Raw genomic sequence first — 115,027 nt, 5'->3', positions numbered from 1 at the left:
GCACCATGGCTGGCGTGCCCTTGTCTTCCAGGGTACCCACCAGCGCTTCGCCGATACCCAGCTCGGTGAGCACAGACAGGCAATCGAACGCCGGATTGGCTCGGAAACCATCGGCCACGGCGCGCAGCGCCTTCTGCTCACGTGTGGTGAACGCCCGCAACCCATGCTGGATGCGCAGGCCGAGCTGGGCCAACACATCGTCGGGCAGATCGCCCGGCGACTGGGTGACGAAGTAAACGCCCACGCCCTTGGAACGAATCAGCCGTACCACTTGTTCCAGGCGCACCTGCAGCGCCTTCGGGGTATCGGCGAACAGCAGATGCGCCTCATCGAAGAACAGCGCCAGCACCGGCTTGTCGGCATCGCCCCGCTCGGGCAGTTGCTCGAATAACTCGGCCAGCAACCAGAGCAGGAAAGTCGCGTAGACCTTGGGCGCCTCGTGCACCAGGCGACTGGCGTCGAGCAGATGGATGCGCCCGCGACCCTCACGATCCGGCTGCAGAATGTCTTCGAGTTGCAGGGCCGGCTCACCGAACAGCGCCTCGCCGCCCTGCTGTTCAAGGCTGGCCAAGCGTCGCAACAGCGCCTGGGCCGAGCCGCTGGTGAACAACGCGCTGTCGGCGCCCAGCACCTCGGGCTGCTCCTTGAGATGATTGAGCAGCGCCTTGAGATCCTTCAGGTCGAGTAGCAGCAGGCCTTCGCGATCCGCCACCTTGAACGCCGCATACAGCGCCGCCTGCTGGCTGTCGGTCAGTTCCAGCAATGCGCCAAGCAGCAGCGGCCCCATTTCGCTCAGCGTGGTGCGCAGTGGGTGACCGCTCTGCCCGTGCACATCCCAGAGGCTGACCGGGTAGGCCGTCGGGCTGTGCGCCAGCCACGGCATGCTGGCGATGCGCTCGGCCACCTTGCCCCGGGGCGCATCGGCGGCGCCCAGGCCACACAGATCACCTTTCACGTCTGCCGCGAACACCGCCACGCCGGCATCGCTGAAATTCTCGATCAGGCGCTGCAGAGTGACCGTCTTACCGGTGCCCGTGGCGCCGGCGATCAAGCCGTGCCGGTTGGTCAGGCGCAGTGACTGGCCTACCGCTTCGCCATCAATGCCCGCGCCCAGAACGAATTGCTGATTCAAAGCCATACCACCGTCCTCTGGATTAAAGCTTTAGCGACCTGCTGCCGACATAACCGCCAGGCCATGACCGATTCAGCCCAACTTCGGCCGCCTGCCCACTCGCCACTTGGCGACGCCCTACCAGACTGGTTCCAGTGATCACCGGACGCAAGATGCCATGACGAGAAACCTGCAGTTCAGCCACAAGATCCTGCTGGCCGCCACCCTGGTGGTCACGGTCGCCTTCGCTCTGTTCAGCCTCTATAACGACAGCCGCCAGCGTAGCAGCATCCAGGCCTCGCTCCAGAGCAACCTCAGCCAGGCCAGTAACGCCGCGGCCGGCAATATCGAAAGCTGGCTGTCCGGGCGCATCCTTTTGGTCGAGAGCCTGGCCCAGAATCTGGAGCTGGCCATCGCCGCGGGCAACCTGCAGGAGGTGATTTCCCGCCCGGTCTACAAGGAGGCTTTCCTGTCCACTTATGTCGGTGTGCAGAGCGACGGCCGCTTCCTGTCCAGCCCACCGACCGAGATGCCGGCCGGCTACGATCCACGCACCCGCCCCTGGTACAAGGACACCGCTCAGGCCAACCGCACCCTGCTCACCGCGCCCTATGTCGACCAGATCACCAACACCCTGGTGATCTCACCCATCGCCCCGGTACATGGTGCGGACGGCAAGCCATTCGGCATGGCCGGCGGCGACGTCAGCCTGGATACCCTGGTGAAGATCATCAACTCCATTGACCTGGGCGACCTGGGTTATGCGTTTCTGGTCAGCAAGGATGGCACCGTGCTGGTTCACCCTCAGGGCGACCTGGTGATGAAGAACCTGCGCGACCTCTACCCCAACGCCACCATCGGCCTGGACAGCAAGCTCACCGAAGTCACCCAGGACGGCCAGGAGCGCCTGCTGACCTTCTCGCCGGTAAAAGGCCTGCCGGACGTGCAGTGGTACGTGGGCCTGTCCATCGACAAGAACCTGGCCTACGCGGCGCTGGATGAATTTCGCCTGTCGGCCGCCATCGCCACGCTGATCGCCGTGGCGCTGATCATCGCCTTGCTCGGTGTGCTGATCCGCGTGCTGATGCAACCGCTGACCACCATGGGCAAGGCCATGGAAGATATCGCCCGCGGTGAAGGCGACCTGACCAAGCGCCTGGCCATCCAGTCCCACGACGAATTCGGCGCGCTGGCCAGCTCGTTCAACCGCTTTGTCGAGCGCATCCACGCCTCGATCCGTGAAGTGTCCTCGGCCACCGCCCAGGTCAACGAAGTCGCCAAGCTGGTGGTCAACGCTTCCAACTCCTCGATCGTCAACTCCGACGAACAGGCCAGCCGTACCAACAGCGTGGCCGCGGCGATCAACGAACTGGGCGCCGCCGCCCAGGAAATCGCCCGTAACGCCGCAGACGCTTCCAATCAGGCCTCCGACGCCCGCCATCAGGCCGAAGACGGTGGCAAGGTTGTGCAGCAGGCGATCAATGCCATGACCGACCTTTCCGCCAAGGTGGTCGATGCGCGCAGCAAGATCGAGATGCTCGCTGGCAAGACCACGGACATCGGGCAGATTCTCGAGGTGATCAAGAGCATCTCCCAGCAGACCAACCTGCTGGCCCTCAACGCCGCCATCGAAGCCGCCCGCGCTGGCGAGGCGGGCCGCGGTTTCGCGGTGGTCGCCGATGAAGTGCGCAACCTGGCTCATCGCACCCAGGAATCGGCCCAGGAAATCGAGAAGATGATCGAGGAGCTGCAGGTCGGCTCCCGCGAGTCGGTCACCACCATGACCGAGAGCCAGCACTACAGCGAGCAGAGCGTGGAGGTCGCCAACCAGGCGGGCGAGCGCCTGGGCAGTGTGACCCTGCGCATCGGCGAGATCGACGGCATGAACCAGTCGGTGGCCACTGCCACCGAGGAGCAGACCTCGGTGATCGAGGCACTGAACATGGACATTACCGAGATCAACACCCTCAATCAGGAAGGCGTGGAAAACCTGCAGGCCACCCTGCGCGCCTGCGCCGATCTGGAGCAGCAGGCCGCGCGCCTGAAGCACCTGGTCGACAGCTTCCGGATTTGAAGCCGGAGCAATGAAAAAGGGCGCCAGTGGCGCCCTTTTTCATTTATCGCAGCTCTGCTGCTCGCGCTGCATGCGTTGCCACAAGGCTTCGGCCCCTTCGAACTCGGTGCCGTCCTCATCGCTCAGCGCCTCGGGGTCGAAGCGCTGCACGCAGCCCTGGCCGACTACCGGTGGCGGCGTCGCTGTGCCCGGCACATCGGGTTTGTCGTCAGCCATGGCGATCAGCCCCTCGCCCGGCCTTGTTCATGCTGGGCGAACTCCTTTACCGCCAGTAGCACGTCGTGACGGCTGATCTGGCCGACCAGTTTGCCGCCCTCGACCACCGGAAAGCGGCGGCGGCGACCTTTGAGAAAGCGCTCGGCCACCTCGATGATGTCCGCCTCAGGCGAGGTGGTTTCCACAGTGCTGGTCATGTACGAGGCGATGGTGCCGCCGGTGGCCTCGTAATAGGCGCCCTGCAGAATACCCCGCAGGCAATCGCCCTCGGACAGCAGACCCATCAGACGCCCCTGGCCGTCGACCACGGGCGCACCGGAAATACGATGCTCGAGCAAGCGGTTGATGGCGGTGAACAGATCGGTATCGGCATGAAAGGTCACCAGGTGACGAGTCATGTAATCACGCACTTTGACGGACTTGAGCATGAACGCGAACTCCTTGTTCGAGCATCGGGCCAGACGGCTTAGTCGAATACCACCGTCTTGTTGTTGTGCACCAGCACTCGGTCTTCCAAGTGATAGCGCAGACCGCGGGAAAGCACCATTTTTTCCACGTCCTTGCCCAGGCGCACCATCTCCTCGATGGTCTCGCGATGGCTGACGCGCACCACGTCCTGCTCGATGATCGGGCCGGCGTCCAGCTCCTCGGTCACATAGTGAGAGGTAGCGCCGATCAGCTTCACACCGCGTAGCGAGGCCTGGTGATAGGGCTTGGCGCCGACGAAGGACGGTAGGAAGCTGTGGTGGATGTTGATCACGCGCTGCGCATAGTCCTGACACAATTTGGGCGGCAGGATCTGCATGTAGCGCGCCAGCACGATCACATCAGCGCGGTGCTCTTCGACCAGGCGCGCGACCTCATCGAATGCTGGCTGCTTGTTCTGCGGGTCCACCGGCACATGGATGAACGGGATGCCATGCCACTCGACCATGCTGCGCAGGTCGTCATGGTTGGAAATCACGCAGGGAATGTCGCAATCCAGCTCGTTGCTGTGCCAGCGGTGCAGCAGGTCGGCCAGACAGTGAGACTCGCGGCTGGCCATCAGCACCACACGCTTCTTTTGCGCCGAGTCGGTGATGCGCCATTCCATCGAAAACTCACGGGCGATGGGCGCGAAGGCCTGATTGAAGCCGTCCAGGTCGAAGGGCAGCGAATCGGCACGGATTTCGTGGCGCATGAAAAACCAGCCGCTCTGCGTGTCCGAATGGTGGCTCGCTTCGGTGATCCAGCCGTTGTAGGTCGCCAGGAAGTTACTGACCTTGGCCACGATGCCGGTACGATCAGGGCAGGCGATTACCAGCCGAAAAGTGCGCATGAACAACTCCAGAGAATTAGCGAAGGCGCGCATTTTAGCCACACCCACAAAAAACTGCAGTAGCTGTACCAGGCGCCCGTCGTGCCGGGCATGGACGATGCGGCCAGGTCCGCAAGAAGTCACCGACACTTGCAGTTATACCTTCACTGTTTAGCTGTGCCGACGATTAGTGTTGAAGCTAATTTAAGCGCTAATTAAATAGTCACCCAGCCGTGCAACTTCTTTTCTTGGGGCACGTCTGTTTAATACAAAGCGGTTTACTTAAAACCGGCCCCTGTCTACTATAAGCAACACTTAGCCCCTCCCTTGCATTGCATTAAAGGTACGCACATGTCGCTGATCACTGAATACCGCAGCCTCGAAGAAAACATCAAAGAACTGCAAGAGCGTCTGAAAAGCCTGTCGCAAGACGACAAGCTGAAAAAGGAACTGGAGTTCGAAGGCAAGCTGCGCACCCTGATGGGCGAATATCAGAAATCGCTGCGCGACATCATTGCGCTGCTCGATCCAGAAGCCAAAGTTGGCAAAGCGCCGCGCGCAGCAGGTAAAGCAGCCGCCACCGGCAGCAAGCGTGCTCGCAAAGTTAAGCAGTACAAAAACCCGAACACCGGTGAAGTCATCGAAACCAAAGGTGGCAACCACAAGACCCTGAAAGAGTGGAAAGCCAAGTGGGGCGCCGACGTCGTCGAAGGCTGGGCCACCCTGCTGGGCTGATGCCAGACCGGGGCGGTGAGTCCATGAAGAACGCCAGCATTGCTGGCGTTTTTTATGGGCGTCTATTCAATCAACTCAATAGAAAGATTCGATTGACCACCTGATGATTTAACACTGGCAACCAGTTTTATTTCCCTTCGTTTTGTAGACCATATCGCTGACGCAATTGTTGCGCGTGCGCAAGCCAGGCGTGCAGTGCTGCCTGCTGACTTTCGTTTGCCTCAGTCAGATAGCGCGCCATCTCCGTCTCGAAACTCACCAGCGTATTGGGCGCACCAAACTCAGGCTGGCTAAGACGCTGCCGGCAGAACGTATGCCAGCGCAATTGTTCTTCACTGCTCAGGGTCGTCGCGAAGTTACGGGCCCGGTAGCGAAACAGTAACTCGGGCAACCGTGCATCATCGAATGGCCAGGACTGCGCAGCCAATTGGGCCGGATCACAATTACGCACCTGCTCGCAAAGTCGGCGGTCGCGGTCACCAATAAAACCATCGTACAACTGCTGCTCGGGATCCATCACCGAAGCGAAACTTTCTTCCGTATACACCTGCGGCAATTTGTCTCGCCACTGTTCCTGGGTATCAGCCAATCGCTTGGCGCGCGCTTGCAACTCGGTCTTGTCCAACTGCAGGCGCTGGCAATCTTCGTCGCGCAATACGCCTAGGGGTGCGATCACCGGGCAGCGATTGATATGTATGAGCTTGAGCGGTACCGGCAGTTCGCCGCCCAGGTCATCGCGCCGCGTATAAAGGCGTTGCTTTAGGGTGTCGGCGCTTTCACTCAGCAACGGCGCCGCATCCAGGTGCAGGTCGCAAACGATCAGCGCATTGCGGTTGCGCGGATGCCAGGCCAGCGGCAGCACGACTGCCAGGTAATGCCGCGCTCCGGAAAAGCGCCCGGACACATGCACCAGGGGTTGCAGCAGGCGAATCTGATCGAGCACTTGGTGCTTGCTGCGCAGCCCGTATAGGTAGTCATAGAGCTTGGGCTGGCGCTCGCGGATCAGCCGCGCCAGGGCGATGGTAGCGCGCACGTCCGACAGCGCATCGTGAGCCTGACCGTGATCGATACCGTTGGCGGCGGTCAGGCGCTCGAGCTTGAGGCTAACGCCGTGCTCGTCCTGTGGCCATTCGATGCCTTCGGGGCGCAGCGCATATGCGGTGCGCACCATGTCGATCAGATCCCAACGGCTGTTGCCGCCCTGCCACTCGCGGGCATAGGGGTCGAAGAAGTTGCGGTACAGGCTGTAACGCGTCACCTCATCATCGAAACGCAGGCTGTTGTAGCCCACGCCACAGGTGCCGGGGCGCGCCAGCTCGGCATGTACGCGGGTCATGAATTCGGCTTCACTCAAACCTTCACGCGCCAGCCGGTCCGGGCCGATGCCGGTAATCATGCAGGCCGCGGGGTGCGGCAGGATATCGTTGCTTGGCTGGCAGTACAGATTGATCGGCGCGTCGATTTCGTTGAGCTGCTCGTCGGTGCGGATGCCGGCGACCTGCAGCGGTCGATCACGGCGCGGGTCGATACCGGTGGTTTCGTAGTCGTACCAGAACAGACTGGAAGGCACGGCGGACTCCTGTGACGAATGAGCGTCGCAGTCTAGGTTTGTTGCCGCTCGTTCACAAACCACGACAGCCTGGCAAAAACTTGATGGCCTTCACGACCTTGGCAACGAGGCAGCGAGTGCCCCCTTGTTAGCGATCTAATCCACTATTAACATCAGGAAACAATCTCATTGCCGCTCGCCAAGGATGAATCATGAGTGACACCACGACCAATCCGTATGCCGTTCCCACCAGCCAGCTGCAAGACGCGCCCACCGGCGCCCAAGCACTGAGCGTCGAACAGGCCCTGAGCCGGGGCTACGACTTCACCATTGGCGGCCTGCTCAGCGAAGCCTGGCAGCTGACCAAAGGCACCAAAGGCATCATCATCGGCGGTTTCCTGATCTTCTACGTGGCGATTCTGGTCGCCTCGTTCGTGGTCGGTGGCGTGCTGGGCATCTTCAGCATGTTCAGCGACAGCCTGGCGCTGATCATCATCGGTCAGCTGCTGACCACCATCATCGCCTCGGCGGTGAGCTACCCGTTCTTCGCCGGCCTGACCATGGTCGGCATTCGCCGCGCAGCGGGCCAGCCGATCAGCTTCAACGAAATTTTCGGCCACTTCGGCAGCCTCGTACCGCTGCTGATCGCTGCCGTGCTGATGATGCTGCTGATCTACCTGGGCATGATCCTGCTGCTGATCCCCGGCATCTACCTGGCCGTGGCCTACATGCTGGCCATCCCGCTGATCGTCGAGCGTGGCCTGTCGCCGTGGCAGGCCATGGAAGCCTCGCGCAAGGCCATCACCCAGCACTGGTTCAAGGTCTTCGGCCTGTTCCTGCTGCTCGGCCTGATCGTGTCTATCAGCGCCATCCCGCTGGGCATCGGCCTGATCTGGACCATCCCGCTGTTCGTCATGGTCATGGGCGTGCTGTACCGCACCATCTTCGGCGTCCTGCCCGTCGCACGTTAAGCATGTGCAGCCCAGGCCGCGTTCGCGCGGCCTGGTTGCTTCCCGCTCCGCTGCTGGCTAGCATCGGGCTTTGCTCCCTACGACGTGACGATGCCACCTTCCTCAGCCATCCCTTCTTCTCGACCCCAGCAGGCCATGCTGGACACGCGCTATCAGGTGGAAACCCCGGAAGGGATCGACCTCGCGCTGCGTCCTGCCGGGCTGGTGCCGCGTGCCCTGGCCTTTACCATCGACCTGCTGATCCGCGGTGCCATCCTCGCCGTCGTCTATCTGGTACTGGGCCTGTTCGGCCAGCTGGGCATGGGCCTGGCGACCATCGTTCTGTTTCTGGTGACCTGGTGGTACATGGTGCTGTTCGAGGTACTCAACCAGGGCCGATCGCCAGGCAAACAGTTGCTCGGCCTGCGCGTAGTGCATGACGATGGCACGCCGATCAGCTGGCCGGCCTCGCTGACCCGCAACCTGCTGCGTTTCGTCGACCTGCTGCCGTTCGCCTACACCCTGGGCATCATCAGTTGCCTGAGCACCCGCGCCTTCAAACGCCTCGGCGATATCGCCGCCGGCACCCTGGTGGTTTACCGCGAGCAGGCCATCGAGCGGCCGAATCTGCCCGAGGCCGAGGCGCTGCCGGCGCCTTTCGCGCTGGATTTTGCCGAGCAGCGCGCCGTGCTGGCTTTCGCAGAACGGGGTGAAGGCCTGTCGACCGCGCGCCGCGCCGAGCTGGCAGGCATTCTCGCCGAGCCGCTGCAGGTCGATGCCAACCAGGCCGAAGGCCGCATCAACGGCATCGCCCGCGGCTTGTTGGGCCCGATATGAAGCAGAGCCTTTTCGAAACCCGTCACCAGCCCCAGTGGCAGGCCTTCGCCGAACAGCTCACGCGTCTGGAAAGCGGTGACCGCGATGCGGACAAGAGCCGCACCTTCGCCGCCGAGTACCGCCGCCTCTGCCAGCACCTGGCATTGGCCCGGGCCCGCGGCTACAGCAACCATCTGATCGAGGAACTGCAGCACCTGGCCCTGCGTGGCCACCAGCAGTTCTACCGCCATCGCAGCGCCATCGGCCCGCAGCTGATCGGCTTCGTGCTGGCTGGCTTTCCGCGTCTGGTGCGCGAGGAGTGGCGCCTGGTGAGCATCGCCAGCCTGCTGTTCTTCGGTAGCCTGGCGCTGATGGGCACTCTCGTTTACCTGTTTCCAGATCTGGTCTACAGCGTCATGGATCCAGCCCGCGTCAGCGAGATGGAGAGCATGTACGACCCGGACACCACGCGCCTGGGCCGCTTCGGCGAGCGTGATGCGGGCGATGACTGGATGATGTTCGGCTTCTACATCATGAACAACATCGGCATCGCCTTCCAAACCTTCGCCAGTGGTCTGCTGTTCGGCGTCGGCAGCCTGTTCTTCCTGCTGTTCAATGGCCTGATGATCGGCGCGGTGGCCGGCTACCTGACGCAGTTGGGCTACAGCGAAACCTTCTGGTCGTTCGTGATCGGCCACGGTGCGTTCGAACTGACCGCCATCGCCCTGGCCGGCGCTGCCGGTCTCAAGCTCGGCTGGGCGCTGCTGGCACCCGGTCGCCTGCCCCGTGGCGAAGCACTGCGACTGGCGGCGATCCGCGCCATCCGACTGCTCGGCGGCGCTGCGCTGTTTCTGCTGATCGCCGCCTTTATCGAGGCTTACTGGTCGTCCATGACCTTCTCCACACCCACGGTGAAATACTGGGTGGGCGCAGGCCTGTGGACGCTGGTGCTGGCTTATCTGGGCCTAGCAGGCCGGAGGCAGCATGCGCCTGACTGATGCCAGCGTGGCGATCCGCCCGCGCACGCCCTGGGAAGCCATCGACCTCGGCGTACTGATGGCCCGCCAGCATCGCCGCCTACTGATGACCAGCTGGGCTGCAGTGACCCTGCCGATCTTCGCCGTGCTCTGCGCGCTACTGTGGCAGTACCCGTCCTGGGCGATGTTCGTGTTCTGGTGGCTGAAGCCGGCTTACGAGCGGCTGCCGCTGTACATCCTCTCGCGCTCGCTGTTCGGCAATACGCCGACACTCAAGCAGGCACTCAAGGCCTTCCCTGCCCTGCTGAAACCACAGCTGCTGGCCAGCCTGACCTGGCGCCGCCTTAGCCCGACGCGCAGCTTCGACCTGCCGGTGCTGCAGCTCGAAGGCCTCAAGGGCAAGGCGCGTACCCAACGCCTCAACGTACTGGCGCAGCGCAACTCAGGCGCGGCTACCTGGCTGACTCTGGTCGGCGTGCACCTGGAAACCGCCCTGTGGATCGGCCTCGGCAGTCTGGTCTACCTGCTGATCCCCACCCAGGTTTCTACCGAATGGGACTGGCAGAGCCTGATCAACGGCGACACCAGCGAGTGGCTGTGGCTGGAGCACCTGTCCAACCTGGCCTATGCGCTGCTGCTGGTTCTCTGGGGGCCGATCTACGTCGCTGGCGGCTTCATCCTGTACCTCAACCGCCGCACGGCCCTGGAAGGCTGGGATATCGAGCTGACCTTCCGCCGCCTGCGCCAGCGCCTGACCGGCGTGGCCTACGCCTTGCTGCTCGGCATCGGCGTGCTGGCATTGCAGGCGCCGACGCCGGCCTTAGCCGATACGCTCGCCAGTTGCCCGCTACCCAGCGAAGACCCCAACGGCCCGGAAGCGCCGCGCATGCTGGCCCAGCCGCTGACCAGCCAGGCCTCCCGGGAAGCGGCGCTGCAGATTCTCGACTCGCCGCCCTTCGAGAACCGTGAAACCGTGACCCGCTGGCGCTTCGGCGACGAGGCCAAAGAGGACAAGGCAGAGCCCGGGTCCAGCGAGAAGCTGGAGAAGTTCTTCGACATGCTCGAAGGCTGGGAAGCGCTGAAAGGTCTGGCCCGGTTCTTCGAGGCCGCCCTGTGGGCGCTGGTGATCGGCCTGATCGCCCTGGTGCTGTGGCGCTACCGCGAGTGGCTCGGCACCTTCGTCGGCCGCACACGGGTAAAACGTACGAAGAAAGTCGAATCGCCGGACCAGCTATTCGGCCTGGACGTAGTGCCGGAAAGCCTGCCGGACGATGTGGCCAGCAGCGCCGAGCGGCTCTGGGCTGAAGACCCGCGCGCTGCTCTGGGCCTGCTTTACCGTGCCCTGCTCAGCTGTCTGATCCACGATCACAAGTTGCCGCTCAAGAGCTCCCACACCGAAGCCGAAGTGCTGCCGCTGGTCGATGGTCTCGACGACCCGGAACTGAGCAACTTCAGCCACACCCTGACGCGCCACTGGCAGAACCTCGCTTACGGCCATCGCCTGCCGCCAACCGCGCTGTGCCCGGTGCTGTGCAATGACTGGCGCCGCCTGGTCGAACAGCGAGGTCGCCCATGAGCCGCTCCCTGCGTATCGGCCTGCTCGTTCTGCTGGTGCTGATTCTTGGCCTGCTCGGCAATTTCCTGCTGCAACGCGCCGAATCCTACGAGGAAGTGGTCACCCACGGCCCGTCACCCGAGGCCCGCGCCAATCCCTATCTGGCCGCCGAACAGTTCCTGCGCAAGCAGGGCATCGAGGTTGCCCGCGCCGACAACCTGGCCGGCCTCGACACCTTGCCGAGTCGCGGCCACACCCTGCTGCTGCTCGCCAACCGCAGCAACCTGACGCCACGCCAGAACGAGCGCCTGCTGGAATGGACGGCCCGCGGCGGCCACTTGCTGTTCGTTGCCGAGCGCATGTGGGACGAGGAACAGGGCAAGAGCGGCGACTTGCTCCTCGACAAGCTGAACGTGCAGCAATACCCGGTCGAGAAACTCGACGAGGAAGAAGCCGAGCAAGCAAGCGGCGAGGCCACCGACGATCAGGAGCCGGCGAGCGAAGACGGTGAAGAACAGCCGAAGGACGCCTACCCCTATCTGACCAAGCTGTACCTGGAAAACGAGCAGGCACCGGCCTACATCGACTTCGATACCGACTTTCACCTCTACGATGCCAATAACCTGGCCCACGTCTGGGCCAACAGCGGCGAAGCCACGCATCTGCTGCAGATCTATCACGGCGACGGGCTGATCAGCATCGTCAGCGATGCCTGGGTCTGGCAGAACGAGAACCTCAGCAACTACGACAACGCCTGGCTGCTCTGGTACCTCAGCCAGGATAGCGCCGTGACCCTGGTCTACAACGCCGACCGCGACAGCCTGCTGGCCCTGCTGCAACGCCATTTCGCCCCGGCCCTGCTGGCCCTGGTGCTGCTGCTGGTGCTGACCCTGTGGCACGTCGGCCAGCGCCGCGGGCCGCTGCTGCAACCGCAACCGGTCAGCCGCCGGCAGCTGCAGGAACACCTGCGCGCCGCCGCCGATTTCCTGCTGCGCCAGAGCGGCCAGCAACGTCTGCTCGGCAACCTGCAGCAGGACATCCTGCGTCGCGCCCGCCGTCGCCACCCCGGTTTCGAGCGCCTGGCCGTGGCCGACCAGTGGCAGATTCTTGGCCGCCTCAGCCGTCAGCCTTCCACCATCATCAGCCAGGCCATGCGCCCCCTGGGCGAGAAACGCCTGTCCGCCAGCTACTTCACCCGCCAGGTCGCCCACCTGCAAACACTCAGGAATGCCCTATGAGCGAAAATACGCCTGACCAGCCGAGCAGCCCGATCGGCGAATCCACCGCGGCGCCGGCCGCCGCGCCCTCGGCCGGCAACATCGCCCAGCAGCGCCAGCGCGCCAGCCAACTGGCTCAGGGCCTGCGCCAGGAACTGCAGAAGGCGGTGATCGGCCAGACGGCGGTGATCGACGACGTGCTCACCGCGCTGATCGCTGGCGGCCACGTGCTGCTCGAAGGTGTGCCCGGCCTCGGCAAGACTCTACTGGTGCGCGCCCTGGCGCGCTGCTTCGGCGGCGAGTTCGCGCGCATCCAGTTCACCCCGGACCTGATGCCCAGCGACATCACCGGCCACGCGGTGTACGACCTGCAGAGCGAGCAGTTCAAGCTGCGCAAGGGGCCGATCTTCACCAACCTGCTGCTCGCCGACGAGATCAACCGCGCGCCGGCCAAGACCCAGGCCGCGCTGCTGGAAGTCATGCAGGAGCGCCAGGTGACCCTGGAAGGTCGCCCGCTGGCGGTGCCGCTGCCGTTCATGGTGCTGGCCACCCAGAACCCCATCGAGCAGGAAGGCACCTACCCGCTGCCCGAAGCCGAGCTCGACCGTTTCATGCTCAAGCTGCACATGGATTACCCCGAGCAGGACGAAGAGCTGAACATGGTGCGCCAGGTCACCCGCTCGGCGAAGGCCGACATGCTCGAGGTCACGCCGCTGCGCACCCTGTTGCAGGCCAAGGACGTGCTGATCATGCAGAAGATCGCCAGCGACCTGCCCCTCGACGACCATGTGCTCGACTATGCCGTGCGCCTGGCCCGCGCCACGCGCAGCTGGCCGGGCCTGGCCATCGGCGCCGGCCCGCGGGCATCCATCGCCCTGGTGCGCGGCGCCCGTGCCCGCGCTCTCCTGCGCGGCGGCGATTTCGTGCTGCCCGACGACATCAAGGGCTGCGCCCTGGCGGTGCTGCGTCACCGTGTGCGCCTGTCGCCGGAGCTGGGCATCGAAGGGCTGTCGGTCGATCAGGTTCTGCTGCAGCTGCTCGACCAGGTGCCTGCGCCCCGTCTATGACAGACTCGAACCGGGATAAAGCGGCATGAAGCCCTCCTCCACCCTGCTGCGCCTGCTGGCCGGGCTGCTCGTGGTCGCCATCGTGCTCGGCGCCCTGGACGCGCTGTCGGTGGCCGTGCCCGAGCGACTCACCACCCTGTGGTGGGGCGCATTGCTGCTGCTCGCCGGCGTGGCGCTGGTCGACGCCCTGCGTCTGTCCCGCCTGCCCTCGCCGCGCCTGTCCCGCCAGTTGCCGGGCAATCTGCCGCTGGGCCGCTGGAGCGACGTGCGCCTGAGCGCCGAGCATAGTTACAGCAGCGGCCTGTACATCGAGATATTCGATCACACGCCCCAGGACATGGCCGTCGAGCACATGCCCCAGCAGGTCGAGCTGCGCCCTGGCGAACGCACCAGCTTCAGCTACCGCGTGCGCCCGCTGGTGCGCGGCCACTTCGTGCTGCCGCGCTGCGAAGTCAGCCTGCCGAGCCCGTTGCGCCTGTGGCAGTCGCGCCGCAACCTAGAGATGCGCGACGAAACCCGCGTCTATCCGGACTTCGCCCGCCTGTACGGCGCTCAGCTGATGGCCGTGGACGACTGGATCAGCCAGTTGGGCGTGCGCCAGCGCCAGCGTCGCGGCCTGGGTCAAGAATTTCACCAGCTGCGTGAATTTTGTGAAGGCGACACGCTGCGGCAGATCGACTGGAAGGCTACCGCCCGCAAACGCACACCCATTGCCCGCGAATACCAGGATGAGCGTGACCAACAGATTGTTTTCCTGCTCGACTGCGGCCGGCGCATGCGCAGCCAGGACGACGAGCTATCGCACTTCGACCACGCCCTCAACGCCAGCCTGCTGCTCAGCTACGTGGCCCTGCGCCAAGGCGACGCCGTAGGGCTGATGACCTTCGCCAGCGAGCACCGCCGCTACCTGCCGCCGGTCAAGGGCCAGGCCCAGGTCAATGTGCTGCTCAACGCCGTGTACGACCTGCAGAGCACCCAGCGCCCAGCCGACTACAGCGACGCGGTGGACGCCCTGCTCAAACGCCAGAGCCGCCGCGCCCTAGTGGTGCTGATCACTAACCTGCGTGACGAGGACGACGAAGACCTGCTGGCCGCCGTCAAGCGCCTCGAGCGTCGCCATCGCGTACTGATCGCCAGCCTGCGCGAGGACGTGCTCGACACCCTGCGCCACACCCAGGTGCAGGACTACGAATCGGCGCTGAACTACTGCGGCGCGGTGGATTACCTCAACGCCCGCAACACCCTGCACGAGCGCCTGGCAGCTCATAACGTGCCAGTGCTCGACGCGCGTCCTGGCGAGCTGGGGCCGGAACTGGTCAACCGTTATCTGGCCTGGAAAAAGGCTGGCGTTCTCTAGAACCTGCTCAGGGTCTTTTTAAGCGACACAAAGCGGCTGCAAAAAAGCAAAAGCGTACGGCAGGCACGGATCTTTGTGGGAGAGGCTTTAGCCTCGAGTCTTTTATCAGGGCAAACAAAGAGCTCGGGGCTAAAGCCCCTCCCACAAGTTCGTGAAATGCTGCTCTCGCCACATTGCAGCCAACATCCCGAAGTCGAGCCGAAGGATCGTGAACAGGTCTTTAGGCCGAGCGCGCCGTTCGTCCCGCTGCCGCTACTTTGTTACCGACGGCTGCCCAGGCAGACGCCATTCCTTATACTGCGCCCCAACGTTTTCGCCTGTGGAGCCTGCCCGTGAACTTTTCGTCCTGGACACCCAAGGAGCGCCTGATTTCTGCGGCCTTTTTCGCCGTGGCCATTGGTTGCCTGCTGTACGGTTTCGCCTCGGGCGTGCCGCCGATGAGCAGCGAGTTCTTTTCGATGTTCGCCGTGGTCTCGCTGGTGATCGGCCTGGCCCTGACCCCGAGTTTCATGCTCAAGCCACTTCGCGACAGCCTCGGCGCCAACCTGTCCACCCCGCTGCGCATCGCCTTGGGCTTCTTCTGCGCCTTCCAGCTGGTCGCCGTGCTCCGCGTGATCGCGGCCTGAACCCCGCCCTACAGCGGCGTGACCGTGACCTGAACGACTGGATCATGATGGCCACCGCCGAGAATCACCCCGCGCAGGGGTGATACATCGCCGAAATCGCGGCCCCAGGCCAGGGTGATGTGCTCCAGCGCCGGCAACAGGTTGTTGGTGGGGTCGAAGTCCACCCAACCGTTGTGCGGGCAATACACCGATACCCAGGCGTGGGACGCATCGGCGCCGATCAGCCGCGCCTGCCCGGGTGGCGGCTGGGTCAGCAGGTAGCCGCTGACGTAGCGGGCGGCAAGCCCACGCGAGCGCAGGCAGGCGAGCATCAGGTGAGCGAAGTCCTGACAGACCCCGCGCCGCTGCTCGAGTACCGCCAGCAGCGGCGTCGCCACCAAGGTGGCGCTGGCGTCGAAGGCGAACTCGCCATGGATCTTGTGCATTAGCGCCTGTACGGCTTCGAGCAGCGGGCGCTCGGGCGCGAAGCAGTCGGCCGCGAAGGCGTTGAAGGCCACATCCAGCCCCACATAGGGCGAGGCGAATCGATAGCGCACCGCGTCCAGCATCTCGGTGGACAGGGCGTGGCGCTGGTAGCGCAGCGCCTGGCGCACAGCGCTCCAGGACGGCGAACCCTGCAGGTCGACCGGGCTGCGCGGCAGCACCTCGACGCTCAGTTGTGCGCGCACGTGCAACGCATCGTGGGGCCGCTCGAAGGCCAGACGGGTCAGCGGATTGCCGAATACGTCGACGCCATCGCGGCGCTGGCAGGGCTCGGGGCTGACCAGCAGCTGCCGCGCATCGCAGCGCTGCCAGGCGCATTCCCGCGGCCAAAGATGCGCGAGTTGCTGGGCCAGAGAAACCGGCGCCGCGTAGCGGTAATGGGTGTCGTGCAGCACCTGGTAACGGCGGCTCATGAAGACTGGGTTCCCTGGCTGGCCGCCACGTGGGCAAAAAACCGCAGGCTCAGTTGCTCGGAGACCGCGCCAGCGCCCTGACCGATATCCGCGAGCAACCCGGCCAGGCCGTCGAGCACCGCGCGAACGCCGCCGGCGCCGAACAGCGGATCTTCCAGGCTGTGCAGGTCGAAGGCGCTCAAACGGCGTTCGAGCTGTGCCAGATCAGGATTGGCTTCCATCTCGAAGCGCTCGGCCAGGCGTTTTAGGGCACGCAGCAGCAGGCGCAGCTGATACAGAACGGCATGGGGGTTGCGCTCATCGAGCAGCAGCAGGTCGAGCACCGGAATCAGCTGGGCGCTGGCCATATAGCGAGTGCGATAGGTGATCGAGCTGTTGCCCAGCTCCAGCAGCCAGTCCAGCGCCGCAGCGTCGTCACTGGTACCGATGCGCAGGAAGCCGCCGATGCTGTCGCAGAGAAACTGTAGGCGCTCGATACAGCGACCGATCATCAGAAAGCGCCAGCCCTCATCGCGAGTCATGTCGTCAAGGGCGAAACCGGATAACGCAGCCAGGGAAATCATCAGCCGGTTGAGCACATCCAGCAGCTGGCCAAGGTCGCCATCACGGCCTTCCAGCTGCTGCAGATCGCGCTGCAGCTCGACCATGGCCTGCCAGTTGGCCTGGGACAGCTTGCCGCGCACGCTGCCGGCCGTCCATTGCAGGCGCTGCAGGTTGACGCGCACGCTGCCCGGCCACTCGCTACCGAGCAGTGCTTCGCGCAAACGCGCCTCCAGGCTGCCATGGGCCTCATCGGGCAAGGTGCCGAGCGTCTCGGCGAGTGCGAACATGGCCTGCAGTGCCCGCGGGTCATCATCGTCTTCGACGTAACGCGCCAACATGATGCGCAACAGCCGCGCGTTGTCCTCGCAGCGCTCGCTGTAGCGCCCGAACCAGAACAGGTTTTCCACCACCCGAGAGGGCAGGTAGGGGTCGCTGCGCACCAGATCGGCAGCGCCCAGAGCCCGCGTGCCCTGCCATTGCTCACCCGGCGCCTGGCGCTCGCCGAGCACCCAGGTGTCCTTGCTGACGCCGCCACTTTGCATGGACATCACGTCGGTTGCGCCTGCCACGGCCGCACGGGTCAGGCCGCCTGGCATCACCCGGTAGCCGTCGCCACTGGCCACGGCGAACACGCGCATGCCGATGACACGTGGCTGCACACCGGCCTCACCGAACCACACCGGTGCCCGGGACAGCTGCACGGAAGCCTGGGCAACGTAGGCCTCCGGTTGCTGGCGCAGGTGCTCGGCATCGGGATTGCGGCCCTGCGCCAAGCGCTGGGCTGCTGAATAGGGCCGGATCAACCAATTCGGCAAGTCTTCCAGCACCTTGGCCAGCACCGGCGGCTCGCCGCACCAGGCACTGTCGATGCCAGGCAACAGCAGCGGCTCGCCGAGCAAACGCTCGCTGACCGCCGGCAGAAAGCCGCTCAACCCGGGCGACTCCAGCAGGCCGGAGCCCAGGGCATTGGCCACCAGCACGCGCCCCTGGCGTACCACTTCCAGCAGCCCGGGCACGCCGAGCGCCGAATCGCTGCGCAGCTCCAGGGGATCGCAGAAATCATCATCCAGCCGACGCAACATCGCATGCACGCGTTGCAAGCCGGCAAGGGTCTTGAGGTAGAGCGTGGCGTCGCGCACGGTCAGGTCGCTGCCTTCCACCAGTGGGTAGCCGAGCTGGCGCGCCAGGTACAGGTGCTCGAAGTAGCTTTCGTTGAAACGCCCGGCGGTCAGCACCACCACCAGCGGCGTGTCGTTACCGGCCGGCGCCTGGCTGGTCAGAGTATCCTGCAGAGTGCGGAAGAAACCGGCCAGGTGCTGCACGCCAAGATCGCGGTACAGCTCGGGAAAGGCCCGCGAAATGATCTGCCGGTTCTCCAAGGCGAAGCCGGCACCGGCCGGCGCCTGGGTGCGATCGGCGACCACCTGCCAGCGACCGTCTGCCGAACGGGCCAGGTCCACCGCATACAGATGCAGAAAAGTGCTTCCAGGCGGCTGCACGCCCTGGCACGGCCACAGAAAACTCTCGTGCCCGAACACCAGTTCCGGCGGCAGCAGCCCTTCAGCCAGCAAATGCTGGGGGCCGTAGAGATCAGCCAGCACCTTGTTGAGTAGGCCCGCGCGCTGTGCCACGCCGGCGGCGATGGTCTGCCATTCGGCCGCCGGTATCAGGTTTGGCAACAGGTCCAGTTCCCAGGGGCGGTCGGCGCCATCGGGATCGGCATAAACGTTGTAGGTAACACCGTTGGCCTGGATCTGCCGGGTCACCATTGCCTGGCGCTGCTGCAACTGCGCGGGCGTGTTGCGGCGCAGCTGGCTCAGCACCGGCCGCCAGTGCGGGCGCACCTGCCCCTGGCGGTCGAGCAGTTCGTCGTAGGCCGCCCCGTCAGGCAGGTATCCGGCAAGCAGATCAGGCATGAAGATTCCAATGCAGTGCGTAGATGGCGCGGCAACGCCACGCGCGGTAAAAGCGTAGCCGCTATGGGCATTGATCAGCCAGCAAGATATGCGCCAGCGCTGCGCCACGCGCCAGCCGAACGATGCCCCTTCGCCAGCGCCCCGCGCTTCCGTTACCATCGCCACACTCAGTAGCGAGACGCGGCATGTATATCTATCGATTGGTTCTGATTCTGGTAGTCGGCATCTACCTGTTCTCGCCTGCCATCATGGACTGGTGGATCGACCCCAACGGTGCCTGGTACCGCCCCTACATGCTGTGGCTGATCCTCATCGTGGTGACCTTCGTCCTGCAGAGCCAGCGCGATGCTGACGAGCTCTGAGCCCATGCGCCAACCCGCCGCCTCCCCTGACGCGCCAAGCCGAGAATGCCGATGAGCTTTAGCCTCAGCGGGCTGATGCTGATCAGCGCCGCCTACCTGCTGGTCCTCTTCGCGGTCGCCTGGTGCGCCGACCGTGGGCTGATCCCGCGTCGTTTCATCCGTCACCCGCTGACCTACACCCTGTCGCTGGGCGTGTACGCCAGCGCCTGGGCCTTCTATGGCAGCGTCGGTCTGGCCTATCAGTACGGTTATGGCTTTCTGGCCAGCTACCTGGGCGTGACCGGCGCCTTTCTGCTCGCCCCGGTCCTGCTCTACCCGATCCTGCGCATTACCCGCACCTATCAGCTGTCGTCGCTGGCCGACCTGTTCGCCTTCCGCTTTCGCAGCACCTGGGCCGGTGCGCTGAGCACCCTGTGCATGCTGGTCGCCGTGCTGCCGCTGCTGGCCCTGCAAATCCAGGCGGTGACCGACGCCATCGGCATCCTCACCCGTGAGACGGTGCAGCCACAGATCGCCCTGGCGTTCTGCGGGCTGTTCATCCTGGTGACCATTCTGTTCGGCGCGCGCCATCTGGCCACTCGGGAGAAGCACGAAGGCCTAGTGTTCGCCATCGCCTTCGAGTCGGTGGTCAAGCTGGTGGCTATGGGCGCCATCGGCCTGTACGCGCTGTATGCCGTGTTCGACGGCCCGCGCGATCTGGAGCAATGGCTGGTGCTCAACCAGACCGCGCTCTCCAGCCTGCATACGCCGCTGCAGGAAGGCCCGTGGCGTACCCTGCTGCTGGTGTTCTTCGCTTCGGCCATCGTCATGCCGCACATGTACCACATGACCTTTACCGAGAACCTCAACCCGCGCGCGCTGGTCAGCGCCAGCTGGGGCCTGCCACTGTTCCTGCTGCTGATGAGCCTGGCCGTGCCGCTGGTGCTGTGGGCCGGGCTGCGCCTGGGCTCGACCACCAGCCCGGAGTATTTCACCCTGGGCCTGGGCTTGGCAGTGGAGAGCCCGGCGCTGGTGCTGATCGCCTACATCGGCGGTCTGTCGGCCTCCAGCGGGCTGATCATCGTCACCACCCTGGCGCTGTCCGGCATGCTGCTCAACCACGTGGTGCTGCCGCTCTACCAGCCGCCGGCCGAAGGCAACATCTACCGTTGGCTGAAGTGGACGCGCCGCGCGCTGATCGTCGCCATCATCCTGGCCAGCTACGCCTTCTACACCCTGCTCGACGCCCAGCAGGACATGGCCAACCTGGGCATAGTCTCCTTCGTCGCCACCCTGCAGTTCCTGCCCGGCGTGCTCTCGGTGCTGTACTGGCCGACCGCCAACCGCCGCGGTTTTATCGCCGGCTTGCTGGCTGGCATCGCGGTGTGGTCGGTGAGCATGCTGCTGCCGCTGATCGGCACCCTGCCCGGCCTGTACGTGCCGGTGCTGGATCTGGTCTACGTGCTCGACGACAGCAGCTGGCACATGGCAGCCATCGCCTCGCTGGCCATCAACGTGCTGGTGTTCACTCTGGTTTCGGTGTTCACCGACTCCAGCCCCGAGGAAGACAGCGCCGCCGAAGCCTGCGCGGTAGACAACGTGCGCCGCCCGCAACGCCGCGAGCTGCTGGCCCTGTCGCCCCAGGAATTCGCCGCCCAGCTGGCCAAGCCGCTCGGCGCCAAGACCGCCCAGCGCGAGGTCGAACAGGCCCTGCGCGACCTGCACCTGCCCTTCGACGAAAGCCGCCCCTACGCCCTACGCCGTCTGCGCGACCGCCTGGAGGCCAACCTGTCCGGGCTGATGGGCCCCAGCGTCGCCCAGGACATCATCGAATCCTTCCTGCCCTACAAGTCCGGCAGCGAAGGCTACGTGACCGAGGACATCCACTTCATCGAGAGCCGCCTGGAGGATTACCACTCGCGCCTCACAGGCCTGGCCGCCGAGCTCGATGCCCTGCGCCGCTACCACCGCCAGACCCTGCAGGAACTGCCCATGGGCGTCTGCTCGCTGGCCAAGGATCACGAAATCCTGATGTGGAACAAGGCCATGGAGGAACTCACCGAGATTCCCGCCCAGCGCATCGTCGGCTCGCGGCTGTCAACCCTCGCCGAGCCCTGGCGCGAACTGCTGCAAAGCTTCATCGAAAATCCGGACGAACACCTGCACAAACAGCGCCTGGCCCTCGATGGCCAGACCCGCTGGCTGAACCTGCACAAGGCGGCCATCGACGAGCCCCTGGCACCCGGTAACAGCGGCCTGGTGCTGCTGGTCGAGGACCTGACCGACACGCAGATGCTCGAAGACAAGCTGGTGCATTCAGAGCGCCTGGCCAGCATCGGCCGCCTGGCCGCCGGGGTGGCCCACGAGATAGGCAACCCGATCACCGGCATCGCCTGCCTGGCGCAGAACCTGCGCGAGGAACGGGAAAGCGATCCGGAACTGACCGAAATCAGCGGGCAGATTCTCGAGCAGACCAAGCGGGTCACACGTATCGTTCACTCGCTGATGAACTTCGCCCACTCCGGCAACCACCAGCAGGCCGACGAGCCGGTGTGCCTGGCCGAAGTCGCTCAGGAAGCCATCGGTCTTCTGGCGCTCAATCGGCGCAGCGTCGACGTGCAGTTCTTCAACCTGTGCGACCCCGCGCACCGCGCCGGAGGCGACCCACAGCGCCTGGCCCAGGTGCTGATCAACCTGCTCAGCAACGCTCGCGACGCCTCGCCTGCTGGCGGCGCGATCCGCGTGCGCAGCGAGGCTTCGGAACACACTGTCGACCTGATCGTCGAGGACGAAGGCAGCGGAATTCCAAAGGGCGTGATGGACCGGCTGTTCGAGCCATTCTTCACTACCAAGGACCCCGGAAAAGGAACCGGACTCGGCCTCGCGCTGGTCTATTCCATCGTGGAAGAGCATTATGGCCAGATAACAATCGACAGCCCGATCGACCCCGAGCAGCAACGTGGCACCCGCATCCGGGTGACGCTGCCGCGGCACATCGAGGCCATGCCACTGGCGAACTAAATTCCGAAGAACCGCATTCCTGGGATGCGCGCGGCCCAGTTTGGCTGTAGCCCCAGGAAGCAGGTTCGGAGACCGTCGAGAGAATTCGTTTACATGCCTCATATCCTGATCGTCGAAGACGAAACCATTATCCGCTCCGCCCTGCGTCGACTGCTCGAACGCAACCAGTACCAGGTCAGCGAGGCCGGTTCGGTACAGGAAGCCCAGGAACGTTTCGACATTCCCGGCTTCGATCTGGTGGTCAGCGATCTGCGTCTACCAGGCGCTCCCGGCACCGAGCTGATCAAGCTGGCCCAGGGTGCCCCGGTGCTGATCATGACCAGCTATGCGAGTCTGCGCTCGGCGGTCGACTCGATGAAAATGGGCGCCGTCGACTACATCGCCAAACCCTTCGACCACGACGAAATGCTCCAGGCCGTGGCGCGCATCCTGCGTGACCGCGAGGCGCGCAATCAGGCTGCCGGCACGCCGGCCACGGCACGCAGCGCCGAGAAAGCCGATAAGGCCGCCACCGGCGAGATCGGCATCATCGGCTCCAGCCCGGCCATGCTGGAGCTGTACAGCAAGATCCGCAAAGTCGCGCCCACCGACTCCAACGTGCTGGTGCAGGGCGAGTCCGGCACCGGCAAGGAACTGGTCGCCCGTGCCCTGCACAACCTCTCCAAGCGCGCCAAGGCGCCGCTGATTTCGGTCAACTGCGCAGCGATTCCGGAAACCCTGATCGAGTCCGAGCTGTTCGGCCACGAGAAAGGCGCCTTCACCGGGGCCAGCGCCAGCCGCGCCGGCCTGGTGGAAGCGGCCGACGGCGGCACGCTGTTTCTCGACGAGATCGGCGAACTGCCCCTGGAAGCCCAGGCGCGCCTGCTGCGCGTGTTGCAGGAGGGCGAGATCCGCCGGGTCGGCTCGGTGCAATCGCAAAAGGTCGATGTGCGCCTGATCGCCGCGACCCACCGCGACCTGAAAACCCTGTCGAAAACCGGCCAGTTCCGGGAAGACCTTTATTACCGCCTGCACGTCATCGCCCTGAAGCTGCCGCCGTTGCGCGAACGCGGCGCCGACGTACTGGAAATCGCCCGCGCCTTCCTGGCCCGCCAGTCGGCGCGCATGGGCCGCAGCGACCTGCACTTCGGCCCGGATGCCGAGCAGGCCATCCACCATTACAGCTGGCCAGGCAACGTGCGTGAGCTGGAGAACGCCATCGAGCGTTCGGTGATCCTCTGCGACGGCAGCACCATCAACGCCGACCTGCTGGGCATCGACATCGAGCTGGAGGATCTGGACGAGGACGTGTTCATGGGCCTGGCGACGCAAAGCGCCGCGGTGAATGCAACCAGCCAGGATCCCAACGAAGACCTGTCACTGGAAGACTACTTCCAGCACTTCGTCCTCGAGCATCAGGACCACATGACCGAGACCGAGCTGGCCCGCAAACTGGGCATCAGCCGCAAGTGCCTGTGGGAGCGCCGTCAGCGCCTGGGCATCCCACGTCGCAAGTCGGGCGCGGCCAGCGAGTAGAGTGCCGTGCACGCTCTAGGGCGGGTGTTACCGCCGATCATGACAACACGTAACAAAGCCGGGGTTTACGGTAACGGAATCCCGGCTTTTTTTTGCCCGGCAAACAGTCGAAAATCTCAAGCCATTGTTTTTAAAGGAAAAAATAAAAACTGGCACGCCGAATGCTTTATCTCTGGCACAACAACAATAACAAGTATGACCCACGATAATAAAAATAAGACGTAACGGCTTCAGCACAATAAGAACAAGATCGCAGAAGGCGCAGCTAACTGATTATTTTGGAGAGGATCGCCTCTCGGCACCACAGCCAGACAGACAACAACAATAAATGTCGACGGTCAGCACCCACGGGTGAGGATCAGGGCCTGAGGTAGCGTCAGCATCCAAAATAATCCGTTCGCTCTTGCTCCCACTCGGGAGGTACTCCGGACCTGATCCGGAACAGGCACCCCAACAAGAACAACAGCCTGCATAACAAGAACGACGTAACGCACTACTTAAGGGGAGCTTCGGCTCCCCTTGTCGTTTCCCGCCCCGGCCTGCCCGCCACCCCGCTTACGCCCCTAAGTCACCTGATGCTAGAATCCGCGCTATTTCTGCGCCTTTACATTATTCTGGCCGCTCAATTCGCCATACAGTGCCCTCCATGCTGAAAAAGCTGTTCAAGTCCTTCCGCTCGCCGCTGCGCCGTGCGCACCAGCCTCACAGCACGCCGCACGTGCTGAACAACAACCAGCACCCGATCCAGCGCGGGCAGATCAGCCGCCACGCCATCAGCGTGGTCGAGCGTCTGCAGAACGCCGGCTACGAGGCTTATCTGGTTGGTGGCTGCGTGCGCGACCTGCTGCTGGGCATCGAGCCCAAGGATTTCGACGTCGCCACTAGCGCCACGCCGGAGCAGGTGCGGGCCGAGTTCCGCAATGCGCGGGTAATCGGTCGCCGCTTCAAGCTGGTGCACGTGCACTTCGGCCGCGAGATCATCGAAACCGCGACCTTCCGTGCCAATCACCCGGAAGGCGACGAGGAAGAGAACAGCAACCAGTCTTCGCGCAACGAGAGCGGCCGAATCCTGCGCGACAACGTGTACGGCACCCTGGAAGACGACGCCCAGCGCCGTGACTTCACCATCAACGCGCTTTACTACGACCCGGTTTCCGAGCGGATTCTCGACTACGCCAACGGCATGCACGACATCCGCAACAACCTGGTACGGCTGATCGGCAACCCGACTCAGCGTTACCAGGAAGACCCGGTGCGCATGCTGCGCGCCGTGCGTTTCGCCGCCAAACTGGACTTCGACATCGAGAAGCACAGCGCCGACCCGATCCACGACCTGGCGCACCTGCTGGGCGGTATCCCGGCCGCGCGCCTGTTCGATGAAGTGCTCAAGCTGTTCCTCAGCGGCTACGCCATCTACACCTACGATCTGCTAGTCGACTATGGCCTGTTCGGCCAGCTGTTCCCGGCCAGCGCCGCGGCGCTGCGGCAGAACCCCGAATACACCGACACCCTGATCCGCAACGCGCTGGACAACACCGACCTGCGCATCCATCAGGGCAAACCAGTCACCCCTGCCTTCCTGTTCGCCGCTCTGCTCTGGCCCGCTTTGCCGGCCCGGGTGATTCGCCTGCAGGAGCGCGGCATGCCGGCCATTCCTGCCATGCAGGAAGCCGCCCACGAACTGATCGCCGAGCAGTGCCAGCGCATCGCCGTTCCCAAGCGCTTCACCATGCCGATCCGCGAAATCTGGGACATGCAGGAACGTCTGCCCCGCCGCAGCGGCAAGCGCGCCGATCTGTTGCTGGAGAACCCCCGCTTCCGCGCCGGTTACGACTTCCTGCTGCTGCGCGAGAGCGCCGGCGAGGAAACCGGCGGCCTGGGCGACTGGTGGACCGAGTATCAGGACGCCAGCGACAGTGATCGCCGGGTGATGATCCGCAATCTGTCCAGCAAGGACGAGCCTGGCAGCGCGCCGCGCAAGCGTCGCCGCAGCGGTGGCGGCAAGCGCAAGCGCGCGCCGCAGAACGGCGGCGCCGGCGAGTAAGTGATGGAACGCGTCTATATCGGCCTGGGTAGCAACCTGGCCGAGCCCGCCGAACAGCTGCGCCAGGCCCTGGTGGCCCTGGAGCAATTGCCAGACACTCGTCTGGCTGCGGTCTCCTCCTTCTATGTCAGCGATTCGCTGCTGCCTGGCCAGCCCCGCTATACCAACGCCGTCGCTGCACTGGAGACAGGGCTAGAGCCACTGCAGCTGCTCGACGCCCTGCAGGCCATCGAGCTGGACCAGGGCCGCGAACGCCATGAGCGCTGGGGACCACGCACCCTGGATCTGGACATCCTGCTGTTCGGCCAACGGCTGATCGACGAGCCGCGCCTGCGCGTGCCGCACTATCACATGCACGCCCGTGCCTTCGTGCTGTACCCGCTGGCGGAACTTGCCGACGGGCTGCAACTGCCCGACGGCCGCCATCTCAGCGAACTGCTGGCGGCCTGCCCGTTCGAAGGTCTGGAGCGTTTACAGCCCTGATACGCTGGGCACACGCCTGCGGTAACGGCGTAACAGCGCGGTAACACATTCGATTGACTTGCGCCCCTGCCATCGGGACTATAGCCACCCATTGCCCCCACCGGGGCCACATTGAAGCAGTATTGCTGCCCCTTCGATGCCAACGTGAACCTGCGCCACGAGAGCCTGCCCAACAGGCCCGCACAGGTTCCGAGTGAGGATACCTTCATGCCTGATGTAACCCTGACCACCCTGCGAGCGCTCAAGCAGAAGGGTGAGAAAATCACCATGCTGACCTGTTACGACGCCACCTTCGCCGACGCCTGCAGCAAGGCCGGCGTCGAAGTGCTGCTGATCGGCGACTCGCTGGGCATGGTGCTGCAGGGGCACGACAGCACCCTGCCGGTGAGCATGGCCGATACCGTCTACCACACCGCCAGCGTCAAACGCGGCAATGCCGGCGCGATGATCGTCGCCGACCTGCCGTTCATGGCCAACGCCACCGTCGAGCAGACCCTGCACAACGCCGGGCTGCTGATGCAGGCCGGCGCTCACATGGTCAAGGTCGAAGGCGCCGCCTGGCTGGCCGAGTCGATCACCAAACTGGCCGAACGTGGCGTGCCGGTGTGCGCGCACATGGGCCTGACGCCCCAGGCGGTGAATATCCTCGGCGGTTACAAGGTGCAGGGCCGCGAACACAACCAGGCGCGCCAGATGGTCGCCGACGCCATCGCTCTGGAGCAGGCCGGCGCGGCCATGCTGCTGCTCGAATGCGTGCCGAGCGACCTCGCTGGCGAGATCAGCCGCGCAGTGAAAGTGCCGGTGATCGGCATCGGCGCAGGCCCGGATACCGACGGCCAGGTACTGGTGCTGCACGACATGCTCGGCCTGTCGCTGAGCGGCCGGGTGGCCAAGTTCGTGAAGAACTTCATGCACGGTCAGCCGAGCATCCAGGATGCCCTCGCCGCCTACGTGAAAGAAGTGAAAGCAGTCAGCTTCCCCGCTGCCGAGCACGGATTCTCCGCATGAACACCGTCAAGACCGTGCGCGAGCTGCGCGCCGCCGTCGCCGAAGCTCGCAAGCAAGGCAAGCAGATCGCCCTGGTGCCGACCATGGGCAACCTGCACGCCGGCCATGCCGCGCTGGTGGAAAAAGCCGCGCAGTGCGCCGACTTGGTGGTCGCCAGCATCTTCGTCAACCCGATGCAGTTCGGCCCCGCCGAAGATCTCGACAAATACCCACGCACTCTGCAGGCCGACCAGCAGCGTCTGACCGAAGCGGGCTGCCATCTGCTGTTCCACCCGGATGTCGAGGAAATGTACCCCGGCGGCATGGGCGAGCAGACGCGCGTCAGCGTGCCCGGTGTGTCCGAGGGCCTGTGTGGCGCCAGCCGCCCGGGGCACTTCGAAGGTGTGGCCACGGTGGTTACCAAGCTGTTCAACATGGTGCAGCCGGATATCGCCGTGTTCGGCCAGAAGGACTTCCAGCAACTGGCGGTGATCCGCACGATGGTGCGCGACCTGAACATGCCGATCCAGATCATCGGCGAGCCGACGGTACGCGCTGAGAGTGGCCTGGCGCTGTCCTCGCGTAATGGCTACCTGAGCGATGCGCAGCGCGAGACCGCCGCCGTGCTCTACCGCTCGCTGCAGCAGATCGCCCAAGCCATCCAGAGCGGTGAACGCGACCTGCCCAAGCTGATCGCTGCGGCACAGCAGGAGCACGTCGCTGCTGGTCTGCGCGCCGATTACCTGGAAGTGCGCGAAGCCCAGAGCCTGCGTGCGGTCAGCCCTGGTGACCGCGAGCTGGTGGTGCTGGTGGCGGCCTACCTGGGTAACACCCGGCTGATCGACAACCTGAGTTTTAGCCTGGATCAGGGCTACTGACCCACCGCATCACCTACACTGAAAGCCCGGAGACTCATCCGGGCTTTTTAGTATGCACAATCACCACTGAAGCCTGCCCCAACCCAAGCCCCAACAAGGAAGCCCCATGGCGTATCACCGTCAGCCGCTCGATGTTCTTGCCCTTCCCACCTGGCAGGCGCTGCAACAGCACCGCCAGGCCATGCAGCGCTTCAGCATGCGCGATGCCTTCGCCGCCAACCCACGGCGCTTCGAGCAGCTTTCCCTGAGCGCTTGCGGGCTGTTTCTCGACTATTCGAAGAACCTGGCCAGCGACGAGACCATCGCTCTGCTGATGGCCCTGGCCCGTGAAGTCGGCCTGGAGCAATCGATCCGCGCCATGTTCGACGGCGAGAAACTCAACGCCTCGGAAGGCCGCCCGGCGCTGCACACCGCCCTGCGCCGGCCGCTGGGCGACAAGGTGCTGGTCGACGGCGTGGACGTGATGCCCCAGGTGCAGCGCGTGCTGCAGCAGATGACCGAACTGGTCGGGCGCATCCACAGCGGCCTTTGGCGCGGCTACACCGAGAAGCCGATCACCGATGTGGTGAACATCGGCATCGGCGGCTCCTTCCTCGGCCCGCAGCTGGTGTCCGAGGCGCTGCTGCCGTTCGCCCAGCGCGGCGTGCGCTGCCATTACCTGGCCAATATCGACGGCAGCGAATTCCACGAGCTGTCGGCCAAGTTGCAGGCGGAAACCACCCTGTTCATCGTTTCGTCGAAATCCTTCGGCACCCTGGAAACCCTGAAGAACGCCCAGGCCGCGCGCGGCTGGTACCTGGCCCAGGGCGGCTCGGAAGCCGAGCTATACCGCCACTTCATCGCCGTATCGAGCAACCGCGAGGCGGCGGTGAGCTTCGGCATCCGTGAGGAAAACATCTTCCCGATGTGGGACTGGGTGGGCGGCCGTTACTCGCTGTGGTCGGCCATCGGCCTTCCGATTGCTTTGTCCATCGGCATGTCCAACTTCAAGGAGCTGCTGGCCGGCGCCTACAGCATGGACATGCACTTCAAGACCGCGCCCTTCGAGCAGAACATGCCGGTGCTGATGGCCCTGCTGGGCATCTGGTACGGCAATTTCTGGGATGCCCAAAGCCAGGCGATCCTGCCGTACGACCACTACCTGCGCAACATCACCAAGCACCTGCAGCAATTGGACATGGAGTCCAACGGCAAGAGCGTGCGCCAGGACGGTAGCCCGGTCAGCGGCGCCACCGGCCCGGTGATCTGGGGCGGCGTGGGCTGTAACGGCCAGCACGCCTATCATCAATTGTTGCACCAAGGCACCCAGCTGATTCCCGCGGACTTCATCGTTCCGGTGGTGAGCTTCAACCCGGTCGCCGATCACCATCAGTGGCTGTACGCCAACTGTCTGTCGCAGAGCCAGGCACTGATGCTCGGCAAATCCCGCGAGGAAGCCGAGGCCGAACTTCGTGCCAAGGGCATGAACGAAGACGACGTGCAGCGCCTGGCGCCGCACAAGGTCATCCCCGGCAACCGGCCGAGCAACACCCTGGTGCTGGAGCGCATCAGCCCTCGCCGCCTCGGCGCACTGGTGGCGCTGTACGAGCACAAGGTGTTCGCCCAGAGCGCCATCTGGGGCATCAACGCTTTCGACCAGTGGGGTGTGGAGCTCGGCAAGGAGCTGGGCAAGGGCGTCTACTCGCGCATGGTCGGTAGCGAGCCGAGCGCCGCGGAAGACGGCTCGACCCAGGGGCTGATCAACTATTTCCGCGGTCGTCATCGCGGGTGATGCCTGCTGCGGGCGCCCATTGCCGGGCGCCCGCAACACTTTGCGTCACTCGGCAACAGCGCCTCAAAACTTGGCTGCTACCCTTGATGTCTATCGCGGACATAACAACAAAGGTACCCGCCATGTCTCTCCCGCATATTTATCCCGTCAGCGACGCCGCTCGCCAGCACACCCACCTCGACGACGCCGCCTACCAACGCCTCTATCGCCAGTCGGTCGACGACCCGCAGGCCTTCTGGGGCGAGCAGGCCAAGGCTTTTCTCGACTGGTTCAAACCCTGGGACGAAGTCTGCAGTGGCAGCCTGAGCAAAGGCGATATCCGCTGGTTTTCCGGCGGCCAGCTGAACATCAGCCACAACTGCATCGACCGCCACCTGGCCAAGCGTGGCGACCAGGTGGCGCTGATCTGGGAAGGCGACGATCCTAAGGATTCGGCCTCCATCACCTACAAGCAGTTGCACGAGCAGGTCTGCCGTCTGGCCAATGTGCTCAAGAAACGCGGCGTGAAGAAAGGCGACCGAGTCTGTATTTACATGCCAATGGTGCCCGAGGCGGCCTACGCCATGCTCGCCTGCACGCGCATCGGCGCCGTGCATTCGGTGGTATTCGGCGGCTTCTCGCCGGACGCGCTGCGCGACCGCATTCTCGACGCCGACTGCCGCACGGTGATCACTGCCGATGAAGCGGTACGCGGCGGCAAGCTGATACCACTCAAGAGCAACGTCGACAAGGCCATGGCGAGCTGCCCCAACGTCTCCACCGTGCTGGTGGTGAAACGCACCGGCAACGCGGTCGGCTGGGATGAGAAGCGCGACCTCTGGTACGCCGAGGCCATACAGCAGGTAGGCGCCGACTGCCCCGCCGAGCCGATGGACGCCGAAGACCCGCTGTTCATCCTCTATACCTCCGGCAGCACCGGCAAACCCAAGGGCGTGCTGCACAGCACCGCCGGCTACCTACTGCAGGCAGCGATGACCCACAAGTACGTGTTCGACTACCACGACGGTGACATCTACTGGTGCACTGCCGATGTCGGCTGGGTCACCGGGCACAGCTACATCGTCTATGGTCCGCTGGCCAACGGCGCCACCAGCCTGATCTTCGAGGGCGTGCCCAACTACCCGGATACCTCGCGTTTCTGGCAGGTGATCGACAAACATCAGGTGAACATCTTCTACACCGCGCCGACCGCCCTGCGCGCGCTGATGCGTGAAGGCGAGGCGCCGGTGAAGAAAGCCTCACGCAGCAGCCTGCGCCTGCTAGGCAGCGTCGGCGAGCCGATCAACCCGGAAGCCTGGGAATGGTACTTCAAGGTGGTCGGCGAGCAGCGCTGCCCCATCGTCGACACCTGGTGGCAGACAGAGACCGGCGCCATCATGATCACCCCGCTGCCCGGCGCCACCGACCTCAAGCCGGGCTCGGCGACGCGGCCGTTCTTCGGCGTGCAGCCGGTATTGCTCGACGAACAGGGCAAGGAGATCGACGGCCCGGGCGCCGGCGTACTGGCGATCAAGGCCAGCTGGCCGAGCCAGATCCGCAGCGTGTACGGCGACCACCAGCGCATGCTGGACACCTACTTCACCGCCTACCCCGGCTACTACTTCAGCGGTGACGGCGCGCGCCGCGACGAGGATGGCTACTGGTGGATAACCGGGCGCATCGATGACGTGATCAACGTCTCCGGCCACCGCATCGGTACCGCCGAGGTGGAAAGCGCCTTGGTGCTGCACGACGCCGTGGCCGAGGCCGCCGTGGTCGGTTACCCCCATGACGTCAAAGGCCAGGGCATCTACGCCTTCGTCACCACCATGAACGGCGTGGAGCCGAGCGATGAACTGAAGAAAGACTTGCTCAGCCTGGTCGGCAAGGAAATCGGCAGCTTCGCCAAGCCGGAGCTGATCCAGTGGGCGCCGGGCCTGCCAAAGACCCGCTCGGGCAAGATCATGCGCCGCATCTTGCGCAAGATCGCCTGTAACGAGCTGGATAGCCTCGGCGATACCTCGACCCTGGCCGACCCGAGCGTGGTCGACAGTCTGATCGAACAGCGTCTCAACAGCTGACGCCCGCTCCATGGCCTGACATTTGTGAGGCCATGGAGTCTCTTGCCTTGGATCGGGCAAGCGCTGAAACTGCGCGTCATGGAAAGCCTACGTCGTCAGATCGAAAAGCAGGTGCACAGCCTTACCGGCGCGTCCTTGGGCGTGCTCGACCTTGATCAGCCGCGCTTCGACGCCGGTTTGTTCGGCCCCGAATCGATGGTCTGGAAGGTCCACGCCGACTTCACCTCGATGATGGTCGGCGGCATCTCCGCCCTGCTGCTACAGATGCTCCACCCGCTGGCCCTGGCCGGCGTGTGGGACCACTCCACCTTCCGCCAGGACATGATCGGCCGCCTGCGTCGCACCAGCCTGTTCGTCGCCGGTACCACCTATGGCGGCCGGCACGACGCCGAGCAGCTGATCGACAAGGTGCGGCGCATCCACCTGCAGGTAGTTGGCCAGGCGCCGGATGGCCGGCCCTATGCCGCGTACGATCCTGAGTTGCTGACCTGGGTGCACGTCTCCGAAGTCAGCCAGTTTCTGGCCGGTTACCTGCGCTATGTGGACCCAGAACTGCCGGTCGCCGAGCAGGATCGCTATTACCGCGAGGTGGCGCTGATCGCCGAACGCCTGGGCGCCCAGAACGTGCCCAAATCCAGCCAGGCCATCGGCGATTATCTGCAGCGCATGCGCCCGCAGCTGCAATGCGATGACCGCACCCGCGAAGTGGTTCGGCTGCTGTATGCCGCGCCAGTGCCGAATATTCTGGCCAAGCCCTTTGGCAGCCTGATGATGCAGGCCGGCGTCGACCTGCTGCCGGACTGGGCCAGCGAGCTGCTGGGCGAACATCAGGTCGCCTGGCGCCGCCCGGTGATCCGCGCCGGCGTCAGACGCACCGCCAAGCTGCTGCGCTGGGCGGTGGTCAACAGCGCAGCGCAGCGAGCCGCCCGGCGCGTGGCACCCTGACCTGAGAACCTGTTCAAAGTCTGCTGCGTGTCGGCACTGCGGCGTTAAAAACAGGCTGGATTGCCAGCCCAGTCGGACTGCTCATTTACAGCTCGTAAACTCCGCATCCTCGCCTGTTTTTTGCGGGGCCGCCTAGGCCTTGCATTGCTCTAGCTCGTGAGACTTTGAACAGGCTCTGAGGCATCGGCCGTGAACCGGCAGCCGGCGCTTTTTTGCTAAACTGCCGGCCCTCCCTTTTCCGAGACGCCGCGCGTGCATTCTCTTGACCAGGCGCTGCGCGCCGCCCTCGCCGCCCGCGAAAACCTTTTCAATGACCTGCACGCCCAGGGCACCGACTGCTATCGCCTGTTCCATGGCAGCCAGGAGGGCGCCGGCGGCCTGACCGTCGACCGCTACGGCCCGCAACTGATGGTGCAGAGCTTTCACCAGACACTCGGCCGCGACGAGCTGCTTGCCCTGCACGGCCAGATCAACGAAAGCCTCGGACTGACCACCCTGCTGGTCTACAACGACCGCTCCAAGGGCAACTCGCGCATTGATCGCAGCGACGCGGTGTACGTCGCCGATGACAGCGCATTGGTCGATCTGGTGGGCCGGGAATGGGGGCTCAACTACAGGGTGCGTGGCCGCCATGCCGGGCAGGACCCGCTGCTGTTTCTCGACCTGCGCAACGCCCGCGGCTGGGTGCAGCGCCACAGCGCCGGCAAAAGCGTGCTCAATCTGTTTGCCTACACCTGCGGCGTGGGCCTGAATGCTGCCGCCGGCGGCGCGAGTGAGGTGGTCAACCTCGACTTCGCCGAAGGCAACCTGACGGTCGGCCGCGAAAATGGTGTGCTCAACCCGGATCTGCCAGCCATGCAGTTCGTGCAATCGGATTACTTCCCGGCGATCCGCCAGTGGGCCGGGCTGCCCATCGCCGCGCGCCGTGGCCAGAAGCTGCCGAGCTACCCGCGCCTGGAAAAGCGCCAGTTCGACCTGGTGTTTCTCGACCCGCCGGCCTGGGCCAAGAGCGCCTTCGGCACCGTCGACCTGCTGCGCGATTACCAGAGCCTGCTCAAGCCGGCGATTCTCGCCACGGCCGAGGACGGCACCCTGGTGTGCTGCAACAACCTGGCGAAAGTGCCCATGGACGAATGGCGCGAGCAGGTGCTGCGTTGCGCCAGCAAGCTCGGCCGCCCGGTGCGCGAATACGAACAGCTGCCACCGGCTGCAGACTTTCCCTCGGCCGATGGCAACCCACCGCTGAAGACCCTGGTGCTGCATTTCTGAACGGGCCACCCTTCCCTCGGAACCTAGGCCCCGTGCCATAATCCAAGGCACTCCCGCCAGGAAGATGAAGCGAAACCATGCCCAAAGGATTGCGCCGCGCCGCCACTGCTCTGTTGATTGCCCTGGGCCTGTACAGCCTGATCGGCTTCCTGATCCTGCCGGGCATTGCCCTGCGTATCGCCAATCAGCAGTTGGAGAACTACGCGACCGAGCCGGCGCGATTGGATCGCCTGCAGCTCAACCCCTTCACCCTGGAATTGAAACTATGGGGCCTGCACCTGGGCGAGCCCGGCAAGGAGCAGGTGGCGTTCGAACACCTGGCGGTCGACCTGGAGCTGGACAGCCTGTGGAGCGGCGCCCTGCACCTGGCGGACGTCACCCTGGTCAAGCCGCACACCGAGGTACGTTTCAGCAAGGACGGCACCCTCAACCTGGCGCAGCTGTTCAAGCTGCCGCCCAGCGAGCCCAAAACCGATGAGCCTGGCGAGCCGTTTCCGCTGCGCATCGACCGTATCGAACTGGCCGGCGGTAACCTGCGTTTTCAGGACCTGCGCCCGCAGGAGCCGATCGACATCCACTACGACGACCTGAACCTCGAGCTGCACAACCTCAGCACCCTGCCCGACGACAACGCCGATATGACCCTGGTGGCCACCGGCCCGGCGGGCGGACGTATCGACTGGAGCGGCGAGCTGAGCCTGAGCCCGTTCAGCTCCAGCGGCACCCTGAAGATCACCGACGAACCCATGCAGGCGTTCTGGCCCTACGTGCGCGACGCTGTGCCGCTGGTGCTCGAACAGGGTGTGGTCAACCTCGCCACCGACTACCGCCTGGACTTGCGCAAGGGCACCGAGCTGAGCCTCAGCAACACGCGCCTCAAGGCGGCGCCGTTCGCCATGAAGGCGCCGGACGGTAAGCCGCTGATCAAGCTGCAATCGCTGGAAGTCAGCGAAACCTCGCTGGACCTGGCCAAGCAGCAAGTAGTGATCGGGAAGGTACGCGGACAGCAGCTCGAAGCCTGGGCGAGCCGTGAAAAGGATGGTGAGCTGGACTGGCAGAAGCTGTTTGCCGGTAAATCCGGACAAGGTGAGAAACCGGCCCCAGCAGCCAAGTCGAACAGCCCCGAGCCCGCCAAACCTGAGACCGCCGAGGCAGAAAACGACGAGCCAGCGAAAAAGCCGGCCAAACCCTGGCAGGTGCAGGTCAAGGACGTGCAACTGCGCGACTACCACGCCCATCTGGTGGACCGCGTGCCAGACGACGAGGTCGCCGTCGAGCTCGGCCCGCTCAATCTGGACATGCAGAACTTCGACAGCCTGGGTACCTCGCCTTTCAACCTCAAGCTGGATACCGGCATCGGCAAACAGGGCAAGCTGCAGGCCGAAGGCCAGGTGCAATTGAGCCCGACTACCGCCAGCCTGAAGGTCGCCACCCGCAACGTCGATATGCGTGTGGCCCAGGCCTACATCAGCCCCTTCGTACATCTGGAGCTGCGCAGCGGGCTGCTGAACAGCGATCTGGATGTCGCCCTGACCGGCACCGAGCCGCTGGCGCTGCGCGTGCAAGGCAAGGCGCAGGTGACCCAGCTGCACACCTTGGACACCATCAAGGACCGTGACCTGCTGCGCTGGAAGCAGCTCGACCTGGGCGGCATCGACTACCGCCACGGCGAGCGCCTGGACATCGAACGGGTGGACCTGGAGCAGCCCTATGCGCGCTTCATCATCAACGAAGACCTGACCACCAACGTCAACGAGCTGATCATCAAGCAACCGGCCGGCAGCGCCTCCCAGGCCAAGTCCGCCGCCAATGCCTCGGCGGATAAGCCCATGGCGATCCGCATCGGCGAGGTCAGCCTCAAGGACGGCTCGGCCAACTTCGCCGACTTCAGCTTGCGGCCCAACTTCGCCACCGCCGTGCAGCAGCTCAATGGCCGCATCGGCACCCTGGACAGCACCAGCAGCAAACCGGCGCCGGTCAACGTCACCGGCAAGGTGGACCGCTACGCGCCGGTCAGCATCAAGGGCAGCCTGACGCCGTTCGATCCGCTACAGAGCCTGGATATCGCCACCCAGTTCAAGCAGGTCGAGCTGACTACCCTGACGCCCTACTCCGGCAAGTTCGCCGGCTACCGCATCCGCAAGGGCCGCCTGAATCTGGACCTGCACTACCGCATCAACGACGGCAAGCTCAACGCCGAGAACAAGGTGCTGGTTGAGCAATTGCAACTGGGCGAGAAGGTCGACAGCCCGGACGCCGTCGACCTGCCGATTCGCCTGGCCGTGGCCCTGCTCAAAGACACCCAGGGGCGCATCTCCCTGGAACTGCCGCTGCAGGGCAACCTCAACGACCCGCAATTCAGCGTCATGCCCATCGTCTGGCAGACCTTGCGCAACCTGGTGCTGCGCACCGCCCAGGCACCGTTCAAGTTCATCGGTGGGCTCGTCAGGGGCGGCAGCGACATGGACCTGAGCACCGTGGCCTTCGCCCCTGGCAGCGCCGAGCTCGACGAGCAGGCGCAAAAGACTCTGGACACCCTGGCTGACGCCCTGCAGGAACGCCCCGCCCTGCGCCTGGAAATCGAAGGCGCAGCTGCCCAGAGTGCCGACGGCCCGCTGCTCGCAGAGCGACGCCTGCAACGCGAATATCAGGATTACCTGTACCGCATCATGCAGCGCCGTGGCGATAAGGTGCCGGGCAGTGCCGAGGAGCTGGTGGTGCCCGAGGACGAGAAAGCCCCACTACTCGAAGGCATCTACCGCGCGCGCCTCAAGCAGCAGCCGCCGGCCGAATGGGCCAAACTGAGCGATGACGAACGCACCGCCAAACTGCATGCGGCGGTCCTGGCATCCTGGAGTGACAGCCGCGGTCTGCAGCGCCAGCTCGCGCAGCAGCGCGCGGCGGCGATCAAGGATTACCTGGTGGACCGCGACAAACTGGCGGACGAGCGCATCTACCTGCTCGACGTCAACCTCGGCCAGGCAGAACCCGATGGCCGTGTGGCCACTCCCCTTCATCTGGGCAGCGAGTGACAAGCATGAAACGACTAGGTCTGCTGCTGGTGTTATGCGCCAGCCCACTGCTGAGTCACGCCGACACGCTACGCTGTGGCAGCAAGCTGGTGAACCTTGGTGATCGTACCTTCGAGGTGATGCAGAAATGCGGTGAGCCCGCGTTCCGTGACCCGGTCGGCTACACGGTCGGCCCCTACAACCGGCGCGAAACCAATATCGAGGAATGGGCCTACGAGCCCAGCAACGGCATGTTTACCATCCTGACCTTCGAGGGCAATCGGCTAACGCGCATCGAGCGCAAACGCCGGCAATGACCATGATCAAGACACTATTTCCCTGCGCCCTGCTGGTGCTGCTGGCCGGCACCGCCAATGCCTCGACCTGGCGCTGCGACAGAGCGATCGCCAGCACCGGCGACACCACGGCCGAAGTACAGGCCAAATGCGGCGAACCGAACAACCGTTCGTTCATCGGCTACAAGGATCAGACCGACCGCTACGGTTTCACCCATGAGGTGCAGATCGAAGAATGGAGCTATGGGCCGCGCAACGGCATGAACTACTTTCTGCGTTTCGAAGGCAATCGCCTGGAACGGATCGACAGCAAGCGCGGCGATTAGCTTGCTGTGCTGATCAGATAGGCGACGACTGGATGTCGCCGCCGGTGAACGCGTGGCTTTAGTAGGAGGGGCTCTAGCCCCTAGCTCTTTGTTTGCGTTAATAAAAACTCGCGACTAAAGCCGCTCCTACGCAATCGCTGAGCTTCTGTTTCTACCTTGTAGCAGCCTCTTTCACGTCGCCTAAAAACTCGTGGACAGGTTTTTAACCGCGAGCAGCTTTGACTGCCGCGACGTAGGCCTCAGCATTGCGCTGATCCTGGATCAAGGCAACGAAGTCATTACCGTCAGCGTCCTTGGCATCCAGGTCGTAACCGGCCTCGACGAAGAAGCCCAGGAAACGTTCGAAGTCGTGGTCACGCAGGCCGCGGTAGGCTTTAACCAGTTTGTGCAGCGAAGGCGGCGTGGCATCGGCCGGTTCCACGGCGAGGAACAGCTTGATCTGCTCATCGCTGATGTCGTCACCAATGACCTGCTTCTTGTCTTTACGCATCGCTCACTCCAGCCAACCAGAACACGGGGCCGGCAGTGTACCCCTGGCGTGACGAGCGCTCAACGCACCGCGCATCCGGCGCTCCTATCACCGCCACAGGCAAGGCGGTACGCGACCTAAGTCAACACCCGGGCGTCCGGCGCCGTTCTATACTGCCGGCATTCCTTTCAGGAAGCGCCGCCATGCCTACCCTGTTCGCCGCCTGCCGCCAGAGCCTGCGTAGTGGCTACTCTTGGGCCAGCCTGCGCGGCGACCTGGCTGCCGGCCTCACGGTGGGCATCATCGCCATTCCACTGGCCATGGCTTTGGCGATCGCCGTCGGTGTAGCGCCGCAACACGGCCTCTACACGGTGCTGGTCGCCGCACCGCTGATTGCCCTGTGTGGCGGTTCGCGCTTCAACATCTCCGGCCCTACGGCGGCCTTCGTGGTGATCCTGTTGCCGATTACCCAGCAGTTCGGCATTGGCGGCCTGCTGCTGTGCACGGTGATGGCCGGGCTTATCCTGATCGCCCTGGGCCTGCTCAAGGCCGGGCGGCTGATCGAGTTCGTGCCCTACCCGGTCACCCTTGGCTTCACCGCGGGCATCGGCATCGTCATCGCCACCCTGCAGCTCAAGGATCTGCTTGGCCTGCAACTGGCCGGGCAGCCGAGCCACTACGTGCAGCAGATACAGATGCTCTGGCAGGCGCTGCCAGGCATCCAGCCCGGGGACACGATGGTTGCGCTGGCGTGCCTCGGCGTATTGTTGGTCTGGCCGCGGCTGGTGCCGCGGGTACCCGGGCACTTGGTAGCGCTGACGGTCGGTGCGCTCTTGGGCCTGGCACTGGAACACGGTGGCTTGCCGGTAGCGACCCTCGGTGAGCGTTTCAGTTACAGCGTCGACGGCGTCAGCTACCCAGGCATTCCACCTTTCCTGCCGAGCTTCGCCTGGCCCTGGCAACTGCCGGGCGCCGATGGTCAGCCGCTGGTGCTGTCGTTCGAACTGATCCGCCAGTTACTGGCGCCGGCCTTCGCCATCGCCATGCTCGGCGCTATCGAGTCGCTGCTCTGCGCGGTGGTGGCCGACGGCATGACCGGCAGCAAGCACGACCCCAATGCCGAACTGCTCGGCCAAGGCATCGGCAATCTGGTCGCACCGCTGTTCGGTGGTATCACCGCCACCGCAGCCATTGCCCGCAGCGCCACTAACGTGCGGGCCGGCGCGCGCTCGCCGCTCGCCGCAATCATTCATGCTGGCGTGGTACTGGCGGCCATCCTGTTTCTCGCCCCGCTGTTCAGCTACCTGCCGATGGCCGCGCTGGCCGCTCTGCTGCTGATCGTGGCGTGGAACATGAGCGAGGCCCATCACGTGGCTCATACCCTGCGCATCGCGCCGCGCAGCGATGTGCTGGTGCTGCTCACCTGCCTCTCGCTGACGGTGCTGTTCGACATGGTATTGGCGGTGGGCGTCGGCCTGCTGCTGGCCGCCGGGCTGTTCATCAAACGGATGAGCGAGCTGACCGATGCCCAGCGCCTGCCGCGCAACGGCCATCAGGCCCTGAGCGACCTGCCCGAACACGTGCTGGCCCTGGCCATCCGCGGGCCGCTGTTCTTCGGCGCGGCGCAGCGCACACTGGAAGCGCTGCGCCGGCTCGATCCGCATATCCGCGTGGTGATTCTGGATGTCAGCGCCGTGCCGATGCTCGACATGACCGCCCTCGCCGCCCTGCACAGCACCGTGCTGGAATACCGCCAGCAGGGCATCGCCCTGATCATCAGCGGCGCGTCGCCATCACTGCGCCTGAAGCTGCGTAGGGCTGGCCTGCAGCGGGCCCACGGGCGCCTCAGTTACGCCCGCGATCTGCCCCAGGCGCGAGCGATCTGCGAGAGCTGGCCAAGCGACGCCTGAATCGCGTGCCAGCCAGCCGAGGGGCTTGGAAGCCATTCACGATCTTCGGGGGTGATTTCAGCGCTTTGCCTGCAAAGTGGCGTTAGCAGCCGGTGAACGGAGTACTTGTAGGAGGGGCTTCAGCCCCGAGCTCTTTGTTTGCCTTGATAAAAAGCTCGGGGCTGAAGCCCCTCCTACGGGTTACGCGAACGGCTGCTATTGCCTTGTAGCCGTCTCTTTCATGTCGCCCAAAAAATCGGGAACAGGCTCTCAGAGCCCCTTCACCGCATAGATGCCCGGCGCATTGCGCCAGTAGCCCTTGTAGTCCATGCCGTAACCGAAGATGTAGCGGTCGATGCACGGCAGGCCCACGTAATCGGCCTTCAGGTCCGGGCGTGCCTTGCGGTCGTGATCCTTGTCGATCAGCACCGCGGTGTGCACGTTGGCGGCACCGGCGTGGTGGCAGAAATCGATGATCGCGCCCAGGGTGTGCCCTTCGTCGAGGATGTCATCGATGATCAGCACGTCGCGGTCGATGAACGACACTTCCGGCTTGGCCTTCCAGAACAGCTCGCCGCCGCTGGTCTGGTTGCGGTAGCGGCTGGCGTGCAGGTAGCTGGCTTCCAGGGGGAAGTCGAGCTGGGTGAGCAGCTTGCCGGAGAAGATCAGCCCGCCGTTCATCACACAGAACACCACCGGGTTGCGCTCGGCCAGATCAGCGTTGATGGCGGCGGCGACGCGGGTGATGGCGGCTTCCACGTCGGCTTCGCTGTACAGGCAGTCGGCTTCGGCCATGACCTGGCGGATGTGGGCGAGATCGGCAGACATAGGGTGTCCTCGTTGGCGGGCGCAGGCGGCTCCGCATGGGTGGCCCCGGCGCGGGATTTTTCACCGGGTCAGAAAAAAGTCGGCCACGTTACGCATCCGCCTGACAAGGCGCAAGCGCCGGCAGCGACACACGACAAATGGCACAGCCGTTGCTCGACGAATGCAAAAAGTTCCATATCGGCAGCGCCAAGTTGCAATGCAATGCTTTAATCTAGCGTGTTTTTTGCCCATTTTTGCCGGAGACCCGCAATGCCCGTCCTCGAGATCCGCCACCCGCTGATTCGCCACAAGATCGGCCTCATGCGCCGCGCGGATATCAGTACCAAGAACTTCCGTGAGCTGGCCCAGGAAGTGGGCGCCCTGCTCACTTATGAGGCGACCAAGGATCTGCGCCTGGAAACCTATGAAATCGAAGGCTGGGCGGGTCCCGTGCAGGTCGAGAAGATCTCCGGCAAGAAGATCACCGTGGTGCCGATTTTGCGCGCAGGCATCGGCATGCTCGACGGCGTGCTCAGCCTGATTCCGGGCGCCAAGGTCAGCGCCGTCGGCGTGGCCCGCAACGAGGAAACCCTGCAGGCGCACACCTACCTGGAAAAGCTGGTGCCGGAAATCAACGAGCGCCTGGCGATGATCATCGACCCGATGCTCGCCACCGGCAGTTCCATGGTCGCCACTATCGACTTGCTGAAAAAGGCTGGCTGCAAGGAAATCCGCGCCATGGTGCTCGTCGCTGCCCCCGAAGGTATCAAGGCGGTGAATGAAGCGCACCCGGATGTGCAGATCTACACCGCCTCCATCGACCAGCGCCTCAACGAACACGGCTACATCATCCCGGGCCTAGGTGATGCCGGCGACAAGATCTTCGGCACCAAGCAGAAGGACGCCTGATCGATGCGCGACGAATTCAACGATCCGCTGTGGCGCCAGGTGCTGTCCGGCGCCCAGATGTTGTTCGTGGCCTTTGGCGCGCTGGTGCTGATGCCGTTGATCACTGGCCTGGATCCCAACGTGGCGCTGTTCACGGCGGGCCTGGGCACCATCCTGTTCCAGATCGTCACCGGTCGCCAGGTACCGGTGTTCCTGGCCTCGAGCTTCGCCTTCATCACCCCGATCATTCTCGCCAAGGGCCAGTTCGGCCTGGCGGAAACCATGGGCGGCGTAGTCGCGGCGGGCTTCGTTTACACCTTTCTCGGCCTGGCCGTGAAGATCAAGGGTACCGGTTTCATCGACCGCCTGCTGCCGCCGGTGGTGATCGGCCCGGTGATCATTTCCATCGGCCTGGCCATGGCGCCGATCGCCGCCAACATGGCCATGGGCAAGGCCGGTGACGGCAGCGTGCTGCTGCCTTACAGCACGGCGATGTGGATCTCCATGCCGACCCTGCTGACCACGCTGGTCGTCGCCGTGTTCGGCCGTGGCATCTTCCGCCTGGTGCCGATCATCTCCGGCGTCGTGGTGGGGTTCGCCCTGTCGCTTTATTTCGGCGCCCTGGATCTGGGCCACGTGGCCGATGCGCCCTGGCTGGCGGTGCCGGCCTTCACCGCACCGGCATTCAACTGGCAGGCAATCCTGTTCATCGTGCCGGTCGCCCTGGCACCGGCCATCGAGCATATCGGCGGCGTAATCGCGGTGGGCGGCGTAACCGGCAAGAACTACCTGAAGAAGCCAGGCCTGCACCGCACCCTCCTCGGCGACGGCCTGGCCACCTCGGCCGCCGGTCTGTTCGGCGGCCCGCCCAACACCACCTACGCCGAAGTCACTGGCGCGGTGATGCTGACCAAGGCCTACAACCCGAAGATCATGACCTGGGCAGCGATCTTCGCCATCGCCCTGGCCTTCATCGGCAAGTTCGGCGCCATCCTGCAGAGCATTCCGGTACCGGTGATGGGCGGCATCCTGTGTCTGCTGTTCGGCTCAATCGCCGCGGTGGGCATGAACACCCTGATCCGCCATAACATCGATCTCAGTGAGGCGCGCAACCTGGTGATCGTTTCGGTGACCCTGGTATTCGGCATCGGCGGCGTACTGATCGGCACCGGCGACGGCCCGGACGACTTCGGCCTCAAGGGCATCGCCCTGTGCGCCATCGTCGCGATCCTGCTGAATCTGATTCTGCCCGGCAACGATGGGTGGAAACGCAAGGCTGCCGACGAGGCGCCTGACATCTGAGAAGCAAAGAAAAATGCCCGGCACTAGCCGGGCATTTTTTTACACGCTCTGCGGGGCTCGCTCGCACAGCCGCTTGAGCGCCTCCACCCAGCTGGGGTGGTCGTTCAGGCAAGGCACCAGCTCCAGGCTTTCACCGCCGGCCTCGACGAACTGCTCGCGGCCGCGGTCGCCGATCTCTTCCAGGGTCTCGATGCAGTCGGCGACGAAGGCCGGGCACATCACCAAAAGTTTCTTCACACCTTGCGCGGCCAGCTCGTCGAGGCGCGCCTCGGTGTAGGGCTCGATCCACTTGTCCCTGCCCAGGCGCGACTGGAACGACACCGACCACTGCTCCGGGCGCAGCCCCATGCGCGTGGCAAAGGCTTCGGCGCTGCGCATGCACTGGGCCCGGTAGCAGGTGGCAAGCACCTGGGGCGATGCCGTGCGGCAGCAGTCCGGCCCGCGCAGACAGTGATTGGTCGCATCGAGCTTGCGCAGGTGGCGCTCCGGCAAACCGTGGAAGCTCAGCAGCAGGTGATCGAAGTCTTTCTCCAGGTACGGACGAGCACTGTCGGCCAAGGCCTCGATGTAATCGGGATCCTGGAAGAACGGCGGCAGGATCGAGAAACGGATCGGCAGCTTGCGCTCGCGCACCACACGCTTGGCTTCCTCGATCACCGTGGTAGTGGTGCTGTCGGCGAACTGCGGGTAAAGCGGCGCCAGGGTGACCTGGGTGATGCCCTGCCCGGCCAGGCGTGCCAGCACGGTTTCCAGCGACGGCTCGCCGTAGCGCATGGCCAGTTCCACCGGGCCGTGGGTCCACTGGTTTTTCATCGCTTCCTGCAGGCGCTTGCTGAGCACCACCAGCGGCGAGCCTTCCGGCCACCAGATCGACGCATAGGCGTGGGCTGACTGGGCCGGGCGGCGGATCAGGATCAGCGAAACCAGCAGTCGGCGCAGCGGCCAGGGCAGGTCGACCACGTAGGGGTCCATCAGGAACTGATTGAGATAACTGCGCACATCGGCGACCTCGGTGGACGCCGGCGAGCCGAGGTTGACCAGCAGTAAGGCGTGATCGGTCATGCAATATCCCTTGAAGGTGTCGCGATCAAGCCCCAGCCGGATCGCGAACAGGTGTTAGTGAAGGCTCAGCAGGTCGACCAGCGCCACGTCCAGGCGGGTGAAGCGAAACTCGAAGCCTGCCTCCTGCGCCCTGGCCGGCAACGCGTGCTGGCCGCCAAGCAACAACAGCGACATCTCGCCAAGGGCCGCGCGCAAGGCGAAGCCCGGCAGCAGCATCAGCGTGGGCCGGTGCACCGCATGACCAAGCTCCTTGACGAACTCGGCATTGCGCACCGGATGTGGCGCGCACGCATTATAGGGACCGCGCGCCTGCTCATGCTGCAAGAGAAAATCAATCAGGGCGATTTGGTCGGCGATATGAATCCAAGGCATCCACTGGCGTCCACTGCCGATGCGCCCACCGAGACCGAAGCGGAACGGCGTGGCCATGCGCTTGAGCATGCCGCCCTCCTTGGCCAGCACCAGACCGGTACGCAGCAGCACTACGCGAATGCCCAGCGCCTCGGCTTGCTGGGCGGTCTCCTCCCAGGCGATGCACAGCTGCGCGGCGAAATCAGCGCCTGGCTTGGCCTGCTCGTCGATGATGTGCTCGCCGGCATCGCCATACCAGCCGACCGCCGAGCCGGATAGCAGCACCGCCGGCTTCTGCTCGCGCCGCTGCAGCCAACTCACCAGGCGTTCGGTAAGCCCGATACGGCTTTCCCACAACAGTTGCTTGCGCGCCTTGCTCCAGGGGCGGTCCGCAATCGGCGCGCCAGCCAGATTGACCACCGCATCGAGGGGCTCGTCGCTGATGTCCTCAAGGCGTGCGACGCCCCGCACGGACGTGCCACACAGCACCGGCACCTGCTCGGGGCGCCGGCTCAACACGGTCAGCTGGTGGCCCTGAGCGGCCCACTGATGGCAGAGCGCCTGGCCAATCAGGCCGGTACCGCCGGTGATCAGGATATGCATGACAGACTCCTCGTTATGCTGTGTCTCAGCGTTCGACACGACGCGTGTAAGCTTGCTCAAGAACAATCCGCGCCCCCGCCTGCCGCCGACGGAAACGGGGGAAACTATTGTCGGGCGCACCTATTCTGAAGAGTAGATGCCCTGGCTGCAGATACTGCCCGACACGAACGCGCTCGTGCATGCCCTGCACATTGTACGAGCGATGTTCGAGGCGTAGCCTGAGGCCCAGCGAGTCGACGACAGGCAGTCGCGGCGACTCGACAGCAGGTGAGGTAACCATGACCAACGCAGCTCCCATCGCCATCATCGGCACCGGCATTGCCGGCCTGTCCGCCGCCGAGGCGCTCCACGCCGCCGGCTACACCGTGCAATTGTTCGACAAGAGTCGCGGCAGCGGCGGCCGTATGGCCAGCAAGCGCAGCGACGCTGGCGCCTTAGACCTCGGCGCCCAGTATTTCACCGCCCGTGATCGCCGCTTCGCCACCACTGTGGCCCAATGGCAGGCCCGCGGCTGGGTCGAACCCTGGACGCCCAACCTCTACCAATACGCAAACGGCTTGCTCAGCCCCTCGGCCGACGAGCAGATGCGCTGGGTCGGCAAACCGCGTATGAGCGCCATTACCCGTGCCATGCTCGGTGCGCTGCCGGTGAAGTTTTCCTGCCGCATCACCGAGGTGTTTCGCGGCGAACAGCACTGGCACTTGCTCGATGCCGACGGCGAGAGTCACGGCCCGTTCGCCCAGGTGATCATTGCCACTCCCGCACCACAGGCCAGCGCCCTGCTGGCGGCCGCACCAAAGTTGGCCAGCACCGTAGCCGGGGTAACCATGGAACCGACCTGGGCGGTAGCCCTGGCCTTTGCCGAGCCGCTACAGACACCGCTGGAGGGCTGCTTCGTGCAGGACGAGGTGCTCGACTGGACCGCACGCAACCGCAGCAAACCGGGGCGCGATGCCATCCCCGACACCTGGGTGCTGCACGCCAGTAGCACCTGGAGCCGCCAACATCTGGATCTGGCTAAAGATCAGGTGATCGAACAGCTGCACGGCGCTTTCGCGGAAATGATCGGCTGCGCCGTGCCCGCGCCGGTGTTCAGCCTGGCCCATCGCTGGCTGTATGCGCGCCCGTCCGGTGCTCATCAACTTGGCGCCCTGGCCGATGCCGACCTGGGCCTGTACGTATGCGGCGACTGGTGCCTGTCTGGCCGTGTCGAGGGCGCCTGGCTGAGCGGCCAGGAAGCAGCCCGCAAACTGATCGCCCATAACCAATGAGCGCCGCCAAACATCGGCTGACGCCACGCAAACTGCTGCTGTCGAAGTGGACGGCAGCAACGCCGCAAAACCGCGAAAAGCATTTTCTGGTCACCGAACTGTTTTGCGACGAAGAAGGCACCGTGCTCGAAGTGGAGCTGCAGGCGGTGCTTAGCAAGCGCGTCCAGCGCCTGGACTGGCGTGACTTGCAGGACGGCGAACGCTGGCTGATGGGATGGCGTTGAACCTGGCTGAATTGACCGGCTCTATGCCTATAACCCTGTACACGAAATTTGACTTGTACAAGATCAGGCTTAAGATGAAATAACCCTGTACAGAAACAAAGCCTTGTACAAGGTCATTTTTGAAGGTGCGCCATGTCCGTCAGCCCGCAGTACCGCAGAAAACCCACACTCGGCGTCAGCGCCTGCCTGCTGGGAGCCGAAGTTCGCTACAACGGCGGCCACAAGGCGTCGAGGCTGTGCCTGGAACAGCTCAGCGAGTACTTCGATTTCATACCCTACTGCCCCGAAGTGGCCATCGGTCTGGGCACGCCCCGCGAGCCCATTCGTCTGGTCGGCGACCCGGCCGCGCCGCGCGTGGTAGGCACCGTGCATCCAGATCAGGATCACACCGATGCGCTAGCCGCCTACGGTGAACAGGTTGCAGCCGAACTGCCGGCGATCAGCGGCTATATCGTCATGCAGCAGTCGCCGTCCTGCGGCCTGGAGCGGGTCAAGGTCTACCAGGATAATGGCCATCCTAGCGAACCCAAAGGCCGCGGCATCTTCACCCGCGTGCTCTGCGAGCGACACCCGAACCTGCCCATCGAGGAAGAAGGCCGCCTCAACGACCCGGTGCTGCGCGAGAACTTCCTGACCCGCGTGTTCACCTACTCGCAGTGGCAGACACTCTGTGAGTCGGGCTTGACCCGCAGCAAGCTGATCGAATTCCACGCCCGCCACAAGTACCTGCTGATGGCCACGGACCCGTTGCGCTACAAGCGCCTGGGCCAGATGCTGAGCGACCTCTCCGCGCAGGATCTGGACGAACTGGCCGGCCGTTACATCGCCGAGCTGATGACCGCCCTCAAGCGCTGCGCCACTCGCGGCACCCACAGCAACGTGTTGCAGCACCTGAGCGGTTACCTCAAGGGCGCCCTCAGCGCCGAGGAAAAGCAGGAAATGCAGCAGCTGATCACCCAGTACCGCAAGGGCATCATCCCGCTGGTGGTGCCGCTGACCCTGCTCAAGCACCATTTCCGTCAGCACCCGGATCGCTACATCGCCCAGCAGGTCTACCTGCAGCCGCACCCGGAAAACCTCAGCCTGCGAAACGCCATATGAGCCGGCCAATTTCCAATCAGCCAGGCACTGCGCAGGACCTGGTAGCCGCCGGTTATCTGCCGATTCGCGACGTGGCCGGCATCACTGGCGTCAACCCGGTGACCCTGCGCGCCTGGGAGCGCCGCTACGGCCTGATCGTCCCGCACCGCACCGCCAAGGGCCACCGCCTGTATTCACCTGAGCAGGTGCAGACCATCCAGACCGTACTCGGCTGGCTTAATCGAGGCGTTTCCGTCGGCCAAGTGAAAAGCCTGCTGCGCGCCGACCAGCCGCTGCCTGCCGAGCAGGCTTCGCAGTGGCAGGAGAAACGTGACCGCCTGTGCGATGCCATCCACGCACTGGACGAGCGCCAGCTGGATGAACGCTTCAACGCCGAGCTCGCGCTCTATCCGGTGCAGATCCTCTGCCAGCATCTGCTGCTGCCATTGCTGGTGACCCTCGAAGCACGCTGGCCACAACTGCCCGGAGCGGCCACCGAACGGCTGTTCCTGCATAGTTGGCTGCGCAGCAAGCTGGGCGCACGGGTGTATCACGACAATCGTCAGCACCAAGGCCAGCCACTGATGCTGATCAACCTTTGCCAGTCGCCGATGTCGCCACAGCTGTGGCTGTGCGCCTGGCTGATCGGCACCGCGGGCTGCCCGGTGGACGCCTTCGATGGGCCGATGCCCCTTGATGAGCTTCCGCTGGCCATCAGCCGCCGTCGCCCTCGCGCACTGCTGCTGTTCTGCGAAGCCGACTCCAACACCGACGCCCAGTCGACCCTGCAGCAGTGGCTGGGCGACCACGGCATACCCTGTCTGCTGATCGGTATCGAAAATCAGCAGGAAGCCGAGCAACTGGTCGCCCGCGCTCCCGACTCAGCGGACGTCACCGTGGTCGCCGATCCGCTGGCGGCGCTGCAAAACCTCGCAGATCGCCATCTGCTCGAATAGGACGCCCCATGCTGCAACTGATGTGGTTTCGAACCGACCTGCGTATCACCGACAACAGCGCCCTTACCGCCGCCATGCAGGCCGGGCCCACGGTCGCAGTGTTTCTGCTCAGCCCGGGCCAGTGGCAGCAGCATGATGATGCGCCGTGCAAGGTGGATTTCTGGCTGCGCAACCTGACCGAGCTGAGCCGCGAGCTGCAACGCCTCAACGTGCCGCTGCTGATTCGCACAGCGGATGACTGGGACACCGCGCCAAAGGTGCTTGGCACCCTCGCCCAGGAACTGCAGGCCAATGCCGTACACGTCAATGAGGAATACGGCGTCAACGAAGGCCGCCGTGATGAAGCCGTGAGCGCGGCGCTAGACGAGCTGGGCGTGAATTTCCACAGCCACCTCGATCGCGTGCTGTTCAAGCCAGGCAGCGTGCTGACCCGTACCGGCACCTACTTCAAGGTTTACAGCCAGTTCCGCGGCGTCTGCTATCAGCGCCTGCATACGGCCCTGCCGAAACTGGTAGCGCTGCCCAAGGCACAAGAAAAATTGAAGATAGCTGGCGACCCGATCCCCGAGCAGGTGTCCGGTTTCGATACACCCAACAAAGCGCTGCGCGATGCCTGGCCCGCCGGTGAAGAAGCGGCCCGTGAACGCCTGCAGCGCTTCGCTGACGAGTGGATCGAGGACTATCACGATAACCGCGATTTCCCGATTCGCCCCGGCACCAGCCAGCTGTCAGCGTATCTGGCGGCCGGCGTGCTGTCGCCGCGCCAGTGCCTGCACGCGGCGCTGAATGCCAACGGCGGTGAGTTCGAAAGCGGCAACCAGGGCGCCGTCACCTGGATCAACGAGCTGATCTGGCGCGAGTTCTACGCCCATATTCTGGTCGGTTACCCGCACGTGTCCATGGCCCGTGCCTTCCGCCCGGAAACCGAAGCGCTGCCCTGGCGTAACGCAGCCAAAGACCTGAAGGCCTGGCAAGAAGGCCGCACCGGCATCCCGATCATCGACGCGGCCATGCGCCAGCTGCTGGAAACCGGCTGGATGCATAACCGTCTGCGCATGGTGGTGGCGATGTTCCTGACCAAGAACCTGCTGATCGACTGGCGCGAGGGCGAGCGCTTCTTCATGCGCCACCTGATCGACGGCGATCTGGCCGCCAACAACGGTGGCTGGCAGTGGAGCGCCTCCACCGGTACCGACTCGGTACCCTACTTCCGTATTTTCAACCCGATCAGCCAATCCCAACGCTTCGATCCTGACGGCCGCTTCATCCGCCAGTGGCTGCCCGAGTTGGCCTCACTCAGCGACAAGGCGATTCACGATCCGCACGCCGGCAGCAAGGGCCAGGCCAGCCTGTTCGGCGTTGGCGTGGACTATCCCAAGCCCATCGTCGACCTGCGCGCCAGCCGCCAACGCGCGCTGGACGCTTTCAAGAACCTGCCTTCGGCCAGCGAGGCGTCATGAGCGCGTTCAGCCGGCGCATCTGGCTGACCGGTGCCAGCAGTGGCATCGGTCATGCGTTAGCCGAGCGCCTGCTGAAAGAAGGCCATCTGCTGGCCCTGAGCGCGCGACGCGAAGAGCCACTGCAGGTGCTGGCAGAGCGCTTTCCTGGTCGGGTGCTGGTGCTGCCAGGCGATCTGGGCGAGCCCGCCGATGTGGACGCCATCGCCGCCAGGCTCGCCGAACAGTGGGGCGCGCTGGACTGCGCGATTCTAAATGCCGGCGTCTATGAACATGTGGACGCCAGCAACTTCGAGGCGGACGCCTTGGCCCGGGTGATGCGCGGCAACCTGTTCTCGGCCAGCCACTGCATCGTCGCTGCCCTACCGCTGCTGCGTCGTGGTCAAGCGCCGCACCTGGTCGGTGTTGCCAGTGCGGTCACCTACCTGCCGCTGCCGGGCGCCGGCGCCTTCGGGGCCGCCAAGGCCGCTGTGCGTTACCTGCTCGAATCCCTGCGCGTGGATCTGGCCCGGGAAGGGATCGCCGTTACCGTGGTCACCCCGGGTTTCGTCGACACGGCGCACTCGGAAAACAGCGGCTACTCCACACCAATGCGCTGGTCAGCCGACAAGGCCGCCCGGCATATCGCCAAGCGCCTACACGCGCGCCCGCTGGAAATCGCCTTTCCCGGCCCGTTCATTGCTGCGCTCGGCCTCCTCGGTCGGCTGCCTGCGCGCCTGCGTTTGGCCCTAAGCCGCCGCCTGCTGCATAGCGAGCGGGACATCTCCTGACACGCCCGAAGCTTGCACCAACATTGCTGGCACAGGCACCATCGGCGCCCTTTATGTTCAGCAACCGGATAGCATCGAGTGTCTAGAAACCTGCTCAACGCCCTGCTGTTTTTAATCGGCTGGCTCGCCTGCCTACTCGGCGGCGGCGACTGGCTATGGGTGGTTGCGGTGGTACTGCTGGTACACCTGATGCGTATCGGCAGTTGGCAACGCGAGGGCAAGTTGCTGGTCAGCGCCTTCCTGTTCGGTAGCGCCGTGGACAGCTTTCTGCTGCAGCTGGGCCTGTTCGATTTCGGTGAGGCGCGCCAGTTGATTCCGCTCTGGCAGGCATTTGTCTGGCTTCTGGTGGGCACCACGCTCTATCACTGCATGGAGTGGACGGCCGCGCCCTGGTGGCGCGCCAGCCTCGTTGGCGCCTGCTTCGCGCTACTCTCCTACGGCGCCAGCACCTGGCTCGGTCTGCTGCGCCTGCCCTTCGGCGAGGCCACTACTCTGGCACTGGTGGCGCTGCTCTGGGCCATCATGCTGCCACTGCTGCATGGTTTCGCCCGGCTCTACGCTGCCCGCCCGATGTAAGGTTTGCGTGGCGCCGTGCAGCCTCGCGTAGACTAGGCCGATGAGCGACGCCCTACAGATTCCCCATACCCAGATCGACGAACAGGTCAGCTGCAGCACCTGCGCGGCCTGCTGCTGCCAACTGGAAGTGATGCTGATCACCGATACCGGTGTGCCTGAGCGTTTCATCGACAGCGACGAATGGGGCGGCGAAGTGATGCGCCGCCTGGACGATCGCTGGTGCGCGGCACTGGATCGCGACACCATGCGCTGCACCATCTACGAAGTGCGCCCGCTGATCTGCCGCGAGTTCGAAATGGGCGCGCCAGAGTGCCTGGAAGAACGCCGCGGTATCGGCAGCATCTATCGCTGACCTGGCGCCTAACCGCGCAAAAAAACCGGGCCTTGGCCCGGTTTTTTTGCATCAGCTACAGATTAGAGCCTGTTCAAAGTCTCGCGAGCTAGAGCAATGCAAGGCGAAAACAGGCGAGGACGCGGAGTTTACGAGCTGTAAATGAGCAGTCCGAGCCTGTTTTTAACGCAGCAGTGCCGACGCGCAGCAGACATTGAACAGGTTCTTAGTAGTTGAAGCGATAGTGCAGCGAATACGCCTCTACACCATCGTTCGGCTGCTTGATGCCGGCGTTGGAATAGTGCATCGCACGGATGCCCACTTCGTGACCACCGGCGAAACGCAGGCCCGCACCGATGCGGTCTTCGAACTGGAACGACGACCCCAGGTCGTTGGACTCCAGACGCGTGCTGGAGAATGCTGCCACCCCGATACCGGCTTCCAGGTAGGGTTTGACGGTCTGCCCGGCGAACTCGTAAACGAATACCGGTGCGAACGAAATGCTGTGGTTGGTGGCGGTATCGTCACCCTGCCAGTAGGTGTAACCGGCATCCCAGTAACCACCCAGATGACCGACGCTGCTTTCGAACCAGCGGCTGTTGAAATCGAACTGCGCACCCAGGCGGTAAACCATGGTGGAGTCGCCCGTCTGGCCGACGGAAACGCTCAGGCCTGCGGCCTGAACTGCTGTAACGGACCCAAGAGACAACGCAACTGCAGCGGCCAAGCCAACCAGCTTCTTCATTGGAGCATCCTTGTATAGGGACTTTTTTAGTCTTTTAAGTGAGGCAGGGTGAAAACTACAGTTACAGACTTTAGACAAGTTCCCTTCGTTCTAAAAATATTTACTGTCCTAACGGCCAATTAATTTCCAGGCAGCACGGCCACCGGCTCGGCGCTCCCCCAAAGCAGTGGCAACACCCGTTGCATGGCCGCCGGCTCGCCGCTGCACCAGAAGCGATCGACGCCACGCGGCCCGTTGGCCAGTAGGTTGCGACTGGCCAGCAACCGTTGTAGTTGCCGGGCCACCGCCGCGCCCGTGTCGATCAGGCTGATCGACGGGTCAAGCCACTGCTCGAGCAGCGGCCGCAGGAAGGGATAGTGGGTACAGCCGAGGATCAGGGTGTCGCAGCCCTCGGCCAGCAGAGGCTCGACGTAACCGCGCAGCAAAGCAAGCAAAGCAGGGTCGTGCAGATCCCCCGCCTCGATCAACTCGACCAAACCCGGACAGGGCTGGGTGACCACCCGCACATCACTGGCGAACTGGTCGAGCAAGGCAGCGAAGCGCGCACTCTTCAGCGTCCCGGTGGTGGCCAGCACGCCAACCACCCCAGAGCGCGTCGCGGCTGCCGCAGGCTTTACCGCTGGCTCCATGGCCACAATCGGCAGCTGCGGATAAAGAGTGCGCAGCTCACCCACACCAGCAACAGTCGCGGTATTGCAGGCCAGCACCAAGGCCTTGGCGCCGCGTTCGAGCAGGAACGAGGCGATAAACCGGCAGCGTTCACGAATGTACTCGGGGCTTTTTTCCCCGTAGGGCACGTGGCCGCTATCGGACACGTAGAACAAGGTTTCCTGCGGCACCAGCGTGCGGATTTCCCGCAATACCGTAAGACCGCCAATGCCGGAGTCGAATACCCCGATCGGCGCGTCACGCATCGGCGCCATTCCCGCATACGGCGCAACCCGGGTCGCGCTTTACCCGCAGTTCGCGGAAGCGCGAACCAAAGGCATCGATCAGCAACAGGCGGCCGACCAGCGGCTCGCCGAAGCCGGCGAGCAGCTTCAGCGCTTCCAGCGCCTGCAGGCTACCGACCAGACCGACCAGCGGCCCGACCACGCCGGCTTCGCTACAGGTCAGCTCTGCCTCGCTGCCATGACCGTACAGGCAGTGGTAACAAGGGCTGTCTTCGCGGCGCGGATCGAACACGGACAACTGCCCTTCCAGGCGGATCGCCGCACCACTGACCAGCGGCCGGCGCGCCGCCACGCAAGCGGCATTGACGGCTTCGCGAGTGGTGAAGTTGTCCGAGCAGTCGAGTACTAGATCTACTGCCGCAACGGCTGCGGCCAGGGAGTCCGCATCCAGGGCCTGGCGATGGGGGCGCAGCGTTACCTGGGGATTGAGCGCGCCGAGCCGCGCCAGTGCCGAGTCGACCTTGCTCCGGCCGATGCTCTTCGTGTCGTGGGCGATCTGCCGCTGCAGGTTGCTCATGTCGACGCTGTCGAAGTCCGCCAGGTGCAGCTCGCCCACACCAGCCGCCGCCAGGTACAGGGCCACGGGCGAGCCGAGGCCGCCAAGGCCGACGATCAGCACGCGGCTGCCCTTGAGACGCAGTTGCCCGTCTACATCGATCTGCGAGAGTAGAATCTGCCGGCTGTAGCGCAGCAGTTCCTCGTCGCTCAGGTGTTCATTCATGTGGCCACCGCCCCAGGCTGATGCGCTCATGATCGGCGAGATCACGGCGGCTGTGAACCTCGACGAAGCCGCGCTGGCTGAATAACTCGCGCACCATCTCTGCCTGATCGAAACCATGTTCGAGCAACAGCCAGCCAGGCGCTGCCAGGTAGGCAGGCGCCTGCTCGATAATCAGGCGGATATCGTCCAGCCCGTCGACGCCCGACACCAGCGCGCTGCTCGGCTCGAAACGCACGTCGCCTTCGCCCAGGTGATGATCATCGCTGGCTATATAGGGCGGGTTGCTGACGATCAGCCCATAGCGCTCGCCTGCCAATGCCGAGAACCAGTGGCTCGGGCGGAACGAAGCATTCGCCAGGCCCAGCCGTGCGCGATTTCCGTCGGCCAGCGCTACGGCTTCATCCACCTGGTCGACGCCGATGACCTGCCAGGCCGGCCGTTCGCTGGCCAATGCCAGGGCGATGGCGCCGGTGCCGGTGCCTAGATCGAGCACCCTGGCCGGGCCACCGGGCAGCAGCGCCAGCGAGGTTTCCACCAGCAGTTCGGTGTCCGGGCGCGGGATCAGGGTGTGGGGCGCGACGTCCAGGTCCAGGCTCCAGAACCCCTGACGACCGAGGATATAGGCGACCGGCTCGCCGTTGCGCCGACGCGTCAGACTGGCGGCGAAGGCTTCAGCGACAGCTGGCTCGACTTCACGATCAGCCCAGGTCCGCAGGTAACTGCGCGGCTTGCCCAATGCATGGGCCAGCAGCAGCTCGGCGTCCAGGCGCGGCGTCGGTGAGTCGGGCAGCGCAATGCTGTTAAGTAGAAATTCGATAGTGGCCATGGCGGGCTTCCTGGGCGGATCGGGGCGCTAGCATCCTGAGTGGATAAAGAAGTCCCCGCTCCCCCCCTGCTTTCGGTTCAGTCGCTTAACGCGGCCAACTGATCGGCCTGGTACTCGGCGAGCAGCGGCTCGATCACCGCATCGACGCCGCCGGCGATCACTTCGCCCAGGGAATACAGGGTCAGGTTGATACGGTGGTCGGTCACTCGGCCTTGCGGGAAGTTGTAGGTGCGAATGCGCTCGGAGCGGTCGCCCGAGCCGACCAGCAGCTTGCGGGTGTCGGAGATTTCCTTGTGAGCTGCCGCGTCCTGCTGGTCCTTGAGCTTTGCCGCCAGCCAGGCCATGGCCTTGGCGCGGTTCTTGTGCTGGGAGCGCTCTTCCTGGCACTCGACCACGGTGCCGGTGGGAATGTGGGTGATGCGAATCGCCGAGTCGGTGGTGTTGACGTGCTGACCGCCGGCGCCGGAGCTGCGGTAGGTGTCGACACGCAGATCGGCTGGATTGATCTCGATGGCCATCTGCTCGTCCGGCTCGGGCAACACCGCAACGGTACACGCCGAAGTGTGGATACGGCCCTGGGACTCGGTTTCCGGCACGCGCTGCACACGGTGTGCGCCGGACTCGAACTTGAGCTTGCCGAACACGTTGTCGCCCTCGACCCGGGCGATCACTTCCTTGAAGCCGCCGTGCTCGCCTTCGTTGGCCGACAGCACCTCGACGCGCCAGCCCTGCTTCTCGGCGTAACGCGAGTACATGCGGAACAGATCGCCAGCGAAGATCGCCGCCTCGTCGCCGCCGGTGCCGGCGCGCACTTCGAGGAACACGTTACGACCGTCGTTGGGGTCCTTGGGCAGCAGCATGCGCTGCAGGCTGTCTTCCAGCTCGGTAAGGCGCGCGCGGGCGGTGTCGACTTCTTCCTCGGCCATTTCGCGCATATCCGGGTCGCTGTCCTTGAGCAGCGCCAGGGCGCCCTCAAGGTCGGCCTGCACCTTGCGAAACTCGCGAAACGCGGCGATCACGGGCTCGATCTCGGCGTATTCCTTGGAATAGGCGCGAAACTGGGTCTGGTTGGTGATCACCTCGGCGTCGCCGAGCAGTGCCGTGACCTCTTCGAAGCGGTCGTGCAGCAGGTCGAGTTTGTTGATCAGCGAAGCTTTCATTGCATGCCTTTTATTTATTGACCAAGCCGGACGACGTGCCTTCTTCCAGAGCGAACAGCTCCTGAGCCACGCCCAGCGCATCGATGCGCCCGGTGGCGGAGAATTTCTTCAGTTGCACGCTGGGCGCGTGCAGCAGCTTATTGGTCAGGCCTCGGGCCAGCTGGGCCAGCACATCTTCGGCGGCAGCGCCATTGGCGAGCATGCGCTGGGCCCGGGCCAGTTCGTCGTCGCGCAAGCGCTCGGCCTGCTGGCGATAAGCGCGGAGCACATCGACGGCGGCCAGCTCGCGCAGGCGCGCCATGAAATCGTCGGTGCCGGCGGCGACCAGTTCCTCGGCGGCCTGGGCCGCGCCCTGGCGACTTTTTAGGTTTTCGGCGATGACTTCATGCAGATCGTCGACGGTATAGAGGTACACGTCATCCAGCTCGCCGACCTGGGGCTCGATGTCACGCGGCACGGCGATGTCGACCATGAAGATCGGCTTGTGCTTGCGCTGCTTGAGGGCGCTTTCCACCGCGCCCTTGCCGAGGATCGGCAGCTGGCTGGCGGTGGAGCTGATGACGATGTCGCTGTGCACCAACTCCTGGGGAATGTCGGAGAGCAGCACAGCGTGGGCGCCGAACTGCTCGGCCAGGCTGCTGGCGCGCTCCAGGGTGCGATTGGCGACCACAATACGCTTGATGCCTTGGTCGTGCAGATGGCGGGCCACCAGGCTGATGGTCTCGCCGGCACCGATCAGCAGCGCCTGGCTGCGATGCAAGTCGGCGAAGATCTGCTTGGCCAGGCTTACGGCGGCAAAGGCCACCGACACCGGGTTCTCGCCGATGGCGGTATCGGTGCGCACGGTCTTGGCGGTACTGAAGGTGGCCTGGAACAGGCGCCCCAGCAGCGGGCCCAGGGTGCCGGCCTCGCGGGCCACGGCAAAGGCGGATTTCATCTGGCCGAGAATCTGCGGCTCACCGAGCACCATGGAATCGAGGCCGGAGGCCACGCGCATCATGTGACGAACAGCCGCATCATCTTCGTGAATATAAGCGCAGGCGCGCAGCTCTTCGACGCTCACATGGTGGTAATCGGCGAGCCAACGCAGCACCGCATCGACGCCCGGGCCGTCCTGTTCGAGGTACAGCTCGCTGCGGTTGCAGGTCGACAGGATCGCCGCCTCACGGCTCGGCGTGTCGCGGCAAAGCAGCTGCAACGCCTCTACGAGCTGCTCGGGAGTAAAAGCCACGCGCTCGCGAACATCCACCGAAGCGGTCTTGTGGTTGATACCGAGGGCGATAAAGGCCATGCACGTCGCTGACAGGGGGTTGGAAGCCGGTAATTGTCCTACTTCGGCCGGTGCAGGACAACCATTGCACCATGCATGGCGCCGATAGCCAGGGCTGATCGACGGCAATGAGAATGACTTCGCCAGCACCACAAGGGTGCACCCGGATTGAATGCAACCCGCCCGGGCTTCGGCAGTCCAACCTCACATCGCCAGGACACGCGGGCTGCCCCATGGGCTTGCCCAACGGCTTGTGTCATGATGGCCAAAACCGCAGGTTAGTCGCATCCCCTCTTATGAATAGACCCATCGCGTTGTTCACCGCCCTGGCCTTGCTGGGTGGCTGTCAGACTTTTGCGCCGTCCGCGCCGGACGGCAACGTACCCGTGGAAGATCCAGGCACCGAGGCCACCGCCAAGGCGCCGGAGAACTACGGCTCGTTCAGCCAGGAAACCCTGCTGGCGCTGCTGACCGCCGAACTGGCCGGTCAGCGCAACCGCTTCGACATTGCTCTGAGCAACTATGTGCAGCAGGCCAACGCGACCCAGGATGCCGGCGTCGCCGAGCGCGGCTTCCGCATCGCCGAATACCTGGGCGCCGACCAGGAAGCGCTGGATACTGCACTGGTCTGGGCCAAAAACGCGCCCGACGATATGGACGCCCAGCGCGCCGCCGCCGTGCAACTGGCCCGCGCCGGCCGCTACGACGAAGCCATGGACTACATGGAGCGCGTACGCCAGCGCCAGGGCAACACGCATTTCGACTTCCTCGCCCTGGCCGCCGCGGAAACCGACCCGGACACCCGCGCAGGTCTTTTGCAGAGCTTCGACCGCCTGCTCAAGAAATACCCGAACGACGGCCAGCTGCTGTTCGGCAAAGCCCTGCTCCTGCAGCAGGACGGCCGTGCCGAAGAAGCCCTGAAGCTGCTGGAAACCAGCGAAGCCAAACAGGATCAGTCCGCCCCCCTGCTGCTGCGCGCACGCCTGCTGCAGAGCCTGGGTCGTGGCGAGGAAGCGCTGCCGCTGCTCAAGAAAGGCATGGAGCGCAACCCGAGCGACAAACGCCTGCGCCTGACCTATGCCCGCCAGTTGGTCGAGCTGGGCCGCATGGATGAAGCCCGTGGCGAATTCTCTTCGCTGCTGCAGCAATTCCCGGAAGACGACGACCTGCGCTTCTCCCTGGCCCTGGTCTGCATGGAGGCCGAAGCCTGGCGCGAGGCCATCGTCTATCTGGAAGAGCTGATCCAGCGCGACGCCCACGTCGACGCGGCGCAATACAACCTCGGCCGTGCCCACGAAGCCCTCGGCGAAGTGGATGAAGCTTTGCTCGCCTACTCGATGGTCGGCACTGGCACCGATTACCTGCCCGCCCAGGCGCGCATGACCGATCTGCTGGTCGCCAACGGCCGCGGCGCAGAAGCGTCCAAGCACCTGGCCGAAGCCCGCGACAGCGATCCGGAGTACGCCCTGCAGTTGTACCTAATCGAAGCCGAGTCGTTGTCCAAGCAGAACAAGCCCGACCAGGCCTGGGACCTGATCCAGAAGGCGCTCAAGCAATACCCGGGCGACATCAACCTGCTCTATACCCGCGCCATGCTCGCCGAGCCGCGTGGCGATCTGAAGCAGCTGGAGCGCGACCTGCGCCTGATCCTGGAGCGCGAACCGGACAACGCCATGGCCCTCAACGCCCTGGGTTACACCCTGGTCGACCGCACCGATCGCCATCAGGAAGGCCTGGAGCTGATCCAGAAAGCTCACGACCTCAACCCGGAAGATCCCGCCATTCTCGACAGCCTGGGCTGGGCCAACTACCGCCTCGGCAACCTGGCCGACGCGGAGAAGTGGCTGCGCCAGGCGTTCGAGCGTTTCCCGGATCACGAAGTCGCCGCCCACCTGGGCGAAGCCTTGTGGGCTCAGGGCAAACAGCGCGAAGCGCGGAAGATCTGGCGCGACGCCCTGAAAGAACAACCCGAGAGTGAAATTCTGCGCAGCACCGTGCAGCGCCTGACCGGATCGGAGACCCCCTGATGTCGCTTCGCCCCCTACTCGTACTCGCCCTGATCACCCTGCTGGCCGGCTGTTCCGGCCTGTCCACGCGCGAGTCAGTGGAACAGGGCCTGGGCGACCCCGCCCGCTGGCAGGCGCACAAGCAACAGATCGGCACCCTCGATGGCTGGCAGATCAACGGTAAGGTCGGCATCCGTGCCCCACGCGACTCGGGCAGCGGCACGCTGTTCTGGCTGCAACGCCAGGACTACGCCGACATCCGCCTGTCCGGCCCGCTGGGCCGCGGCGCGGCGCGTCTGACCGGGCGCCCCGGCAAGATTGAGCTGGAAGTCGCCAACCAGGGCCGCTACCAGGCCGAGTCACCGGAAGAACTGCTGCAACAGCAACTGGGCCTCAACCTGCCCGTCTCGCACCTGCTGTGGTGGATTCGCGGCCTCCCCGCACCGGACAGCAAGAGCCGCATCACCCTGGACGCCGACAGCCGCCTGGCGCAGCTCAGCCAGGATGGCTGGGAAGTGAGCTACACCCGCTACGCCGAACAGGATGGCTACTGGCTGCCCGAGCGCCTGCGCCTCGAAAGCCACGATATTCAGGTGACCCTGGTGATCAAGGACTGGCAACCGCGCCACCTCGGCCAGTAATCGCCCCAGTCCTGCGCGCGATGCCCCTCCGCATCGCGCGTTTTTTATGCTCGTAATTCCCGCGTCGTAGCCCGCGGTTGAGCGCAGCGATACCCAGGATCATCATCCCGGTCGTCGCTGCGCTCGACCCGGGCTACCGGCTGCGCTAGCCTGCGCGACTCACTCATCCCCTCTTACCAGCCATTGCCCAATGACGACCCACGCCATTTCCGCTGACGCCGAACTGATCCTGCCGGCACCGGCCAAGCTCAACCTGATGCTGCACATTCTCGGGCGCCGCGACGACGGCTATCACGAGCTGCAGACCCTGTTTCAGTTTCTCGATCACGGTGACGAACTGGGCTTCAGGAGTCGCGAGGACGGCGTGATCCGCCTGCATACCGAAATCGACGGCGTGCCCCACGACAGCAACCTGATCGTGCGCGCCGCCAGGCAATTGCAACGGCAGAGCGGCACCCGCCTGGGCGCGGACATCTGGCTGAACAAGCGCCTGCCCATGGGCGGCGGCATCGGCGGTGGCAGCTCGGATGCGGCGACCACCCTGCTCGGCCTCGATCACCTATGGCAACTGGCCTGGGGCGAGGATCGCCTGGCGGCCCTGGGCCTCGGCCTGGGCGCCGACGTACCGGTCTTCGTGCGCGGCCGCGCGGCCTTCGCCGAGGGTGTCGGCGAAAAACTCACACCGGTCGAGCTGCCCGAGCCGTGGTTTCTCGTCGCCATACCGCAAGTGCTTGTCAGCACAGCAGAAGTTTTCTCCGACCCTGAGTTGACACGCGATACGCCGCCCATTAAAGTTCGCAGCCTTCTTGAGGGGGGTGGTCGTAACGACTGCCAGCCGGTCGTCGAGAAGCGTTACTCAGCTGTTCGTAACGCGCTGATCTTGCTGAACAAATTTGTTCCGACAAGATTGACCGGCACTGGAGCTTGTGTGTTTGGGAGCTTCCCAAACCGGGACGATGCTGATAAAGTCGCCCGCCAACTTCCAGCCACACTGCCAAGTTTTGTTGCGCAGGGTGCCAACGTTTCGATGTTGCACCGCAAGCTGCAAGAACTGGCCAGGAAGTGAATGCGTAGCATCGGTTATACGTTACAGGGGCGTCGCCAAGCGGTAAGGCACCAGGTTTTGATCCTGGCATGCGTTGGTTCGAATCCAGCCGCCCCTGCCATAACCACCCAAGGGTGGCTCGTACTACCGAATTGAGCAGCATTGCGTCACACACGATACAGGGGCGTCGCCAAGCGGTAAGGCACCAGGTTTTGATCCTGGCATGCGTTGGTTCGAATCCAGCCGCCCCTGCCATTTTTATACTCATCCAGGTTACCCTCAGCCGGCAGGTACTGCGCGTGTCCAAGATGATGGTCTTTACGGGGAACGCTAACCCCGATCTGGCGCGACGTATCGTTCGTCAGCTGCACATTCCCCTCGGTGATGCCTCGGTCGGTAAATTCTCCGACGGCGAAATCATGATCGAAATCAACGAGAACGTCCGCGGTAAGGACGTTTTCCTGATTCAGCCGACGTGCGTGCCAACCAATGACAACCTGATGGAACTGGTGGTGATGGCCGACGCCTTCCGCCGCTCCTCAGCGACTCGAATCACTGCTGTCATCCCCTACTTCGGCTATGCCCGCCAGGATCGCCGCCCGCGCTCCGCTCGCGTGGCAATCAGCGCCAAGGTCGTGGCCGACATGCTCACCGTGGTAGGCATCGACCGGGTTCTCACCGTCGACCTGCACGCGGATCAGATTCAAGGTTTCTTCGATATTCCGGTCGACAACATCTACGGCTCGCCCGTACTGGTCGACGACATCGAAGATCAGCGCTTCGACAATCTCATGATCGTTTCCCCGGACATCGGCGGTGTGGTGCGTGCTCGCGCCGTGGCCAAGAGCCTAGGCGTCGATCTGGCGATCATCGACAAGCGTCGTGAGAAGGCCAACCACTCCGAAGTGATGCACATCATCGGTGACGTGGAAGGTCGTACCTGCATCCTGGTCGACGACATGGTCGACACCGCCGGCACCCTCTGCCACGCGGCCAAGGCTCTGAAGGAACACGGCGCTGCCAAGGTGTACGCCTATGCCACGCACCCGGTGCTGTCGGGTCGTGCCATCGAGAACATCGAGAACTCGGTACTGGACGAACTGGTGGTGACCAACACCATCCCGCTGTCCGCCGCCGCGCAATCCTGTTCGCGTATTCGTCAACTGGACATCGCGCCGGTTGTCGCTGAAGCGGTACGCCGCATCAGCAATGAAGAATCGATCAGTGCGATGTTCCGCTAACCCGGAACGCCCCTGACGAAACATGCCTGGCCACCTGGCCAGGCCTTTCACCGAACCGCCCCGCCGCTGGTCGCAAGCGTAACGGGCGGTTTGGTTATTCTGGAGAAGTGAAATGACTGCTGAATTTACCCTGAATGCCGAAGCGCGTTCCGACCTGGGGAAAGGTGCGAGCCGCCGCCTGCGTCGTAACGCCAGCCTGGTTCCTGCCGTGATCTACGGTGGCGACAAGGCTCCCCTTTCCATCAGCCTGGTTGCCAAGGATTTCGCCAAGCTGCTGGAAAACGAAGCAGCTTTCAGCCACGTGCTGAACCTGACCGTTGACGGCAAGAAAGAAAACGTTCTGATCAAAGCCCTGCAGCGCCACCCGGCCAAAGGCTTCGTTCTGCACGCTGACTTCATCCGCGTGGTTGCCGGCCAGAAACTGACCGCACACGTTCCGCTGCACTTCATCAACGAAGCTACCTCCGTTGGCGTTAAGCAGAAAGGCGGTGAAGTTCTGCACTCGCTGAACGAAGTTGAAGTCTCCTGCCTGCCGAAAGACCTGCCGGAGTTCATCGAAGTCGACTTCGCCAACGTTGATCTGGACCAGACCGTTCACCTGTCCGACATCAAACTGCCGAAAGGCGTTGAGCTGGTTGCTCTGGCCCACGGTAGCGATCTGCCGGTTGCCAGCGTTCACCTGCCGCGCGTTCGTGCAGAAGACGCAGCCGAAGGCGAAGGCGAAAGCACCGCCGAGTAACTCCGGCTCGCTACGCCTGCTTCAAGAAAGGGCTCCTGTATGACTGCCGTACAACTGATCGTTGGCCTGGGTAACCCGGGGCCCGAATACGACCAGACCCGGCACAATGCAGGGGCCCTTTTCGTTGAGCGCCTGGCGGACAGCCAGCGCGTCAATCTCAGCGTTGATCGCAAGTATTTTGGCCTGGTGAGCAAGTTCAATCACCAGGGCCGCGAAGTTCGTCTGCTCATCCCCACCACCTTCATGAACCGCAGCGGCCAGTCCGTAGCGGCGTTGGCGAATTTCTTCAAGCTCAAGCCCGAAGAAATCCTGGTGGCCCACGACGAACTCGACATGCCTCCCGGCGTCGCCAAACTCAAACAGGGTGGCGGGCACGGCGGGCATAACGGGCTGCGCGACATCATTGCCCAGCTCGGCAACCAGAACAATTTCCACCGCCTGCGGCTTGGCATCGGCCACCCCGGACACGCCAGCATGGTCTCCAACTTCGTCCTCGGCCGCGCGCCGCGGGGCGAACAGGAACTGCTGGATACCAGCATCGACTTCGCCTTGGGCGTCCTCCCGGAAATACTCGCCGGTGACTGGACAGTAGCGATGCGCAAGCTGCACAGCCAGAAAGCCACTCTCTAATTTCATCTACCGCCATTGGCGCGAGGGATACACCATGGGATTCAACTGCGGCATCGTCGGCCTGCCCAACGTCGGCAAGTCCACCCTGTTCAATGCCCTCACCAAGTCCGGCATCGCCGCTGAGAACTTCCCGTTCTGCACCATCGAGCCGAACAGCGGCATCGTGCCGATGCCCGACCCGCGCCTCGATGCCCTGGCCGAGATCGTCAAGCCCGAGCGCGTGATCCCCACCACCATGGAGTTCGTCGACATCGCGGGCCTGGTCGCCGGCGCCTCGAAAGGTGAAGGCCTGGGCAACAAGTTCCTCGCCAACATCCGCGAGACCGACGCCATCGCCCACGTGGTGCGTTGCTTCGAAGACGAGAACGTCATCCACGTCGCCAACAGCGTCGACCCCAAGCGCGACATCGAGATCATCGACCTCGAGCTGATCATGGCCGACCTCGACAGCTGCGAGAAGCAGCTGCAACGCGTCGCCCGTACCGCCAAGGGCGGCGACAAGGAAGCCGTGGCGCAGAAGGCGCTGCTGGAAAAGCTCATCCCGCACTTCACCGAAGGCAAGCCGGCGCGCAGCCTGCTCAAGAACCTGGGTGACGACGAGAAGCGCCTGGCCAAGACCTTCCACCTGCTGACCACCAAGCCGGTGATGTACATCGCCAACGTTGCCGAAGACGGCTTCGAGAACAACCCGCACCTGGACGTGGTGAAAGCCATCGCCGAGGAAGAAGGCGCCATCGTCGTGCCGGTGTGTAACAAGATCGAAGCCGAGATCGCCGAACTGGACGATCTGGAAGAGATGCAGATGTTCCTGGAAACCATGGGCATGACCGAGCCCGGCCTGAACCGCGTGATCCGCGCCGGTTACTCGCTGCTCAACCTGCAGACCTACTTCACCGCCGGCGTGAAGGAAGTGCGCGCCTGGACCGTCAAGGTCGGCGCCACCGCCCCGCAGTCCGCTGCCGCCATTCACACCGACTTCGAGAAAGGCTTCATCCGCGCCGAAGTCATCGCCTACGACGACTTCATCCAGTACAAGGGCGAAGCCGGTGCCAAGGAAGCGGGAAAATGGCGCCTGGAAGGCAAGGAATACATCGTCAAGGACGGTGACGTGATGCACTTCCGCTTCAACGTCTGAGCCCTCGCCGTGACCGACAAAGCCGCGTGAAAGACGCGGCTTTGTTGTTTCTGCAGCTCGATAGTTGTACAAGGCGACCTGCGATACGGCTTTTTGCCAGTATTGGCCTATGCTTTGTGCGGCGCAGCAGTATACTGGCCCTGCCCTTCCCTGCAGGCGCTGAACCGTGAAACCCGACCGTGAGTGTTCTGCCCCTGGATTGTCGCCCGCCAGCACTGCGTCAGCGCGCCTAGATGCGCTGCTGCGCCTTGCCAAGCGCTGTTCCGGCTTTAGTCTCTGTGGCGTTGTTACCATCGGCAGCGGTAATGAGCCAATAAAGCTCGACTCTCCGCAGTCCGACAGTATTCAGGATGCCCTGTTACTGCTGATCGCACGCACTCGACTTGGCCAGTCCGCACTGCTGATTCAGGAAACGACGGTCTGCCCCGAGCCCCTGAGCTGCTTTGCTGGGTATCCGTTGCACACTAATACGGGCGAGTGCCTGGGCGTGCTTTACGCGGCTGACACAACGCCACGAAGCATTGATACCGACCTGCACCTGTCACTGCAGGACATCGCAGACAGCGCCGCCCAGATACTCACCCTGGCTCATGCCAAGGCCGAGGAAACGCTGCTGGCATTGGCCATCCAGGGCAGCGGCACCGGGGTATGGGATCGCGACCTGAGCACTGGCAGGATCCACTACTCTGCCGCCTGGAAATCCATGCTTGGCTATACAGCCAGTGAAGTGAGCAACCGTATTGAGGATGCCTACACGCGCGTTCACCCCGACGAACTCGAACAGGTGAAGCAGACGATACAGTCCCACATCAGCGGCCAGACCGAGCAATATCAGGTTGAGCATCGCCTGCGCTGCCGAGATGGCAGTTACAAATGGGTATGCAGCCGCGGCAAGGTGGTCAGCCGGGACGCAAGCGGCAACCCCCTGCGCATGCTTGGTATCACCACCGATATCAGCACACTGCGTTCACTGTCCGAGCGTCTGCAACAGAACGTCGAGCTGATCACCCAACTGACCGACCAAGTGCCAGGTGTGGTCTTTCAGTTCTGTAGCCAGGTGGATGGTAGTGGCCACTTCACTTACCTCAGCGCTGGCGTTCGCGACCTGTTCGAAGTGACCCAGGAACAGATGCTGCAGAACCCGACACTGCTCGATAGCTGCCTGCACCCGGACGACCTGGAGATATTCAATCAATCTCGCGCACAAGCCCTGCGCGAGGTCTGCATCTGGCACATCGAATACCGCGTGCAACTACCCATGCAAGGCCTGCGCTGGCACCTGGGCGAAGCACGACCACAGCGCAGAGCGGATGGCAGCGTCGTTTGGCATGGCATGGTCACCGACATCACCGAGCGCAAACGCTTCGAGCGCGAACTGCACGAGTTCGCCTCCATGGACGCCCTCACCCAGCTCGCCAACCGCCGCGTGTTCATGAACTATCTGGAAACCGAACAAGCACGCATTCAACGCCGCGACATCAGCACCTCGAGCCTGCTGATGTGCGACCTGGACCACTTCAAACTGATCAACGACCGCTGGGGGCACGGCATCGGCGACCGCGCCCTGCGCCATTTCAGCGACATCCTGCGTGCGCAGCTACGAACCAGTGACCTCGCCGGGCGCATCGGCGGTGAGGAGTTCGCCGTACTGCTCAGCGGCGCCGACAGTTTTCCGGCACGCGACTTCGCCTGTCGCGTACAACACGCCATGGCCTGCCAGCCGCTGCGCGTCGACGGTGAGGAAATTCACCTGACCCTCAGCATCGGCCTCACCCAACTGAGCACTCAGGATGCTACCCCGGATAACGCCCTCGGCCGCGCCGACAAGGCGCTCTACCGCGCCAAGCAGAACGGACGCAATCGCGTGGAGATCAATTGAGTGAGCCGCGGCAGGAGAAAAACTAGGCCAGACGCCTAAGCAGTTGAAAGTTCGTAAATTTATTCTACACCAGGGCTTGACACCCCCCCGACAGATAAGGAAAATGCGCGCCACTCGGCTACGTAGCTCAGCTGGTTAGAGCATAGCATTCATAATGCTGGGGTCCGGGGTTCAAGTCCCTGCGTAGCCACCAAAAAAAACAAGGGTTTACCGAAAGGTAAGCCCTTTTTTGTTTGCGCTCGAAAAATGTGCAGTGACTAGAAGTGCTCCCCCCACCCCGCCCCACTCGCAGCCCCTAAGTCGACGCAGCGATCACATTGTTCCCTACTTCGATGACAGGGTTGCCGAGTACGGCGCCATCGGCGCCGATATTGGTAATCACCGGGGTGGTGGGTGGTTTTAGGTAGAAGTGCCAGAAGGCAAAGCCCGATTCCGCTATCACGATCAGTTTTTCACCGCTACATTCCATTGCCGGCATGTGCCGTGTAGCAAACCGTGCAGCCACCTGGTTGGATGGGCGCTATCAGCGCCCACAACGCAAAAAGGCTTATCACCTGATAAGCCTTTTCGTCGTGTATGCGTTGCCGCTAAACCACCAGAAACCCCGCCACGATCAGCGCCGCCAAGGTTACCACGCCGAGGATTAGCAGTATCCGGCGGACGCCTGAGTTTTCAGGGCTATCGAGCAGCGGCTGGCTGGGTAATGGCAGGTAGGCCGGTGTGGTGCTGAGTTTGAGGGGACGCTGGATGCGTAGGACGTTGTTGCCCTTGGGATCGGGCTTGGCGCTGAAGTTGTCCCATGAGGCGTTGTGCCCCTGCTGTCGGCGGCCTTCGCGCCACCACTCTCGGTCTTCCGGTCCCATGCTGCGCCCTCCTGGCTGGTGTGATCTGATCCATCAGAGCTGCATCGGCAGCTGCAAGTTCAGTGTACGCCTGTAAACCGCTTCGCGTGGGGCGATATTGGCACCGTCAATCGGTTGGTATTCGGCGGTGGCGCTGGCACGCCCGCGGGCACGGTTGCACAATCCGCTTTTCCCTATGCGCCCGACTTCTGCCGTGACTGCCCTCGCCTCCCCTTACCTTCGCCGCCAGCCCTTGTGGGTAAGAGGCTGTTGCGCCTGGCTGCTGGCAGGTGTGCTAGGCATGCCGGTACAAGCCGAACCGCTGGCGCAGCGCGAACACCATCGCTGGACCATGGCCGACGATGACGGCCCCAATCAGGTCGGCGCTCTGGCGCAAACCCGCGACGGCTATCTGTGGCTGGGCGCCGACAGCGGCCTGCTGCGCTTCGATGGTTTCGACTTCACGGCTTACCAGCCCAGCGACGGGCAGCCGCTGGGCACGGTCGCCAGCCTGCTGGCAGTGGACGATGGCCTGTGGGTTGGCCTGCGCGCCGGCGGTGCCCGGCTGATTCAGGGGCGCAGCACGCGCAGCTTCGCTCCTGGCCAGGGCATGCCGGGTGGCGCGCTGTATGGGTTGGCGCGGGATCACGACGGCACTATCTGGGCGGCGGCCCATGAAGGGCTGGCCCGCTTCGACGGCGAACGCTGGACCACCGTCAGCGCTGAGCAGGGCTTCAACGCCAGAAGTGCGCGGGCAGTCTTCCTCGACCGCGACGGCACTCTGTGGGCCGCCAGCAACCATCACCTCTATCAGCGCCCTGCCGGCGCCTCGCAATTCAGCGAAGTGGACGGCGGCCTCGACTGGCCCAGCCAGATCGTCCAGGCGCCAGATGGCTCGATCTGGATCGCCGAACGCTACCTCAACCGCCTGCACCGCGTGATGCCTGGCGACCAGTCGCACCTGCAGAGCCAGCCGGTGGATGCGCCAATCAATGGCCTGCTGTTCGATGACGCCGGCGGGCTGTGGACCAGCACGCCGGGCAACGGGTTGCGCCGTTACCAGAAGGCGCAGTTGCCGCTGGACATTGCCCACGCCGAGTGGGTGACCCGCCGCGAAGGCCTGAGCGCCGATTACCTCTGGCCGCTGCTGGAGGATCGCGACGGCACGGTATGGGCCGGTAGCAATGCCGGGCTCGACCGTTTTCGGCTGCGCGAACTGAGCCCCGCGCCGCTGCCGGCCGGCACCCTGAACGCGGCACTGGCGGTGGCCAGCGATGGCGCGCTGTGGGCAGCCAGCGGCAACCGCGGCTTGCTGCGCCTGCACAACGGGGAGCTGCAGCGCTGGCCCATCGCCGAGCCGGTGACCGCCCTGCTCACCGGCACCGACAGCGACGTGTGGGCCGGGGGGCCCCATGGCATCTGGCACGCCACATCAGCCGGTGCCGAGTTGCAGGCCCGGCTGCCCGAGCAAGCGCCGGAGGATGCCTCGGTAAGAGCGATGGTCCAGGCCGACGACGGCAGTCTGTGGGTGTCAATCAACGGGCTTGGGCTGTTCGTGCTGCGCGGCGAGCAATGGCAGGCGGTGGCTGGCGTCAGCGAACAGCAGAGCCAGACGATGCCGGTCAGCGCCGGGCGCGACGAACAGGGGCGACTGTGGTTCGGCTACCGCGACAACCTGCTGGTCAGCCGCCAGGGCGAAGGGCTGCGCCAGTGGGGCGAAGCGGATGGGCTGCGGATCGGCCACGTGACCGCGCAGCTGCACCATCACGGGGTTTCCTGGTTTGGCGGCCAACACGGCCTGGCGCGCTTCGACGGTAAGCGCTTGCAGATGCTGCCACTGCCGGCCAACGGCCAGTTCGACAATATCTATGCGCTGCTGCCCGGCCGCGACGGCGACCTGTGGGTACATGGCAAGGGCGGCATCCTGCAGTTGCCGGCGGCCGAGATAGTACGAGCTCTGGCCGAGCCGGGCTATCGCCTGCGCTACCGCTCGGTGAGCCTGGATGGCAGCCTGGCCAACGACCCCTACCGCGTACTGCCGCTGCCTACCGGTGTGGTAGGCGCCGATGGCCGGCTGTGGTTCTCCACCAGCGCTGGCGTGAGCCTGCTCGACCCGGCGCGCCAGCCGGCGGTCGCTGCACTGCCGCCAGTGATGATCGAGAGCGTGCAGGTCGATGGCGTTCCGCAGCCGCTGCCCGCCCCGCTGCAGCTGCCAGCGGGCAGCCAGCGCCTGGTCATCGACTACGCAGCGCTGAACCTGCGCGCCCCGCAAAGCCTGGCCTTCCGCTATCGGCTGCAGGGCTTTGACAGCGAGTGGATCGAGGCCGGGCGCCAGCGACGCGCCACCTACACCGGGCTGCCGGCGGGCGATTACCGCTTTGAGGTGCAGGTGTTCGACCAGAGCGGTGGCGAGCCGGCGGCCCCGACCGTGCTGACCTTCAGCGTGGCGCCGGCATTCTACCTGCGCCCGCTGTTCTATGTGCCGACGGGCGCGGCGCTGCTGCTGATGCTCTGGTGGCTGCATCACCGTGCACTGCGCCGTGAGCGCCGGCGCCTGCGCCTGCAACTGCACGCCCAGCAGAGTGAGCGTGAACGCATCGCCCGCGAACTGCACGATACCCTGCTGCAAAGCGTGCAGGGTCTGATGCTGCGCTTCCAGGCAGCTGCCGATACGCTGGCAACCGATCACACGGCCCACACGCGGCTGGAGCGTGCCCTGGACCGCGCCGACGAGGTGATGCAGGAAGGCCGCGAGCGGGTGCAGCACCTGCGCCAAGCCGGCACCGGCGGTCTGGGGCTGGCGGCCGAGCTGAGCCGATTCGTGCAGAGCCTGGACGAACCCGGCATCGAGCTCGCCCTGCACGTCAACGGCGACCAGTGCCAGCTGCATGCCGCCGTGCAGGACGCCGCCTATCGCATCGCTGTCGAAGCGATCAGTAACGCAATGCGCCACGCCAAAGCGCGGCAGATCACCGTGATGCTGAATTACGATGCGCGCGGTTTGCGTCTGCGCATTGAGGACGACGGCCAGGGCATCGCCGCCGACTACGCCACAGCCAATGGCAGGCCTGAGCGCTGGGGCGTGCGCGGCATGCATGAGCGTGCGGCGCAGGTCGGTGGCACGCTCGACGTGCAGGCGCTGGCCAGCGGCGGCACCCGGGTGGAACTGCGGATCAAGGCGGCGCTGTCCTATGCCGACCAGACCCGGCAAACGTGGCGCCGCTGGTTCTCGCGCCAGGGCCGCCCACCACAGAGAGAAACGCCCCATGAGTGACACGCCCATTCGCCTGCTGGTGGTCGACGACCATCCGCTGCTTCGCGAAGGCATCGCCGCGGTGCTCGAAGCCCACCCGGAAATCGAGCTGGTCGGTGAAGCCGATAACGGCGAACAGGCCGTGGCGCTGTTCGCCGAACTGCGCCCGGACGTGACGCTGATGGACCTGCAGATGCCCGGCCTCAATGGCACCGAAGCGATCCGCGCGATTCGCGCGCAGTTCGCCGATGCCTGCATCGCCGTGCTCACCACCTACAGCGGCGACGCCCGCGCCTTGCAGGCAGTGCAGGCCGGCGCCCGTGGCTATCTGCTCAAGAGCATGCTGCGCAAGGAGCTGGTCAGCGCCATTCACTGCCTGGCCGCCGGCAAGCGCCACTTCCCGGAGCCGATCGCCAGCGAGCTGCTCGCCACCATCGCCGAGGATGGCCTCACTCGGCGGGAAACCGAAGTGCTCCAGCGCACCGCCCAGGGCCTGGGCAACGGCGATATCGCCACGCAGCTGGCAATCTCCGAGGATACGGTCAAAGGCCATATGCGCAGCATCATGACCAAGCTCAAGGCCCGTAACCGCACCCACGCGGTGAGTATTGCCCTGCAGCGCGGGATCATCGATAACTGGGACTAAATGCCTGCGGGCCAAGGTTAAGCCGACCCTTAACCTTAATTAACATTACGCAACTCGCCCGTAACACCGCCCTCTTCAACAATCCCTACTGCCCCGCGACACGACGTCGCACGGCGCCGCCAAACCGCGGTGCTGCCAGGCGCCAGTTGGGATATCAGCATGAAGGGCATCCAGGGTTCCGCACCGTCGCAGGCATCGGCCGGCAAGCTCGCCGCCTGGCAGGAAGCGATCGCCAAACAGTTGATGCTGGCCAACCTGGATGCCGGCATTTCGGTCGCCGAAATCGCCGAGGCCTGCGCCCTGTCGCGCAGCCACTTCACCCGCAAGTTCAAGGAGAGCACCCTGCTGTCGCCCCACGTGTGGTTGCGCCAGCAGCGGGTCGACAAGGCCATGGAGTTGCTGCGCGACTCGCCGTTGTCGCTGACGCAGATCGCCATGGAGTGCGGCTTCTTCGACCAAGCACATTTCTGCCGGGTGTTTGCCAAAAGCCAGGGCATGAGCCCGCTGGCTTGGAAGCGCCAACAAGCCATGCGGGCCGAGGTTTTACGGAAGCTGGCCTGCTGAGCGCTCAGCCCAGGGCAGGAATCTGCCAGGCGCTGGCGAGAGTGGCCTCCTCGGCCTTGTGCCGGGCGAAGGCGCGGGTGCAGCCGAGCATGTGGTAGTAGACCGCCTCGCCGTCACGGCGCAGACCGATCAGCGACAGCGCCACCAGGCGTGCCACGGCAGCGCAGCGCGCGGTGGCGCTGACCGGCACCTCGGCCAGGGCCTGTTGTGCATCCGCCACCGTGAAGTACGTATCGCAGCGCGCCAGGCCCTGCAGGCAACGGCGCTCCTCGGCGCTGAGCAACCCGTAGCTCCACTCCAGCGACGCCTGGAGGCTGGCATGCCGGGCTGGCGTGCTGCGCCGCCCGAGCAGGCTCAGGTAACTGTGGTTGTCGAGCTGGGCGAGGATGCCGTCCAGGCTCTGGGCGTCGAGCTGCGCGGCGGCCAGTTCGATGGCCAGTGGCAGGCCGTCGAGCCGCCAGCACAGTTCGGCCACCCGCGGCACATCGCTTTCCAGCAGCCGAAAATCCGCCTGGCGGGCTCGCGCCCGGCGCACGAACAGCTTCACCGCCGGGTAACGCAGCGCCGCGGCCAGACGCAGATGACTGCCGAGCGGCGGCGCCTCCAGGGGCGCCAGCGGCTGTACGTATTCCTCGGCGGTGCGCAGCGCCTCGCGGCTGGTGGCGAGTATGCGCAGGCCTGACGCGGCCTGCAGCAACGCTTCGCTGAGCGCGGCGCAGGCATCGACCAGGTGCTCGCAGTTATCCATCAGCACCAGCATCTGCCGGTTGGCCAGAGTCGCCTGCAGGTGAGCCTGGGCGTCGACGCCCTCGGGCACCGCGATGCCCATCTCCGAGGCCAGGGTGGTCGCCAGCTGCGCCGGCTCGGTGAGCGTCGCCAGGTCGGCGAAGCGCACGCCATCGGCGAAATAGCCGAGCTGCTGCTGGGCGACGCGCAGGGCCACGGTGGTCTTGCCCACCCCGCCGGGGCCGATCAGGGTGATATGCCGGCGCGTGTGCAAACGCCGCGAAAGGTCTTCGATCAGCCGGTCGCGGCCCTCGATGCGCACCGGCCGGCTGGGCAGGTCGCAGGCCGCTGCGAGCCCATCCGTTTTGGACTGGCCGACCTGCTCGACATGGGCGACGAAGCTGTAGCCGCGCTGGCGCACGTTGGTGATGTAGTCGCGTGATTGCGGGCACACCCCGAGCACCCGGCGCAGGGCGGAAATGTGCACGCGCAGGTTGATCTCTTCGACGAAGGTCTTCGGCCACACCCGGGCGATGATCGCCTCCTTGCTGACGATCTTGCCGGCGCTTTCCACCAGCACCAGCAGGATATCCAGTGCACGGGCGCCGATGGGCAGCGGGCGATCGCCATCGAGCAGCAAGCGGCGCTGGGGGTGCAACTCGAAGCGGCCGAAACGCAGGACGGTGTCGCTGCCAATGGGTTCGAGATCAGGCATGACCTGTTCAGCATCCCGCCATGCCGGACGTCACCCATCGGGTCTCGGCTGATCGGCGCTTTGCCGCTCCTGTTCTGATAAGAGAATCATTCTCTACCGTTCGTCGCCCCGGCAACATCGCCACGGGGGGACGGATTCGGCCATCACGGTGCGCAATTCGGACAACCAACCAAAGCCTCTAGCGCGGGCATCGTGGCCCTTCGCCAGCGGGTCAGCCGAACTGGTGACGGTACTGCACCGGGGTCAGCCCCAGGCGCTTGTCGAACATCTGGCGCATATGCCGGGTACTGCCGAAGCCGCTGCGAAAGGCCACGGTTTTCAGCGGCAGATCGGTGCTTTCCAAGAGCGAACGGGCGTGGTCGACCCGGGCGTTGAGCACGAATTCCATGGGCGTCATCTGCAGCTCGCGGGTGAACACGCGGGCGAAGTTGCGCACGCTCATCGCCGCGAACTCGGCCAACAGCTCGACGGTGAACGGCTCCTGAATGTTCTCCAGCACGTACTGCTGCACCCGGTCCAGGGGCGTGGCGCCCTGGGCGGTCGGCGGCAGCAGCGGGCTGAACTGCGCCTGGCCGCCCTGACGCTTGATCACCACCAGCAGCACCTTGGCGACATCCAGCGCGAGCTTCTTGCCGTGGTCGTCGGCAAGCATCGACAGCGCCAGGTCGATACCCGCCGTCACGCCGCCGGAGCTGTGCAGATTGCCGTCCTTGGTGAACAGCTGGTCGCTCTCCAGCTGGGCTTTGGGAAAGCGCTTGGCGAAACGATCCAGGTAGTGCCAGTGGGTGGTCACCCGGTGGCCATCGAGCAGCCCCGCCTCGCCAAGAATGAAGGCACCGGTGCATATCGCACCATGGCGGCGCGAGGCCTGGGCGGCGTCACGCAGCCAGCCGTAGAGATGGGGGTGCCTGTCGTTGTAGGCACCGGGGCCGCCGGGCACCAGGAGGGTGTCGTAGGCCACCGGCGCTTCGAGGGCCAGTTGGTCGGCCTGCAGCACGATGCCGTTGGAGGCGCGCACGCTCAGCGAATCCGCGCCCAAGGTGACGATTCGGTAGTGCTCGCTCTCGGGCAGGTAGCGGTTGGCCACCGAGAACACCTCGATCGGCCCCGCCACGTCGAGCATCAGAACATCGGCGAAGAGCACGATCGCCACGGTTTTGCTGGTCATGCACAGTCTCGAACGCAAGGAAAGCAGCCACCCTAACGTGGGGTGGCTGTCAGTTTTGTAAATCCTGGCGTCGATTATCTAGGCATGGCAGCCGCTTAAAAAGCCCCTCCCGGGGCGCTTTCAGGCAGCACTAAAGTGTTGCTGGTCACTGGCTCAGGCGGCCATGAACCTGAGGATCTGCTCACGCAGCCAGCGCTCGGCCGGATCCTGATCCTGGGCGGCGCGCCAGACCATGGTCAGCTGGGCCGGCACGATCTCGAACGGCGGCTCCTCCATCACCAGGCCGCCGCCCTGCACAAGCGCCTCGGCGGCGTAGTCGGGAATGGTGGCGATCATGTCGGAGTTGCGCAGCAGCGCGCCCAGGCCATTGAAATGCGGCACGGCCAGGGCGATCTTGCGGCTGCGCTGCAGGCGCGCCAGGTCCTGGTCGATGTTGCCACACAAGTCGCCGGACATCGACACCAGCGCGTGGGGCCGTGTGCAGTAATCGTCCAGGGTCAGTGGCGGCGTGCCGTCTGCGGCGCGGATCACCATGGCGCGGATGTCGCGCAGGCTGCGGCACTTGGCGTTGGCCGGCAGCTGGGTGGTGTAGCTGATGCCGATGGACACCTCGCCGGTGGCGAGCAGGCCGGGCAGCAGCAGGAAATTGGCGTTACGCACCACCAGTACGCATTCGGGTGCCTGTTGGCGCAGGTGGGCAAGCAACTGGGGCAGCAGGCCGCACTCGACGTCGTCGGACATGCCAATGCGAAACACCGCGGTGCTGCTACTGGGGTCGAAATCCCGCACCTCGCTGATCGCCTGGGAAATGCCATCCAGGGCAGCCGGCAGGCGGCGGAAGATTTCCAGCGCGCGGGGCGTGGGCTCCATCTCGCGGCCATTGCGCACCAGCAGCGGGTCGTTGAAGTAGTCACGCAGGCGGGTCAGCGAGGCGCTGATCGCCGGCTGGCCGAGGTAGAGCTTTTCCGCCGTGCGCGTGAGGTTGCGCTCGTGCATCAGGCTTTCGAATACGACCAGCAGCTGCAGGTCGACTTTGCGCAGATCATTGCGGTTCACGATGGGCTCCCGGAAAAGGCTGCGCCGCACAAAGGGATGGGCCGCGACGGGAAATCCGCCGCGGCCCGCTGAATGGGTGGACTGCTGAGGCGCCAGCCACCCTCGCCTGTCACTTGCCTTCGGTGAGTGCCGAGTAGCTGGTGATCAGGTTGCGGTAGTCCGGGATGTGGTCCGAGCAGATCTTCGCCAGGCCTTCCACGTCGTTGCGCCAGTCGCGGTGCAGCTCGCAGGCCACGGCGAACCAGTTCATCAGTTGGGCGCCGGCGGCGGTCATGCGCTGCCAGGCCGAGTCGCGGCTGATCTGGTTGAAGGTGCCGGAAGCGTCGGTGACCACGAACACGTCGAAGCCTTCTTCGATGGCCGCCAGGGCCGGGAACGCCACGCACACTTCGGTCACCACGCCAGCGATGATCAGCTGCTTCTTGCCGGTGGCCTTGATCGCCTTGACGAAGTCTTCGTTGTCCCAAGCGTTGATCTGGCCTGGGCGGGCGATGTACGGCGCGTCCGGGAACAGCTCTTTCAGCTCGGGCACCAGCGGGCCGTTGGGGCCGGTTTCGAAGCTGGTGGTGAGAATGGTCGGCAGCTTGAAGAACTTGGCGAGGTCGGCCAGGGCCAGCACGTTGTTCTTGAACTTGTCTGGGTCGATATCGCGAACCAGGGACAGCAGTCCGGCCTGATGATCGACCAGCAGAACGGCGGCGTTGTTTTTGTCCAGGCGATTGTAGGGCTTGCTCATGATGAAACTCCGGTTGGGTTGGGAGAACGTGGATCGGGGTTGCGTGGCTCGGGTACGCCGAGCAGGTGACGGATGCGCACGGGTACGCCTTCGCGCTGGTATTGGCGCGCGGCCGCCTCGATGCGCTGTTCGGCCACGGTGACGCGGCCGTGGTGACGCAGGTGTTCGAGCCAGGAGGCATCGAAGAAGAATTCCTGCCAGAGGTGCGGGTTCTCGCTGTCCTGCAGCAAGCCCCAGGACAGCGCGCCGTTGCGCCGGCGCATGGCGCGCACGGCGAGCATCGCGTGGCTGAACGCCTCGGCGTGTTCACGGGGAATGTCGTATTCCAGGGTGACCATCACCGGGCCGCGCTCGCGGTCCAGGTCAGCGCTGAGCACAGGCGCCGGCCAGTGCACGGAAGGCGCCAGATCCTCGGCATCGGTGACCGGCAAACGGAAGCGCCAGGACAGCAGCACGCCGAGCACCAGCATCGCCCCGCCGCCGGCCAGGGCCACGCTCAGCGAGTACTCGCTGGCCAGCGCGCCCCAGACGATGCCGCCCAGGGCGCTGCAACCAAAGAACACTAGGATGTAGACGGCCAGGGCGCGGGCGCGCACCCAACTCGGCACGGATGTTTGCGCGGCGACCTGCAGGCTCGACAGCACGGCGATCCAGGCGGCGCCGCTGACCAGCATCACCGGAATCAGCAGGGTGAAATCGCGAATGAAGGCCAGGCCGAACAGCACCGCGGCATAGGCGAGGCTGGCACCGGCGACGATCAGGTCACTGCGCAGCCGCTCACGCAATTTGGGCAGGAACATCGCCCCGCCGATGGCGCCAGCGCCTACGCAGGCCAGCAGGATGCCGAAGTCCGCCGCCGTACCGTGCAGCTCGCGGCGCACCAAGAGCGGCAGCAGCGACATGCCGGCACTTGCGCCGACGAAGAACGCGAAGGTGCGCACCAGCACGGCCTGCAGCGGTTTGGCACTGCGTGCGTAACGCACGCCGAGGCGCACCGCCCCGAACAGCCGCTCGGCCGGCAGGATGCTCACCGTGGGCGTGCGCTCCCAGGTATACAGCGCAGCGATCACCGCGAAGAACGACACGGCATTGAGGGCGAAGGTCAGCCAGGGGCCGCTGAGGCTGACCAGCACACCGGCCACCGCCGGGCCGATGGCGCGCGCCACGTTCATGCCCAGGCTGGACAGCGCCACGGCAGCCGGCAGCTCGCTCTTGCCGACCAGCTCGGGCGTCAGCGCCGACCAGGCCGGCATCATCAGCGCAGTGCCGATGCCCATGGCCAGGGTCAGCAACAGGAGCAGCGGCACGTTCATCAGCCCGAGCAGCGTCAGGCCGGCGAGCAGCACCGCCACGCTCGCCATCCACAGCTGCACGCTGAGCAGGTAGCGGCGCTTGTCGACGATATCGGCCAGGGCGCCCGCCGGCAGCGCCAGAAAGAACATTGGCAGCGCCCCGGCCACCTGCACCAGCGCCACGGCCAGCGGGCTGGCCGACAGCGAGGTCATCAACCAACCGGCGCCGACCTCGTGCATCCAGGTGCCGATGTTCGAGGCGATGCTGGCCAGCCAAAGCCAGCGGAACACCGATGTGCGCAGTGGGCTCCAGGGGCCGGAGGTGGTTTCTTGGGTGACGCGGGTCATGGGTTCTCTCGTTAAAAAGCAGTCGATGTCGGTAAAAAATGGGCACAGCGGTGCCCGAGGCGGCGGAGAGTCGCCGATAAAAAATGATTCTTCGTTGATGATCGTTCCCACGCTCCGCGTGGTAATGCCGCTCTGGGCGCTCCGCGCCCGCTATAACCTGGGCAGCCCGGACGCGGAGCGTCCTAGCGTGGTGCTCCCACGCAGAGCATGGGAGCGATCAGACGATCACCTGCGGGTTCAGAACGCGAAACACGAACACCCGAACGCGCCCCAGAAGCCGGCGTAGTCGCTCACCGGCACCTTGCTCTGCCGCGCTCGCTCATGGCTGTGGGCGTGTACCGCGCAGGAGCCGACGCACTGGTGCACGGCGGCCTGCAGCGGCGCAGCGGGCTTCCAGTGCCCCGGTACCTTGGCCACCGGCGACCAGTCCGGCAGTACCGGGAGCGGTGGGTTGCCGTGCTTGTCGAACTCGTCGGCGCCGTAGACCACCTTGCCACCCACCACCGTGAGCACCGATTCCAGGTACTTGATGGCCTCTTCGGACACGCTGAAATAGTCCTGGGAAAGCACCGCCACGTCGGCCAGCTGACCTACGCGAATCTGCCCCTTCTTGCCCTGCTCGTTAGAGAACCAGGCGCTGCCCTGGGTGAACAGTTGCAGCGCGACTTCCCGCGACAGCCCTTCGGGGTACAACGCGGTGCCGCCCACGGTCTTGCCGCTGACCAGCCAGTACAGCGAGGTCCAGGGGTTGTAGCTGGCCACACGGGTGGCGTCGGTGCCGGCGCCGACCGGTATACCCTCGGCGAGCATGCGTTTGATCGGCGGGGTACTTTCCGCCGCCTGCTTGCCGTAGCGGTCGACGAAGTATTCCCCCTGGAAGGCCATGCGGTGCTGAATGGCGATACCACCGCCCAGCGCCCTCACCCGCTCGATGTTCTTCGGGGTGATGGTTTCGGCGTGGTCGAAGAACCACGGCAGGCCGTTGAACGGGATGTCGCGGTTGACCTTCTCGAACACGTCGAGCATGCGCGAGATCGATTCGTCGTAGGTGGCGTGCAGGCGGAACGGCCAGCGGTGCTCGACCAGGTGGCGCACCACTGGCTCCAGGTCGGCCTCCATGTTCGGCGGCAGGTCCGGGCGTGGCTCGAGGAAGTCCTCGAAGTCGGCGGCGGAGAACGCCAGCATCTCGCCGGCGCCGTTGTGGCGGAAGTAGTCGGTGCCCTGGCCGTAGGTGACGGTCTTGGTCCATTGCTGGAAGTCGGCCAGTTCTTCCTTGGGCTTCTGGGTGAACAGGTTGTAGGCGATGCGCACGGTCAATTGGTCGTTGTCGGCCAGCTCCTGGATCACCTGGTAGTCGTCCGGATAGTTCTGGTAACCGCCGCCGGCATCGATGGCGCTGGTCAGGCCCAGGCGATTGAGCTCGCGCATGAACTGACGGGTCGAGTTGACCTGGTATTCGAGGGGCAGCTTCGGCCCTTTGGACAGGGTCGAGTAGAGGATCATGGCGTTGGGGCGGGCGATCAACATGCCGGTGGGTTCGCCATTGGCGTCGCGCTGGATTTCGCCACCGGGCGGGTTGGGCGTGTCCTTGGTGTAGCCGACCACCCGCAGGGCGGCGCGGTTGAGCAAGGCGCGGTCATAGAGGTGCAGCAGGAACACCGGGGTATCCGGCGCCGCCTGGTTGATCTCGGCCAGGGTCGGCATACGCTTTTCGGCGAACTGGAATTCGTTCCAACCCCCGACCACGCGCACCCATTGCGGGGTGGGCGTGCGGTCGGCCTGGTCCTTGAGCATGCGCAGGGCATCGGCCAGCGACGGCACGCCTTCCCAGCGCAGCTCGAGGTTGTAGTTCAGGCCGCCGCGGATCAGGTGCAGGTGCGAGTCGTTGAGGCCGGGAATGGCGGTACGCTTGTTGAGGTCGATGACCTTGGTGGCGGCGCCCTTGGTGGCCATGGCCTCGGCGTCGCTACCGACCGCGATGAAGCGGCCATCCTTGATCGCCACGGCGCTCGCATGCGGGCGCTCGGGGTCCACGGTGTGGAATTTGCCGTTGAGCAGGATCAGGTCGGCGTCGTTCATGTTGGCTCCGAATGCATAGCCGGCACCGCCGGCAAAGGGTAAGGCGGACCACAGCGCGCCAGCCGCGCCGAGCAGGCCACCGGCAGCAACGACCTGGCGGCGTTTCGGGTCTTTGGGATCATTGGTCATGGCTGGGCGCTCCGGTCGATCAGCGGGACACGAAGGCCAGCAGGTCTTCGTTCAGACGCTGCTGATGGGTCACGGCGAAGCCATGGGGCGCGCCTTCGTACACCTTCAGTTCGGCGCCCTTGATCATCTGCGCGGCGAGCTTGCCGGTGGTTTCGAACGGCACGATGGCGTCGGCGTCACCGTGGATCACCAGGGTCGGTACATCGACCTTGGCCATGTCGGCGCGGAAATCGGTTTGCGAGAATGCGGTCACGCAGTCGACGGTGCCCTTGAGCGAGGCCAGCAACGCGATGTTGAGGGTCTGGGTGAGCACGCCGTCGGAAATTTTCTGGCCCTTGTCGATGCCGTAGAACGGCGCGGCGAAATCGCTGATGAACTGCGCGCGGTCCTTGAGCAGGCCGTCCTTGATACCGGCGAACACCGAAGCGTCGACGCCTTCAGGGAAATCCGCCGCCTTGCCGAAGATCGGCGTGACCGCACCGAGCAGCGCCAGCTTGCTAATCCGCGAGGTGCCGTGGCGGCCGATATAGCGGCTGACGTCGCCGCCGCCCATGGAAAAGCCCACCAGGGTCACGTCATGCAGGTCGAGGTGTTCGATCAGCTGGGCGATGTCGTCGGCGAAGGTGTCGTAGTCGTAGCCCGTCCACGGCTGGCTGGAGCGCCCGAAACCGCGGCGGTCGAAGGCGATGGTGCGGTAGCCGCGGCTGCTCAGGTACTGCATCTGGTATTCCCACATGTCGGCGTCCAACGGCCAGCCGTGGCTGAATAGCACGGGCTTGCCGCTGCCCCAGTCCTTGAAATAGATCTCGGTGCCGTCGCGGGTGGTGAATGTGCTCATGGCGATAACCTCTCGGATAGGAATGTGGGGAAAATTCAGCGGGCGCTCAGCCAGCCGGCGCACCAGCGGGTGACCGCCGGCATGATCCAGAACACCACCGGCACGACGATGCACAGGGTGATCAGCAGGTTGCTCGGCACCACGCCGCCCAGCGTCGGGTACTGCTGGAACAGCGGCAGCCACAACTGCGGGATGATCATGGTCAGCGGGCAGATGACCAGGTAGGTCAGCACCGCCTGTTTCCACTTCGGCGGCTGGGGTGCCTGGGCATGTTCGGGGGTAAACCAGAATTCGTGGTCGCGGCTGACCTGGATCTGGTCGCCGCCTTCGAGCAGCGGCAGCACTTCGTCGATCAGCAGACGCCGGCGATCCGAGGCGATCCACTCGTCCAGTTGCCAGCCTTCGGCGAAGCGCAGCACGGTGGTGAAGGCATCACCCTGCCCTGGGACGCGGATCACGTTGACGCCCAGGTGGCCCGGCTGCTGTTCGGCGGCGGCCAGGGCGCGCTTGAGCCAGGCTTCATAGGCAGGCAGGCAACCGGGGCGCACCTGGTGCTGGATGACCAGGGTCACCACATCGCTCGGCACAGTGGTTGGCATGGTGGAACGTCCCTGGCAGCGAAATCGACCCGCGAGGCCAACGCCTGCGGCATGACGATCAGCAAGCCTGCGGCTGCACCCCGACCGTGCAGCCACTATGCCGCTGCGTCGAGCGGCGTTATTGGACGTATGTGCTCAGCTGGCAATCGACCAGCGACTGCGGTCAGCAAGCGGGCTCAGTTGAGCAGCAGCTCGACCAGCAGGAAGGCGACAGCGATGGCGCACAGCAGCACGCCCAGCCAGAAGAACGAGGCGCCGCGCTGCACCGGGGTGTCGATCACCGCGCGCTTGGGAAACGCCGGATCGTAGCGCACCGCCACCGGATCGCCTTTGCGGTAGTGGCGCCAGCTACTCATGCTGCTTTCGTGCATGTGCAGGTTGCCGTGCTCGTCGCGCCATTCAAAACGCGGGTAGCGGCTCGGCGTACTCAGCCCCCATTCACTGGCGATGATGCGCCCCTGCGCGCACAGCCAGTCGCGGCTGGCGCGCCGGCGGGAAAGGCCGATGCCCATGAGCACAGCGCCGACGCAGCCGAACACCAGGGCGAGAAAAACGGGAACAGGCATGACTCACTCGATTACTGGGACCTGAATAGATAGTGCCGGGCCAAAGCCTGAAGGTTCATGGAAAAAACCTGCCGTTCGGCGGCGTGTGCATAAGTGTCATCTGCAAAGGCGTATAAGAGGACGACAGGCCGGTTGGGTGGTGAAAATTTAGGTTGAGTGTTCGGCAACCTGCCGTGTCCATCTCTATGGACACGGATTAAGGAGAGTCACATGAAAATCACGCCTAACCTCAGCATCTTGTTCGGCGCCCTGCTGGCCAGCGGCATGGCCCATGCGGCCGACCCAGCCCAACAGGAACCGGCCCGCGAGGCCTACCAAGGTCAGGTGCTCAAGCAGCAGCCCGACCAGGAAGACCCGCAAGCCAAGGACCCGATGCACATCGGTGATCTCAAGGAAGGCACCCCGGCACCGCACAAGTACTGGCGTGACGACTATGCGATCAAGGACCTGAAAAAGCACAACCTGCCGGAGCCCGAAGACAAGGAGCACGAGCATTGGGTGAAGATCGGTACCGATTACGTGTTGCTGAACAACAACACCGGCACCATCCAGCGCATCATCAAGGGTAAGTAACCGCTCTGGCACGCTGTACCGACACGTAAATAAAGCTCAACGGCGCCGCGCAAGTGGCTATCATTCACGCAGGTTCCGCCATGCCTCGTGTCGGTTCTTTCTCTTCTAGGGATGGATGATGAAAGCTTCAGCAAGCAAGCCCAAAAGCCCGCGCAGCGATTTCGCCCGCAGCGCCATCGCCGTGGCGGTCGGCGCCGCGCTGGCTTATGGGGGTATGCAGCTGTTCGCGCGCCTGTATCCGGCGCCGGAGCAGCCCACCACCATAAAGCTGGCGCCTGCGCCGGTATCGGCTCCAGCCTCGGCGAGCTCTCCCGCAACGCCTGCAGCAGCACCCATCGAGCCTGTGGCACCTGGGGAAGATCCCTGGTGGCGTGGTGATGCCGCGTTCTGGCAGGAGCAGGCACGTTTGAACAGCGCCGCCGTGGCACCACAATACCGCGAACTGCAATTCGCTTGGTCCGAACGTATGGCGGCACTCGCCAAGCAGCGCGCCGCACAGGACATCGGCAAACGCGACCCGGCCACGATGCAGGCCAAGGATGCGCAAACCACCGAACTGCACGTCCAACCACGCAGCAAACCCTGACTTCGGCCGAATCGGCCACCCTGCCCGCCTACATTGATCGTCATCACGTTGCCTAACGGAACGCTTGTCACGACGTAGGCTCAAAACCCTGCTCTGGCCTCGCGCCTTTGTACACCGATGCGAGCATAATGCTGCCCCCGCGCAACCCGCCCCGATCCGTGGCGGGCTGCCCAATCGTTGGAGCCTTAGATGGAATTCATTCACCTGGTTATCGATTTCATTCTGCATATCGACCAGCACCTGGCGGCCCTGACCGCCCAGTACGGCACCTGGATCTATGCGATCCTGTTCCTGATCGTGTTCTGCGAAACCGGCCTGGTGGTTACGCCGTTCCTGCCCGGTGATTCGTTGTTGTTCGTGGCCGGCGCCATCGCCGTGCACGGCGAGATGAACGTATACCTGCTGGTGCTGCTGTTGATCACCGCGGCGATTCTGGGCGATGCGGTGAATTACACCATCGGCCGCTTCCTGGGCGAGCGCCTGTTCCGCAACCCGGACTCGAAGATCTTCCGCCGCCGTCACCTGGAAATCACCCAGCAGTTCTACGCCCGCCATGGTGGCAAGACCATCATCCTGGCGCGCTTCGTGCCGATCGTGCGCACCTTCGCGCCCTTCGTCGCCGGCATGGGCCGCATGAGCTACGCACATTTCGCCGCCTACAACGTGGTCGGCGCGATCCTCTGGGTCACCCTGTTCACCTACGGCGGCTATTTCTTCGGCAATCTGCCGGCGGTGCAGAGCAACCTGCACTACCTGATCGTCGGCATCATCATCGTGTCGATCCTACCGGGCGTGATCCAGCTGATCCGCCACAAGATGGGCAGTTCCAGCCGCGTGCAGACGCCGCAATAACCGAACGGCAGACATGAAAAAGCCCGCGTTTTTACGCGGGCTTTTTGTTGGTCGCTTGCTACGGTCAGGATTGCGGTGCCGGCTCGCTGGCCGGCGCAGCCTGGTTACGCTCGTTCCAGCCACCACCGAGCGCCTTGTACAGGTTGATCTCGCTGGTCAGCTGCGACAGGCGCACGCCGATCAGTTGCTGCTCGGCGCTGAACAGCTGGCGCTGGGCATCAAGCAGGGTCAGGTAGCTGTCCACACCGGTACGGAAGCGGCGGTCGGCCAGGTCGTAGTAGTTCTCCGAGGTTTCCACCAGGTTGCGCTGCGCCTGCAGCTGCTCCTCGTAGGTGCCGCGGGCTGCAAGGCCATCGGCGACTTCCTGAAAGGCGGTCTGCACTGCCTTCTCGTAGTTCGCCACCTGAATGTTCTTCTGGATCTCGGCGTAGTCAAGGTTGGCGCGCAGGCGACCGGCCGTGAAGATCGGCAGGTTGATCTGCGGCTGGAACAGCCAGGTGCCCGAACCGCCGTCGAACAGACCCGACAGCTGACGGCTGGCGGTGCCGGCGTTGGCGGTCAGGCTGATGCTCGGGAAGAACGCTGCACGCGCGGCGCCGATGCTGGCGTTGGCGGCGAGCAGTTCACGCTCGGCCTGCAGCACGTCGGGGCGACGCTGCAGCAGGTCGGACGGCAGGCCCGCCGGCACGTCGGCCAGCAGCTGCTTGTCCAGGCCATCGCCTTGCGGCAGGTCGGCCGGCACTGGGCCGCCGAGCAGCACGCCCAGGGCGTTACGATCCTGGGCGACCTGGCGGGTGTACTGCGCCAGGTTGGCCTGGGCGGTCTGCACCGCAGTGCGCGCCTGGCTCAGGGACAGCGCGTCGGTCACGCCGACGTCGAAGCTGCGCTGGGTCAGCTCCAGGCTACGCTGATAGGTGCCTAGGGTATCGCGGGTCAGCTTGAGCAGCGCCTCGTCAGCCTGCAGCGTCAGGTAGGCGTTGGCCACACTGGCGATCAGGCTGATCTGGGTGCTGCGCCGTGCTTCTTCGGTGGCGAAGTACTGCTGCAGGGTCTGCTCGTTGAGGCTGCGCAGACGCCCGAAGAAGTCCACCTCCCAGGCATTAACACCAACGGTCGCGCTGTACTGGCCGCCAACCGTGGAACGGCCGGTCTGCGACAGGTCGGCCGGTGTGCGCTGGCGAGTACCGCTGCCATCGGCCGAGATGTTGGGGAACAGCTCGGAACGCTGGATGCGGTACTGAGCCTGGAAGGCTTCGACATTCAACGCCGCAACGCGCAGGTCGCGGTTGTTGTTCAGCGCGGTTTCCACCAGGCGCTGCAGCGCCGGGTCACGCAGGAACTCGCGCCAGCCCAGATCGACGGCAGCCACCGAACCCTGCACGTTACTGCCCTCGTAGGCTTTGCCCTGAGGCCAGGCGTTGTCGACGGGCGACTGCGGGCGCTGGTAGTCAGGGATCATGGTGCAGCCGCTGAGCACGATGCCCGCGACTGCCAGAGACAACAGGGACTGCCTCATTGGACGGCCTCCTCATCATTGGATTGTTTGACGCTCTTGTCCTTGAACATCGAGCTGACCACCACATAGAACAGCGGAATCCAGAAGATCGCCAGGACCGCGGCAGTAAGCATACCGCCGATCACACCGGTACCGATGGCGTGTTTGCTGCCTGAACCCGCGCCACTGGCGATGGCCAGCGGCACAACGCCGAGGATGAATGCCAAGGAGGTCATGATGATCGGGCGCAGACGCATACGACACGCCTCGACGGCGGCCTCGAGATGGCTCTTGCCCTGTTCGTGCAGCGCCTTGGCGAACTCGACGATAAGGATCGCGTTACGCGCCGACAGGCCGATGGTGGTGATCAGACCCACCTGGAAGAACACGTCGTTGGACAGCCCGCGGCCCAGGGTGAACAGCAGCGCACCGAGAATACCCAGCGGCACTACCAGGATCACCGAGAACGGAATCGACCAGCTCTCGTACAGCGCCGCCAGGCAGAGGAACACCACCAGCAGCGACAGCGCGTAGAGGGCCAGGGTTTGCGAACCGGCCAGGCGCTCCTCGTAGGATTGCCCCGTCCAGTCGTAGCCGATGCCCTGCGGCAGCTCGGCGGCAATGCGCTCCACTTCGGCCATGGCCTCACCAGAACTGTGGCCAGGCGCCGGCGCACCGAGAATCTCGATGGCGCTCACACCGTTGTAGCGCGACAGCTTGGGCGAACCGTAGACCCACTCGCCGGTCGCGAAGGCACTGAACGGCACCATTTGGCCCTGATCGTTACGCACGTGCCACTTGCTCAGGTCCTCGGGGTTCATGCGCGAGTCGCTCTGGCCCTGCAGGTAAACCTTCTTGACCCGCCCCTTGTCGATGAAGTCGTTGACGTAGCTGCCACCCCAGCCGATCTGCAGGGTGGTGTTGACGTCCGACAGCGACACACCGAGCGTACGCACCTTCTCGTCGTCGACGATCAGCTTGTACTGCGGCTCGTCGAGCAGGCCGTTGGCGCGCACACTGCTGAGTACCGGGCTCTGGTTGGCCAGCTGCAGGAATTTGTCACGGGCCTGGTTCAGGGTCGCCTGGCCAACACCTGCGCGATCTTGCAGGAACAGGTTGAAGCCGGTGGCGTTGCCCAGCTCCATGACCGCTGGCGGCGCGAAGGCGAACACCATGGCATCGCGGAACTCGCCACCGAAGAAGCGACCCTGAGCACGCTGCGCCAGCTCGGCAACGCTGGTGCCTGCCGCGGTACGCTCGGACCACGGCTTGAGCATGATGAACGCCATACCCGAGCTCTGGCCGCGACCTGCGAAGTTGAAGCCGGTCACGGTAAACACCGAGTTGACCACGTCCTTCTCGTCTTCGAGCAGGTACTTGCGCATGTCGTCTACGACCGCCTGGGTACGTGCGGCACTGGAGCCCGAAGGCGTCTGCACCTGAGCGAACAGCACGCCCTGGTCTTCCTCAGGCAGGAACGCAGAAGGAATCAGGGTGAACAACCAGCCGGCGATGGCGACGATCACCGCATAAAGGATCAGGAACGGTACCCGGTGCTTGACCACGCCACGCACACCACGCTCGTAACCGTTGACGCTGCGCTCAAAGGTACGGTTGAACCAGCCGAAGAAGCCGCGTTTCTCGTGGTGATCACCTTTGGCAATGGGCTTGAGCAAGGTGGCGCACAGCGCCGGGGTGAAGATCAGCGCCAGGATCACCGAGAGGACCATGGCCGACACGATGGTGATCGAGAACTGCCGGTAGATCACCCCCACCGAACCGCCGAAGAAGGCCATCGGCAGCAGCACCGCCGAGAGCACAACGCCGATACCCACCAGAGCACCCTGGATCTGGCCCATGGATTTGCGCGTCGCCTCACGTGGCGACAAGCCCTCCTCGCGCATCACCCGTTCGACGTTTTCCACCACCACAATGGCGTCGTCCACCAGCAGGCCGATGGCCAGAATCATGGCGAACATGGTCAGGGTGTTGATGCTGTAGCCGAATACCGCCAGCACGCCAAAGGTACCAAGCAATACCACCGGCACCGCCAGAGTGGGGATCAGCGTGGCGCGGAAGTTCTGCAGGAACAGGTACATGACCAGGAAGACCAGCACGAAGGCTTCGGCAAGGGTCTTGACCACGCCGTGGATCGATTCCTGCACCACCGGAGTGGAGTCATACGGCATCACCACTTCCATGCCGGCCGGGAAGAACGGCTTGAGCTGGTCGATGGTGGCACGGATCGCCTTGGCGGTATCCAGGGCGTTGGCACCGGTGGCCAGCTTGATCGCCAGACCGGATGCGGCGTTACCGTTGAACTGTGCACGGATGTTGTAGTTCTCGCCGCCCAGCTCGACCTTGGCGACATCGCCCAGGCGTACCTGAGAGCCGTCGCGATTGACCTTGAGCAGGATGTTGCGGAACTGCTCCGGCGTCTGCAGGCGAGTCTTGCCAATGATGGTAGCGTTGAGCTGCTGGCCAGGGCCGGCGGGCAGGCCACCGAACTGGCCGGAGGAGATCTGCACGTTCTGCGCCTGAACGGCGGTGCGCACGTCGACGGGGGTCAGCTGGAAGTTGTTGAGCTTGGCCGGATCGAGCCAGATACGCATGGCGTACTGGGCACCGAACACCTGAAAGTCACCGACGCCCGGCGTCCGAGAAATCGGGTCCTGCATGTTGGCGACGATGTAGTTGGATAGATCCTGGTTGGTCATGCTGCCGTCGGTGGATACCACACCGATCACCAGCAGGAAGTTCTTCACCGCCTTGGTGACGCGCAGACCCTGCTGCTGGACTTCCTGAGGCAGCAAGGGAGTGGCCAGCTGCAGCTTGTTCTGTACCTGAACCTGGGCGATGTCCGGGTTGGTGCCCTGGTTGAAGGTAACGATGATCTCCATGCTGCCATCGGAGTTGCTCGCCGAGCTGATGTAACGCAGCCCATCGATGCCGTTCATCTGCTGCTCGATCACCTGCACCACGGTGTCCTGCACGGTCTGCGCGGAAGCCCCCGGGTAGTTGACCTGGATGCTCACCGCCGGCGCGGCGATGCTCGGGTACTGATTGACGGGCAATTTGAGGATGGACAGGCCGCCGGCCAGCATGATCACCAAGGCGATCACCCAGGCGAAAATCGGCCTGTCGATGAAGAAATTCGACATCGTGTAATCGCTCCTTAGCGGCTTTCGGCCTGTTCAGGTTCAGCCTGGTCAGCAGCGGCCTGTTCTGGCGCAGCCACGTTCTTGGCCTCGGTGGTCTTCACCTCGGCACCTGGCTGCACGAACTGCAGGCCTTCGGTGATCAGCTTGTCGCCGGACTTCAGGCCATCGAGCACCACCCAGCGGTTGCCGTCGGTACGCTCGGCCTTGACCTGGCGCAGCTCGACCTTGTTCTCGGCGTTGACCACAAGCGCGGTCGGGTCACCCTTGGCGTTGCGGGTGATGCCCTGCTGGGGTGCGAGAATCGCTTCCTTGTTCACACCAGCCGGCAGACGCGCGTGCACGAACATGCCCGGCAGCAGAGTGTGATCCGGGTTGGGGAATACGGCGCGCAGGGTCACCGAACCAGTGCCTTCGTCCACCGACACCTCAGAGAACTCCAGAGTGCCTTCGTGTTTATAGGTGCTGCCGTCTTCGAGGCGCAGCTGCACCTTGGCGGCGGTGTCGCTGGCCTTCTGCAGTTGACCACTTTCCAGCTCGCGGCGCAGACGCAGCAGGTCCTTGGTTGGCTGGGTCACGTCGACGTAGATCGGGTCGAGCTGCTGGATGGTCGCCATGGCGGTGCTCTGGCCGCTGCTGACCAGCGCACCTTCGGTCACCGCAGAGCGGCCAACGCGACCGGCGATGGGCGCCAACACCTTGGTGTAACGCACGTTGATGCGTGCCTGTTCCAGAGCAGCTTCAGCCTGCAGGCGGGAAGCCTGGGCTTCGTCATAGGCCTGACGGCTCACCGCCTGATCGGATACCAGGCTCTTGTAGCGCTCGGACAGCGACTTGGCCGAGGCCAAGGTCGCTTCGGCACTCTTGGCAGCGGCTTCATAGACGGCGGCATCGATCTGATACAGCTGCTGACCGGCCTTGACCTCGGAGCCTTCCTTGAACAGACGCTTCTGGATGATGCCGTTGACCTGCGGACGCACCTCGGCGATACGGAACGCCGCAGTGCGGCCCGGCAGCTCGGTGGTCAGCGTGTAGGGCTCGGTCTTAAGGGTGACGATACCGACAGTCGGTGCCTGTTTCGGCGGTGGCGCCGCCTCGTCTTTGCAGCCGGCGAGCGTCAGCGTAGCCAGAGCGATAGCGGAAACCATAGCGGCGAAGGCTGGCTTCTTCTGCATCTGAAAGGACCTCATGTCTAAGTGATTCGAGCCGCAGGGCGCGGGTACCTGGCAGATAGCCGAGGTGGATACTGGGAAATAGAGCGCAAATATACTTACGTTCGAGAATGTTTGTAAACGGATCTTTTTGTGTGACACTGAGCCCGCATGTGACTCCCCAGAAGAGTTTTCATCCATTTTTTAACCGTGGAAGCTGTACCCATGGCACGACGCACCAAAGAGGAAGCCGAAGAAACCCGCGCGCACATTCTCGATGCAGCCGAACGGGTGTTCTACGCCAATGGCGTGTCCGGCACCTCGTTGGCCGATATCGCCAGTGCAGCCGGCGTGACCCGCGGCGCCATCTACTGGCACTTTCAGAACAAGGTCGATGTATTCCAGGCCATGCTCGACCGCCGCATGTTGCCCCAGGAAGAGCTAGCCCGCGCCTGCGAGAGCGAGGACGAACCCGATCCACTGGGCAACATGCGCCAGCTTCTGGTGCAGCTTCTGGCGCGCATGCAAGCCGACAACGAATGCCGCCGCGTGGGTGAAATTCTGCAATACAAATGCGAGTACAACGCCGAACTGGGCGACCTGCGCAAGCGCATGCAGGCTTTCCAGCAAGAATGCGACCAACGCATTGCCAGAACATTACGCAACGCCGTCAAACGCGGGCAGCTGCCGGCCGATCTCGACTGCCGGCGCGCAGCGATCTGCCTGCACGCTTACATGGATGGCCTGCAAGCGCACTGGCTTATGAACCCCGATGCCTACGACCTGCAGGCGCACGCCCACGCGATGGTCGATGCCTTGACCGACATGCTCCAGCACAGCAAGGCGCTACGTAACCCTAGCCCGGCTTAGACCTCGGTCCCATGGCTGGCCGCCGCCGGGCATGCTTAGATTCATCTCATGCCTTGCGGACCACGCTCCGCTGCCAGACCTGCACACAAGGATGGCCATGTCAGCACGTACGCTGTTTCTCACCGCCTGCGCCATGCTGGCGTTCGCCGGCAACTCGCTGCTCTGTCGCCTGGCCCTGAAAACTTCCCAGATAGATCCCGCCACCTTCACCAGCCTGCGCCTGCTCGCCGGCGCACTGATGCTGGCCCTGCTGCTACGTCTGCGCCGTGGTAGGACGCCCATGGCCGGCAGTTGGCGTGGCGCAGCTGCATTGTTCATCTACGCTGCGGCATTCTCCTTCGCCTATGTGAGCCTGGATGCCGGCGCTGGCGCCCTGCTGCTGTTCGGTGCGGTGCAGATCAGCATGCTGCTGTGGGGCTGGCACCAGGGCGAGCGGCCCGGGCCGCTGAGCCTGGCCGGCCTGCTGCTGGCCTTCGCCGGCCTGCTGACCCTGCTGCTGCCCGGCGCCAGCGCGCCACCGCTGACCGGTGCACTGCTGATGCTGATCGCCGGCATCGCCTGGGGCGTCTATTCACTGCTGGGGCGCAGCGCCGGCGATGCCCTGGCGGCGACCACCGGCAACTTCGTGCGCAGCGTACCCATGGCCGTACTGCTCAGCTTGGCGCTGCTGCACAGCACGAGCTGGGATATGCACGGCGTGCTCTACGCCCTGACGTCCGGCGCGCTGACTTCGGGGCTGGGTTACGCCATCTGGTACACGGCCATCACCCGGCTGAAAGCCATTCAGGCCGCCACCGTACAGTTGAGTGTGCCGATCATCACCGCACTGGCCGGCGCCCTGCTACCGGGAGAGGCGCTGAGCCTGCGCCTTGGTTTGAGTTCACTGGCGGTATTGGGTGGCATCGCCCTGGTGCTGATGGCCAAGCAGCGCGCCAAGGCTTGAGCCGAACGGGCACGGGCGCGGTCACAACTGCAGGATTCAGCTACCGGAGAATTGCCATGCGCCTGCGCCACCTATGCACCCTGCTGCTGATCGCCACCCTGGCCGGCTGCGCGTCCTGGGCTTCGCGTGACCCGTTGCATATCGATCTAGTGGGGCTGGAACCGCTGCCGTCTGAGGGGCTCGAAGCGCGCTTCGCGGTGAAGCTGCGGGTACAGAACCCGAACGAAAGCGCCATCGACTTCAACGGTATTTCACTTGCCCTGGATATCAACGATCAGCCGCTGGCTCGCGGCGTCAGCGACCAGCGCGGCCAGGTGCCGCGCTTTGGCGAGACGGTGATCAGCGTACCGGTGACCATTTCCGCCTACTCGGTGCTGCGCCAGGCGTGGGGCGCCAGCAGCTATCAGCCCGGGCAGAGCCTGCCCTATCAGTTGCGCGGTAAGCTCGCCGACGGCCTGTTCGGCACCCAGCGTTTCAGCGACAGCGGCCTGCTGAACTGGCCGCCAGAGCAACCCGCGGTCAGGTAGAGGGTTCGTTTTCCGGGAGAATTTCCTTGTCGCCGGGCTCCTTGCCTTCTTGAGAGAAATGCTCGATCACCGCATTGAGCTCGGCGCCAAACAGCAATACAGCGCAAGAAATGTGCAGGTAAAGCAGAAAGATGATGATCGCGCCAATGCTGCCGTAGGTGGCGTTGTAGTTGGCGAAGTTCTGCGCGTAGTAGGCGAAGGCCACTGAGGCGGCGATCCACACCACCACTGCCAGTACCGAGCCGGGGGTGATGAAGCGAAAACGCTGCTCCACATCAGGCGCCACGTAATACACCACCGCCACCACGATCATCAGCAGAAACACCGCTACAGGCAGACGCAACAAATTCCACAGGGTGACCACGACCTGCTCGATACCGAGCTGATGCGCCAGCCAGTTCATCACCTGCGGCCCGAGCACCATCAGCGCCGCAGCGGTCAGCAGCGCCGCGGCGATACCGATGGTGTATAGCAGCGACAGCGGGATGCGCTTCCAGGGCTTGCGCCCTTCCTTGACGCCGTAGGCCTTGTTCATCGCATCCATGGTCGAGCGCACCGCCGAGGACGCTGTCCACAGCGCCACCACGATACCGATGGAAAACAGCCCGGCCTTCTGCGTCTGCAACTGATCGATGACCGGGTTGACCAGCTCCACCGTGGAGAGCGGCAGCAGCAGCTCGGCCTGCTGGCGCAGCCAGTCGAAGAACGGCTGCAGATCCAGGAGGCTGATCAGCGCTACCAGAAACAGCAGGAAGGGAAACAACGAGAAGAACATCTGAAATGCCAGGGCCGAGGCATAGGTGGGCAGCTCGTCGTCGATGAAGTCGATGACGGTTTTCTTCAGCACTGTAAACAGGCTGACACCCGGCAACTGGGGGAAAAACATGGCGCCTCCACTGGCTATGGCGGGCCAAACAGCATGACCCGTTAATCATCGGCAGGTGCAGCGCCCGGACCGGACCGAGTCACCACAGTCTTTTGGAGGCAGCGAAGCCGCCATGAGTTCGGGTTATCCGCACCACAACGCACAAACGGTGCAACAGTCTCGACCTGCCGCCCTGCGGCTGCAACGCTAGACTGCCGGGCCGTTACCGATCAAGGACGCATCGATGCACAGGCACACCCTCAACCCTGATTCGGTCTTCAACACCCTGCAGTATGGTTTCAGCCAGGCGGTGATAAGCCAGGGCGGACAGCGAATTCATCTGTCCGGGCAGGTCGGCGTGGACGAGCACGAACGGCTTGTCGGCACCGATCTGGCCAGCCAGACCCACGCGGCGCTGCACAACGTACGCAGGATTCTCGAGGCCGCCGGCGGCAGCCTGCAGCACGTGCTGATGCTGCGCATCTACATCGTCGCCCAGGCCCGTGACGAGCAGGCATATATCGTCGATGCGCTGCGCAGCTTCTTTCCCGAACAGCCGCCCGCTACCTCCTGGGTGGTGGTCGCCGGCTTGTCGGAGCCCGAATGGCTGATCGAGATCGAGGCCGAAGCCGTTTTACCGGACGCCTGACAGCAATCCCCGGCGGCGTGTAAAACCCTATATAATCTGCGGCCTTTTTCTCCACGGCCTCAGAAGGATTTCCCGTGAGCACGCTGCCACCCTGCCCCGCCTGCAACTCCGAATACACCTACGAAGACGGCACCAATCTGGTCTGCCCGGAATGCGCCCACGAGTGGTCGGCCACCGACAACGAGGCGGCGGGTGATGACACCAAGGTGATCAAGGACTCGGTCGGCAATGTACTGCAGGATGGCGACACCATCACCGTGATCAAGGACCTGAAGGTCAAGGGCTCCTCGCTGGTGGTCAAGGTCGGCACCAAGGTCAAGGGCATCCGCCTGGTCGACGGCGATCACGATATCGACTGCAAGATCGACGGCATCGGCGCGATGAAGCTCAAGTCCGAGTTCGTACGCAAGGTGTAAGAGCCTGTTCACGATCTTTTTGGCCAGCATGAAGAGGCTGTGACAAGGCAGAAGCGGACATCCAGCGATCTCGTAGGAGGGGCTTCAGCCCCGAGCTTTTTATCAAGGCCGACAAAGAGCTCGCGGCTAAAGCGGATCGCCGCCCGGCCCCTCCTACAACATCAGCAGAGATCTACGTCCGCTCTCGCCTTTCTGCATTCAAAGCGCTGTAGTCGAGCCGAAGGCTCGTGAATAGATTCCAAGACTATGGCGCTCGCCAGGGGCGCCTATTGCACCGGCAGGAAATTCAGGAACAGCAGGCTGTGGGCGTAGTTGACGCCGATACGCCGATAGCGCTCGTCGAGCACATCGCTCAGGTAATCCAGACGGGCGACTATCTTGCCGAACTCCACGGCGAAGCTCAGGTTGCGGCCGTTCTCGGACAACTCGTTGGATAACAGCAGCGGGTTACCCTGGACATCACGCCGGGTGCCCAGCAGCCAGGTAGCCTTTTCGATGTTACGTGCCGCGTTGTGCACGAACTGCGCGTCGATGGTGTCGGTGATATAGAACTCGGTGCGCCCGCCGTGGGCGGTGACTACCATGCTGCCGATGGCGTAGATGAAGGCGCCGACTCTATCCCCCTCGAATTCCGGGCCCAGCGCATAGCTGAGGGCGGCGATGTCCTGTCGGCCGGCCAATGCTGGTGGCGGCCTGCCCTTCTCTATGGATTGCCGCACTGCCAGTACCGCCGCTTGGCGGCTAGCCAGACCCGTCTTTTGCCACTCCCGTGGGTTGCGCTGGTAGAGCTTGTCCATCAGCCGGTACAAGCTGTTGAGGTTGTTGCGCATGCCGATGGTGGCCATGCGGTCGGAGTGGGTCTGGAACAACTCGCCTGGGCTGGCCGCGATGCTGTTGCTGGAAAAGGGACCATTGGCCTGATTATGCATGCAGCCGCTGAGCCCGAGCACCAGCGTGGCCAGCACGATGGCGCGCCAGCAGAAACCACAAAGCAACGGATAACGGGCCGTCAGCCTGTGCACGGAGGCAGTTTTTCGGTGGAGAGCGACATGCGAGTAATCCATTAACTCACAATTCATCCTTCTGCAGACGGCATAACACTAGCAACTCAATCGCCTTCATGCCCGTTACGGCATCAGCACAAGTCGCCAACGCCAGCCATCGGCATAGACCCCTGTGGCTGCGCGAAAGTTTTCCGCTCAGGCAAATTAGCCCTATAGCGCCCGTGGTAATTGCTGCCAGCCTACTGCAACACGTGGGATGGCAGCCGCCAATCGGCTCAGGCCGTCGCCCGTTGCAAGCGCTTCGGCAAGGTGGCCAGCAGCAGCCCGGCGAAGATCATCGCCCCGCCGAACCAGTGAAATAGCTGCAACGCTTCGCCGAGCAGAATCCAGCCGAGAATCGCCGTGAACACCGGCATCAGGTAGTTGCCCATGGCTGCGGTCGAGGCGCCCAGCACTTTCACGCCATTGTTCCAGCCCAGATAGGCGACCAGCGAGGCGAACACTGCCGTGTAGGCGATGGCCGAGAGATTGGCCGGCGTGGCCAGCAGCTGCGCGCCGGTGGAAAGCTCGTAGAGGTACAGCGGCAGGATCATCGGCACGCCCAGGAGCATGAAGATGCCCAGCAGCGCCAGCGGCGGAATCGGCGCCAGGTATTTGGACCAGCGTCTGAGCAGCACGGTGTAGAGCGCCCAGTCGAGCACTGCCAGCAACATGATCAGGTCGCCGCGGTTGAAAGCCATGCCCGCCAGTGTCTGCCAGTCGCCGCGACAGATCAGCACCAGCAGCCCGGACACCGCCAGCGCCATGCCCCACCAGGCGCGGCGCGCAGGCCAGTCGCCGAGCAGCAGCCCGGCGAAGATGAAGGTCATCAACGGAATGCAGGTGTTGACCAGGGTGATATTGATCGCCGCGGTGGTCTGCGCCGCGCTGTACAGAAAGGTGTTGTAGCCGGCGATGCCGAAGGCCGCGATCACCACCAGGCGCCAGCCGGCATGGCGCAACGCCGTGCGCTGACGCCACAGCGGCAACGCCACGAACGGCAGAATCAGGACCAGCGCCAGGCTCCAGCGCCAGAACGCCAGGGCAAAGGGTGGAATCTCACCGGCGAAAGCGCGGGCAACCAGGGCATTGCCCGCCCAGCACAGCACCGCCATCAGCACACCGGCAATCGCCAGCTGACGCGAAGGTTTGTTCATGCTCATCCCTGTGGTGGGCGCAGACGGTACTGCTCGGGTAGTTGGTCGGCGCCGCTGACGGTCACATCCAGATCCTTCCAGCGGCCATCCTTGAGACCGTAGATGCAGCCGTGCACCGACAATTGCTGGCCGCGATGCCAGGCGTTCTGAACGATGCTGGTACGGCTGACGTTGCCGACCTGCTTCATCACGTTCAGCTCGCACAGGCGGTCGACCCGCGCCTCCTCATCGGCCAGGGCGGCCAGTTGCGCATGCTGCTCGTAATAGAGGTCGCGGATATTGCGCAGCCAGCCATCGATCAGGCCGAACTGCGCATCGTGCATGGCCGCCCGCACGCCGCCGCAGCCGTAGTGGCCGGTTACCAGGATGTGTTTGACCTTGAGCACGTCGACCGCGTACTGAATCACCGACAGACAGTTGAGGTCGGTGTGCAGCACCACATTGGCTACATTGCGGTGCACGAACAGCTCGCCTGGCAGCAGGCCGACGATGTCGTTGGCCGGCACGCGGGCATCCGAACAGCCGATCCACAGGTACTCGGGCGTCTGCTGGCGGGCCAGGCGGGGAAAGAAGTCCGGGTCGTTCTGGGTGATGTTTTCGGCCCAGCGTTCATTGTTGTCGAACAGGTGCTTGAGATCGCTCACGGCGGCGGCTCCCGAAAAGGTCGATGCGCACCATACGGATGCACCGGCCTTTTTGACAAGGCGATTAGCGCGCCGAATAACCCCGGCAACTGGCGGGATAATGGCCGAAACGCTGAATCTTCCAGCCCTGCGGCCGTCCATTGCCTAGAGCCAATGACTGATCCGGAGTTCGTCATGACCGACAAGCAACCACCTGCCAGCCGCCCAGCGGCCACCAAGCACCCGGCCGAGCCGCCGATTCTGCGCGATGTGGTGGAGCCATTGAAGCCGCGAAAACCCGGCCAGGCCACTGCGCAAAAAAACGCGCGACCGACCGATGAACCGAAACAGACGGACCAGCCCGAAGGCGACGAGCAATCTCAGGAATTCCTGGATAAGTACGACCTGAGCCAGGTCGAGGAAGAACGCCGCGAACGGCGCTGGGCACGCCGCTAACTCATTCGACCAGCGTGCAGGCCATCACCAGCGCGTCTTCACGGCCGCCCGGCGCAGGGTAGTAATCGCGCCTACGGCCGATCTCGTTGAAGCCGTAACGCTCGTACAACCGGTACGCTGCCTGGTTGCTCGAGCGTACTTCCAGAAAGCACTCGCCGGCCTTGAGTTCGGCGGCGCGGGCCATCAGGTGCTCGAGCAGACGCAAACCCAGGCCCCGACCCTGGCTCTCGGGCTTTACGGTGATGTTGAGCAGATGCGCCTCGTCGATGATCACGTTGATCACCCCGTGGCCGACCTGCTGGCTGCCTTCGAACATCAGCCAGACTTCGTAGGATTTCAGGCTGTCGAGAAAGATGCCACGCGTCCACGGATGGCTGAAGGCGGCATATTCGATCTTCAGCACCGCATCGATATCCGCCTCGGTGGCCCGGCGGAAGCTGATCGCGTCACTCATGCCGAGGCCTCCAGCCAGCGCCGCCGTACGCGCTGCATGGCGTGCCAGAGGTCGCGCTTGCGCTGCGGTTCGTCCATCAGCAGTTCCAGGCCCGGCAGCGCCCAGGCGGCGCCGAGTTCCTCGACCAGCAGTTCGCGGTTGTAGGCCTCGGCATCGGCGTCACCGGCGAAACGAATGGCCGGCAGGCCGATCAGCCACAGGCAGGCGCAGGGCTCCTGCTCTTCCAGGCGGGCACCGATGAAGCTCTGCACGAAATCCAGCGCCGCCTGCGGGCCCTGATCCATGTTGCCGCGCACCAGCAGCGGCCAGCGCACTGGCTCGCCGATGATCTGCGGGGCATCCGGCAGGCCGGCGGCGCGCAGCAGGTCCTTGAGCAGCAGGTAAGCCGGATCGCGGCTCTGGAACGGCTCGCCGGTCGGCAGCTCGACCAACAACGCGCAGCTACCGGCACGCAGCAATTGCAGAGCGAAACGCGGCGGTGGCGCTGGCCGCTCGCGCGGTGCCGGTGCAGCGCTGGCTTGTTCGGCGGCAGGCTCGTCGGCCTTGCTCGCGGCGCCAGGCTTGGGCACTTCGATACGCGGGCGTTCGCGGGTGACGACTTCGCTGGCGGCAGGCTGCGCGGCCGGCGCAGTTACCTTGGCCTGTACCGGCGGTTGCTCGACGACGATCTCGGCTTCCGGCTCGAAGGCGACCAGCAGCTCGGGCCGCGACGGCGCCGCGAATGGCAGTTCGACGCGCGGCAGCCAACTGGCCACTTGCATGGCATCCAGATAGGCGCGGCGGCGCAGCTCGGTGTTCAAACGTCAGGTACCCGGCACATCGATTTTCGAGGGCGCTGATTGTCGCGTGAATCGCCTGCTACGGGTAGCCCAAACGTCAGCCGTGGCTAGGGTCTGTTCACGCTTCATCGCAGCCGTGCGTGAAACGGGAACAGACCCTAGAGGCCAATGGCTTCGGCCTGCTGTTTGAGCAGGCTGACGAAGGCCTGGGCCGGCGGGCTCAGGTAGCAGGGCTTGCGCTGCAGCACGCCGATGCCGCGCGCAGGCGCCATCGGTAGCGGGTGCACGGCCAGGCTGCCATCGGCGTTGAAGGTATCCGCCACGCTGGCCGGCAGCAGCGCATAACCCAGGCCGGCCCGCGCCAGGGCGGCAGCGCTGCTCATATAGGCCACTTCGAAGGCGGGCTCGCGCAGCAGCCCCATACGCGCCAGGGTCTCATCGGCCATGGTACGCAGGCTGGTGTCACGGGTGGTGGCCACGTAATCCAGATCCTGCAGAGCCGCGAGCAGCTTCTTGCCGCGCAAGTGGCTCAGGCCGCGAACCAACAGCACCAGGCTGTCGTCGTAGAGCGGCTGGAAATCCAGCACACCCGGCTCATCGGTCACCGAGGTGATGGCGAAGTCCACTTCGGCGTTGCTCACCCACTGACGAATCTCGCCGGCACGGCCATCGCGCAGGCTGATCTCGATGCCCGGATAACGCTGTCGGTAGTCGACCAGCACCCGTGGCAGCGGCTCGATGGCCACCGACGGCAGCACGCCGATGCGCAGCGAACCACTTTGCAGATGCAACTGCTCATGGGCGTCATGCACCGCGTGGTGCATGTCACGCAGCAGGCGCCGGGCCTGCTCGAGAAAGCGCACGCCAGCTTCGGTCAGCTCCACGCTGCGGGTGTTGCGCGCGAACAGCGAGAGGCCCAAGGCCTCTTCCAGCTTGCGCAGGCTGTAGCTCAGCGCCGGCTGGGACAGATGGATCTGTTCGGCGGCGCGGCTAAAGCTGCGCTGCTCGGCGATAAGCACGAAGGCCTGAAGCTGGCGGAAGCTGATATCCATGGCGGGCGCTTTTATAGAATTGTTTTATCAATTGATATCACATTTCGAATTCACAACTAAATCAGGAAGCCGCACCCTGCCAGCAGACCTCGACCTGGATCATAACGATGACAACAGTCCACATCGGTTGCGGGGCAGGCTTCGCCAATGATCGGCCCGATGCCGCCCTGGCGTTGGCCAATGACCTCGCCGCACGCGACGGCCGGCGCTTCCTGTTCTTCGAACTGCTTGCCGAACGCACCCTGGCCGAAGCGCAATTGCGCCGCCTGGCCAACCCCGACAGCGGCTATGCCAGCCGGCTGTTCGACTTCCTCGAACCGGTGCTGGAAACCTGCCTGGCCGCCGGCATCCCGATCATCACCAATGGCGGCGCGGCCAATCCCAGTGCGGCCGCTCGCCGCCTGCGCCAGCAGCTGCAAGGCGGGCGTTTCGCCAAAGCACGTATCGCCTGCGTGCTGGGTGACGACCTCCTCGACTCCCGCGATGCCGTGCAGCGCTGGTTGCCCGACGCGCTCGACGGCGAGATGGTCTCGGTCAACGTCTACACCGGCGCCGACGGCATCGTGCAGGCGCTGGATGAAGGCGCCGAAATCGTGCTCTGCGGCCGCGTCGCCGACCCCAGCCTGGCAGTCGGCCCGCTGCGCCACGCCTTCGGCTGGCAGGCCGAGGACTGGGACCGCATCGCACTGGCCACCGCCGTGGGTCATTTGCTCGAATGCTGCACCCAGGTCAGCGGTGGCTACTTCGCCCATCCGGGCCTCAAGGACGTGCCGGACCTGGCCAATGTCGGCTGCCCGATCGCCAGCATCGAGACCGATGGCCGGGTGACCATCGGCAAGGCTGCCGGCACCGGCGGCTGCGTCACCGAGCGCACGGTCAAGGAACAGCTGCTCTATGAAGTCCACGACCCGGCTGCCTACCTGACGCCGGACGTGACCATGGATCTCAGCCAGGCTCGCGTACGCCAGGTCGGCCCGGACCTGGTCGTGATCCAAGGCATTCGCGGCCATCCGCGCCCGGCCGAACTCAAGGGGTTGATCGGCCTGCGCGGCAACTGGTTCGCCGAGGCGGAAATCTCCTACGCCGGGCCCGGTGCCCTGGCTCGCGCGGCGCTGGCCCGCGATGTGCTGCTGCAGCGCTGCGCGCGCCTGGCACCGCAGCTGACGCCGTGGATCGACCTGATCGGCGTCGCCAGCCTGTTCAACGACGCCCGCGGCCAGTGGCTGCAGCAGCGCCTTGCCGACGCACAGGACCCGCAGGACGTGCGCCTGCGCATCAGCTTCGTCGACCGTGACAAGGCCCTGCTGGAAAACCTGCTGCTCGACGCCGAGTCGCTCTACACCAACGGCCCGGCGGGCGGTGGCGGTGTGCGCCGACACCTCGCCGAATCCCTCGGTACGGCGAGTTTCCTGATCCCCCGCACCGCGGTGCAGCAACAGGTGGAGTGGTTCTGATGAGCGACGTTCTGTTGTGCGACTACGCCCACGCCCGCGCGGGCGACAAGGGCAACATTCTCAGCGTGGCGGTGTTCGCCTACGAGCCGGCGCACTATGCCTGGCTGGCCCGCGAGCTGACCGTCGAACGGGTGGCCGGCTGCCTGGCCCATCGCCGCATCGGCACGGTACGCCGCTTCGAGCTGCCGAACCTGGGCGGCCTCAATTTCGTGCTGGAAAACGCTCTGGAAGGTGGCGTGAATGCCAGCCCCGGCATCGACCGCCACGGCAAGAGCCTGAGCTACGCGCTGCTCGACCTGAGGCTGCCGGCTCCTTCATAACGCCCACGCAGCCATCCCCGCGACTCCAACAATAATAAAACCGGAGAGATCGTCATGATCACCGCCCTCGGCTTCACCCTGATGTTCGCCATCGTCATCCTGATTCTGATGCGCCGCATCACCCCGCTGGTCGCCTTCGTCACCCTGCCGGTCATCGCCTGCCTGATGGCCGGCTTCGGCCTTGGCGAAATCGGCAAATTCATCACCGAAGGCCTGAAGACCGTGGCGCCGACCGCCACGCTGTTCATCTTCGCCATTCTGTATTTCGGCATCATGCGTGACTGCGGGCTGTTCGATCCGCTGGTGCGTTTTCTGCTGAAAAGCACCAAGGGCCGCCCGCTGTCCGTGGCCATCGTCACCGTGGCCGTGACCTCGGTAACCCACCTGGACGGCATCGGCGCCGCCACCTTTCTGCTGGTGATTCCCGCCCTGCTGCCGCTGTACCTGCGCCTGGGCATGAGCCGGCAGATGCTGCTGTGCCTGGTGGTGCTCAGCGCCGGGGTGATGAACATGGTGCCCTGGGGCGGCACCACCGCCCGCGCTTCGGCGGTGACCGGTATCGACGCCTCGCAACTGTGGATCTCGCTGATTCCCATCCAGGCGGTCGGCCTGGTACTGGTCATGAGCCTGGCGGTGTTTCTCGGCCTGCGCGCGCAACGCAGCTTCGCGGCCAACGGCGGTGCAGCCATCGACAGCGCTCCGGCCGACGCGCCGCAGGTCGACACCTCGCAAATGCTGCCCACCAGCAACTGGCGCTATTGGGCCAACCTGGCGCTGACCGCCGGCATTCTGGTCTGCCTGTTCACCGGCGCCTTCCCGCTGTTCGCCTGTTTCATGGTCGGCCTGGGCATCGCCCTGCTGCTCAACTACCCGAGCCTGGACGACCAGAACAAGGCGCTGCGCGCTCATGCTACGGACGCCATGCAGATGGCCCTGGTGATGCTCGCCGCCGGCATCCTGCTCGGCGTGCTGGCCGGCGCCGGCATGTCCGACGGCATGGCGCACTGGATGATCAACATCCTGCCCGAGGGCTCCGCCAACTGGATTCACGTGATCATCGGCGCCTTCGGCGTACCGCTGGGCATGCTGTTCTCGCCGGACGCCTACTACTTCGCCCTGCTGCCGGTAATCCGCGACGTGGCGGTGGCGGCTGGTGTCGATCCGGCGGCCGTGGCCAACGCCATGCTGATCGGCGAGAACACCGGCTTCGGCGTCAGCCCGGTGGTGCCGAGTGTGTACCTGGCCATCGGCCTGGCGGGCGTCGAGCTGTACAAGCACATCCGCTACACCGTGCTGTGGGCCTGGGGCATCAGCCTGATCATGCTGGCCGCCGCGGTGCTGCTCGGCGTGGTGACGGTCTGATAGCACAGGCGGCCTGAAACGAAAAAAGGATCGCCGAGGCGATCCTTTTTTCATGCAGCGACTGCGTAGGCCAGTCTTACAGCGACTGATCCCACGGACGATCACCATGCTCGTCCTTGATACGCGTGGGCAGGCCCATCACGTCCAACGCCTTGAGGAACGGCTCGGCCGGCAGCTCTTCGACGTTGACCATGCGCCCCGCATCCCACTCGCCACGGGCCACCAGCAGCGCGGCGGCTACTGGCGGCACACCGGCGGTGTAGGAGATGCCCTGGCTGTCGGTCTCGGCGAAGGCTTCTTCGTGGTCGGCCACGTTGTAGATGAACACTTCGCGGGCCTTGCCATCCTTGGTGCCCTTGACCAGGTCACCGATGCAGGTCTTGCCGGTGTAGCCCGGTGCCAGGGAAGCTGGATCCGGCAGCACGGCCTTGACCACTTTCAGCGGCACGACTTCCAGACCCTCAGCGGTCTTCACTGGCTGCTCGCTGAGCAGGCCAAGGTTGTTCAGCACGGTGAACACGTTGATGTAGTGCTCGCCGAAGCTCATCCAGAAGCGCACGTTGGGCACGTCCAGGTTCTTGGAGATCGAGTGCACTTCATCGTGGCCGGTCAGATACAGGTTCTGCGAACCTACAACCGGCAGGTCATCGGTACGCTTGACCTCGAACATGCGGTTGCTCGTCCACTGGCTGTTCTGCCAGCTGTAGACGGTGCCGGTGAACTCGCGGAAATTGATTTCCGGGTCGAAATTGGTCGCGAAATACTTGCCGTGGCTGCCGGCATTGACGTCGAGGATGTCGATCGACTCGATCTTGTCGAAATGCTGTTGCTGAGCCAGGGCCGCATAGGCGTTGACCACACCCGGGTCGAAACCGACGCCGAGAATGGCCGTGATGTTCTTCTGCTGGCATTCCTCGAGGTGTTTCCACTCGTAGTTGCCATACCAGGGCGGGGTTTCGCAGATCTTGCCCGGTTCTTCGTGAATGGCGGTGTCCAGATAGGCCACGCCGGTATCGATGCAGGCACGCAGCACCGACATGTTGAGGAAGGCTGAACCGACGTTGATGACGATCTGCGATTCGGTCTCGCGGATCAGCGCCTTGGTCGCCTCGATGTCCAATGCATTGAGCGAGAAGGCCTGGATGTCGGCGGGTACCTTAAGGCTACCTTTGGCCTTGACGCTGTCGATGATGGCCTGGCATTTGGAGATGTTCCGTGACGCGATGGCAATACGACCGAGTTCGTCGTTGTGCTGCGCGCACTTGTGGGCCACCACCTTGGCGACACCTCCTGCACCAATGATAAGGACGTTCTTCTTCAATTGTTTCACCTCCAGGGTACTGCGCTCGTTGAGAAAGGTGCTGCGGTATTACGACAGGCTCGACAGGTAATCGTCGAAGCCGAATTCACGAACCACCTCGACGCTGCCGTCGAGCTGCTTGACCACGATGGCGGGCATCTTCAGGCCGTTGAACCAGTTCTTCTTGACCATGGTGTAACCAGCCGCGTCGACGAACGACAGGCGGTCGCCGATCTGCAGCGGTTTCTCGAACTGGTATTCGCCGAAGATATCGCCGGCCAGGCAGGATTTACCGCACACCATGTAGGTGTGCTCACCCTCGCTGGGTGCCAGCTTGGCGTTGAGGCGGTAGATCAGCAGATCGAGCATGTGCGCCTCGATGGAGCTGTCCACCACGGCTAGGTGCTTGCCGTTATAGAGGGTGTCGAGCACGGTGACTTCCAGCGAGGCGCTGCCGGTGATGGCCGCTTCGCCCGGCTCCAGGTAGACCTGCACACCGTACTTCTCGGAGAAGGCTTTAAGGCGCGCGCAGAAGGCATCCAGCGCATAGCCTTCACCAGTGAAGTGAATGCCGCCACCGAGGCTGACCCACTCGACCTTGTGCAGCAGGTGGCCAAAACGCTCTTCAATGTGGCTGAGCATCTTGTCGAACAGGCCGAAGTCGCCGTTCTCGCAGTTGTTGTGGAACATGAAGCCGGAGATCTGATCGATCACCGCTTCGATCTTGGCCGGGTCCCACTCACCGAGGCGGCTGAACGGGCGCGCCGGGTCGGCCAGCAGGTAATCGGAGCTGCTCACCTGCGGGTTGACGCGCAAGCCGCGCACCTTGCCTTCGGACGCCTCAGTGAAACGCTCGAGCTGGCCGATGGAGTTGAAGATGATCTTGTCGCAGTTCTCCAGCATCTCGGCGATTTCGTCATCGGCCCAGGCCACGCTGTAGGCGTGGGTCTCGCCAGCGAACTTCTGGCGGCCTAGCTTGAGCTCGTACAGCGAGCTGGAGGTGGTGCCGTCCATGTACTGCTGCATCAGGTCGAAGACCGACCAGGTGGCGAAGCACTTGAGGGCCAGCAGCGCCTTGGCACCGGAGTGTTCACGCACGTAGGCGATCTTCTCCATGTTGCCAAGCAGCTTCTGTTTGTCGATGAGGTAGTACGGCGTTTTGATCATTGCGCAGTCCGTAATAAAGGTCGGCCAACAGGAGCCCGCCAGCCCCCTGAAAAAAGCGGACGCGAATTGTGCCGATAACGCGCCAGGATCGAAAGGCCATTGAGCAAATTTTGTCCATTTACGGATATTTCATGGCGTATTGCGCACCATGAGCCGTTGATTCGCCGCCGAGCATGCCGCTCGCCGATGACGCCCGCGTGACAATGCAGGGGTGGCCCGCTTTCCCGTACAATCGGCGTTTTTTCGCAAGCGAGCGACCGTCCCGCGATGATCGACCCCAAACGCGTATTGCGCGCCCTCGCCGAGCACTGGGCCCTGCTCGAACCGCTCGGTGAACGCTTCGATGCCGGCACCCTGAGCCTGGTGGAGCTGCGCAACCAGCTGACTGCCCAGTTACCACCGCAAAGCACGGCGGTGGATGTCACCGCCCTGCTCGACCAGTGGATCCGCCTGGACATCCTGGTGCCGGTGGCCAAGAGCCCCAACCGCTTCGAGCTCAACGCGCAGATCCACGACTTCCTGTCGTACCTGCGCCGTGAGCACCGCCTTGGCCTGTGCCTGGAGATCGAAGCCTACCTGCGTCACCTCGAGCGCCTGGCCGGCTACATCCAGGACGCCTTCGAAGTGCGCGACGGCAACGACCTGGCCCGCCAGCTGCGCCTGCTCGACATGCGCGTGCGCGATGTGTTGAAAAAGCTCAATAACGACGAGCAGGCGCTGATCGGCGTGGCCGAGCGGGCCAAGACCAGCGACCGGCAGATTCCCCTGCGCCAGCGTTACGCCGAAGTGCTCGCCACCTGGGACGAGTACGTCGAGCCGATGATCCAGCTGGTCGCCGCCGATGGCGCCTTCGAGCAAGGTGTACGCCGCGTCGAGCAGGTGCTGCTCAAGCTGCTTGGCGAACAGCAGCGCCTCGGCCAACTGGTCGACGACGATCTGCTGCTGCGCACCCACGCACGCATTCTGGAAATGCAGACCAGCGCCCAGCTGACCCTGCGCAAGGCCCGCGAACTGCTGCTGCCGCTGCGCGAGGAAGCCCGTCGCCACAACGCCGTGACCCGTGGTGCGGCGCTGGCCCTGTCGGTAATCCGCAAGAAAGGCATCGACGCCGTGCCGCAGGCCGCCATGCCGCTGTTCACCCGACCGCAGAGCAACTTCCTGGGCAGCGCATCCCAGGTCGAGGCCTACGTCTATGCCCTGGCGCGCTTCGAGGCCAAGCCCAACCACTTCCCGAAAGCCACCGGCAAGCGCAAGGGGGACAACCCGCGTGCGCCGAAAACCGCCCGGGAGATGATCGACCGTTGCGAGCAGTCGCTGCCACTGCCGGATCTGATGACCTGGCTGCTGGAGCAGGAGCCCGAAGGCGCCACCGACGAGCTGCTGTACTGGTTCTCGCGCCTGTCGCGCGAGTCGCGCTTCCAGCGTGACCGCCTGGAGCGCCAGACCTACCTGACCCGCGAGCACGAAATCAGCATCAGCTCCTATGCCCTGGTGGGCCGTCCCAATGGCTGAGTACCGCGTAGGGTGGACCGGGGCGCGCAGCCAACGCCTTCTTCTGTCCACCATTGGCCGCCCAATCGTTTCAGTTGCAGCCACGGCTGCAACTGCCAAAGAGCATCACCTATGAATATCGACCTGAAAGAAATGACCCAGCTAGCGGCCGCGTTCCGCGACCTGTTCAAGGGTTACCACATCTCGCGCAGCGAGCCCGAGTGCTACGCCCAGCTGTCCAGCATGCAGGATCAGTATCGCGCACTGTTTCGCGCCTTGGGCTTCGAGCTGGTCTGCGACCCGCGTGGCTTCTATTACTTCGTGCCCGAGCAGGCCGCGCCCCAGGTCAACAAGACCGCCCAGCGCCTGGCGCTGTTCACCTTCATCCTGGTCGAGCATTTAGCCGACCAGGGGCGTGACCCACTCTCCGTGCTCGACGGCGGCACCATCGGCCGCGACGAGCTGCCGGCACTGCTCGACAAGTACCGCGACCTGTTCCTGCAGGCCGAAGTCACTACCCATGAAGAGCTCGAAGACAAGGTCATCCGCCGCCTAACCCAGCTTGGCTTCGCCGAAGACAGCAACGGCGTGTACCGCTTCCTGCCGCCGATGCACCGCTTCCTCGACGTATGCCTGGCGGTGCAGCACGACCGCGACCTGGCCGCCAGCCTGCACAGTACCGACCTGCCGCTGCCGGCACCGGTGCTGATAGACGACGACAGTGGTGACCCGATCATCACCCTCGACGACGCTGCAGAAGAATCCGAAGAAGACGCCATGGCCCGCGCCATGGCCGAAGAGCGCGCCGCACAGGAGCAAGACGCATGACCCAGGAACGCTACGGCATCCGCCGCTTCGCCCTGCTCAACACCGCCGGCTACAGCCTCGGCCTGTTCCCGCTGGAGAACCCGCTGTCGGTGTACGGCGCAAACAACCTCGGCAAGTCGGCGTCGATCAACGCGCTGCAGTTCCCGATCCTGGCGCGGATGTCGGATATGAGCTTCGGCAAGTACAGCCTGGAGCAGTCGCGCAAGTTCTACTTCGCCACCGACACCAGTTACATCCTCGTCGAAGTCGCCCTGCCCCACGGCCCCCATGTGATCGGCGTGGCCGGTCGCGGCCCGGGCGGCGGTTTCGGCCACCAGTTCTTCGCCTACCAGGGCGAGCTGGACCTGGATCACTACCAGCACAACGGCACCTGTCTGCGCCAACGCGAGCTGTTCAAGAACCTCGGCCAGGCTGGCATCACCGCCTACGAGCTCAAGCCCGACGAACTGCGTCGCCTGCTGGTCGGCGGCCACACCAGCATCCCGCTGGACCTGACCCTGATCCCGCTGCGCTCGACCAGCGAGCAGAGCCTGAAGACCTTCCGCGCCCTGTTCATCAACCTCCTGCATATGCGCGAGATCACCGCAGCGAAGCTCAAGCAGTTGTTCCTCGATGCCTTCGAGCACAGCCTGCGTTCGGGCAGCGTCGATTACATCGCCGCCACCGAGGAAGCCTTCCGCGACGTGCGCCGCATGGAGCAGGACTACCAGGCCCTGGTCACTGCCGGCCCCTTGATCGAAGCCCTGGCATCCGGCGTCACCCAGCGCGAACAACTGCGCGGCAAGCTGCATCGCCTGTCGCCGCTGCTCGACAACCTGCTGGGCACCTGGCACGACTACGCCGATGCCCGCAAGGAAGAACTGGTCATCCAGGCCGAGCACTACCGCAACGAGCAAGACAGCCTGCAGAACGATCAGCGCGGCGGTACCCAGGAACTTATGCGCATGGAGCGCGAGATCAGCGAGATCCAGCGCTGGCTGGGCGAGCTGGCGGTACTGAAGAACCGCTTTGCCCTGGTCGACGACGTCAAGGTCCTGGAAGCCCAGCTGCTGGCCGCCAAGGACGCCCACGACGAACTGGCTGGCGCCCTGGCGCAGTCCCGTCAGTTCTCCAGCGAAGACCTGGATGAGCGCCTGCGCGACCTGGAAAAACGCCTCAAGTCGGTCAAGCAGCAGCTCGACCACGCCGACAACAACAGCTACTCGCGCCTGCGCGAAGAGTTCTCCCAGGCCGATGTCGATCGCCTGATGCGTCTGTTCAACGGTCAGCTGTTCAGCCTGCCGCTAGGCGAGAAAGGCATCCAGCTCGACGAGGGCGACCTGTGGGTGAAATCCCTGGAAGCCATCCTCGACGGCTTCAAGGGCGAGCGCTTCCAGGTGCCCGGCCTGGATATCGACCTGTCCCATATCGAGCCGCCGGCCCTGCAGGCCCTGGCCGACCGCGCAGCCCTGCGCGACCAGAAGGATCGTCTCGACCGCGAGCTCAAGCAGCTCAAGACCCAGCAATCGGTCGCCGCCGACCGCGCCGCCAGCAAGGCCCAGGCCGAGCAGCTGTACCAGGCGGTACTGGATGCCCAGAAGGCCCTGGAAGACTTCCGCAAGAGCCAGACCCTGGCCGCCGAGGAGGCAGGCAAGCTGGAGAAACTCGCCCAGCTGGAAGCCGCTCAGGACGAGCTCAAGCGCGCCAGTGACGCCTTTACCGAACGTGTGCAGCAACTGTCCGCCAAGCTGCAACTGGTCGGCCGGCAGATCGCCGACCTGGAGGCCAAGGAACGCACCCTCGAAGATGCCCTGCGCCGTCGCCAGCTGCTGCCCGCCGAGCTGCCGTTCGGTACGCCGTACATGGAGCCGGTCGACGACTCCCTGGACAACCTGCTGCCGCTGCTGGGCGACTACCAGGACACCTGGCAGGGCCTGCAGCGCGTAGACGGGCAGATCGAGGCGCTGTACGCCCAGGTGCGCCTGAAGGGCGTCGCCAAGTTCGACAGCGAAGACGACATGGAGCGCCGCCTGCAACTGCTGGTCAACGCCTACGCGCACCGTCAGGACGAAGCCCTGACGCTCGCCAAGGCGCGCCGCGCAGCGGTCACCGACATTGCCCGTACCCTGCGCAACATCCGCAGCGACTACGACAACCTCGAGCACCAATTGGCGCTGTTCAACCGCGAGATCAACAAGCGCCAGGTCTCCAACCTGCAGAGTTTCCGCATCGTGCTGGCACCGAACAAGGAAGCCCTGCGGCATATCGACCAGATCATCCACAGCGCCGGCCAGTACGAGGAAGGCGAAACCCTGTCGGTGTTCGACCTGACCCAGAACGCCGAGCAGGACGCCAAGAACGAAGAAGCCAAGGATTATCTGTCGCGCCTGGTCGCCGCCAACGGCAACCAGCTGGGCCTCAAGGATCTGTTCGAGCTGGCCTTCGAGATCACCAAGGTGCATGGCCAGCCGGTGATTCACACCGACATCGACGGCGCCGCCTCCAACGGCACAACGATGACCATTAAGGCGCTGACCAACATGTACCTGCTGCTGCACCTGATGGACCGCGACCTGGCTGGCCGAGTGCGCCTGCCCTACTACCTTGACGAGGCGGCGGACATCGATGAGCGCAACCAGCAGGCGCTGATCGAAACCAGCCTGCAGCTCGGCTTCGTACCGATCCTCGCCTCGGTGAAACCTCAGGTCTCGGCCACCGTGGCCATCGACCTGGAAGGCGGCAGCGGCCCCAACGGCATCTACATCGACGAAGCGGACTGGAAATACATCAAGCGCCGCGAGCAGGCTGCAACACCTGCCAGCAGTGAACAGGATGCAGCCGAACTGGCGTGATCCTATCCCTGTAACGCAAAAGGCCCGCGGAGTACGCGGGCCTTTTCGTTTCTGCATACAGCTAGCGAGCGCTTTTAACGCCGCTGGGCCGACGCGCAGCTGCCTTCACTTGGGCAAGGCGATTTTCGGCGCCCACTGCAACCACTCCGGCTGCGCCTCATCGAACAATGCGAAGGTCTGGCCTGGTACTGCGGCATTGCCGGTCGGCTCGGGTGTAGCGAAGGCCACGCCGCCAGCGACCAGGGTTTCCACCGACTCGGTGCGCACCTGTACGCCTTTGAACAGGCCGAAGTCCACACCGAACCCGGAGCTGTTCCAGAAGCGCGTGCCGGTGTGCACCAGCGCGGCATAACGAGGCTCGACAAGGATATGGATCAGTACCCGGTCGGCCGTGGCGCCGAGCTCGTAGCCGGTGACCTTGCCGACCTGAATCTCTCGGTAGGTCACCGGCGAGCCCGCTTTCAGAGAGCCGCGGCGCGGCGCACTGAGCACCAGACGCAGGCCCGGTTCTTCGACCACCTGCTCGGGCGCCTGCTTGAGCGCCACGAAGTCGGTCTGCCGGCCGCTGCCCTGGCTGGATGGCTGCACCTCGATGTACTGCCCGCCAATCAGGGTGTCCAGGTTGGCGGCGCCAGTCAGGCCGATCTCGGGCTTGACCACCCAGAAGCGCGAGCCGGGCCGCAGCACCTGCTGTGCTGCGGTGGTGATACGGCCATGCAGCATCACCGCCTGCAAATCACCGGTCAGTTCGACCCGCTCGATCTTGCCAACCTGCAGGCCCTTGTAGCGAATCTCGGTGCCAGGCGAGAGGCCGTCACCGCGTTCCACGCGAATGCTCAGCTCATCGCCGCTCTTGAGCGACGCTTCGCGGTCGGCGTAAAGGTTGAAGCGCTGCACGCGCTTGGCATCGGCGGGCGCCTTGAGGTCATCGGTCTCGAAAGCGATGCCGCCAGACAGCAGCGTCTGCAGCGACTCGCTCTTCACCTCGATACCGGACAAACCACCCTTGAGGGTGATGCCGCTGACGTTCCAGAAGCGCGTGGTACGGTTCACCAACCCGGCATATTCAGGCTCGATGTGCACGCCCAGCACCACCTGCTTGTTATCGCGAGCGAGCTGGAAGCTCTGCACCGAACCGACCTTCATCTGCCGGTAAAGAATCGGGCTGCCGACGTCCACCGAACCGAGCGTGTCGCTGAACAGCACCAGATGCAGGCCTTCGGCACCGAGATCCAGCGGCGGCGCCTTGGCTCGGGCGACGAAATCACGGCGTGGCGGGCCGCCCAGTTCACCGGGGCGAACGGCGATGTAGTTGCCCTTGACCAGCGCCTCCAGCCCGGTGATGCCGGCCAGGGAAATCGACGGTTTGACCACCCAGAACTGGCTGCCTTCGACCAGATAGTCCTCGGCCATCGGGTCCATGGCCAGTTCGGCGGTGGCACTCTTCAGATCCGGATCGACCTTGAGAGTCTTTAGCACACCGGCCTGGATACCCTTGTACATGACCGGCGTACGCCCGGCCTGCAGGCCCTCGAAATCGGTGAGTTTGACCACAGCCTTGATGCCGGCCTGGGCCGCATCGAAGTCTTCATAAAGACGGAAGGGTTTGCTGGGATCGGTTGGCGGACTGTCCTTGCGATGCTCCGGCGTAGCGAAGGCAATGCCGCCAGCCACGAGGCTGGTCAGGGACTCACTACGAACTTTCACCCCCGAGAAATCGGCGTCGACGCTGATCCCGCTGGCATTCCAGAAGCGCGTGTGTTTGCGCACCAGATGGGCATAGGCCGGTTCGATGAATATCTTCACCTCAACCGACGCCTGATCGTCGGCGAGCTTGTAATCCTTCACACGGCCTACCTGGATCTGCTTGAAGAACACCGGGCTGTCGCGGTTCAACGAGCCCAGCCGCTCGGCCTTCAGCGTCAGGTGCAAACCGGGTTGCTCATCGGACAAAGGTGGCGCCTGGGCCAGAGCCTGGAAGTCATAGGCCGGTTCACCAGCGCCCGGGCTGAAGGCAATGTAATTGCCGGAAACCAGGGTCTCCAACCCAGTGATACCGGCCAGGCTAACGCTCGGCTTGACCAGCCAGAAGCGGGTGCCGGTACGCAGCTGAGGCTCGATATCCTTGTTCATCTCCAGCGTGGCGATTACCCCACGCTGCTTGTCACTCTTGTCCAGGGTCAGGCTGGTGACCTTACCGATCGACATACCCTTGTAGACCACCTCGGTCTTGCCAGCCTCAATGCCCTCGCCGCTGGCGAACACCACTTGGATCTCGATGCCCGCTTCGCTATAGGCGCGCCAGGCCAGCCAGCCACCGATCAGCAGCGCGATCAACGGCAGTACCCATATGGCAGACCAGTTGGAGGCCGGACGCGTCCTGGCGGTGGGCAGATCATTCATGGTCGTCATCCGATTCCGTGTTATCCCAAATCAACCGTGGGTCGAAGGTAAGTGCTGCCAACATGGTGAGAATCACCACACTGGCGAAAGCCACCGCTCCCACACCCGGTTCGACGCTGGCCAGACTGCCGAACCGCACCACTGCCACGAGAATGGCGATGACGAAGATATCTAGCATGGACCAGCGTCCGATCCATTCGATGAAGCGGTACATCAAGATGCGTTGGCGAGCCGACATCGGCTGATGTCGTTGCACCGAATACAGTAAAAGGCCGATGCCCACCAGCTTGAAGGTCGGCACCAGAATGCTGGCGACGAACACCACGATGGCGATCGGCAGCATGCCATTGTCGACCAGCGTGATCACCCCGGACATGATGGTGTCGGGCGCCCCTTTGCCGAAGGAATTGACCGTCATGATCGGCAGCACGTTCGCGGGAATATAGAGAATTGCCGCGGTGATCAGCAGCGCCCAGGTGCGGGCCAGGCTATTGGGCCGACGCTCGTGAATGCGCCCACCACACCGGGAGCAGAACTGCCGCTTGAGCTCGGGCTCATGGCGATTGAGCTGGTGGCATTCGTGGCAGATGATCAGGCCGGCATCAATGGCGCGCACGGGCGTCCTCCCCGGCCAGCGCTTCCCAGATCTGGTGGGGCGACATGGTCACCTCCAGCCAGACCTGCACTAAAAGCAGCGCAATGAAGCAGAACAGCCCGAAGCCAACGGACAACTCGGCGATATCCGCTAGCTTGACGATGGAAACCAGAATGCCGATCAGGTAGACCTCGAGCATGCCCCATTCACGCATATGGTGATAAATGCGGTACAGCAGAAACCCGTAACCCCGACCGACCTTCAGGCAGATACTCAGCAGCACCAAGAGTTGGCATAGCAATTTGAGCAGTGGAACTGCCATGCTGCACAGAAACACCACTACGGCGATGCTCTGCATGCCGGCGTCATACAGCCCTAGCACACCGCTCCATACCGTGTCGTGGGAGCTCTGCCCGAGCATGGTCATCTGCATGATGGGCAGGAAGTTGGCCGGTACGTAGAGAAGCAATGCAGCCAAGACCAGCGCCAGGCTCCGGCGTATCACTTTGGGGCGGTGGCTGTAGAGTTCATAGCCACAGCGCGGGCACTCGACGCGCTCACCATCGCTAATCACAGGCCGACGCATCAGCAGATCGCATTCGTGGCAGGCGACCAATTCCGTCAGAGGTACTTCAGCTAATGACTGTTGAGCGGCCGACTCGGGCATAGATGGAGTTCTCGAAAATACCGACCATTCTAAATGAGACCCTGAAAGCAACGCACAGTTATACCGATTATCTGAGCGACAAACATTACCCGAGTGTTACCTCGCTAACCGGCTCTGCCCCGATACCGCTATTTCTTCCGTAGCCTGCGGTAGAGCGAAGCGAAACCCAGGTCAGCGTGCGCTCTGGCCGCCTGGCTGGCGCACTGTGCATTAGCCTTCGAATTTCCCGGCCCGAAAAGACGAAACCCCAGACCTCTGTCGAGATCTGGGGTTTCTTATAGAAGCTTGACGATGACCTACTCTCACATGGAGAAGCTCCACACTACCATCGGCGATGCGTCGTTTCACTACTGAGTTCGGGATGGGATCAGGTGGTTCCAACGCTCTATGGTCGTCAAGCAAACTGGTTGCTGCCTCGGGGTTTAGCCGCTGCAGCGAATTGGGTATGTGATGTCAGTTGGTATTGCGTGTTCTCGCAAATCTTCGGCATTACTGTCGACTTCAACCGTCTAACAGCCAAATTGTTT

103 protein-coding genes, 3 tRNA genes and 1 rRNA gene (1 of these 107 cut by a window edge) are annotated in these 115,027 nt (G+C 64.1%); 64 read left to right on the top strand and 43 right to left on the bottom strand.

The window, feature by feature from the left end; all coding sequences use genetic code 11:
• Window positions 1–1,138: the 5' portion of a helicase HerA-like domain-containing protein gene (locus BM279_RS17365; RefSeq protein WP_093505749.1), read on the bottom strand. The gene continues 344 nt to the left of window position 1, outside the view; 1,138 of the gene's 1,482 nt are visible here — the first part of the coding sequence; it begins with the start codon at window positions 1,136–1,138; its stop codon lies off the left edge, out of view.
• Window positions 1,139–1,289: 151 nt separating this feature from the next.
• Between BM279_RS17365 and BM279_RS17360 the strand changes: the two genes are divergently transcribed.
• A complete protein-coding gene (locus tag BM279_RS17360; RefSeq protein ID WP_093505747.1) occupies window positions 1,290–3,185 on the top strand; it encodes a methyl-accepting chemotaxis protein in 1,896 nt (631 codons plus the stop codon).
• A gap of 39 nt (window positions 3,186–3,224) precedes the next feature.
• On the opposite strand, the gene BM279_RS23430 is transcribed toward BM279_RS17360, so the two are convergent.
• From BM279_RS23430 to purU, 3 genes are read right to left on the bottom strand one after another with little or no spacing between them, the layout of a single operon-like run.
• Entirely contained in the window at window positions 3,225–3,401 is a 177-nt protein-coding gene (locus BM279_RS23430; protein ID WP_167363164.1) for a hypothetical protein, read from the bottom strand.
• A gap of 5 nt (window positions 3,402–3,406) precedes the next feature.
• Complete coding sequence (locus BM279_RS17355; RefSeq protein ID WP_093505745.1) at window positions 3,407–3,829, bottom strand: CBS domain-containing protein; 423 nt, start codon at window positions 3,827–3,829, stop codon at window positions 3,407–3,409.
• Window positions 3,830–3,867: 38 nt separating this feature from the next.
• The gene (gene purU, locus BM279_RS17350) at window positions 3,868–4,719 is read right to left on the bottom strand and encodes a formyltetrahydrofolate deformylase (protein ID WP_013790083.1); all 852 of its coding nucleotides are present in this window, start codon (window positions 4,717–4,719) and stop codon (window positions 3,868–3,870) included.
• 330 nt (window positions 4,720–5,049) lie between these two features.
• On the opposite strand from purU, the gene mvaT reads away from it, so the two are divergent.
• A complete protein-coding gene (mvaT, locus tag BM279_RS17345; RefSeq protein ID WP_013790082.1) occupies window positions 5,050–5,433 on the top strand; it encodes a histone-like nucleoid-structuring protein MvaT in 384 nt (127 codons plus the stop codon).
• A gap of 127 nt (window positions 5,434–5,560) precedes the next feature.
• On the opposite strand, the gene sbcB is transcribed toward mvaT, so the two are convergent.
• Window positions 5,561–7,003 (bottom strand): exodeoxyribonuclease I, encoded by a 1,443-nt coding sequence (gene sbcB / locus BM279_RS17340; protein WP_093505743.1) that lies wholly within the window; start codon window positions 7,001–7,003, stop codon window positions 5,561–5,563.
• 191 nt (window positions 7,004–7,194) lie between these two features.
• Between sbcB and BM279_RS17335 the strand changes: the two genes are divergently transcribed.
• From BM279_RS17335 to BM279_RS17300, 8 genes are all read left to right on the top strand, one after another.
• On the top strand, window positions 7,195–7,953 hold the full coding sequence (locus BM279_RS17335; RefSeq protein WP_093505741.1) for a DUF2189 domain-containing protein: 759 nt from the start codon (window positions 7,195–7,197) through the stop codon (window positions 7,951–7,953).
• Between the two features lie 90 nt (window positions 7,954–8,043).
• Window positions 8,044–8,769, top strand: a complete 726-nt coding sequence (locus BM279_RS17330) for an RDD family protein (RefSeq protein WP_093505739.1) — start codon at window positions 8,044–8,046, stop codon at window positions 8,767–8,769.
• Window positions 8,766–9,746, top strand: coding sequence for a stage II sporulation protein M (locus tag BM279_RS17325; RefSeq protein ID WP_093505737.1), 981 nt, complete (start codon window positions 8,766–8,768; stop codon window positions 9,744–9,746). Before BM279_RS17330 ends, BM279_RS17325 begins: the two co-directional genes overlap by 4 nt.
• Window positions 9,733–11,301, top strand: a complete 1,569-nt coding sequence (locus BM279_RS17320; RefSeq protein ID WP_093505735.1) for a DUF4129 domain-containing protein — start codon at window positions 9,733–9,735, stop codon at window positions 11,299–11,301. Before BM279_RS17325 ends, BM279_RS17320 begins: the two co-directional genes overlap by 14 nt.
• Window positions 11,298–12,518 (top strand): DUF4350 domain-containing protein, encoded by a 1,221-nt coding sequence (locus BM279_RS17315; protein WP_093505733.1) that lies wholly within the window; start codon window positions 11,298–11,300, stop codon window positions 12,516–12,518. Before BM279_RS17320 ends, BM279_RS17315 begins: the two co-directional genes overlap by 4 nt.
• Entirely contained in the window at window positions 12,515–13,564 is a 1,050-nt protein-coding gene (locus BM279_RS17310) for an AAA family ATPase (RefSeq protein WP_093505731.1), read from the top strand. Before BM279_RS17315 ends, BM279_RS17310 begins: the two co-directional genes overlap by 4 nt.
• 25 nt (window positions 13,565–13,589) lie before the next feature.
• A complete protein-coding gene (locus BM279_RS17305) occupies window positions 13,590–14,921 on the top strand; it encodes a DUF58 domain-containing protein (RefSeq protein WP_093505728.1) in 1,332 nt (443 codons plus the stop codon).
• A gap of 332 nt (window positions 14,922–15,253) precedes the next feature.
• Window positions 15,254–15,547, top strand: a complete 294-nt coding sequence (locus tag BM279_RS17300) for a hypothetical protein (RefSeq protein WP_093505726.1) — start codon at window positions 15,254–15,256, stop codon at window positions 15,545–15,547.
• 8 nt (window positions 15,548–15,555) lie between these two features.
• On the opposite strand, the gene BM279_RS17295 is transcribed toward BM279_RS17300, so the two are convergent.
• Both BM279_RS17295 and BM279_RS17290 read right to left on the bottom strand, forming a co-directional pair.
• Window positions 15,556–16,443 carry a transglutaminase family protein gene (locus BM279_RS17295; protein WP_093505724.1) on the bottom strand — a complete coding sequence of 296 codons (888 nt, stop codon included), beginning with the start codon at window positions 16,441–16,443 and terminating at the stop codon, window positions 15,556–15,558.
• Window positions 16,440–18,902, bottom strand: coding sequence for a circularly permuted type 2 ATP-grasp protein (locus tag BM279_RS17290; protein ID WP_093505722.1), 2,463 nt, complete (start codon window positions 18,900–18,902; stop codon window positions 16,440–16,442). Before BM279_RS17290 ends, BM279_RS17295 begins: the two co-directional genes overlap by 4 nt.
• 185 nt (window positions 18,903–19,087) lie before the next feature.
• On the opposite strand from BM279_RS17290, the gene BM279_RS17285 reads away from it, so the two are divergent.
• The 14 genes from BM279_RS17285 (at window position 19,088) to BM279_RS17220 (ending at window position 37,849) form a co-directional block, all read left to right on the top strand.
• Window positions 19,088–19,264 carry a hypothetical protein gene (locus tag BM279_RS17285; protein WP_013790070.1) on the top strand — a complete coding sequence of 59 codons (177 nt, stop codon included), beginning with the start codon at window positions 19,088–19,090 and terminating at the stop codon, window positions 19,262–19,264.
• 45 nt (window positions 19,265–19,309) lie between these two features.
• Window positions 19,310–22,264 carry a sensor histidine kinase gene (locus BM279_RS17280; RefSeq protein WP_167363163.1) on the top strand — a complete coding sequence of 985 codons (2,955 nt, stop codon included), beginning with the start codon at window positions 19,310–19,312 and terminating at the stop codon, window positions 22,262–22,264.
• Between the two features lie 93 nt (window positions 22,265–22,357).
• Complete coding sequence (locus BM279_RS17275; protein ID WP_093505719.1) at window positions 22,358–23,779, top strand: sigma-54-dependent transcriptional regulator; 1,422 nt, start codon at window positions 22,358–22,360, stop codon at window positions 23,777–23,779.
• A gap of 646 nt (window positions 23,780–24,425) precedes the next feature.
• Window positions 24,426–25,823 (top strand): polynucleotide adenylyltransferase PcnB, encoded by a 1,398-nt coding sequence (locus tag BM279_RS17270; RefSeq protein ID WP_093505717.1) that lies wholly within the window; start codon window positions 24,426–24,428, stop codon window positions 25,821–25,823.
• Window positions 25,824–25,826: 3 nt separating this feature from the next.
• Entirely contained in the window at window positions 25,827–26,306 is a 480-nt protein-coding gene (gene folK, locus BM279_RS17265; protein WP_093505715.1) for a 2-amino-4-hydroxy-6-hydroxymethyldihydropteridine diphosphokinase, read from the top strand.
• Between the two features lie 207 nt (window positions 26,307–26,513).
• Window positions 26,514–27,314: a 3-methyl-2-oxobutanoate hydroxymethyltransferase gene (panB, locus tag BM279_RS17260; RefSeq protein WP_093505713.1), complete on the top strand. Its 801-nt coding sequence runs from the start codon at window positions 26,514–26,516 to the stop codon at window positions 27,312–27,314.
• Complete coding sequence (panC, locus tag BM279_RS17255) at window positions 27,311–28,171, top strand: pantoate--beta-alanine ligase (protein WP_093505711.1); 861 nt, start codon at window positions 27,311–27,313, stop codon at window positions 28,169–28,171. The genes panB and panC overlap by 4 nt, the downstream gene beginning before the upstream one ends.
• Before the next feature lie 106 nt (window positions 28,172–28,277).
• Window positions 28,278–29,942 (top strand): glucose-6-phosphate isomerase, encoded by a 1,665-nt coding sequence (gene pgi, locus BM279_RS17250; protein ID WP_093505709.1) that lies wholly within the window; start codon window positions 28,278–28,280, stop codon window positions 29,940–29,942.
• Window positions 29,943–30,064: 122 nt separating this feature from the next.
• Window positions 30,065–32,002: an acetate--CoA ligase gene (gene acs, locus BM279_RS17245; protein WP_093505707.1), complete on the top strand. Its 1,938-nt coding sequence runs from the start codon at window positions 30,065–30,067 to the stop codon at window positions 32,000–32,002.
• A gap of 78 nt (window positions 32,003–32,080) precedes the next feature.
• A complete protein-coding gene (locus BM279_RS17240; protein WP_093505908.1) occupies window positions 32,081–32,947 on the top strand; it encodes an oxygenase MpaB family protein in 867 nt (288 codons plus the stop codon).
• 252 nt (window positions 32,948–33,199) lie between these two features.
• The gene (locus tag BM279_RS17235) at window positions 33,200–34,216 is read left to right on the top strand and encodes a class I SAM-dependent rRNA methyltransferase (RefSeq protein ID WP_093505704.1); all 1,017 of its coding nucleotides are present in this window, start codon (window positions 33,200–33,202) and stop codon (window positions 34,214–34,216) included.
• 77 nt (window positions 34,217–34,293) lie between these two features.
• The gene (locus tag BM279_RS17230) at window positions 34,294–37,248 is read left to right on the top strand and encodes a DUF748 domain-containing protein (protein ID WP_093505702.1); all 2,955 of its coding nucleotides are present in this window, start codon (window positions 34,294–34,296) and stop codon (window positions 37,246–37,248) included.
• A gap of 5 nt (window positions 37,249–37,253) precedes the next feature.
• A complete protein-coding gene (locus tag BM279_RS17225) occupies window positions 37,254–37,544 on the top strand; it encodes a DUF2845 domain-containing protein (protein WP_093505701.1) in 291 nt (96 codons plus the stop codon).
• The gene (locus BM279_RS17220) at window positions 37,541–37,849 is read left to right on the top strand and encodes a DUF2845 domain-containing protein (protein WP_081729549.1); all 309 of its coding nucleotides are present in this window, start codon (window positions 37,541–37,543) and stop codon (window positions 37,847–37,849) included. Before BM279_RS17225 ends, BM279_RS17220 begins: the two co-directional genes overlap by 4 nt.
• A gap of 202 nt (window positions 37,850–38,051) precedes the next feature.
• Here BM279_RS17220 and BM279_RS17215 read toward each other — a convergent pair whose 3' ends face one another.
• Complete coding sequence (locus BM279_RS17215; protein WP_093505699.1) at window positions 38,052–38,339, bottom strand: PA4642 family protein; 288 nt, start codon at window positions 38,337–38,339, stop codon at window positions 38,052–38,054.
• A 182-nt stretch (window positions 38,340–38,521) separates the two neighbouring features.
• On the opposite strand from BM279_RS17215, the gene dauA reads away from it, so the two are divergent.
• Entirely contained in the window at window positions 38,522–40,228 is a 1,707-nt protein-coding gene (gene dauA / locus BM279_RS17210) for a C4-dicarboxylic acid transporter DauA (RefSeq protein WP_093505697.1), read from the top strand.
• A gap of 249 nt (window positions 40,229–40,477) precedes the next feature.
• Here the strand turns inward: dauA and BM279_RS17205 are convergent, their stop codons facing one another.
• Window positions 40,478–41,035, bottom strand: coding sequence for a hypoxanthine-guanine phosphoribosyltransferase (locus BM279_RS17205; RefSeq protein ID WP_013790053.1), 558 nt, complete (start codon window positions 41,033–41,035; stop codon window positions 40,478–40,480).
• 249 nt (window positions 41,036–41,284) lie between these two features.
• Here BM279_RS17205 and upp point away from each other — a divergent pair, with 249 nt between their 5' ends.
• Together upp and BM279_RS17195 are read left to right on the top strand one after the other, a co-directional pair.
• Window positions 41,285–41,923 (top strand): uracil phosphoribosyltransferase, encoded by a 639-nt coding sequence (gene upp / locus BM279_RS17200; protein ID WP_013790052.1) that lies wholly within the window; start codon window positions 41,285–41,287, stop codon window positions 41,921–41,923.
• Window positions 41,924–41,926: 3 nt separating this feature from the next.
• Window positions 41,927–43,204 carry a uracil-xanthine permease family protein gene (locus BM279_RS17195; protein ID WP_093505695.1) on the top strand — a complete coding sequence of 426 codons (1,278 nt, stop codon included), beginning with the start codon at window positions 41,927–41,929 and terminating at the stop codon, window positions 43,202–43,204.
• 39 nt (window positions 43,205–43,243) lie between these two features.
• Here the strand turns inward: BM279_RS17195 and hemH are convergent, their stop codons facing one another.
• The gene (gene hemH, locus BM279_RS17190; RefSeq protein ID WP_093505693.1) at window positions 43,244–44,266 is read right to left on the bottom strand and encodes a ferrochelatase; all 1,023 of its coding nucleotides are present in this window, start codon (window positions 44,264–44,266) and stop codon (window positions 43,244–43,246) included.
• A gap of 54 nt (window positions 44,267–44,320) precedes the next feature.
• Entirely contained in the window at window positions 44,321–45,220 is a 900-nt protein-coding gene (locus BM279_RS17185; RefSeq protein ID WP_093505692.1) for a TIGR01777 family oxidoreductase, read from the bottom strand.
• 278 nt (window positions 45,221–45,498) lie between these two features.
• Between BM279_RS17185 and BM279_RS17180 the strand changes: the two genes are divergently transcribed.
• From BM279_RS17180 to BM279_RS17145, 8 genes are all read left to right on the top strand, one after another.
• Complete coding sequence (locus tag BM279_RS17180; RefSeq protein ID WP_093505690.1) at window positions 45,499–46,491, top strand: NAD(P)/FAD-dependent oxidoreductase; 993 nt, start codon at window positions 45,499–45,501, stop codon at window positions 46,489–46,491.
• Window positions 46,488–46,715, top strand: coding sequence for a TIGR02450 family Trp-rich protein (locus BM279_RS17175; protein WP_093505688.1), 228 nt, complete (start codon window positions 46,488–46,490; stop codon window positions 46,713–46,715). Before BM279_RS17180 ends, BM279_RS17175 begins: the two co-directional genes overlap by 4 nt.
• Window positions 46,716–46,847: 132 nt before the next feature.
• The gene (locus BM279_RS17170; RefSeq protein WP_093505686.1) at window positions 46,848–47,816 is read left to right on the top strand and encodes a YbgA family protein; all 969 of its coding nucleotides are present in this window, start codon (window positions 46,848–46,850) and stop codon (window positions 47,814–47,816) included.
• A complete protein-coding gene (locus BM279_RS17165; protein WP_093505684.1) occupies window positions 47,813–48,751 on the top strand; it encodes a MerR family transcriptional regulator in 939 nt (312 codons plus the stop codon). Before BM279_RS17170 ends, BM279_RS17165 begins: the two co-directional genes overlap by 4 nt.
• An 11-nt stretch (window positions 48,752–48,762) precedes the next feature.
• Window positions 48,763–50,211, top strand: a complete 1,449-nt coding sequence (gene phrB, locus BM279_RS17160) for a deoxyribodipyrimidine photo-lyase (protein ID WP_093505906.1) — start codon at window positions 48,763–48,765, stop codon at window positions 50,209–50,211.
• Window positions 50,208–50,978, top strand: coding sequence for an SDR family NAD(P)-dependent oxidoreductase (locus BM279_RS17155; RefSeq protein ID WP_093505682.1), 771 nt, complete (start codon window positions 50,208–50,210; stop codon window positions 50,976–50,978). Before phrB ends, BM279_RS17155 begins: the two co-directional genes overlap by 4 nt.
• Before the next feature lie 78 nt (window positions 50,979–51,056).
• A complete protein-coding gene (locus tag BM279_RS17150; RefSeq protein WP_093505680.1) occupies window positions 51,057–51,554 on the top strand; it encodes a DUF2878 domain-containing protein in 498 nt (165 codons plus the stop codon).
• 40 nt (window positions 51,555–51,594) lie between these two features.
• A complete protein-coding gene (locus BM279_RS17145; RefSeq protein WP_093505678.1) occupies window positions 51,595–51,906 on the top strand; it encodes a YkgJ family cysteine cluster protein in 312 nt (103 codons plus the stop codon).
• 205 nt (window positions 51,907–52,111) lie between these two features.
• Here BM279_RS17145 and BM279_RS17140 read toward each other — a convergent pair whose 3' ends face one another.
• The 6 genes from BM279_RS17140 to hemA form a co-directional block, all read right to left on the bottom strand.
• Window positions 52,112–52,630: an acyloxyacyl hydrolase gene (locus BM279_RS17140; RefSeq protein ID WP_093505676.1), complete on the bottom strand. Its 519-nt coding sequence runs from the start codon at window positions 52,628–52,630 to the stop codon at window positions 52,112–52,114.
• Window positions 52,631–52,749: 119 nt separating this feature from the next.
• Window positions 52,750–53,544: a glutamate racemase gene (gene murI, locus BM279_RS17135; RefSeq protein WP_093505674.1), complete on the bottom strand. Its 795-nt coding sequence runs from the start codon at window positions 53,542–53,544 to the stop codon at window positions 52,750–52,752.
• Window positions 53,537–54,304: a molybdopterin-synthase adenylyltransferase MoeB gene (locus BM279_RS17130; protein WP_093505672.1), complete on the bottom strand. Its 768-nt coding sequence runs from the start codon at window positions 54,302–54,304 to the stop codon at window positions 53,537–53,539. The genes murI and BM279_RS17130 overlap by 8 nt, the downstream gene beginning before the upstream one ends.
• The gene (gene prmC / locus BM279_RS17125; protein WP_093505670.1) at window positions 54,297–55,130 is read right to left on the bottom strand and encodes a peptide chain release factor N(5)-glutamine methyltransferase; all 834 of its coding nucleotides are present in this window, start codon (window positions 55,128–55,130) and stop codon (window positions 54,297–54,299) included. The genes BM279_RS17130 and prmC overlap by 8 nt, the downstream gene beginning before the upstream one ends.
• 77 nt (window positions 55,131–55,207) lie before the next feature.
• Window positions 55,208–56,290 carry a peptide chain release factor 1 gene (gene prfA / locus BM279_RS17120; RefSeq protein ID WP_093505668.1) on the bottom strand — a complete coding sequence of 361 codons (1,083 nt, stop codon included), beginning with the start codon at window positions 56,288–56,290 and terminating at the stop codon, window positions 55,208–55,210.
• 10 nt (window positions 56,291–56,300) lie between these two features.
• Window positions 56,301–57,581, bottom strand: a complete 1,281-nt coding sequence (gene hemA, locus BM279_RS17115; protein ID WP_093505666.1) for a glutamyl-tRNA reductase — start codon at window positions 57,579–57,581, stop codon at window positions 56,301–56,303.
• Between the two features lie 275 nt (window positions 57,582–57,856).
• Here hemA and BM279_RS17110 point away from each other — a divergent pair, with 275 nt between their 5' ends.
• The 11 genes from BM279_RS17110 (at window position 57,857) to BM279_RS17060 (ending at window position 67,069) form a co-directional block, all read left to right on the top strand.
• Window positions 57,857–59,587 (top strand): tetratricopeptide repeat protein, encoded by a 1,731-nt coding sequence (locus BM279_RS17110; protein WP_093505664.1) that lies wholly within the window; start codon window positions 57,857–57,859, stop codon window positions 59,585–59,587.
• Entirely contained in the window at window positions 59,587–60,207 is a 621-nt protein-coding gene (gene lolB, locus BM279_RS17105) for a lipoprotein insertase outer membrane protein LolB (RefSeq protein WP_093505662.1), read from the top strand. The genes BM279_RS17110 and lolB overlap by 1 nt, the downstream gene beginning before the upstream one ends.
• Before the next feature lie 190 nt (window positions 60,208–60,397).
• Entirely contained in the window at window positions 60,398–61,273 is an 876-nt protein-coding gene (gene ispE / locus BM279_RS17100; RefSeq protein ID WP_093505660.1) for a 4-(cytidine 5'-diphospho)-2-C-methyl-D-erythritol kinase, read from the top strand.
• 25 nt (window positions 61,274–61,298) lie between these two features.
• Window positions 61,299–61,373: transfer RNA gene (locus BM279_RS17095), tRNA-Gln, on the top strand.
• Between the two features lie 59 nt (window positions 61,374–61,432).
• Window positions 61,433–61,507 (top strand) — tRNA-Gln (locus BM279_RS17090).
• 44 nt (window positions 61,508–61,551) lie between these two features.
• Window positions 61,552–62,493: a ribose-phosphate pyrophosphokinase gene (locus BM279_RS17085; protein ID WP_093505658.1), complete on the top strand. Its 942-nt coding sequence runs from the start codon at window positions 61,552–61,554 to the stop codon at window positions 62,491–62,493.
• Window positions 62,494–62,605: 112 nt separating this feature from the next.
• A complete protein-coding gene (locus BM279_RS17080) occupies window positions 62,606–63,232 on the top strand; it encodes a 50S ribosomal protein L25/general stress protein Ctc (RefSeq protein WP_075931824.1) in 627 nt (208 codons plus the stop codon).
• A 39-nt stretch (window positions 63,233–63,271) separates the two neighbouring features.
• Entirely contained in the window at window positions 63,272–63,862 is a 591-nt protein-coding gene (gene pth / locus BM279_RS17075) for an aminoacyl-tRNA hydrolase (RefSeq protein ID WP_093505656.1), read from the top strand.
• 34 nt (window positions 63,863–63,896) lie between these two features.
• Window positions 63,897–64,997, top strand: a complete 1,101-nt coding sequence (gene ychF, locus BM279_RS17070; protein WP_075931826.1) for a redox-regulated ATPase YchF — start codon at window positions 63,897–63,899, stop codon at window positions 64,995–64,997.
• A 457-nt stretch (window positions 64,998–65,454) separates the two neighbouring features.
• The gene (locus tag BM279_RS17065; RefSeq protein ID WP_244154180.1) at window positions 65,455–66,876 is read left to right on the top strand and encodes a sensor domain-containing diguanylate cyclase; all 1,422 of its coding nucleotides are present in this window, start codon (window positions 65,455–65,457) and stop codon (window positions 66,874–66,876) included.
• A 116-nt stretch (window positions 66,877–66,992) separates the two neighbouring features.
• Window positions 66,993–67,069, top strand: a tRNA-Met gene (locus BM279_RS17060).
• A gap of 394 nt (window positions 67,070–67,463) precedes the next feature.
• Here BM279_RS17060 and BM279_RS17055 read toward each other — a convergent pair.
• On the bottom strand, window positions 67,464–67,739 hold the full coding sequence (locus BM279_RS17055; protein WP_093505652.1) for a hypothetical protein: 276 nt from the start codon (window positions 67,737–67,739) through the stop codon (window positions 67,464–67,466).
• Window positions 67,740–68,019: 280 nt separating this feature from the next.
• On the opposite strand from BM279_RS17055, the gene BM279_RS17050 reads away from it, so the two are divergent.
• The 3 genes from BM279_RS17050 to BM279_RS17040 all read left to right on the top strand — a co-directional run bounded on the left by BM279_RS17050 (window position 68,020) and on the right by BM279_RS17040 (window position 72,181).
• A complete protein-coding gene (locus BM279_RS17050) occupies window positions 68,020–70,992 on the top strand; it encodes a sensor histidine kinase (protein ID WP_167363162.1) in 2,973 nt (990 codons plus the stop codon).
• On the top strand, window positions 70,985–71,617 hold the full coding sequence (locus tag BM279_RS17045) for a response regulator (protein ID WP_093505648.1): 633 nt from the start codon (window positions 70,985–70,987) through the stop codon (window positions 71,615–71,617). Before BM279_RS17050 ends, BM279_RS17045 begins: the two co-directional genes overlap by 8 nt.
• Before the next feature lie 159 nt (window positions 71,618–71,776).
• On the top strand, window positions 71,777–72,181 hold the full coding sequence (locus BM279_RS17040; protein ID WP_093505646.1) for a helix-turn-helix domain-containing protein: 405 nt from the start codon (window positions 71,777–71,779) through the stop codon (window positions 72,179–72,181).
• Window positions 72,182–72,185: 4 nt separating this feature from the next.
• On the opposite strand, the gene BM279_RS17035 is transcribed toward BM279_RS17040, so the two are convergent.
• The 9 genes from BM279_RS17035 to BM279_RS16995 form a co-directional block, all read right to left on the bottom strand.
• Complete coding sequence (locus BM279_RS17035) at window positions 72,186–73,622, bottom strand: ATP-binding protein (RefSeq protein ID WP_093505644.1); 1,437 nt, start codon at window positions 73,620–73,622, stop codon at window positions 72,186–72,188.
• 211 nt (window positions 73,623–73,833) lie between these two features.
• Complete coding sequence (locus tag BM279_RS17030; protein ID WP_013790018.1) at window positions 73,834–74,790, bottom strand: GlxA family transcriptional regulator; 957 nt, start codon at window positions 74,788–74,790, stop codon at window positions 73,834–73,836.
• 153 nt (window positions 74,791–74,943) lie between these two features.
• Window positions 74,944–75,846: a LysR family transcriptional regulator gene (locus tag BM279_RS17025; RefSeq protein WP_013790017.1), complete on the bottom strand. Its 903-nt coding sequence runs from the start codon at window positions 75,844–75,846 to the stop codon at window positions 74,944–74,946.
• Window positions 75,847–75,955: 109 nt separating this feature from the next.
• Window positions 75,956–76,582, bottom strand: a complete 627-nt coding sequence (gene ycaC / locus BM279_RS17020) for an isochorismate family cysteine hydrolase YcaC (protein ID WP_013790016.1) — start codon at window positions 76,580–76,582, stop codon at window positions 75,956–75,958.
• Window positions 76,579–78,222 (bottom strand): MFS transporter, encoded by a 1,644-nt coding sequence (locus tag BM279_RS17015; RefSeq protein WP_093505642.1) that lies wholly within the window; start codon window positions 78,220–78,222, stop codon window positions 76,579–76,581. Before BM279_RS17015 ends, ycaC begins: the two co-directional genes overlap by 4 nt.
• A gap of 237 nt (window positions 78,223–78,459) precedes the next feature.
• Window positions 78,460–80,430 carry an amidohydrolase gene (locus BM279_RS17010; protein WP_093505640.1) on the bottom strand — a complete coding sequence of 657 codons (1,971 nt, stop codon included), beginning with the start codon at window positions 80,428–80,430 and terminating at the stop codon, window positions 78,460–78,462.
• Window positions 80,431–80,449: 19 nt separating this feature from the next.
• Window positions 80,450–81,268 carry an alpha/beta fold hydrolase gene (locus BM279_RS17005; RefSeq protein ID WP_093505638.1) on the bottom strand — a complete coding sequence of 273 codons (819 nt, stop codon included), beginning with the start codon at window positions 81,266–81,268 and terminating at the stop codon, window positions 80,450–80,452.
• 35 nt (window positions 81,269–81,303) lie between these two features.
• On the bottom strand, window positions 81,304–81,867 hold the full coding sequence (locus tag BM279_RS17000; protein ID WP_093505636.1) for an antibiotic biosynthesis monooxygenase: 564 nt from the start codon (window positions 81,865–81,867) through the stop codon (window positions 81,304–81,306).
• A gap of 176 nt (window positions 81,868–82,043) precedes the next feature.
• The gene (locus BM279_RS16995; protein WP_093505634.1) at window positions 82,044–82,433 is read right to left on the bottom strand and encodes a DUF3592 domain-containing protein; all 390 of its coding nucleotides are present in this window, start codon (window positions 82,431–82,433) and stop codon (window positions 82,044–82,046) included.
• Between the two features lie 210 nt (window positions 82,434–82,643).
• On the opposite strand from BM279_RS16995, the gene BM279_RS16990 reads away from it, so the two are divergent.
• The 3 genes from BM279_RS16990 (at window position 82,644) to BM279_RS16980 (ending at window position 84,444) form a co-directional block, all read left to right on the top strand.
• Window positions 82,644–83,006, top strand: coding sequence for an RcnB family protein (locus tag BM279_RS16990; protein ID WP_093505632.1), 363 nt, complete (start codon window positions 82,644–82,646; stop codon window positions 83,004–83,006).
• Between the two features lie 118 nt (window positions 83,007–83,124).
• Entirely contained in the window at window positions 83,125–83,592 is a 468-nt protein-coding gene (locus BM279_RS16985) for a hypothetical protein (protein WP_093505630.1), read from the top strand.
• A 189-nt stretch (window positions 83,593–83,781) separates the two neighbouring features.
• The gene (locus BM279_RS16980; RefSeq protein ID WP_093505628.1) at window positions 83,782–84,444 is read left to right on the top strand and encodes a DedA family protein; all 663 of its coding nucleotides are present in this window, start codon (window positions 83,782–83,784) and stop codon (window positions 84,442–84,444) included.
• 64 nt (window positions 84,445–84,508) lie between these two features.
• Here BM279_RS16980 and BM279_RS16975 read toward each other — a convergent pair whose 3' ends face one another.
• Genes BM279_RS16975 through BM279_RS16965 form a run of 3 tightly spaced genes read right to left on the bottom strand, consistent with a single transcriptional unit; the run spans window position 84,509 to window position 90,272 of the window.
• Window positions 84,509–85,960 (bottom strand): AdeC/AdeK/OprM family multidrug efflux complex outer membrane factor, encoded by a 1,452-nt coding sequence (locus tag BM279_RS16975; RefSeq protein ID WP_093505626.1) that lies wholly within the window; start codon window positions 85,958–85,960, stop codon window positions 84,509–84,511.
• Window positions 85,957–89,100 carry an efflux RND transporter permease subunit gene (locus tag BM279_RS16970; protein ID WP_093505624.1) on the bottom strand — a complete coding sequence of 1,048 codons (3,144 nt, stop codon included), beginning with the start codon at window positions 89,098–89,100 and terminating at the stop codon, window positions 85,957–85,959. The genes BM279_RS16975 and BM279_RS16970 overlap by 4 nt, the downstream gene beginning before the upstream one ends.
• Before the next feature lie 14 nt (window positions 89,101–89,114).
• Window positions 89,115–90,272: an efflux RND transporter periplasmic adaptor subunit gene (locus tag BM279_RS16965; protein WP_143103611.1), complete on the bottom strand. Its 1,158-nt coding sequence runs from the start codon at window positions 90,270–90,272 to the stop codon at window positions 89,115–89,117.
• Between the two features lie 201 nt (window positions 90,273–90,473).
• On the opposite strand from BM279_RS16965, the gene BM279_RS16960 reads away from it, so the two are divergent.
• The 3 genes from BM279_RS16960 to BM279_RS16950 all read left to right on the top strand — a co-directional run bounded on the left by BM279_RS16960 (window position 90,474) and on the right by BM279_RS16950 (window position 92,588).
• Window positions 90,474–91,118: a TetR family transcriptional regulator gene (locus tag BM279_RS16960; protein ID WP_093505620.1), complete on the top strand. Its 645-nt coding sequence runs from the start codon at window positions 90,474–90,476 to the stop codon at window positions 91,116–91,118.
• A gap of 97 nt (window positions 91,119–91,215) precedes the next feature.
• On the top strand, window positions 91,216–92,061 hold the full coding sequence (locus BM279_RS16955) for a DMT family transporter (RefSeq protein WP_093505618.1): 846 nt from the start codon (window positions 91,216–91,218) through the stop codon (window positions 92,059–92,061).
• A 56-nt stretch (window positions 92,062–92,117) separates the two neighbouring features.
• Window positions 92,118–92,588, top strand: coding sequence for an LEA/WHy family protein (locus tag BM279_RS16950; RefSeq protein WP_093505616.1), 471 nt, complete (start codon window positions 92,118–92,120; stop codon window positions 92,586–92,588).
• On the opposite strand, the gene BM279_RS16945 is transcribed toward BM279_RS16950, so the two are convergent.
• A complete protein-coding gene (locus BM279_RS16945) occupies window positions 92,581–93,474 on the bottom strand; it encodes a YihY/virulence factor BrkB family protein (RefSeq protein ID WP_093505614.1) in 894 nt (297 codons plus the stop codon). The two genes, BM279_RS16950 and BM279_RS16945, sit on opposite strands and share 8 nt — an antisense overlap.
• 223 nt (window positions 93,475–93,697) lie before the next feature.
• Here BM279_RS16945 and BM279_RS16940 point away from each other — a divergent pair, with 223 nt between their 5' ends.
• On the top strand, window positions 93,698–94,102 hold the full coding sequence (locus tag BM279_RS16940) for a RidA family protein (protein ID WP_093505612.1): 405 nt from the start codon (window positions 93,698–93,700) through the stop codon (window positions 94,100–94,102).
• Between the two features lie 74 nt (window positions 94,103–94,176).
• Window positions 94,177–94,518: a zinc ribbon domain-containing protein YjdM gene (locus BM279_RS16935; protein ID WP_093505610.1), complete on the top strand. Its 342-nt coding sequence runs from the start codon at window positions 94,177–94,179 to the stop codon at window positions 94,516–94,518.
• Window positions 94,519–94,784: 266 nt separating this feature from the next.
• Here the strand turns inward: BM279_RS16935 and BM279_RS16930 are convergent, their stop codons facing one another.
• The 3 genes from BM279_RS16930 to can all read right to left on the bottom strand — a co-directional run bounded on the left by BM279_RS16930 (window position 94,785) and on the right by can (window position 97,362).
• On the bottom strand, window positions 94,785–95,531 hold the full coding sequence (locus BM279_RS16930; RefSeq protein ID WP_425272694.1) for a hypothetical protein: 747 nt from the start codon (window positions 95,529–95,531) through the stop codon (window positions 94,785–94,787).
• Between the two features lie 266 nt (window positions 95,532–95,797).
• Entirely contained in the window at window positions 95,798–96,718 is a 921-nt protein-coding gene (locus BM279_RS16925) for a DMT family transporter (protein WP_093505606.1), read from the bottom strand.
• Window positions 96,719–96,720: 2 nt separating this feature from the next.
• Complete coding sequence (gene can, locus BM279_RS16920) at window positions 96,721–97,362, bottom strand: carbonate dehydratase (protein ID WP_013789995.1); 642 nt, start codon at window positions 97,360–97,362, stop codon at window positions 96,721–96,723.
• Window positions 97,363–97,536: 174 nt separating this feature from the next.
• Here can and BM279_RS16915 point away from each other — a divergent pair, with 174 nt between their 5' ends.
• Window positions 97,537–97,797 (top strand): hypothetical protein, encoded by a 261-nt coding sequence (locus tag BM279_RS16915; protein ID WP_027906069.1) that lies wholly within the window; start codon window positions 97,537–97,539, stop codon window positions 97,795–97,797.
• A gap of 1 nt (window position 97,798) precedes the next feature.
• Here BM279_RS16915 and rimI read toward each other — a convergent pair whose 3' ends face one another.
• The 3 genes from rimI to BM279_RS16900 all read right to left on the bottom strand — a co-directional run bounded on the left by rimI (window position 97,799) and on the right by BM279_RS16900 (window position 100,082).
• Window positions 97,799–98,251, bottom strand: a complete 453-nt coding sequence (gene rimI, locus BM279_RS16910) for a ribosomal protein S18-alanine N-acetyltransferase (RefSeq protein ID WP_013789993.1) — start codon at window positions 98,249–98,251, stop codon at window positions 97,799–97,801.
• Window positions 98,248–99,051, bottom strand: a complete 804-nt coding sequence (locus tag BM279_RS16905) for a hypothetical protein (RefSeq protein WP_027906070.1) — start codon at window positions 99,049–99,051, stop codon at window positions 98,248–98,250. The genes rimI and BM279_RS16905 overlap by 4 nt, the downstream gene beginning before the upstream one ends.
• Window positions 99,052–99,188: 137 nt before the next feature.
• Window positions 99,189–100,082, bottom strand: coding sequence for a LysR family transcriptional regulator (locus tag BM279_RS16900; protein ID WP_093505604.1), 894 nt, complete (start codon window positions 100,080–100,082; stop codon window positions 99,189–99,191).
• A 107-nt stretch (window positions 100,083–100,189) separates the two neighbouring features.
• Between BM279_RS16900 and BM279_RS16895 the strand changes: the two genes are divergently transcribed.
• Genes BM279_RS16895 through BM279_RS16885 form a run of 3 tightly spaced genes read left to right on the top strand, consistent with a single transcriptional unit; the run spans window position 100,190 to window position 103,218 of the window.
• Window positions 100,190–101,536, top strand: a complete 1,347-nt coding sequence (locus BM279_RS16895) for an acyclic terpene utilization AtuA family protein (protein ID WP_093505602.1) — start codon at window positions 100,190–100,192, stop codon at window positions 101,534–101,536.
• Window positions 101,536–101,856: an AtuA-related protein gene (locus BM279_RS16890; protein WP_093505600.1), complete on the top strand. Its 321-nt coding sequence runs from the start codon at window positions 101,536–101,538 to the stop codon at window positions 101,854–101,856. Before BM279_RS16895 ends, BM279_RS16890 begins: the two co-directional genes overlap by 1 nt.
• A gap of 54 nt (window positions 101,857–101,910) precedes the next feature.
• Window positions 101,911–103,218, top strand: a complete 1,308-nt coding sequence (locus tag BM279_RS16885; protein ID WP_093505598.1) for a CitMHS family transporter — start codon at window positions 101,911–101,913, stop codon at window positions 103,216–103,218.
• Between the two features lie 76 nt (window positions 103,219–103,294).
• Here BM279_RS16885 and BM279_RS16880 read toward each other — a convergent pair whose 3' ends face one another.
• Both BM279_RS16880 and BM279_RS16875 read right to left on the bottom strand, forming a co-directional pair.
• Window positions 103,295–104,539, bottom strand: a complete 1,245-nt coding sequence (locus BM279_RS16880) for a saccharopine dehydrogenase family protein (protein WP_027906075.1) — start codon at window positions 104,537–104,539, stop codon at window positions 103,295–103,297.
• A gap of 48 nt (window positions 104,540–104,587) precedes the next feature.
• Complete coding sequence (locus tag BM279_RS16875) at window positions 104,588–105,685, bottom strand: carboxynorspermidine decarboxylase (protein ID WP_093505596.1); 1,098 nt, start codon at window positions 105,683–105,685, stop codon at window positions 104,588–104,590.
• 267 nt (window positions 105,686–105,952) lie between these two features.
• Here BM279_RS16875 and mksB point away from each other — a divergent pair, with 267 nt between their 5' ends.
• The 3 genes from mksB (at window position 105,953) to mksF (ending at window position 110,835) form a co-directional block, all read left to right on the top strand.
• Window positions 105,953–107,197 (top strand): Mks condensin complex protein MksB, encoded by a 1,245-nt coding sequence (gene mksB / locus BM279_RS16870; protein ID WP_093505594.1) that lies wholly within the window; start codon window positions 105,953–105,955, stop codon window positions 107,195–107,197.
• 111 nt (window positions 107,198–107,308) lie between these two features.
• Window positions 107,309–108,004, top strand: coding sequence for an Mks condensin complex protein MksE (gene mksE, locus BM279_RS16865; RefSeq protein WP_027909041.1), 696 nt, complete (start codon window positions 107,309–107,311; stop codon window positions 108,002–108,004).
• Window positions 108,001–110,835 (top strand): Mks condensin complex protein MksF, encoded by a 2,835-nt coding sequence (mksF, locus tag BM279_RS16860; RefSeq protein ID WP_093505592.1) that lies wholly within the window; start codon window positions 108,001–108,003, stop codon window positions 110,833–110,835. Before mksE ends, mksF begins: the two co-directional genes overlap by 4 nt.
• Window positions 110,836–110,940: 105 nt before the next feature.
• On the opposite strand, the gene BM279_RS16855 is transcribed toward mksF, so the two are convergent.
• The 4 genes from BM279_RS16855 to rrf all read right to left on the bottom strand — a co-directional run bounded on the left by BM279_RS16855 (window position 110,941) and on the right by rrf (window position 114,899).
• A complete protein-coding gene (locus BM279_RS16855; protein WP_093505590.1) occupies window positions 110,941–113,238 on the bottom strand; it encodes a PqiB family protein in 2,298 nt (765 codons plus the stop codon).
• Entirely contained in the window at window positions 113,231–113,854 is a 624-nt protein-coding gene (locus tag BM279_RS16850; protein ID WP_013789979.1) for a paraquat-inducible protein A, read from the bottom strand. Before BM279_RS16850 ends, BM279_RS16855 begins: the two co-directional genes overlap by 8 nt.
• Window positions 113,841–114,500: a paraquat-inducible protein A gene (locus BM279_RS16845; RefSeq protein WP_093505588.1), complete on the bottom strand. Its 660-nt coding sequence runs from the start codon at window positions 114,498–114,500 to the stop codon at window positions 113,841–113,843. Before BM279_RS16845 ends, BM279_RS16850 begins: the two co-directional genes overlap by 14 nt.
• A gap of 283 nt (window positions 114,501–114,783) precedes the next feature.
• Window positions 114,784–114,899 (bottom strand): 5S ribosomal RNA (rrf, locus tag BM279_RS16840).
• Between the last annotated feature and the right edge of the window lie 128 nt (window positions 114,900–115,027).

This window comes from Phytopseudomonas straminea (assembly GCF_900112645.1).
Classification (GTDB): domain Bacteria; phylum Pseudomonadota; class Gammaproteobacteria; order Pseudomonadales; family Pseudomonadaceae; genus Aquipseudomonas; species Aquipseudomonas straminea.
Note: the sequence above shows the minus strand (reverse complement) of the source record. Positions and strands in the feature narration are given on the sequence as shown.

Coding starts and splice junctions, on each gene's coding strand:
- BM279_RS17360 (WP_093505747.1), top strand. CDS start 1,290: ATGACGAGAAACCTGCAGTTCAGCCACAAGATCCTGCTGGCCGCCACC.
- BM279_RS23430 (WP_167363164.1), bottom strand. CDS start 3,401: ATGGCTGACGACAAACCCGATGTGCCGGGCACAGCGACGCCGCCACCG.
- BM279_RS17355 (WP_093505745.1), bottom strand. CDS start 3,829: ATGCTCAAGTCCGTCAAAGTGCGTGATTACATGACTCGTCACCTGGTG.
- purU (WP_013790083.1), bottom strand. CDS start 4,719: ATGCGCACTTTTCGGCTGGTAATCGCCTGCCCTGATCGTACCGGCATC.
- mvaT (WP_013790082.1), top strand. CDS start 5,050: ATGTCGCTGATCACTGAATACCGCAGCCTCGAAGAAAACATCAAAGAA.
- BM279_RS17335 (WP_093505741.1), top strand. CDS start 7,195: ATGAGTGACACCACGACCAATCCGTATGCCGTTCCCACCAGCCAGCTG.
- BM279_RS17330 (WP_093505739.1), top strand. CDS start 8,044: ATGCCACCTTCCTCAGCCATCCCTTCTTCTCGACCCCAGCAGGCCATG.
- BM279_RS17325 (WP_093505737.1), top strand. CDS start 8,766: ATGAAGCAGAGCCTTTTCGAAACCCGTCACCAGCCCCAGTGGCAGGCC.
- BM279_RS17320 (WP_093505735.1), top strand. CDS start 9,733: ATGCGCCTGACTGATGCCAGCGTGGCGATCCGCCCGCGCACGCCCTGG.
- BM279_RS17315 (WP_093505733.1), top strand. CDS start 11,298: ATGAGCCGCTCCCTGCGTATCGGCCTGCTCGTTCTGCTGGTGCTGATT.
- BM279_RS17310 (WP_093505731.1), top strand. CDS start 12,515: ATGAGCGAAAATACGCCTGACCAGCCGAGCAGCCCGATCGGCGAATCC.
- BM279_RS17305 (WP_093505728.1), top strand. CDS start 13,590: ATGAAGCCCTCCTCCACCCTGCTGCGCCTGCTGGCCGGGCTGCTCGTG.
- BM279_RS17295 (WP_093505724.1), bottom strand. CDS start 16,443: ATGAGCCGCCGTTACCAGGTGCTGCACGACACCCATTACCGCTACGCG.
- BM279_RS17290 (WP_093505722.1), bottom strand. CDS start 18,902: ATGCCTGATCTGCTTGCCGGATACCTGCCTGACGGGGCGGCCTACGAC.
- BM279_RS17285 (WP_013790070.1), top strand. CDS start 19,088: ATGTATATCTATCGATTGGTTCTGATTCTGGTAGTCGGCATCTACCTG.
- BM279_RS17280 (WP_167363163.1), top strand. CDS start 19,310: ATGCCGATGAGCTTTAGCCTCAGCGGGCTGATGCTGATCAGCGCCGCC.
- BM279_RS17275 (WP_093505719.1), top strand. CDS start 22,358: ATGCCTCATATCCTGATCGTCGAAGACGAAACCATTATCCGCTCCGCC.
- BM279_RS17270 (WP_093505717.1), top strand. CDS start 24,426: ATGCTGAAAAAGCTGTTCAAGTCCTTCCGCTCGCCGCTGCGCCGTGCG.
- folK (WP_093505715.1), top strand. CDS start 25,827: ATGGAACGCGTCTATATCGGCCTGGGTAGCAACCTGGCCGAGCCCGCC.
- panB (WP_093505713.1), top strand. CDS start 26,514: ATGCCTGATGTAACCCTGACCACCCTGCGAGCGCTCAAGCAGAAGGGT.
- panC (WP_093505711.1), top strand. CDS start 27,311: ATGAACACCGTCAAGACCGTGCGCGAGCTGCGCGCCGCCGTCGCCGAA.
- pgi (WP_093505709.1), top strand. CDS start 28,278: ATGGCGTATCACCGTCAGCCGCTCGATGTTCTTGCCCTTCCCACCTGG.
- acs (WP_093505707.1), top strand. CDS start 30,065: ATGTCTCTCCCGCATATTTATCCCGTCAGCGACGCCGCTCGCCAGCAC.
- BM279_RS17240 (WP_093505908.1), top strand. CDS start 32,081: ATGGAAAGCCTACGTCGTCAGATCGAAAAGCAGGTGCACAGCCTTACC.
- BM279_RS17230 (WP_093505702.1), top strand. CDS start 34,294: ATGCCCAAAGGATTGCGCCGCGCCGCCACTGCTCTGTTGATTGCCCTG.
- BM279_RS17225 (WP_093505701.1), top strand. CDS start 37,254: ATGAAACGACTAGGTCTGCTGCTGGTGTTATGCGCCAGCCCACTGCTG.
- BM279_RS17220 (WP_081729549.1), top strand. CDS start 37,541: ATGACCATGATCAAGACACTATTTCCCTGCGCCCTGCTGGTGCTGCTG.
- BM279_RS17215 (WP_093505699.1), bottom strand. CDS start 38,339: ATGCGTAAAGACAAGAAGCAGGTCATTGGTGACGACATCAGCGATGAG.
- dauA (WP_093505697.1), top strand. CDS start 38,522: ATGCCTACCCTGTTCGCCGCCTGCCGCCAGAGCCTGCGTAGTGGCTAC.
- BM279_RS17205 (WP_013790053.1), bottom strand. CDS start 41,035: ATGTCTGCCGATCTCGCCCACATCCGCCAGGTCATGGCCGAAGCCGAC.
- upp (WP_013790052.1), top strand. CDS start 41,285: ATGCCCGTCCTCGAGATCCGCCACCCGCTGATTCGCCACAAGATCGGC.
- BM279_RS17195 (WP_093505695.1), top strand. CDS start 41,927: ATGCGCGACGAATTCAACGATCCGCTGTGGCGCCAGGTGCTGTCCGGC.
- hemH (WP_093505693.1), bottom strand. CDS start 44,266: ATGACCGATCACGCCTTACTGCTGGTCAACCTCGGCTCGCCGGCGTCC.
- BM279_RS17185 (WP_093505692.1), bottom strand. CDS start 45,220: ATGCATATCCTGATCACCGGCGGTACCGGCCTGATTGGCCAGGCGCTC.
- BM279_RS17180 (WP_093505690.1), top strand. CDS start 45,499: ATGACCAACGCAGCTCCCATCGCCATCATCGGCACCGGCATTGCCGGC.
- BM279_RS17175 (WP_093505688.1), top strand. CDS start 46,488: ATGAGCGCCGCCAAACATCGGCTGACGCCACGCAAACTGCTGCTGTCG.
- BM279_RS17170 (WP_093505686.1), top strand. CDS start 46,848: ATGTCCGTCAGCCCGCAGTACCGCAGAAAACCCACACTCGGCGTCAGC.
- BM279_RS17165 (WP_093505684.1), top strand. CDS start 47,813: ATGAGCCGGCCAATTTCCAATCAGCCAGGCACTGCGCAGGACCTGGTA.
- BM279_RS17155 (WP_093505682.1), top strand. CDS start 50,208: ATGAGCGCGTTCAGCCGGCGCATCTGGCTGACCGGTGCCAGCAGTGGC.
- BM279_RS17145 (WP_093505678.1), top strand. CDS start 51,595: ATGAGCGACGCCCTACAGATTCCCCATACCCAGATCGACGAACAGGTC.
- BM279_RS17140 (WP_093505676.1), bottom strand. CDS start 52,630: ATGAAGAAGCTGGTTGGCTTGGCCGCTGCAGTTGCGTTGTCTCTTGGG.
- murI (WP_093505674.1), bottom strand. CDS start 53,544: ATGCGTGACGCGCCGATCGGGGTATTCGACTCCGGCATTGGCGGTCTT.
- BM279_RS17130 (WP_093505672.1), bottom strand. CDS start 54,304: ATGAATGAACACCTGAGCGACGAGGAACTGCTGCGCTACAGCCGGCAG.
- prmC (WP_093505670.1), bottom strand. CDS start 55,130: ATGGCCACTATCGAATTTCTACTTAACAGCATTGCGCTGCCCGACTCA.
- prfA (WP_093505668.1), bottom strand. CDS start 56,290: ATGAAAGCTTCGCTGATCAACAAACTCGACCTGCTGCACGACCGCTTC.
- hemA (WP_093505666.1), bottom strand. CDS start 57,581: ATGGCCTTTATCGCCCTCGGTATCAACCACAAGACCGCTTCGGTGGAT.
- BM279_RS17110 (WP_093505664.1), top strand. CDS start 57,857: ATGAATAGACCCATCGCGTTGTTCACCGCCCTGGCCTTGCTGGGTGGC.
- lolB (WP_093505662.1), top strand. CDS start 59,587: ATGTCGCTTCGCCCCCTACTCGTACTCGCCCTGATCACCCTGCTGGCC.
- ispE (WP_093505660.1), top strand. CDS start 60,398: ATGACGACCCACGCCATTTCCGCTGACGCCGAACTGATCCTGCCGGCA.
- BM279_RS17080 (WP_075931824.1), top strand. CDS start 62,606: ATGACTGCTGAATTTACCCTGAATGCCGAAGCGCGTTCCGACCTGGGG.
- pth (WP_093505656.1), top strand. CDS start 63,272: ATGACTGCCGTACAACTGATCGTTGGCCTGGGTAACCCGGGGCCCGAA.
- ychF (WP_075931826.1), top strand. CDS start 63,897: ATGGGATTCAACTGCGGCATCGTCGGCCTGCCCAACGTCGGCAAGTCC.
- BM279_RS17055 (WP_093505652.1), bottom strand. CDS start 67,739: ATGGGACCGGAAGACCGAGAGTGGTGGCGCGAAGGCCGCCGACAGCAG.
- BM279_RS17050 (WP_167363162.1), top strand. CDS start 68,020: ATGCCGGTACAAGCCGAACCGCTGGCGCAGCGCGAACACCATCGCTGG.
- BM279_RS17045 (WP_093505648.1), top strand. CDS start 70,985: ATGAGTGACACGCCCATTCGCCTGCTGGTGGTCGACGACCATCCGCTG.
- BM279_RS17040 (WP_093505646.1), top strand. CDS start 71,777: ATGAAGGGCATCCAGGGTTCCGCACCGTCGCAGGCATCGGCCGGCAAG.
- BM279_RS17035 (WP_093505644.1), bottom strand. CDS start 73,622: ATGCCTGATCTCGAACCCATTGGCAGCGACACCGTCCTGCGTTTCGGC.
- BM279_RS17030 (WP_013790018.1), bottom strand. CDS start 74,790: ATGACCAGCAAAACCGTGGCGATCGTGCTCTTCGCCGATGTTCTGATG.
- ycaC (WP_013790016.1), bottom strand. CDS start 76,582: ATGAGCAAGCCCTACAATCGCCTGGACAAAAACAACGCCGCCGTTCTG.
- BM279_RS17015 (WP_093505642.1), bottom strand. CDS start 78,222: ATGACCCGCGTCACCCAAGAAACCACCTCCGGCCCCTGGAGCCCACTG.
- BM279_RS17010 (WP_093505640.1), bottom strand. CDS start 80,430: ATGACCAATGATCCCAAAGACCCGAAACGCCGCCAGGTCGTTGCTGCC.
- BM279_RS17005 (WP_093505638.1), bottom strand. CDS start 81,268: ATGAGCACATTCACCACCCGCGACGGCACCGAGATCTATTTCAAGGAC.
- BM279_RS17000 (WP_093505636.1), bottom strand. CDS start 81,867: ATGCCAACCACTGTGCCGAGCGATGTGGTGACCCTGGTCATCCAGCAC.
- BM279_RS16995 (WP_093505634.1), bottom strand. CDS start 82,433: ATGCCTGTTCCCGTTTTTCTCGCCCTGGTGTTCGGCTGCGTCGGCGCT.
- BM279_RS16990 (WP_093505632.1), top strand. CDS start 82,644: ATGAAAATCACGCCTAACCTCAGCATCTTGTTCGGCGCCCTGCTGGCC.
- BM279_RS16985 (WP_093505630.1), top strand. CDS start 83,125: ATGAAAGCTTCAGCAAGCAAGCCCAAAAGCCCGCGCAGCGATTTCGCC.
- BM279_RS16980 (WP_093505628.1), top strand. CDS start 83,782: ATGGAATTCATTCACCTGGTTATCGATTTCATTCTGCATATCGACCAG.
- BM279_RS16975 (WP_093505626.1), bottom strand. CDS start 85,960: ATGAGGCAGTCCCTGTTGTCTCTGGCAGTCGCGGGCATCGTGCTCAGC.
- BM279_RS16970 (WP_093505624.1), bottom strand. CDS start 89,100: ATGTCGAATTTCTTCATCGACAGGCCGATTTTCGCCTGGGTGATCGCC.
- BM279_RS16965 (WP_143103611.1), bottom strand. CDS start 90,272: ATGCAGAAGAAGCCAGCCTTCGCCGCTATGGTTTCCGCTATCGCTCTG.
- BM279_RS16960 (WP_093505620.1), top strand. CDS start 90,474: ATGGCACGACGCACCAAAGAGGAAGCCGAAGAAACCCGCGCGCACATT.
- BM279_RS16955 (WP_093505618.1), top strand. CDS start 91,216: ATGTCAGCACGTACGCTGTTTCTCACCGCCTGCGCCATGCTGGCGTTC.
- BM279_RS16950 (WP_093505616.1), top strand. CDS start 92,118: ATGCGCCTGCGCCACCTATGCACCCTGCTGCTGATCGCCACCCTGGCC.
- BM279_RS16945 (WP_093505614.1), bottom strand. CDS start 93,474: ATGTTTTTCCCCCAGTTGCCGGGTGTCAGCCTGTTTACAGTGCTGAAG.
- BM279_RS16940 (WP_093505612.1), top strand. CDS start 93,698: ATGCACAGGCACACCCTCAACCCTGATTCGGTCTTCAACACCCTGCAG.
- BM279_RS16925 (WP_093505606.1), bottom strand. CDS start 96,718: ATGAACAAACCTTCGCGTCAGCTGGCGATTGCCGGTGTGCTGATGGCG.
- BM279_RS16915 (WP_027906069.1), top strand. CDS start 97,537: ATGACCGACAAGCAACCACCTGCCAGCCGCCCAGCGGCCACCAAGCAC.
- rimI (WP_013789993.1), bottom strand. CDS start 98,251: ATGAGTGACGCGATCAGCTTCCGCCGGGCCACCGAGGCGGATATCGAT.
- BM279_RS16900 (WP_093505604.1), bottom strand. CDS start 100,082: ATGGATATCAGCTTCCGCCAGCTTCAGGCCTTCGTGCTTATCGCCGAG.
- BM279_RS16895 (WP_093505602.1), top strand. CDS start 100,190: ATGACAACAGTCCACATCGGTTGCGGGGCAGGCTTCGCCAATGATCGG.
- BM279_RS16890 (WP_093505600.1), top strand. CDS start 101,536: ATGAGCGACGTTCTGTTGTGCGACTACGCCCACGCCCGCGCGGGCGAC.
- BM279_RS16885 (WP_093505598.1), top strand. CDS start 101,911: ATGATCACCGCCCTCGGCTTCACCCTGATGTTCGCCATCGTCATCCTG.
- BM279_RS16875 (WP_093505596.1), bottom strand. CDS start 105,685: ATGATCAAAACGCCGTACTACCTCATCGACAAACAGAAGCTGCTTGGC.
- mksB (WP_093505594.1), top strand. CDS start 105,953: ATGATCGACCCCAAACGCGTATTGCGCGCCCTCGCCGAGCACTGGGCC.
- mksE (WP_027909041.1), top strand. CDS start 107,309: ATGAATATCGACCTGAAAGAAATGACCCAGCTAGCGGCCGCGTTCCGC.
- mksF (WP_093505592.1), top strand. CDS start 108,001: ATGACCCAGGAACGCTACGGCATCCGCCGCTTCGCCCTGCTCAACACC.
- BM279_RS16855 (WP_093505590.1), bottom strand. CDS start 113,238: ATGAATGATCTGCCCACCGCCAGGACGCGTCCGGCCTCCAACTGGTCT.
- BM279_RS16845 (WP_093505588.1), bottom strand. CDS start 114,500: ATGCCCGAGTCGGCCGCTCAACAGTCATTAGCTGAAGTACCTCTGACG.